The sequence below is a fragment of the Serratia rubidaea genome (assembly GCF_016026735.1).
Classification (GTDB): domain Bacteria; phylum Pseudomonadota; class Gammaproteobacteria; order Enterobacterales; family Enterobacteriaceae; genus Serratia_B; species Serratia_B rubidaea.
This window is the reverse complement of sequence record NZ_CP065640.1, coordinates 4,459,562-4,572,871: the sequence shown is the minus strand read 5'-3', so window position 1 is coordinate 4,572,871 and position 113,310 is coordinate 4,459,562. Positions and strand designations below refer to the sequence as shown.

Genomic DNA, 113,310 nt, shown 5'->3' with positions numbered 1-113,310 from the left:
CACCGCTATTACCAGCCGAACCTTGGCGGTGATATGGCGGTGGTGCGCGGCATGGTGAAAGCGCTGGCGGAAACCCACCGTGCGCGCGTCGATGCCGGCAAGTCCGGCCTGTTCGACGCGCAGTTTATCGCCGAGCATACCGCGGGCGTAGAGCGCTATCTGCAGGAGGTGGCGGACACCGACTGGGCGTTTATCGAGCGTCAGTCCGGCCTGAGCGAGGCGCAGATCCGCGAGGCGGCGCAGATTTATCAGCACGCCGAGCGGGTGATCTGCACCTGGGCGATGGGCATCACCCAGCATAAACATTCGCTGGCGACGGTGCGCGAGATCGTCAATCTGCAGCTGCTGTTCGGCCAACTGGGCAAACCGGGCGCCGGCCTGTGCCCGGTACGCGGCCACAGCAACGTGCAGGGCAACCGCACGATGGGCATTGATGAACAGCCGCCGGCCGCCTTTCTGGACAGCCTCGGCGCGCACTTTGGCTTTGCGCCGCCGCGCGCCCACGGCCACAATACGGTGGACGCGCTGAGCGCCATGCTGCGCGGCGAGGTGAAAGTGCTGATCGCGCTGGGCGGCAACCTGGCCGCGGCGGCGCCCGACAGCCGGCGTACGGAAGAGGCGCTGCGCAACTGCGACCTGACGGTGCATATCAGCACCAAGCTTAACCGCAGCCATCTGGTGACCGGTAAAAAAGACGCGCTGATTCTGCCGGCGCTGGGGCGCACCGAGCAGGATATTCAGGCCGGCGGCAGGCAGTTCGTTACGGTGGAAGATTCCTTCAGCATGGTGCACGCCTCCGAGGGCATCGGTAAACCATTGTCTGACAGCCAGCGTTCGGAAACGGCGATCGTCGCCGGTATCGCCAACGCGGCGGTCGGCAACACGCCGACCATCAACTGGCTTGAACTGGCCGGGGATTACAACAAAATCCGCGACCATATCGCCGCCACCATTCCGGGCTTTGACGACTTTAACCGCAAGTGCGAGCTGCCGGGGGGCTTCTACCTGGGCAACGCGGCTGCCGAGCTGCGCTTCCGGACGCCGTCAGGCAAGGCGCAGTTCAGCCATGCGCCGCTGCCGGCCACGCTGTTCCCGCAGTTGGCAGCGCAGCAGGAGGTGCCGTTCGTCCTGCAGACGTTGCGCTCCCATGACCAGTACAACACCACCATCTACGGCCTGGATGATCGCTACCGCGGCGTGTACGGCCAGCGTGAAGTGCTGTTTATGAACCCGGAGGATATCGCCGCGGCCGGCTATCAGGCCGGTGAGCTGGTGGATATTGAAACCATCTGGAACGACGGCGTGAAGCGCGTGGTCAGCGGTTTCAAACTGGTGAGCTACGCCATTCCCCGCGGCAATCTGGCCGCCTATTACCCGGAAACCAACCCGCTGGTGCCGATGAACAGCATCGGCGACGGTACCGGCACCCCCACCTCCAAATCGGTTCCGGTGAAGATTACCCGCACGGCAAGCAAAACAACTCAACGGATTGCATAAGGCATTCCTCACGCCGCCGGCGTGGGGAGGGCTTTGTGCCGCACGGCGGTCTGCGGCCATCAGGCTGCGGCCCGCTTTTACCTGGCAAGCGCCGCAACCTGGAATAGCAATAAAACGCATGGCTTATCAAACGATCATAATGGTGATACTCAGGGGTGAACAATGTTTGGATTAGATGCCTTTTATCTGGCGAGGATACAGTTTGCCTTTACTGTTTCCTTCCATATTATTTTTCCGGCCATCACCATCGGGCTGGCGAGTTTTCTGGCGGTATTGGAAGGCCTGTGGCTGAAAACGCGTAATGAAACCTACCGCGAACTGTACCACTTCTGGTCGAAGATCTTTGCGGTCAACTTTGGCATGGGGGTGGTGTCCGGTCTGGTGATGGCCTACCAGTTCGGCACCAACTGGAGCGGTTTTTCCCAGTTCGCCGGCAGCATTACCGGGCCGCTGCTGACCTATGAAGTGCTCACCGCCTTCTTCCTGGAGGCCGGCTTCCTCGGCGTGATGCTGTTCGGCTGGCACCGGGTGGGGCGCGGGCTGCACTTTTTCGCCACCTGCATGGTGGCGCTCGGCACGCTGATCTCCACCTTCTGGATCCTCGCGTCCAACAGCTGGATGCATACGCCGCAGGGCTATGCGATCGAAAACGGCATCGTGGTGCCGGTCGACTGGCTGAAGATTATCTTCAACCCGTCGTTCCCTTACCGGCTGCTGCATATGTCCACCGCCGCTTTCCTGTCCAGCGCGTTCTTTGTCGGCGCGTCGGCGGCCTGGCACCTGCTGCGCGGCAATGACACCCCGGCGATCCGCAAAATGTTCTCAATGGCGCTGTGGATGGCGCTGATCGTCGCGCCGGTTCAGGCGATGATCGGCGATGCGCACGGTCTGAATACCCTGGAGCATCAGCCGGCGAAAATCGCCGCGATTGAAGGCCACTGGGAAAACCCGCCGGGTGAGGCGACCCCGCTGGTGCTGTTCGGCGTGCCGGATATGGACCAGGAGACCACCAAGTACAAACTGGAAATTCCGTACCTCGGCAGCCTGATCCTAACCCACAGCCTGGATAAGCAGGTGCCGGCGCTGAAGAGCTTCCCGAAAGAGGATCGCCCGAACTCCACCATTATCTTCTGGTCATTCCGCGTGATGGCCGGGCTGGGCATGCTGATGATTCTGCTCGGCGTGGTCAGCGCCTGGCTGCGCTGGCGCGGCCGGCTGTATCAGTCGCGGCCGTTCCTGTGGTTCGCCCTGCTGATGGGGCCGTCCGGGCTGCTGGCGCTGCTGGCCGGCTGGTTCACCACCGAAATTGGCCGCCAGCCGTGGGTGGTGTACGGCGTGCAGCGCACCCGCGATGCGGTGTCCGCGCACGGCGATATGCATATGACGTTCAGCCTGCTGGCCTTCCTGCTGGTGTACTGCTCGGTGTTCGGCATCGGCTATGTGTACCTGATGCGTCTGATTAAAAAAGGCCCGGAGCAGCATGACGATGAACCGGGCGCCGGCACGCCGGCGCGTCCGCTGTCTGCGGTGCAGGATCCGTTAAATTCGCCGCAAGGGAGAAACTGAGATGGGTATCGATCTGTCAATTATCTGGTTTGCCATCATCGTGTTCGCCACCTTGATGTACATCGTTATGGACGGTTTTGATCTGGGGATCGGCATCCTGTTCCCGTTCAATAAAAACCCGGTTGAGCGCGACATGATGGTGAACACCGTGGCGCCGGTGTGGGACGGCAACGAAACCTGGCTGGTGCTGGGCGGCGCGGCGCTGTACGGCGCTTTCCCGCTGGCCTATGCGGTGATTATCGACGCGCTGTCTATCCCGCTGACCGTGATGCTGGTGGGGCTGATTTTCCGCGGCGTCGCCTTTGAGTTCCGCTTCAAGGCCACGCCGGAACACCGTCCGTTCTGGGATAAGGCGTTTATCGTCGGCTCGATCGTCGCCACCTTCAGCCAGGGCGTCGCCGTCGGCGCGCTGCTGAACGGCTTTGCGGTCAGCGGCCGCAGCTATGCCGGCTCGACGCTGAGCTGGCTGGCGCCGTTCCCGCTGTTCTGCGGCCTGGGGCTGGTGATCGCCTATGCGCTGCTGGGCTGCACCTGGCTGATTATGAAAACCGAGGGCGGGCTGCACCGCAAGATGTCGCAGCTGGCGATCCCGCTGACGCTGGCGCTGTTGGCCGCCATCGCCGCGATCAGCATCTGGACGCCGCTGAGCCACGCGGATATCGCCGCGCGCTGGTTCAGCACGCCGAACCTGTTCTGGTTCCTGCCGGTGCCGCTGCTGGTGCTGGCGGCGGCCTGGGGGATTGTGCGCTCGGCCTATAGCCGCCGCGCCAGTTTCGGGCCGTTTATGTTGACGTTGGGGCTGATTTTCCTCGGCTTCAGCGGCCTTGGCATCAGCATCTGGCCGAACATCATTCCGCCGTCCATCTCCATCTGGCAGGCGGCGTCACCGCCGCAGAGTCAGGGCTTTATGCTGGTGGGCGGCCTGCTGATTATCCCGGTGATTCTGGCGTATACCTGTTGGAGCTACTACGTGTTCCGCGGAAAAATCAAACCGGATGAAGGCTACCACTAAGAGGAGATAACCCGCATGAAACCTGCCGTAGAGAGTTCTCCCGCCCTGTGGCGGAGGATGATGTGGATGGTGGTGATTTGGGGCGCCAGCGTACTGGCGCTGGGGGTGGTGGCATCGGTATTTAAACTGCTGATGGTCGCCGCCGGTATGAAGAGTCACTAATAAGCCGCGCCGGGCCGTTCTGGTCCGGCGCAACGCGCCTGCCGCGTCATCGTGTTCCGCGCCGACGCTTTCTTTTCACTGTTTTTGCGAGGTAGGGCAGATGACACACTTTACCGACCCCTGGGAACGCAAGTTCTACTATTTGCGCCTGTCGATTACCGATGTATGTAACTTTCGCTGTCGTTATTGCCTGCCCGACGGTTACCGCCCGGCGCAGGGGAATAACAAAAGCTTTCTGACGCTCGATGAAATCCGCCGGGTAACGCGGGCGTTTGCCGCCGCCGGCACGGAAAAAGTCCGCCTGACCGGCGGCGAACCTTCGCTGCGTCGGGACTTTTGCGAGATTATCGCCGCGGTCAGCGACAATCCGGCGATCCGGCAGATCGCCATGACCACCAACGGCTACCGCATGGCGCGCGATGTGGCCCGCTGGCGCGACGCCGGGCTGACCTCGGTTAACGTCAGCCTCGACAGTCTGGACGCCAATCAGTTTTATGCCATTACCGGCCAGGACAAATTCAGACAGGTGATGGACGGCATCGACGCCGCGTTCAGCGCCGGTTTTGCGCAGGTGAAGGTCAACACTGTGCTGATGAAGGATGTGAATCACCACAGCCTGCATACCTTCCTGGAATGGATTAAAACCCGGCCGATTCAGCTGCGCTTTATCGAGCTGATGGAAACCGGCGAAGGGCGTGAGCTGTTCCGCCGCCACCATATTTCGGGCGCCACGATCCGTGACCGCCTGCTCGCCATGGGCTGGCAACGGCAGCCGCGGGAGCGCAGCGCCGGCCCGGCGCAGATCTTCGCCCATCCCGATTATCAGGGGCAGATTGGCCTGATCATGCCGTATGAAAACAACTTCTGCGCCAGCTGCAACCGGCTGCGCGTCTCCGCGCTGGGGAAACTGCACCTGTGCCTGTTCGGCGACGGCGGCGTTTCCCTGCGTGATTTATTACAGTCCGACGACCAGCAGCAGGCGCTGCAGGCGCGGATTGCCGACAGCCTGCGGCAGAAAAAGCAGACGCACTTTCTGCATCAGGGCAACACCGGTATTACGCAGAACCTGTCGTTTATCGGCGGATAATTTATTGGAGAGTCATCATGATCGATATTCTGTTTTTTGCCCAGGTGCGCGAGCTGGTGGGCTGCAGCCGCCTGCAGCTGCCCGCCGATTACGCCACGGTGGAAGGGCTGCGTCAGGCGCTGCTGGCCCGCGGCGAACGTTGGGCGCTGGCGCTGGAGAGCGATAATTTGCTGGCGGCGGTGAATCAGACTCTGGTGCCTTTTGAACACGCGGTGCGCGCCGGCGATGAAGTGGCGTTTTACCCGCCGGTAACCGGGGGCTGAGATGCAGGATAAAATCGTGGTGGGCGCCGCGCGTTTCGATCTGGCGCAGGAACATCAGTGGCTGTCGGCGTCGGACGACGACGGTGCGGTCGTGACCTTCGTCGGCAAGGTGCGCAGCGCCAATCTGGGCAGCGCGGTTAACGCGCTGACGCTGGAGCATTACCCCGGTATGACGGAAAAAGCGCTGGCGGAGATCGTGGCGCAGGCGCGCGGCCGCTGGTGGCTGGGGCGGGTGGTGGTGGTGCATCGCGTGGGCGAACTGCCGGCCGGCGAGGAGATTGTGCTGGTCGGCGTCAGCAGCGGCCACCGCGAGAGCGCCTTTCTCGCCGCGGAGTTTATTATGGATCAGCTGAAAACCCGTGCGCCGTTCTGGAAGCGCGAGGCCACCGCGCAGGGTGACCGCTGGGTCGCCACCCGGGAGAAAGATCGCCTCGCCGCTGAACGCTGGCGATAAAAAAGCCTGTGTTACAGGCTTTTTTACCGTTGAGCGTCAGGTCAGGTTGAAGTAGCGATCCGGTTTATGCAGCGCCGGCAGCGGCTGCTGATCGTTCATTTCCATCAGGCTGCGCTCGATGCTGTTGCAGATGGCGCTGAGCGGCAGGTCGTTGGCGGTGGTGCCGAACGGATCTTCCAGCTCTTCGGCCAGCGAGTCCCAGGACAGGAAGGTGTAGGAGATAAACACCGAGACAAACGGCGTCATATAGTGCAGGTCGGCCACCAGCGCAAAGGGCAGCAGGGTGCAGAACAGATATACGGTGCGCTGCAGAATCAGGGTATAGGCAAACGGCACCGGCGTATTGGCGATGCGTTCGCAGCCGCCGAGCACGTGGGCAAGCTCGTCGAGTTTATTATCCAGCATCTTGTAGGTGACGTCGCTGAGCCGGCCGGCCTGACGCAGCTGGCCGATTTCATGGCCGAGCAGCAGCAGGATGCGGTTGGTTGGCATCGGGCTGGCGTTGACCTCCGCAAACGCCGATTTCGGCAGAATACGGTACAAATCGGCGGTGGCGTCGGTGTGGCGCAGCTGGTGCTTCAGGCTCCAGCTAAAGGCGATCAGATACTGGGTGATATGGCGGTGCAGCGTTTTCTCTTCCGGCAGCAGGTTTTGCAACTGGCGCAGCAGGGTGCGCTCGGCAATCAGCAGCGTGCCCCACAGCATGCGCGCCTCAACAAAGCGGCTATAGCTGGCGTTGTTGCGAAAGCCGAGAAAAATGGCGATGGCGATCCCCAGCAGGCTGAACGGGGCGACGGTTAAATGGATGCCGAATTGCTCATACCATTGATAAAAGGCAATGGCGATAATCGACATCAGGACATTTAATCCCAGGCGAAAGGTTATTTTTGACAACACCGAGCCGCGCCAGTCAAACAGGCGCAAAAACCAGTGTTGGTTTGGGCGAATGATCATAATGTCAATATTTCCTGATTTTTATTGAAATATTTTATTGGTTTAATAGTAGGTGATATTTTAACGGATAATCACATTATTGAGAATAATCCATTGAACTGCGGCGTCACTTTTTATTATTGATAAAAGGGTGAGAGGTTTCCTGCGCGGTCTATTACGCCGGTGGGAATAATAGTCCGCACCGGCGTGAGAATAACGGCGGCTTATGCGCCGCCGGAGCGCCACAGGCGCTGCGGATGCGTATAGACGGTGGCGCGCCCCGGCTTGCTGAAGCCGACCAGGGTCAGATTACAGCGTTCGGCCACGTCGACCGCCAGGCTGGTGGCGGCGGAGACGGCGAACAGAATCTCAATGCCGCACGCCGCGGTTTTCTGCACCATCTCGTAGCTGGCGCGGCTGGAGACCAGCACCGCGCCGGCCTGCCAGCCCTGTTGGCTGCGGTACCCCAGCAGTTTATCCAGCGCCACGTGACGGCCGACGTCTTCACAGCCGCCGCTCAGCTTGCCGTCCGGCTGCAGCCAGGCGGCGGCGTGGGTGCAGCCGGTCAGCTGCCCGACGCTCTGGTAGCTCTTCAGCTGCGCCAGCCCGGCATCAAGCTGTGTTAAATCAAAGCGTTGGCTGAATGGCAGCGGGGCGAGGGGGCGGGTGACTTCCTGCAGCTGCTCTACGCCGCAGACGCCGCAGCCGGTGCGCCCGGTCATGCTGCGGCGGCGCTCTTTCAGCTGCATAAAGCGCCGGCTGGAGAGTTCAATATGCACCTCAATGCCGTTACACACCGGCTGCGGCTGAATATCGTAGATCTCATCGGCGGCGTCGATAATCCCTTCCGACAGGGAAAAGCCGATGGCGAAGGCCGCCAGATCTTTCGGCGTCGCCATCATCACCACGTGGGAAATGCCGTTATACACCAGTGCGACCGGCACCTCTTCCGCCAGCCAGTCTTCCTGCGCCTGCTGCAGATTATCGCGCTGCCACACCGGGCGTTTAACCATGCACGCATCGGTGTTATTTTCGGGCGCATTCGCTATTAAATGTTTATTCATCATCTCTTCTTGCCGGCTGTGATTAAGATAACGACGCGGCTTAACGGTCGAGGGATTATTATACATGGATGGCGGGGGAGATTCCCGTAAATATTGGCGGATTTTTATTATCCGGCACCATCGGATTTATTTTTTATTATCTGAATAAAGTCATTCAGCAGTATGCTGTCATCGTCACTTCTGAATATATAATTTAATGGCGAGCGGCTGAGTCGTTTTGCCGTCAGCGGCCGGTAGACCACCTCCGGCATATTGATATTCTCTGCCCACTGGGTCGTGATGCAGGAGCCGTAGCCGCCGGAAACCAGCAGCAGGCTGGTCATGATGTCTTCGCAGTAATTGGCAATGTTGAGGCTGACGTTTTCCGCGATAAACGCGTCGTACACACGCTGCGCCATGCCTGACAGCGACGAGGCGGGGTAGAGGAGCATGGGTTTATCGGCCAGATCGGCCAGCCCGATGCGCGTTTGCCGACTGAGCGGGTCGTTGGCATTGATCGCCACCAGATATTTTTCGTCCCCGATGGCGCCTACGCTCAGCCCGCTCTGGCCGGCGGCAAAGCGGCAAAAGCCGATATCGATTTCCTTGTTTCTGAGCGCTTCCAGCTGTTTTTCTTTGGACATATTCAGCAGCCGGACATTCACATCGGGCTTCTGCTCGCGCAGCGTTTTCAGGTAGTCGGGCAGCCGGTGGATGACGCCCCAGCTGAAGATGCCGATGACCAGTTCGCCGCTGCAGCCGCGGGCGCTGAGCTGTACGCGGCTGGCGACGCCCTCGGTCAGCGCGATGATTTTACCCGCTTCGTTCAGCAGCACTTTACCGGCTTCCGTCAGTTCCACCTTGCGCGTGCTGCGTTTAAACAGCGCGGTGCCGAGGCTGTGTTCCAGCTGCTGTATCTGGCGGGTGAGCGGCGGCTGCGTCATGTTGAGCTTTTCCGCCGCGCGGCGAAAGCTGAGTTCGGTGGCGACGTAAACAAAGCTTCTGAGCTGATGGATTTCCATGTTTACCATCCTCATTGATTCTATTTCGGTATCAATACTAACAGATAAAGCAATTCTCAGCGCATCGCCCATCTTCTAACCTGACAAACATCCCATCAGACGAGAAGAGAGAGCCGTATGAAAGTGATTACGCTGGAAGAACACTGGATATCTGAGGAATTCAAACGCTATTACCCCAAGGCCGGGAGCGTGGGCTGCGACGCCGACATCGCGGTTCTGACCGATATCGGCGAACGGCGAATTGCCGTGATGGACCAGCACGGCATTGATATGCAGGTGCTGGGGCACGGTATGTTTCCCGCCACAACGGTGAGCGCAGAACAGGTGATGAAAACCAACGATCGGGCGGCGGCGGCGGTCGCGCGCCATCCTGACCGCTTTGCCGCTTTTGCTGCCCTGCCGCTGGCGACTATCGGCGCTGCTACAGATGAGCTGGCAAGAACCGTGAGCCAGTTTGGCTTTAAAGGCGCGATGATCAACGGCACGGTGGACGGCAGGTTCCTTGACCACCCCGATTTCTGGCCGCTGCTGGCGAAGGCGGAAGAGCTGGGCGTGCCGCTTTATCTGCACCCGGCCTATCCGGCGGGGGCAATCAGTAAACCCTATTACGAAGGCGATTTCAGCGATCTGGTGTCGTTCACGCTGGGTTCTACGGTTGCAGGCTGGCACTGGGAAACCGGCCTGCACGTACTGCGCATGATTGTCGCCGGTATTTTCGACAGATTCCCCCGGCTGCAGATTATTATCGGCCATCTCGGCGAGCTGATTCCTTTTTACTGGGAGCGCATCGAATACTGGCTGGAGCCGCGGGTGGAGAATCTGCGTAAACCGGTCAGAGACTATTTCAACAGCAATATTCATATCACCACCAGCGGCTACAGCACGCTGCCGCCTTTCCAGCTGGCGCTGCAGACCTTCGGGCTGGATCGGCTGATGTTTTCCGTCGACTATCCGTTTAACCCGCTGGCGCCGGCCGTCTCGTTTTTGCATAACCTGCCGTTGACGGAGCCGCAGAAAGCGCAGCTCGCCGGCCAGAATGCCGCGCGGCTGCTGCGGCTTTAATGCCGCAATCATGACTGACGACACCTGAGCTTACTCTGAACGGGGGCGCGGACTCCCTATATCAAGGCCGTCCTCAGCAGAGGCGGCCTTACGCTACCATTTACCCCACGCTGCACTATTCTTAAGTCACGCTGACTCTGCTGTTGGAGGTACGAGTGTCTTACCTGTCCGGGCGCCTGTTGCTGGCTCTGCTGTTCTGGTGCGCGCTCTATTTTCTTACCGGCTACCTTTCTCTGTATATGGACGCGCCCGTCACCCGGGTTGCTTTTGTCTGGCTTCCGGCCGGGGTGGCGGTCAGCGCCTTTCTGATCTTCGGCCGGGCCTACTGGCCGCCGCTGTTTCTGGCGCTGTTTCTTACCCGGGTGCTGCTGGACGTTACCCTGCGGCATACGCTGGAAACCTCTCTGGCGCTGTCGGTGATATCGCTGACCAACGCCCTGGCGGTGGCGTGGTGCGTCAGGCATTTTGCCGCCGGGCGCGATCGGCTGCGCAGCGTCGGCGTCTGGCTGCTGGCGACGCTGGGCACCAGCGTGATTTCCGGCGTGCTGGGCGGCGGCTGGCTGGCGCTGAGGCATGAGATTGATTTTGTGCAGACCGTGTGGATATGGTGGGCCTCCAACGTGGTCGGCACCATTTTGTTGACCACCATTTTGATGGGGCTGCGCTGGCGTTCCGCGCCGTTAAGTGCGCGTCAGCTGCTGTCCGGCGGCGTACTGTGGCTGCTGTTGTGCCTCAGCGCCTGGTATGTGTTTCACCAGCCCGTCGGCGGGCCGCGCGGCGTCGCGCTGCAGTTTGCCCTGGCCTGCCTGCCGGTGGCGCTGATGATTGCGATCCCGGTGGTGAGCGGCAACCGGTTCGGCGCGTTCTCCTTCCTGTGTTTCAGCATCATCGTGATTTACTACTCCTGGCAGCGCTACGGCCCCTTTTTTATCCCCGGGCTGCGCGACGGTGAATCGCTGCTGCTGGCGCAGTGCTACCTGTCCGCCACCGCGCTGCTGCTGACTTTTGTCTACGTACAAAAGCGCGAGGCGGAAAAACACGCGGCGCAGGCGGCGGAGGAGCGGGTGGCCGGCCCCGGACAGGGGAAGGCGGCCTACCATCTGGAGCCGCAGAGCGGGCGGCTGACGTGGGATAACACTATCAATACCCCGCTGAGCCGGCAGCTGGCGGCGATCAACAACGTCGAACAGCTGTTTGCGCTGCTGTCGGCGGAGGATCGCGCCGCCATGCAGCAGCGCTGGCAGCGGGTGCAGCAGCAGGGCGCCAGCGATGATCTCTTCCGCTTCCACCTGGCGCTGCCGCCGGGCAACCGGCTGGCGGTCAGCGAAAGCCGGCTGCTCGGCCTGCGCGGGCCGGCGGGCGTGGTGATTGTCGGCTACTGGAGTGAAGAGCCGCACAGCAAAATCTCTGTCCATTCTCCGCAGGGGGCGTAAATATGCTACAGCTTGCCTTGTTGCTGTCCGGCGCTGATTTTGTCAGACGCTATGCCCCGCTGCTGGCGGTTATCGGCCTGCTGTGGGGCGGGCTGGGGGTTTCCATCTTTATTGACGGTCTGCAGGGCATCCGCTATTTCCCCCTGCATATCTTCGGCATTCTGCTGCTGATTGAAAGCCTGGCGACGTTGATCCTGGCTCCCGGCGGCGTCGGCGCGCAAAAGGCGGTGCTCTACTTTAAAGGCGGTATTTTCTGTTTTGTCGCGCTGCTGATTTTATCCGGGCGTAACAGCAGCAATCTGTTGCTGGCGATTATCTTCGGCTTCGCTTTCTTTATCACCGGGCTGTTTGTGATGGCCTCGGCCTGGGTGGTGCGCTATCACGGCTGGCGACGGGCGTTTGCCGCCGGCGTTGCGCAGCTGCTGTTCGCGCTGTTTCTCTTCTTCCCGTACCCGACGCACCATCACGGCACCGTTTCACAGTTTCTTGGTGTGATTATGATCGTCGGCGGCCTGCAGTGCCTGCGTCTGGCCTGGCGCGCCTCCCGCCTGCGCGACGGCGCGGCGGTGTTTAACCTGCTGGCGCCGGGCGGGTTGCTGACGGAAACGGCCGCGCCGCCGCAGGAGCCAGAGCCGCAGCCCTGCAACGGCCCGCTGGTGGTGCATATCTGGACGCCGGAAGGCTCGGCGGCCAGCACGCCGATCCGCCGGCCGCTGTTTAACCGCTATATCGCCGCGGTTGACGCCAACGGCGTGATCTCCACCGGCCATGCGGCGCTGGAAATGCCGCCGGAACTGTATATCAGCCTCTACCCGGCGGTGGATATCGACCGTTCGCCGTCGGAGTTTTTCAACACGCTGAAGGCGATTCAGGAAAATAACGTCGCCGGGCAGTATCAACAGAGCTACGCCAGCGAGTCGGCGGCGTGGTGCGAGTCCGATCGCAAAATCGTGTTCCATGCTTTTAACCCCGCCGGGCTGCGGCGCTACTGGGCCAGCTACCGCCAGACGGAGGTGTACAACCTGACCTGGCGCAACTGTTCCAGCAGCGTGGCCTACGGGCTGGAGGCGGCGCTGGACGGCGTGTTCGCCCGCGGCGGCTGGCTGACGTTTGCGCGCCTGTTTTTTATCCCCGAACTGTGGATTGCCGCCCAGCTGCGCAAGCGCGCCACCACCATGGCCTGGACGCCCGGTCTGGCGCTGGACTATGCCCGCGCGCTGCACGCGATTGTGCATCCGGCGCGCCTGTCATGGCGGCGACGCCGGCGTCAGCGGCAGGATCAAGCCTCCTGATGGCGCATGCGGAGAAGAACGGCGCGACGCCCTGGCTGGCGGAGTACGCCCGGCTGGCCGGCGTGGTCTGGCTGGATAACGACCGCTTTCAGATGCGCAACGTACGCAATTTCCGCTACCGCAGCGTTGGTGAACCGCTGCCGGCATGGGACGACCGCAGTTTCCGGCTGAGTGAGCTGACGGCCACCGATCTGGTGCTCTCTTACTGGGGCGGCAACGCCATCGCCCACGTATTTCTCAGCTTCGGCTTCAGCAACGGCGAGTGGCTGGCTATCTCGATTGAGACCCGCCGGCGGCAGGACCAGCCGTGGTCGGCGCTGGGCGGTTTTTGGCGAAATTACCCGGTGATCTATGTGGCGGCCGACGAGCGCGATCTGATCGGCGTGCGCAGCGATGTACGGCGTGAGCGGGTCTGGCTCTATGGTTTGACGCTGACGGCGGAGCAACGTCGGCTGTTGCTGCGCGATTACCTGCTGCGTATTGAACAGGTGAATGCGCAGCCGGAGTGGTACCACACGCTGTGCAATAACTGCACCACCAATATTCTGCGTCACGGCCGGGCGGTGTCGCCGGCGGTAAAGTATGACTGGCGGCTGCTGCTCAGCGGCTTTGCCGACCGTTACTGTTACCGGATGGGGCTGCTGGACAGCCGGCTGCCGTTTGCCGAGCTGAGGCGGCGCAGCCGGCTGATGCGTCCGCCGGAGGCGGTGATTGACGACGATTTTTCCCGGACGATCCGCCGCGGGCGTTCAGCGTGATGCCGTGCGGCGGCTTAACGACAGCGCGGCAAACAGCGCGCACAGCAGCGCGGTCATATACGGCAGACCGTGGGTGGCGGCCTCCATTGCCGCGCCGCCCAGCAGCGGGCCGAGCAGGGCGCCGGCGCCCCAGGCGATCGACATGGCGGCATAGATCCCCGCCAGCTGCGCGCCGCGAAACTGCGACCCCACCCAGGTGATGGCGACGGTATAAATGCCGACAAACACGCCGCCCCAGACAAACAGCAGGCAGTAAGCCAGCAGCGGCGTGGTCAGCAGCAGCGGCCACACCAGCGCGCCGAGGGCCGAGATGGCCGCCAGCAGCGTCATCAGGCGACGGCGGTCCACCTTATCCGCCAGCCAGCCCAGCGGCAGCTGCAGCACGATGGCGCCGAACATCAGCACCGAGATCAGCAGCGTCGCCCGGGCCTCGCTCCAGCCCAGGCTGATGGCGTACAGCGACAGGAAGTTCATGCCCGCCACTTCAATCGCGGCGTTCAGCCCGGTGGCGACGATCGCCAGCATGGCCAGCTGCAGGCTGCTGCGCAGCCCGATCGGCGTCAGCTCCTCGCCCGGCAGGCGCACCATGCCGGCGCGGGCAATCAGCGGTACGGCGAGCAGGGCGATCAGCGCGCCGGCGACAAACGGCCCGGCGCTGTCGCTGCCCATCAGCGTCAGAATCAGCGGGCCGGAGGCGAACCCCAGCGACATCCCGGCGGTATACAGCGCCATGGTTTTTCCTCTGGCCTGTTCGACGGTGGCGTCATTCAGCCAGGTTTCGGTCAGCACCATGATGATCTCGGTAAACACCCCCAGTCCGAAGCGCAGCACAAACCACGCCGGCAGCGGCAGCCAGGGAAACAGCAGAAACAGCAGCGCGATGGCACCGAGCGAGACGCACATCAGCATCAGCGGGCTGAAGCGGCGGAACAGCTGGGGCAGAAACGGGGCGATGGCGAACACCCCGAGGGCGTGCATGGCGGCGTTCAGCCCGATGCGGGTCTCGCCATAGCCGCTATCCGCCAGCTGCAGCGCGATCAGTGGCGCGCTGAGCCCGTAGGTCAGGCTGAAGACCGAAACGGAAAAGATCACGGACAGAATGGTGCGGTGCGCCTGTTGCATGGAGGGTCGATCCTTTCGGCAGGAAGCGGCGATGGGTGACGGCGTTCGGTGAGTGAAGTATAGCAAGCGCGGGAAAACGCGCGCCGGCGGTGCACCGGCGCGTCGTGGGGTTATTTTTTGATCGGAACCACCAGAATATCCGTATGCAGGGTGTTGATGGCGTTCCTGGCGGAAGAGAACAGGTTGCCCCAGAGATCCTGATGGTGGCCGAAGATAAACAGGTCGATGCCTTTTTCCGCGGCGGCGTATTTCAGTTCATACGCCAGCTCGCCGCGGCGGACGATAATTTCCGTTATCGGGTAGGTGGCGGCCTGCAGCAGCGGCGCCATCTCCGCTCTGATCTTCTCCTCAAACTGGGATTCGGAGAAGTTCGCCACCGGGCGACCCAGCTCCGAGTAATAGGAGGCGTGGTGCTCGTCGACATAAATCAGCGACAGCTTCGCCCCGAGCGCCGAGGCGAGAGCAATACCTTTGTCGATAAGCAGATGCTCCTCATCCAGCAGCGAGGTGGCGACGGCAATATGCTGGTAGCTCATGAGACCTCCTGTTTTGTCAGCAGCGGCACCACGAGGACATCGACATCCAGATGATTAATCGCCTGCCGCGTGGTGGAGAACAGGTTGCTCCACACGTCGTGGTGGTGGCCGAAAATAATCAGGTCGATACCGCGCGCGTCGATTTCTTTTCTCAGCTCCGGCAACAGCTCGCCCGACACGACGATCGAATCCGGTATCGGATAGGATGATTGCTGGGCAATGGCGGCGAGTTGCTTGCTGGCGGTGACTTCGGCGGGCACTTCGCCGCTGTAGTGGTAGGTCTGCAGGCCCAGCGCTGAGTAATAGGGCGCGTGGTGAATATCGACATGAATTAATGACAGTTTTGCATCACAGGCATCGGCCAGCGCCGCGCCTTTTTCTAACAGCTGCCGGTTGTCGCCGTTAAGATCGACGGCAATCACGATATGTTGATAGCTCATGGCGCCTCCTTTGGGTACTGGCCCAATGCAGAGAACGATCCCACGCATCCATCCGTTGTAAACGGGGGTTAGTAATTAGTTTAGTACAGAAATTACCTGCGGCCCGACGACTGTTGCAAACGCAGCGCTAGCGGGCTGCGCCAGCTTCAATGCGGCTTTGCAGAAAGTCGATAAACGTCCGCACCTTCTCGGAGACGTGGCGGGTATTGGGGTAGAGGGCGTAGATGCCCTGTGTGGGAAAACGGTGGTCGGGCAGTAAGCGGGTTAATGCGCCGGCGGCGATATCTTCCTGCACCAGCCAGGCGGGCAGCAACGCCACGCCCGCGCCGCTGCGGGCAAACGCCAGCAGCGAAGCCGCGCTGTCGGCCATGATAGCCGGAGGGTTGGCGGCCCGGAACAGCACGTTGTCGCCGGCCGGCGTCAGCACCTGCCAGCTCAACGGCGTGGCGAGGCGGCTATGGGCGATCCAGCGCGCCTCCTGCAACTGCGCCAGGCTGGTGATTGCTTCGCGATGGTGCGCCGCCAAATACTCCGTTGACGCCACTGGATAAATCGCAAAGCGGTCGATCAGCCTTGCGTGGTGCGTTGAGTCCGCCAGCTGGCCGAGGCGTATCGCCACGTCAAAACGTCCGGCGACCAGATCGTCGTTTTTTGACGAAGATACGTGCTGGATGCGCAGCTGCGGGTGCAGAGCGGCGAACGCCGAGAGCGCGGGCACCACCACCTTGGCGCCATATTCCGGCGTGGTGGTGATGCGCAGTATACCGCTCAGGCCGCTATGGTCGCTGCGGACGTCGTCCAGGATCTGTTCCGCATCCCGCAGCAGCTGCAGACAGCGCAGATAAAAACGCTCGCCGGCGTCCGTAACGGCCACCTGCCGGGTGCTGCGGGTGAGCAGGGAGACCCCGAGTTTCTCCTCCAACTGCTTGATATTAAAACTCACCACCGCCTTGGTTAGCCCCAGCGTCTGCGCCGCACCGGTAAAGCTGCCGGCTTCCACGACTGCCACAAAGATTTCCAGACGCTGCATATTCAACATGGGCTTGCCTTACGTGGGTGAAGGATTGTCAAAATAATTTTGACAGTGTAACGCCGAGGGGCCGATTTATCTTTATTTTTATGATTTTATACTATGCGCACCGTGTTGTTTTTATGAGTAGCCTATGAATTATCGGGTGCGTGTCGCCAGCGTGTATCTGCTGGGATTTTTTATCGATCTGGTCAACATGTTTATCGCCAACGTGGCCTATCCGGATATCGGCCGGCAGCTTGATGCGCCGGTCAGCCAGCTGGCGTGGGTGAGCAACGGCTACATTCTGGGGTTAACCCTGGTTATTCCCCTCAGCAGCTGGCTGGCGAAGCGCATGGGAGCCAAGCGCCTGTTTATGCTCTCGCTGGTTATTTTCATTATCGGCACCTGCGGCGTGGCCGGCGCCTACAATATCGAACAGCTGATAGCCTGGCGCGTGGCGCAGGGGCTGGGAGGAGGGCTGCTGATCCCGGTCGGCCAGACCATGGCCTATTCCCTGTACCGCAGCCATGAGCGGGCCAGACTCTCTGCCGTGGTGATGCTGGTGGCGCTGATGGCGCCGGCGCTGTCCCCGGCCATCGGCGGCGCACTGGTGGACCACGTCAGCTGGCGCTGGGTATTTTTAGTCAGCCTGCCGCTGGCGTTTGCCGCCTTGATCCTCGCCGCCTGCTGGCTGAAGCCTGACGCCCAGGGCGGCTCCGCCGGGCGGCTGGACTTCAGCGGTCTTATCACCGGCTGTCTGGCGCTGACGCTGATTTTGTTAGGGCTGACCACGTTGGGTGAGTCCGGTCGCCTGGGACTGGGCGCGGCGCTACTGGCCGCCGGGCTGGTGCTGATGGGCGGGTATGTGCGCGCATCGCTACGCAAAGCGCAGCCGTTGCTTAATCTACGGCTGATTCAGCAGCCGATGCTGCAAACGGCGATGCTAATCTATCAGCTGATCCCCGGCATTTTTACCGGCGTCAGCCTGGTTGCGATGCTGTACCTGCAGGATCTGCTGGGTATGCACGCCACGGTGGTGGGGGCGATGATGCTGCCGTGGGCGATCGCCGCGTTTGTCGCCATCTCTCTCACCGGCAAAACGTTTAATCGGCTTGGGCCGCGCCCGCTGTTTATCATCGGCTGTCTGGTGCAGGGTTGCGGCATCGGCTTGCTGGCGCTGATTGGCAGCGCTGATGAGATACTGCTGGCGATCTGCGCCTACGCGCTGATGGGCTTCGGCGGCAGCCTGTGCAGCAGCACCGCGCAGAGCTCGGCGTTTATTCAGGTTAATGACGCCGAACTGGCGGATGCCAGCGCGCTGTGGAACATTAACCGCCAGCTCAGCTTCTGCTTTGGCGTAACGTTAATCAGCCTGCTGCTCAACGTATTGCTTAATCTCTCCGGCATGCTGCCCGCACAGGCTTACCGGCTGTGCTTTATGTTGGCGGCGGCCAGCGCTGTTATTCCCGTTTTACTCTGCCTGCGGATTGCTAACCGCAGCGTTATTCTTACGCTTAATCAGGAGAAACCATGAACCGTTATTTTCAGGAAGTTTTGGATGCTCATGCGCTGATTCTCCGCTGGCTCGGCGATGCCGACAGCCCGGCGGCGGTGTGTGATGCGCTGTTGGCGCGTTTTAGCCCGGACTATTCCATGGTGACGCCGGGCGGCGCACTGCTTGATTACGCCGCGCTGAACACGTTTTTTCGCAGCCAATGCGGCGCAAGGGCGGGGTTGACGCTTGAAATCGACAATATGCAGCTGATTGCGGAGAGCGCCGGCGGGGCGACCGTGACCTACCGGGAACGGCAGCAGCTGCCGGGCCAGGAGGCGACGCTGCGTTTTTCCACCGTGGTGTTTGAGCTGGGGGCGGATAATCAGGTGATATGGCGGCATCTGCAAGAAACGGCGCTTCCCGCTTAGGCGACGTTAAGCGCCGAGGTTATGGAGAGCATCCGGGCAAGGGAGTGCGGTCGGCATTGCCAACAGCGTCAAGAAAAGTGAACGCCCGACGCCGGGACGGCGCGTGCGTTCTGCGAGGCAACTCTCGTTTATTGTTAAGCAGTTGTTGCAAGGATGGGCTATTGTTTTCTCACGGTTTAGTAATCGGAACATTGTTTCATATTTGAAACTGTGCGGAGAAAACAGATGAATCAACGGGAAATAGAGAGCACGGTCGTTACCGATTTTTCCAAGCGTATGAGCTACGGCGACTATCTGTGCCTGGACCAGTTGCTGGACTGCCAGCATCCGCTGTCCAACCCGCAGCATCATGATGAAATGCTGTTTGTGGTGCAGCATCAGACCTCGGAACTGTGGATGAAGCTGATGCTGCACGAACTGCAGGCCGCGCGCCTGCTGGTACAGCAGGACAAGCTCAGCCACTGCTTCAAGATCCTGGCGCGGGTCAAGCAGATCCAGCGGCTGCTGTTTGAGCAGTGGGCGGTGCTGGAAACGCTGACCCCGTCGGAGTACGTCGAGTTCCGCAACGTGCTGGGCAACTCGTCCGGCTTTCAGTCGCATCAGTACCGTTCGATTGAGTTTTTGCTGGGGAATAAGAATGCGGCAATGCTGGAGGTGTTCCGCAACGACGAGGCGAAATACGTCGCGCTGAAAGCGATTCTGGACGCACCGAGCCTGTATGATGAGTTTCTGCTGTACCTGGCGCGCCGGGGGCTGCCGGTGCCGCAGGCCTGCGTGGAGCGGGACTGGACGCAGCCTTACCAGCGCAACCCCGATTTACTGCCGGTATTTAAAACCATCTACGATAATCCGCAGACCTACTGGGAAGCCTATGAAATGGCGGAGAAGCTGGTGGATATTGAGGAGAGTTTCCATCTGTGGCGTTTCCGCCATATGAAAACGGTGGAGCGGATTATCGGCTTTAAGAGCGGTACCGGTGGCTCCAGCGGCGTCAGCTTCCTGAAAAGGGCGCTGGAGCTGACCTTCTTCCCGGAGCTGCTGGATGTGCGCACCGAGATCGGCGCCTGACGTCGGCAGGGCGCCGGCGGGTTACATTGTCCGGCGCAATGCCTGCAGCCGATCCAGACAGGCCTGCCAGTATCCGGAGATGATAAGGCCGGCAAGGTGGTTGTCGCTGAAGCGGTCCATACGCAGATGGGCGGTCATCAGCTTGCGCAGCAGCGTTAAATCGGCCTGCGCCAGCGTACGCCGGCAGGTGAAACGCGGATCGCCGCCGCGGGAAAATTCATTCGTCCAGTCGAAGACAAAGATAAACTGATGGCGGCTCAGGGCCTGAATATGGCGCAGCAGTGGGTCATGGGGCACCTGGTCAAGCCGCCATTGGGCGCCCGGCGGCGGCGTAACGCCTGCAGCGCTGTCCAGCACTGCGTCGATATCTGGTTTACTGAGCGGGGGGATGGCGGTCATGGGAAGTCGTCCGTGTTGTTGTTGGGCGGTTTATCAGGATTTTAACCACTTTGGCGACTGTCGCCGTCGAAGGTGACGGCGGTCAGCTGGTGTTCGGCGTCGTACTGAAAACGCTGTTCAACGCCGAGTATTCTGGCTGCGGGGGACGGCTGTTATACAGCCGCTGCCAGTAGAATGGAATATGAACGAGGGGGAGGGAAGTCGGTTCCCCTAGTCGTGGCTAAGGTGCAGCATATTTCCTACTTTTAAAGATTATTCCCTATTCTTCACTTCAAATTGCCAACATACAATTCGTTAAATATAGTATCGTCATCTAATTCCGAAAATGAATTGAAGTCATCAATTTCATCAGGCATTCCATAGTAAATGGAGAAATTTTTATCTATAACAAGATATCCTTTTATTATTTCTTGTTTTTTAGACCTTCTCCGTATTTCTAAGGCTGTAATTCCCGGGTATAACTTTTTATTAAAGCTACCTTGGTAGGGAGGAGTGCACCATAACGCTACAATGATATTGTTACTATCGCAGGTGAATGATATTGCACCGTTAAATATATTGTATAAGGAGTAATTGCCTGTGTGGTTTTGAAAGTCATACTTACTTATGGGATGTTTTTCGCCAATAGATTTGATAACATCATTAACATTATCACCTAATGATATACCACCTATGGATTTACCAGGGATTATGTCCATATCTAAACCAATGATCATATTCTTCATTAATAACTCCAAGGGTTCATTAAAACTCCATCAACATAAACAGGAGGGTTTTTTATTCTGTTATATCGTTCGAAATTACCATGTCCAATTCGGCCATAGACCGATTCTACAGGATCATTGGATTTTATTACCTTCCAGTAGTCACCATTGTGAGTCTTACCTGAAGGGTTGTAGTCAAGATGATATACCTCACCGGATTTAGTGGTTTTCTCAAAAACAACATGTTGTGTCTTTTGTAGTGTTGCACTTTGAGGGTATGTGGCTTTCCAACCTTTATTTTTTAAATGTACCTCAACATTTTCAGGTTCTTTCCCAGTTGGCAAATCAACATGGCGACTAGTTATTCGGTTTCTTTTGTTGAACCGTTTTAGTGAATTACCGCAACTCAACCCCAATGGAACCACCCATGTTAATACAATAGGGAATAATGTGGGATTTCTAGCTTCAAATGTTATAAAACATAACCCAGAAATTATAACATGGATGTTTCCGGGTATGTTATTCATGGGGTGTAATTTTGTTGGTGATTATTTCATTTTATTTCAAATAAAAATGGTGATTAAATTAATCACAATAAACATATATATTGAATGACTTTTCCTGAGCGTCATCCAAAAATAAAATGAGCTCATTGAATTCGGTTATTTTTTCTTTCTGAGATGATAGAATTATAGATATTTCATTTTTTAATGATCCAACCTCAGATGATAAAATGGTTGCGTCTGAGTAGTAATCTGCAATCTTTCTCATTGTTGGGAATTTGTTATTAGGTTTTGCATGCTGGAGTAACCAGCTATGCATAGCTTCGTTCATTGAGAATACACAAGTGTCTGTGGTTATTTCTTTTTGATGGTTACTAGCGAATAATTCTAATGCCATAATATACTCTTATCTATAATGTAGGAAATGCTGTTACTATTTCACCATGTCTATCCAAGACGACGCGAACTTTACTTTGTAATTCAATCTCGCCTGTTTGTTTGTTAATTCGAGATCCAATTACCTTGCCAAAGTCATGTTCATAAGCAACTCTTCCGAATTCTTGGTGTGTGACACTTCCTTTTCTCACTGTTTTTTCTATTATTTTCTTTAAGTTCTGTTCACTGCCGATATCGAATTTACTTTTGTGACTCCAGCGCGGACTGGTTTTACGAAAATGGCGATCATAGACATGTTTCCAGCCTTTCTTCGACCATTTTATGTGCCTTGAGCACATCAACCCCAACGGGTCCACCCAGCTAATCGGATCTGGGGTATACGCATAGGTATTCACCCCGCCCGCCAGCCCGATCGGATCTGACTGGGTAAACCTGCCGCAGTTCGGATCGTAGTAGCGGAACAGATTGTAGTGAAGCCCGGTTTCCCTGTCCAGATACTGGCCCTGATAGCGCAGGTTCTGCTGTGTGGCGAGGGTGCCGCTTTCGGCGTCGGTGGCGCCCCAGGCGGAGAAGCGGCCGTGCCAGACCACTTTCCCCTGCGCGTCGGTCATGCGCTCCGGCAGGCCGTTGAGCTCGCTGTGGTACCAGTACACCTCGCTGCTGTCGCCGTGACGGTCGACGCGGGCCAGCGGCTCGTAGCTGTCTTCCCGGTAGAGATATTGGGTGCTGCGCTGCGGCTGGTCGGGATTGTGTTCACCCACCATCTGCAGGCCGTTCCAGTGGAACAGGGTGGTCTGCGGCTCGCCGTGGTGCGGGTAGAGGGTTTTCCGGGTGCGGCGTCCCAGCGCATCGTAACGGTATTCGGCGCGCTGATGGCGGCTGTCGCCGTCGAAGGTGACGGCGGTCAGGCGGTGTTCGGCGTCGTACTGAAAACACTGCTCGACGCCGGTGCTGCCGTCGCGACGCCAACTGAGGCGGCCGAAGCCGTCATAGCCCCAGCGGTGGCCGTTCAGGCGCTGCAACAGGTTGCGCCAGACGGTGGTAGCCGGGCTGTCGCTGCGGTTGCCGGCGGGGTCGTAGTAAAAACGCTCCTCGCGCTGCGGCAGAATGCTGTGGGTCAGCTGTCCGCGAGCGTCATAGCCGAAGCGGCGCTGCTGGAACTGCGGCCCGTCGGTGAGGTTGTCGTTCTCAATCAGCTTCTGCTGCACCACCAGGTCCTGACGGTCCCACTGGTAGCGACGCTCGAACACCAGCGGGTGGCTGCGTTCGCTGCTGGCGCGGCGCAGGGTGATGCGTCCGACGCTGTCGTAGCGGGTCTCCTGGGTAACGGCGCCGAGGGTGCAGGCGACCTCCCTTACGCGCCAGTGGTCGCCGTCCGCCGCTAGCGGTATCTGACGCACAGATTCGGTGGCGTAGCTGTGCTAGGCCCAGGCCTTCTTCAGCACTGGCGTCGGGGCTGTTGAGAAAATTGTGCTCGATAGATGCTTAAGGGAATTAAGGATATACTGGTTTAGTGGATTAAATGAAGATTAAATAAAAAACCGAGGAAGACTTAATGAGCCCCCCGGTTTTTTGGAATGTAAAATATTATCAACCTTTTCTATAATAAATATCGTCCCCCAGTAAACTAGGGAGTTTAGATAACCTATAGTCCTTTAATGAAGAATGATTAACTGTGCTATATGACTCTAGCAAGTCCTCCGACCGCCCATCATCTTCCCATAAACAGACTGGGCATATATCATACTGCCCTCGTTCTGGTAAGGTTAAGTAACCGCAGCAGGGACATTTATTTAATTCTGGTTCATTACCGAAGATCACAAAATCTAAATTAAATGACTGTTTAAGGAAGCGAGATAAATATTCATTAGAAATACCAAAGAATATTATTTCAGTGTGAAATTTAATGAGGAAGTCCTGAACATCATCATCATATATGTTTTCATATGCAATAGGCTCGCCAGACTCTTCGTCATTATACTCCGCAAATAACAAATTTTCTATATCAGCTTTTGATAATAATGATATCTTATATATTGAGAATATTTCAATTGCCGATTTTCTTGTGATTGTAATCATTTGTATACCACGTCAGATGGAGATGAACCTGTTTTTTGTAAAGCTATATCAATTGCATCAGTGAACGGATCTTTTGTTACAAACTCAGGTTGAGCTTTATAGAATGATAGTATTTCTCTATTTTTAGCATTTCCGACAAGAACTCGATTAGTCGCCGGATCAAATTTTATAATCTGGTTTCCAATTTTTGCTTGTTTATAACTCGGTGAGTTATCTATAAGGAAATCTTCCATGAGTTCATGATATTTTTTCATCGAAATATCACCAAATTCACCTTGTTCAAGGACATGTTTTTTGTAATGCTCACTGAGCTTACCTTTAGCCCATTTATTAGGCCCCTTCTTCCAATTTACTTCACAGGTAAATAAACCAAAAGGATCCACCCAGCTAATCGGATCTGGGGTATACGCATAGGTATTCACCCCGCCCGCCAGCCCGATCGGATCTGACTGGGTAAACCTACCGCAGTTCGGATCGTAGTAGCGGAACAGATTGTAGTGAAGCCCGGTTTCCCTGTCCAGATACTGGCCCTGATAGCGCAGGTTCTGCTGTGTGGCGAGGGTGCCGCTTTCGGCGTCGGTGGCGCCCCAGGCGGAGAAACGGCCGTGCCAGACGACTTTCCCCTGCGCGTCGGTCATGCGCTCCGGCAGGCCGTTGAGCTCGCTGTGGTACCAGTACACCTCGCTGCTGTCGCCGTGACGGTCGACGCGCGCCAGTGGCTCGTAGCTGTCTTCCCGGTACAGATATTGGGTGCTGCGCTGCGGCTGGTCGGGATTGTGTTCACCTACCATCTGCAGGCCGTTCCAGTGGAACAGGGTGGTCTGCGGCTCGCCGTGGTGCGGGTAGAGGGTTTTTCGGGTGCGGCGTCCCAGCGCATCGTAACGGTATTCGGCGCGCTGATGGCGGCTGTCGCCGTCGAAGGTGACGGCGGTCAGGCGGTGTTCGGCGTCGTACTGAAAACGCTGCTCGACGCCGGTGTTGCCGTCGCGACGCCAGCTGAGGCGGCCGAAGCCGTCATAGCCCCAGCGGTGGCCGTTCAGGCGCTGCAGCAGGTTGCGCCAGACGGTGGTAGCCGGGCCGTCACTGCGGTTGCCGGCGGGGTCGTAGTAAAAACGCTCCTCGCGCTGCGGCAGAATGCTGTGGGTCAGCTGTCCGCGAGCGTCATAGCCGAAGCGGCGCTGCTGGAACTGCGGCCCGTCGGTGAGGTTGTCATTCTCAATCAGCTTCTGCTGCACCACCAGGTCCTGACGGTCCCACTGGTAGCGACGCTCAAACACCAGCGGGTGGCTGCGCTCGCTGCTGGCGCGGCGCAGGGTGATGCGTCCGACGCTGTCGTAGCGGGTCTCCTGGGTGACGGCGCCGAGGGTGCAGGCGACCTCCCGGTGCAGCTTGTCGCGCTGCCAGCCGGCGATATCGTGCCGCTGGCCGGCGGCCAGCAGTGCGGTCTGCAGCAGGTGGCCGCTGCCGTAACGCAGCTGGGAGAGGGTGCTGCCGTCGGGCATGTGGGTGGCGCTGAGGTTGCCGAGAGGGTCGTGGCTGTGCTGCCAGAGTCCGCTGTGGTTCTCTTCGGCGCAGAGGTTGCCGGCGGCGTCGCGGCTAAAGCGCAGGGTCTCCGGCCAGTCGGGCTGTTCGCCGCGCGCCTGTGCCTGCTGCCACAGCGCCAGCGGCGCGCGCCGTACTTCCAGCGTGCGCGCCTGGTAGCGGTATTCGGTGCGGCTGTCGGCGGTCTCTTTGGCGCTCAGGCGGCCCAGAGCGTCATAGCTCAGGCGGGTGTGGAGCGGCTGTGCCGCGTCGCCGTCCTGCGCCAGTGGGTACTCGGTTACGGCGCTGACTTGTCCCTGCACGTTGTACCGGTACTGCCGGCGGCGACCGGCGAAGTCGCTCTGGGCCAGCAGGCGGTGGCCGGCGTCGTAGTCAAACTGCCAGCGCTCGTTGTTGGGGTTGACCAGCGCGGTGAGGCGGCCGAAGCGGTCGTACTGATAGCGGGTCTCGATGCCGGCCGGGTCGACGGCGCAGGTGATTTGGCCGCGCACGTTGCGTTCGACGCGGCGTTCGGAGAAGGCGTCGATGTTCTCGCGGCAGGGCAGGCCGGCGCGGTCATAGTCGTAACGGGTTTCCCGGCCGTCGGGGCGCACCAGTGCCTGCAGACGTCCGGCGGCGCTCCAGCGGTAGCGGGTGGTGTTGCCTTCGGCATCGCAGGTGCGGAGCAGAAGGCCGGCGTCGTCATACTCGCGGCGGCTCTGGTGGCCGGAGCAGTCTTCGTCGCGGGTCAGCTGGCCGAGGGCGTTCCACCAGAAGCGCTGGGTGTTGCCGAGCGCGTCGGTGCGGGTCAGCAGGTCGCCCTGGTCGTTCCAGGTAAAGCGGCTGTCGTTGCCGAGCGGGTCGGTCAGCGTCACCACGTCGCCGAACGGGTTGTAGCGGTATTGCCAGCAGGCGCCGTCGGGCAGCACCTCTTTTAACGGCAGCGCCCAGGCGGGGTGCCAGGTGGTCTGGGTGGTGTTGCCGAGCGGATCGCGCACCAGGATCAGGTTGCCGCGCTCGTCATAGCCCAGCTCCCAGCGCTGGTCGTCCGGGGTGATAACGGCGCTGAGGTTCTCCCGCAGCGCGGCCCAGCAGAAGCGCCAGCGGGCGCCGTAGCTGTCGGTATAGTCGGTAATGCGCAGCAGGCTGTCCCAGCGGTGTTCGGTGGTGCCGCCGGACAGGCAGGTGACGCTGGCGCGGCGGGCGGTTTCGTCCGCCTCCAGCAGCCAGTGCTCCAGACACTGCTGCTGCGCGTCCAGCACCTGATACTCGCTGACGCGCCAGTGGTCGCCGTCCGCGGCGCGCTGCCAGCGGTAGCTGACGCGCAGGTCGGTGGCGTAGCTGTGCCAGGCCAGCAGGCCGCTGGCGTCGTCCCAGCCGTAGCGGCGGGTGACGATGGCGTCGGCGTCGCGCACCGCAATCAGCTGCCCCTGCGGGCTGTAGTCATACTGCACCAGCAGGCGTTTTTCCTGTTCGAGGCGCTGATGCACCGCGATCAGGCGGCCGTGGCGCGCGTCGTAGCTGAGCTCGACATCCAGCGCCTGGTTGTCGCTGGAGATGGTGACCAGCTGTCCGGCGCTGTTCCAGGCGTAGTGGTGGCAGTTCTCGTGGCGGTCGTAGATGCGCGCGATGCGCCATTCGCCGACGCGGGCCGGATCCGGCTCATACAGCTGGTGCTCGCCCTCGGCGGTCTGCAGCAGCATCACGCCCTGCAGCGAGCAGTAGAGTGTGAAGCCGTCTTCGGTAAAGCGGATAACGTCGCCGGGGGTGACGTTGCCGAGGCCGGTCTCGCGGCCGGAGGCGTCGCGCAGGATAAACTGCGGCTGGCCGTTGCCGTCCAGCGTGCGCAGCAGGCGCGTTTCAAACGGCAGCATCCAGCCGACGCCAAGCATGCCGGCGGCGCGGTTGCGGCTGTTGTACAGCCGCTGCCAGTAGAGCGGGATGCGGTCGGGGAGGGTGAAGTCCAGCTCCTCCTCGCCGGCAAGAATTTTGGCGCCGGTGGGAATATGCACCGGGTGGCCGGTCTGGGTGGCGGCCACCAGCGTTGCGCCTGCGGCGGCGCCGGCGGCGTTACCCGCCAGATCGGCGGCGGCCACGGCGGCCAGCGCGCAGCCGGCGTCCTTCAGCGCCTGGCGGGGCATCACGCGGCGGAACAGCGCCTGGCCGAGTTTCATGCCCTGTTTGCCCAAAGCCCCGACCAGGCCACCGGCAAAGTAGGCCAGCGCATTTTTGCCGCTGCGAATATCGCGCACCACGATGCCGTCGCCGCCGATGCGCACGCGCGGGTTGTCCGCCACTTCGATCTTGGCTTCACAGGTGCTGCGGTCGCCGTTGCGCGCGGCGGGGTGGCCGTTGATCAGCACCTTCTTCGAACCTTCGGCCAGGAAGTTGACGTTTTCCGCCATATGGCCCTTGGTGCAGGCGACGGTGTCCTTACTGGCCGGGGTGGCGTACGGGCTGGCGCTCTCAACGGTGGGCTGGGTGATATCGTCCCAGACGTCGCCGAGCCAGTTTTTGACCGATTCGCCGTCGATGCTGGCGACCTTGTCGATCAGCGGGCCGGGATGCATCACGCTGGAGATGATGCCGCCGGCCACCGCCAGGGCGCTGTCGATCAGGCCCGGGCCTTCTTCAGCGCCAACGTCGGGGCTGTTGAGAAAATCGTGGTCGACGGTGCCGGCGGCGCGGGCCGCCGGCTTGCCTTTCATATGGACGTTGTCGGAGCCGCTGGTGATAAAGGCGTCGGGCGGGCCGGTGCCGATCAGCGTATCCACCAGCGCGCCGGCGGCGGTGCCGATTTTCTCCGGAATGCCGGAAACCATGGCGCCGGCGACCAGGGCGATGCCGACCGGTGCGCCGAGTCCGGAGGAGATCAGCGCGGTGGCGCCGGCGTAGATGCCGGCATAGATGGCGCCCTCCACCAGGCCGCTGACAAAGTCGGCCAGCAGCGAGCTGTGCACCAGCGGGTCGCCGAGACGCGCGGCGGTTAAATCAGACATCGCTTACGCCTCCGCTGCGTTGCCGGCCGGAATAAATCCCTGGCGGATCTGTTCCCAGGTGGCCTGCGCGTCGGCGGCGAAGCCGGCGCTGGTGCTGAAGGTCAGCACCAGCAGGTGGCTTTCCAGGCGCACCGCCAGCAGTTGCTGTTCGATGGCGATGCCCTGGTTTTCAAAGCGCACGCTGACCGCCCGCGCCGGCAGCGGGCCGAAGCTGCTGTCCTCCACGGCGCGGGCGCTGAATTTCTTCATATCGCGTTTGACCTTGGCCAGCTGCTGCTGCAGGTAGGCTTCCTCCTGGCCCGGTTTGACGTCATAGGCACGGGTGACCACCAGCGTGGCGCGCGCCTGCGGCAGTTTGAGAATGGTCACGCTGGTGTCCTGCGCCGCCTCCGGCAGCGTCAGAGTGCCTTCGGACAGGGCATAGCGGGTTTGCTGCGTCATGCGTTGCCCTCCGAGGAGCCTTTGAACACTTTAGCGACTTCCTGCGTGATCTCCGCCGGGGTCGGCTTCGGCGTTGCGCCTTTGGCCGGCTTCTTGACGTTGAGATCCAGCGTGCCGCCGGTGTTGATTTCGCCCTGCGCGCTGGCGTTGATTTCAAACTGGGTGCACTGAATCGAGACGGTGCCGTTCGGGTTGAGCGTCAGCTTGCTGTCGCCGCTCACCAGCGTGATACCTTCGCCGGAGCTGAGCATGATTTGCTGCTGCGTCTTCATCGCATAGTCGCCGCCCACCAGCTCGCTGCGGTTGTACTGGGTTGACTGGCGGTATTCGCCGTTAACCTGGCTTTCGTGGTTTTTGGTGACGATAAAGTTGTGATGGCCGCCGACGGAGTGGCTCTCATCATTTTTGACGTTGGTGTCCATATTGCGCTCGGCCTGGATCCACACCTGTTCGGAGCCGGCCTTGTCCTCGAAGCGCAGGGCGTTGGCGTTGTCCGGCGTGCCGTCCTTGGAACGGCTCATAAAGCCCATCTGGGTGGCGGCGGCCGGCAGCGCCCACGGCGGCATGCTGGCTTCGTTATACACGCGGCCGATGACGATCGGCCGGTCCGGATCGCCGTTGATAAAGTCGATCACCACCTCGTCGTTGACGCGCGGGATCTGTACGCCGCCGAAGCCCTGGCCGGCCCAGGCGCTGGAGACGCGCACCCAGCAGGAGCTGGTGTCGTCGCCCTTGGCCAGCCGGTCCCAGTGGAACTTCACCTTGATGCGGCCGTATTTGTCGGTCCAGATCGACTCGCCCTGCGGGCCGACCACGCGGGCGGTTTGCGGGCCGTGGGTTTTCGGCCAGGAGGCGCTCTGCGCCGGGCGGAACTGCACATCGGCCGGGATGACGGTGAAGTCGATGCGGTGCACGCTGCCCTGCGTATCGCCGCTGGCGTAGCTGTTTTCCCGCAGGGTATAGCGGGCGGAGAGCGTCAGGTATTCGCCGTTATCGGACATATAGGGCGCTTTGGTCAGCGTAAAGGTGTTGCCGGGCGCGATGCCCAGCGCGGTGGCGGTGCCGGTCACCTGCTGATGCTCGGCCTGCCAGGACTCCTGCCGCACGCGCGCATAGAATTCGCCCTGCTGATGCTCGGTGTAGCGGCCTGGCCAGTCATAGACGTCAATCTGGCCGGGGGCCGGCGAAACCGGGTTCTGCCGCGCCTGGAACAGCCATGCGTTGGGCTTGCGGAAGTCGTAATCGTCGACGCTGTAGATGCCGGGGGTCACCTGATCGGCCAGCGTCCACTGGCTGATGCCTTCTTCATCGGTGACGCCGCCGGACGGCGTGACGTGGTAGGGGATGGTCTCATAGCCGGGGAACGGCTGATGATGGTGCGGGTTATCCGCCAGCACCATGGTGTGTTTATCCTGCTCGTGCTTGAAGTAGTAGTAAATGCCTTCCAGCTCCATCAGGCGGCTGATGAAGTTAAAGGTGGATTCACTGTACTGCACGCAGTAGCCCCACTGGCGATAGTCGCCGGTCAGCTGGTCTTCCAGCTGAATGTTCTGTTCGGCCAGCAGGGCCTTGACGATTTGCGGGACGGTCTGTTCCTGGAAGATGCGGAAGTTGCGATCCTTGAGCATCGGCCACAGGTCGGGCTGTACGCGTAGGGTATACACCGAATAGCGGGTGCCGCTGATCTCTTCGCTGCTGACGGCGATGGCGGTGATTTTGCCGTTGAGATAGCGGGGCGGGCGCAGCAGTCCCGGGATGGGGATCTCCAGGGTCAGCGGCTGGCCGAGCAGCGCCTTGCGGTCCAGGCGGGCGTCGGTGCTCAGCAGTTCGATGCGGAAATCAAACGGCGCGGACAGGGCTTCGGTGCCCTCCAGCGAGCGAAACAGCAGTTGTTCAGGGCCAAGCGGCGTATAAGCTGTGATGCGGTCTAACATAGAAACATCCTTGGTGAATGACACTCCTCGTTACGGCGCAAGCCTTGGACCGGGGCAGTGATGTCAATCGCGTAGAGATAAAACGGCGCCGTCAGACGGCGCCGGAATAGGGGATTGATTAACCGGCGTCGGCCGGCGTTACCAGCCAGGTGCCGGCATGTTTGATCGTCAGCTGCTGGCGGCGCAGCTGGTCGTCGTTACGACGGATTTCCAGCTGATAGGTGCCCGGCGCCAGATCCAGGCTGGCGAAGCCGTTGGTGCTTGGCTGCAGCGTCTGGACCTTGCCGTCCAGCGTCACTTTCTCACCCGGACGCAGCGGGAAGTAGACCATCGCCACCGGCGCAGGCGGCGGCGCGGCTTCCTGTGCGGCGCTGTCCACCTGCGGGGCGCTCTGCTGCGGCGACAGCGTTTTATCGGCCGGCGCGCCGTTGTCCGCCGCGGCGGTCGCGGCGTCGTCCGGAGAGCTGCTGAGCCAGGAGATGACGCCGATCACCAGCAGCGCGGCGACGCCCGCGCCGATCATCATTGGGCGGGAGAACTTCATGCTGCGGGCGGTCACGCTGCCGGCGGCGGCCGCGCTGGCCGCCGGGTTGCTGGCGACCAGCAGGTTTTCCGGCGCCGCAGCCGGCGTGCTGATAATTTCGGCCTCGTCGGCCACCGGCAGGTGCAGCAGCGCGGCCATCTCATCGATGGTTTGCGGCCGCTCTTCCGGCTTCAGCGCCAGCGTCTGGTCGATGACGCGCAGCAGCTCCAGCGAGTAGCCCGCGGGGCGGCGTTCGCTCAGCGGCTGGTAGGTGTCTTCAATGCTGCGCACCACGCTGACCGGCGGCGGGTTGCCGACGATCAGGGTATGCAGCACCGCGCCGAGCGCATAGATATCCGTCCACGGCCCCTGTTCACCGTCGCTGTTTTCGGTGTATTGCTCAATGGGGGCAAAGCCCGGCTTCAGCATGATTTCCGTTTCGTCGGACAGGTTGCCGATCTCTTTACGCGCCGAGCCGAAGTCCAGCAGCACCGGCAGCTGGTTCTCCTGGATCTGGATGTTATCCAGCGAGATGTCGCGGTGCAGGTAGCCTTCCTGATGGATGGTGTCGATCGCGCTGAACAGCGGCGGCAGCAGTCGGCGGATCCACGCTTCGTCAATCATCGCCGGCTGTTGCAGGCGGAAGTTTTTCAGCGTGGTGCCGCTGTAGAACTGGGTGCCCATGTAGGCCGTGCCGTTCTCTTCCCAGAAGCGCAGCACGTGCAGCAGCCCCGGGTGAGAGAAGCGGGCCAGCAGGCGCGCCTCCTGGATAAAGCTGTTCAGGCCGGCCTGGAAGGTTTTGCTGAAACGTTCGCCACGCAGGCTGAGGGTCAGATCGTCATTGCGTTTGGCCAACTGGGTCGGCATGTACTCTTTAATGGCGATGGTGCGTTCAAGCTGGTGGTCGTAGGCGCGATAGACGATGCCGAAGCCGCCTTCGCCGATCACTTCCTTGATCTCGAACTCGTTGAACCGATAGCCGAGCGGCAGACTGTTTGAGTTCGGTTTTTTGATCCCGTTTCCGGACATAATGACTACTCTCTGTGATCAACTGGCCGCCGCAGCGGCCGGGGCATTAAGCCTGAAATTGACAAATAAACTCGTTGTTTTGCAGCGCGATATGCAGCTGGCGGTAACGCTGGTCGTTGGCGCTGGCCGACAGCAGGGTATGGCTGATCTGCGGCAGCAGGGTGTTGGTCAGGATGGCGTCGACCATACGCCCGCCGGATTCCACCTCGGTGCAGCGGCTGACGATTTGTTCGATCACCGCGTCGTCGAAGGTGGTGGTAATGTCGTGGTTTTCCGTCAGTCGGCGCTGGACGCGGCCCAGCTGCAGACGCACGATGTTGCCCAGCGTGGCGTCGGTCAGCGGGTAGTAAGGCACCACCAGCAGACGGCCGAGCAGCGCCGCCGGGAACACCTCCAGCAGCGGCTGGCGCAGCGCGCCGCTCAGAGCTTCCGGCTCCGGCATCAGGTCCGGGTCGCTGCACAGGCCGGCGATTAAATCGGTGCCGACGTTGGAGGTCAGAATAATGATGGTGTTGCGGAAATCAATATGGCGGCCTTCGCCGTCCTCCATCCAGCCTTTGTCGAACACCTGGAAGAAGATTTCGTGCACGTCCGGGTGCGCCTTTTCAATTTCGTCCAGCAGCACCACGCTGTAAGGACGGCGGCGCACCGCCTCGGTCAGCACGCCGCCCTCGCCGTAGCCGACATAGCCCGGAGGCGCGCCCTTCAGCGTCGATACGGTGTGCGATTCCTGGAACTCGCTCATGTTGATGGTGATGACGTTCTGCTCGCCGCCGTACAGCGTTTCCGCCAGCGCCAGCGCGGTTTCGGTCTTACCGACGCCGGACGGGCCGGCCAGCAGGAAGACGCCCACCGGTTTGTTCGGGTCGTCCAGCCGGGCGCGCGAGGTGCGCACGCGACGGGCGATCAGGTCCAGTGCGTGACGCTGGCCGATCACCCGTTCGTTCAGGGTATCGGACAGCTGCAGCACCGCCTCGATTTCGTTTTTCACCATGCGGCCCAGCGGGATGCCGGTCCAGTCGGCGACCACGGCGGCGACGATATTGGCGTCCACCGCGGCGAAGATCAGCGGCGTTTCGCCCTGCAGCGCGGCCAGCTGCTGCTGCAGTCCGGCCAACTGAGCGCGCAGTTCATCCGCCGACGGCGCTGGCTCTGCGGCTTCAGCCGGCTCCGCGCTCTCGGCGCGTTCCTCTGGCGCCTGTTCCCCGTCCTCCGGCGCGGCGTCGTCGGCCGATTCTGCGTCCTGCTGGTGCAGCTGGGCGCGCAGGTCGATGATCTGCCCAATCAGCCCCAGCTCTTCCTGCCAGCGTTCGCTCAGCTGCGTCAGCTGTTGCTGCAGCTCGCTCAGCTGCGCTTCAATCGCTGCCGGGCGCTGCGGATCGCCGATGCCGACCTTGGTTTCACGGCGGGCGATATCCAGCTCAATCTGCAGCGCGTCGATGCGGTGGCGGCAGTCTTCCACCTGCGCCGGTTCGGCATGCTGGCTGACCGCAACGCGGGCGCAGGCGGTGTCCAGCAGCGCCACCGCCTTATCCGGCAGCTGACGCGCAGGAATATAGCGGTGGGAGAGGCGCACTGCGGCGTCGACCGCCTCGTCGAGCAGCAGCACGCGGTGGTGCTGCTCCAACGGGCTGACGGTGCTGCGCAGCATCAGCAGCGCTTTTTCTTCGTCCGGCTCGTGTACCTGCACCACCTGGAAGCGGCGGGTCAGCGCCGGGTCTTTCTCGATATATTTCTTATATTCCGCCCAGGTGGTGGCGCCGATGGTGCGCAACTGGCCGCGCGCCAGCGCCGGCTTCAGCAGGTTGGCGGCGTCGCCGGTGCCCTGTGCGCCGCCGGCGCCGATCAGCGTATGAATTTCATCGATAAACAGAATGATCGGCGTCGGGCTGGACTGTACTTCATCAATCACCGTCTGCAGGCGTTTTTCAAACTCGCCCTTCATGCCGGCGCCGGCCTGCAGCATGCCGATATCCAGCAGGTACAGCTGCACGTCGCGCAGCTGCGGCGGCACGTCGCCGGCGACGATGCGCAGCGCCAGGCCTTCCACCACGGCGGTTTTACCCACGCCGGCCTCGCCGGTCAGCAGCGGGTTGTTCTGCCGGCGGCGCATCAGAATATCGATAATCTGGCGGATCTCTTCGTCACGGCCGCTGACCGGGTCGATCTCGCCGCTGCGCGCGCGCGCCGTCATGTCCTGCGCGTACTGCGCCAGCACGCTGCCGCCGGACTGGCCGGGCACGGCCGCGGAGGCCGGCTCGCCGGCGGTGCTTGGCGCCAGGTCGTTTTCCGACGAGCTGCCGACAATGGCGGCAAACTGATCCATCAGCAGATCGGCGTTGATGCGATCGAACTGGCCGGAAATCGCCTTTAGCAGATGGCGCAGGCTGTAGGTTTTCAGGATCCCCAGCAGTAAATGGCCGCCGCGGATGGCGTGCGCGCCGAACTTCAGCGAGCCGTAGACCCAGGCGCGCTCTACCGCGCTGTCGATATGCTCGGACAGGTCGGAGATGGCGCTGGCGCCGCGCGGCAGGCGGTCCAGGGCGTCGACGATATCGCGCGTCAACTGGTCTTCATCGAGGGCGAAGTGGCGGATAATCTGCTGCAGATCGCCATCCTGCGCCTGCATCAGCTGATGCAGCCAGTGCGCCAGTTCAACATAAGGGTTGCCACGCAGCTTACAAAAAGCCGTGGCGCTTTCCAGGGAGGTGAAAAGCAGGCTATCCAGTTTGCCAAAGAGTACCGAGCGGCTGATTTCTGACATGGTTTTCCTCGTAGGGGCAGGGCAGTCCTGCCTGCGTTTTAAACATATCGATGTAATTGACGGGCGCGGCGTCGCGCGCCCCGTTAAATATCTTCCAGCGGTTCCGGGCTGAAGATCAGATCGCCGGCGTCGTGCTGACGCCGTTCGGCGGCCATCCAGCTGCTGAGTCCCAGCCGCTGTGCGCCGCCAAGCTGGGTGCCGATCAGCTGTTCCTTCGCCAGAATCAGCTTGACCTCCCAGACAAATTCAATGCCCAGATACTGGCGCACCCAGTCGCGCAGCTGCTCGCACAGCTCGGCGCCGGGCAGGAAACGGTCATACTCCTGCTGCGACATCGGGCCGAGTTCGATGCGGAATTTGTGCTGCACGTCGCGCACCGCCACGCCGAGAAACGCCGATTCCCCCAGGCGCGGGGCGCCGCGCCCGCCTTTCAGCCGCGCCTGTTCGCGCGGGTCAACCCGCAGCCAGTGCGGCACGTTCTCCACGATGCGCACCGGCACCTGGAAATAGCCGCGTAAAATTTTGCTCAGGCCTTCCGGGTCGCGGCTGTGGCGAATCAGATGTCCGGCCATAAAATGCTTGGCGTGCGCGTTGATGCTGTCGCGCTGGCGCTGCGCCGGCTGGCCGTTGCCGATCAGGCTTGACAGATAATCGTTAAAGCTGCCGTTGTCGGGCCGGTCGAGCGACACCGTCGGCTGCGCATCGGCCCAGGCGCGGTAGAACAGCAGCGTCAGGCGGTGATGAAACAGGTTGGCGAAGGCCGTCAGGGTGCTGTCCTGATGGTGATAAATCCGTTCGCGCGCGTACTCGGTCAGGTGCAGCGGCAGCGGGCCGTTGGGGCCGAACAGGCCGAAGCTCAGAATCGACACGTCATGCAGCGGGCTGCCGCTGCGCGGCGTGACCTTGGCCAGCGTCGACGGCGCGAATGAAAGCGACGGCTCCTGCCCCAGGCGCAGCATCTCATGGCGCGGCAGCGGGGCGCGTCCCAGCAGATAGGGCTGGCCGCCCTGGGCGTCCAGCCGCCGCAGCAGCTGGAACAGATCGTAACGGTAAGGCGCGGCGCGCAGCCGCAGCCAGAAGTCGTCCGGCAGGCGGTGCAGCGCGTTGATCTGCGGCGCATCGCTGGCCGGCAGTTCGGTTACGCTTTCACTCATATTAGCGTCCTTTTGCCCATGCGCGCCTGCCAGTGGGCGATTTCACCGCGCTGCTGGCTGGACAGCGTCATTTCGGTAAAGGTATTCATCGCCACCAGCCGTGAGAACAGCCGTTCCAGCACGCTGCCGAGCAGATAAGGGCTGTTGCCGGAGAACGCCTGATCGTCGACGGTGAGATCGATGGCGATGCCGCGGGCGAACACGATCGGCCCCGGCTCCGGCACCCGGCGGTACACCGGCCGCAGGTTGCAGCTGCGCACGCCCTGGATCTGTTTGGCGATCGCCGGCTCGCTCAGGTTGCCGTACAGGCCGAGCAGCTGACGCAGGCTGGCCGCGCCCTGTTCCGGATCGCCGTCCATCAGGCTCAGGTAGTTAAGCTGCAGCTGGCTGATCAGCCGCCAGGTGATCATGCCTTCCGCCAGCGCCGGGCGCGGCGGCGTCGGCCCTTTACGCAGGAACACCCGCTTGATCGGGATGGAGTCCGGCATTACGAAGTTGCCCTGATCCTGCTGCATCAGCATCAGCGGCAGGTCGCGGCTGGTGCACAGCACGTCGGCCGTCAGGTATTTCAGATCGCTGTGCCAGGGCGACTGGCGCTCATCCACCAGCGAGACGAACACTTCGGAACCGACATAGCCGGTGCGGGTGCCGTAGCGCCGGGCGTGGGAGGAGAGGGTGCGCTGTTCGCGCCGCAGCGAGAAGTAGGCGCCGTAGTTGCCGTCATCTTCGCTCAGCGTGCTGTAAAACGGCCGGAACTCCTGTTCGTAGCGTTTTTCGCTGGCGCTGCCGCCCAGCCGTTGCACCGAGAACACCTCATAATCCAGCGGACGGATATTATCGACCACCAGGTGGTATTCATGATTTTTTTCGTTAAGGGTGATGCGTTCGGCCACTTTCGGGAACAGGTTGATCACCGGCGTGCAGTGCAGCGCCAGGTGGCTGACGTCGATCACCCGCTCCAGCGCGGCGTCGTGCCGGTCCAGCAGCACCACGATCTCAAACTGACGCAGTGTTTTTTTGCTTTCGCGCACGCTGCGCAGCAGCGGCTGCAGGCCGCTGATGCTGAAGAACTGGAAGCGCGCCGGGAAGGCGAAGTATTCCTGCAGCAGGCGGTAGCCGTCGAAGTTGCGCAGGTCGTTCGGCAGCAGCGCCTGTTCCGGGGCAAAGCCCTCCTGACGCAGCGCGTCATCCGCCAGCACGCGCCGCTGCGGCTGCGGCTCCACCGTCTGACACAGCATGCCGACGCTGTGCTGCATCAGCAGTTCCAGCAGCTGCTGCGCCTGCATGTCCGGCCCGGAGAGGTAAAACATCAGGTTGTCGAGATCCAGACTGTTCAGCGTAACGCTGTCGTAGCACTCGAGCCGGATGCGCAGCGCGCTGACGCAGCCGCGGTTTTGCAGCCCGAGGGAGGAGAACGGAATATCGGCCGGAATGCCGCCCAGCTCCACGCTTTTCAGCCGCACCGGCTGCAGCGTGACGTCGTGGGCGGTGGTGTAGCTGCAGGTGATGCCGTTCTTCTTCAGCGTCTGGCTGTCCATCATGGTGCCGCGCGGAACGGTAAAACCGTTGCTGATGTCGCCTTTGCTGCTGTCCGGCTGCAGCTCGGCTATCGCCATCGACGGCGTGGGCGACAGGTAGTTCGGGTAGATAATTTCCAGCAGCCGCTGGGAGAAACGCGGAAATTCCGCGTCCATCTTCAGCTGTACGCGCGAGGTCAGGAAGGCGAAGCCCTCCATCAGCCGCTCAATATAGGGATCCGCCACGTCGATGCCGCGCATGCCCAGACGCCCGGCGACCTTCGGGTACTGCTCGGCGAACTCCGCGCCCATCTCGCGCAGATAGGCCAGTTCGCGGTTGTAATACTCTAACAGTTTACTGTCCATCGCCTTACCCTATGTCTTTCAGATCGAAGTGGCCGTTTTCCAGGTCGACGTCGGTTCTGAACAGAAACTCCAGCGGATAGGGCACGCACCACAGGCGGCCCTTGATTTCAATTGATAACACGTTGTGCAGTTCCAGTGAGCCGGTGTCGGAGACGCAGCGCACCTGCAACCCTTCGGGCAGTATGCGCGGCTCAAAATTCAGGATCGACTCGGTCAGCGCGCGCTGGATATCCTGCCATTCGATGTCCGACATCCGCTTGCCCGCCAGCGAGGCGACGCCGTAATTCACCGTGGAGCGGCGCACCTGAGGAAAATCGCCGAGGTCGAGATTCGCTTCGCTGTTGACGCAGTTAAACAGCCACTGCAGATCGCGCAGCACGCGCCGCCGCAGTTCGCTGTGCGAGACCAGATTGCGGACCTGCGCTTCCTGCTTTTTATGCGGTTCGTCGTCGGTCAGCAGGTCGAGCAGCACCGGCTGCATCTTGTCGCGTGAGGTCAGACGTTCGCTGTCCTGGCGCTGACGGTATCCCTGCCGGCGCAGATCGTCGCCGTTATGATTGCCCCATAGGTGCTTGTCGTTCATCTCAGGCGTCCTGATCGAAGCTCAGCTGACGTAGGCTGTGCAGCGGAAACTCGTCGCTGTCGCTCAGCCAGGTTTTCAGGCCGTAGCCGAGGTAGTGCGGGCTGTCGCCGAGCGGCTGCCATTCGGTGCGTTTGCCGAGCAGCAGAGCATCGTCGCTGTCTGCCGCCAATGGATAGCGCGCCGGCAGTTGGCACACCTGTTCGCGGCCGTCGGTCAGGCGCACCAGCGCATGGCTCCACACCAGATCGATGGCGCTTTGCGGCGCTTGAAACTGGATCTCGGCGATGGCGGAGAACGGCAGCCAGTAATAGGTGCCGTTGAGCGCCAGCTCGCATACCGGGCCGAGGCGGCCGTCGCCGTCGGTCAGCCAGTCGAAGGCGACGGTTTTTTCCTCACCGCCATCCGCCAGCAGCAGGCTGCCGCTGCCGGCCGGCGCGTCTTCCAGCGCCTGATCACGCAGCGCCTGCGCCTGTGCGGCGTCGCCGGCCGCGTCCAGCTGCAGCGCCTGAATCATCAGCCCGAGCCAGGGCTGATCCTGCTTCAGCAGCGCCGGCGCGGCCTGGCCGGCAAACACCGCCTGACGCTGCAGTTCGGCCTCGACCGACTGCAGCAGCAGCAGGGTGGTCGGCTGCGCCATTGGTTTCAGCGCCTGCCAGGATTTGAGCTGTGCTTTGGCGCGCTGCCAGTTGCCGCTCAGGCACAATAGCTGCACCAGCGCCGCGCGCAGATCGGCGTCGGCCGGGCGCGCTTTGATATCGGCTTCCACCGCCAGGGTGGCTGCGCTGATGGAGCCGCCTTGTAATACGTCGGTTAATGATTTCACAACAATACCTCTTAAATCAGTGGGCGGCGTTCTGGACGGTCAGATAACTGCCGCTGGCCGGGTCGACCCGGTCGGCGGCCAGTTGATCCACCAGCCGTACGCTAAGCGGTTCGCGATAGGCTTTGAGCAGCGGCTGCCAGGTTTCACGCACCTTGGCGACGCGCTGTTTCACCCGTTCGGCGTCGGCGGCCTGCTGGCGAGGGAGCTCGGCGATCAGCGTGCCGCTGAAGAACCAGGCGTGCTGGGCGCTGTCAAACGGCAGCACCAGATAGCTGCCGGCCACCTGCGGATTGGCGAGCACCATACGCTGACGGTTGGCGCTGACCACGGTCAGCGTCTTGCCGGTTACGTCAATATTCATCAGCGGGTAGCCCTGCAGGAAGCTGATGGCCGGCGAACTGCTTTTGCCGTTGCTTTGCAGCTGAACGTTGTCGCTGCCGCTCAGCCAGCCGTCGTTTTGGCAGGTGAGGTTGCCGCCGGAAGGAATGAACATCGCACTGCCGGCGTCGCTGCCTTGCCAGTAGGTGCGGAACTTGCAGCCCTTCGGCAGTTCGAACACCTGCGCCGGCGTGGCGTCGGCCTGCGGCGAGCTGACGGCGACCGCGGCCGGCGGCATCGGAGTTTCCTGCTGCGCTTCCGGCGCGGCTTCCGGCTGCGTCTGCGGCGCCGGCGCGGTTTTAACCTGCGGCTTCCAGCGTTGGTTTTTCTGCGCGTCGCCGGCGGCAAGCTGATTGCCGGCCTTGTCGGTCAGCGTCCACGGCAGCTGGCTGACGGCGGGGCACTGTTTGGCCAGCAGGCTGCCGACCCGCGGCAGGAAGCCGTCCAGCACGGCGGCGTCCTTGGCGTTGGCAGAGACAATACGCAGCGGAATGCTCGGCGCACACCAGCTCTCCGGCTTGTTATTTTTGACGTTGTCGATAAAGACTTCGAGTTTCTGGCTGGGGGAATACACCAGCCGGTAATTTGCCGCGTGAACGGCGGGGACCGCCATCAGGGCGATCACACCGGGCATCCAATATTTCATCGTTAACCTTAGCTGTGTTATGCGGTTCAGTCGCGCGTGAGAAAACGTTCGGCATCCGCCAGTGAATGCAGCAGCGTGGTCTCTTGCGGGGAACCAATCCATACGGCGATAGCGCTGTAGTTATCGCTGTTGTTGTCTTTCTTCCATGCCTGCTGCATCAGGGCGATCCACTCGCTGGGGGAGTTGACCATATGCAGCGATTGCTCCAGTTCGGCCTGGGTGAAACTGTGCCAGAAGCCGTCGGTGCACAGCAGGAAAACGTCGCCATCTTCCAGCTGCAGTACGTCGCTGTAGGTGGCGTCGCGTTCTTCATTCAGCCCCAGCGCAAAGTACAGCAGGTTGCTGTTGATGCCGCTGGTCTGGTAGCCGGCGTCCTGCATTTGCTGGATCAGGCTGTGGTCGGTGGTGACCGCGTGCAGGTAGCCGCGGCGGAACAGGTACAGGCGGCTGTCGCCGGCGTGCGCCCAGTAGGCCAGCTGATAATCCCGGTCGATAAACAGGCTGACCAGCGTGGTGCCCATTTTGCTGTACTCTTCGGACTGGCTCTGCTGCTGGTGGATGGCCGCATTTGCCTGCGAGATATGCTGGCGAATGCTCTGCGCATCCAGATGTTTTTCGCCGTTGAAATTATCCAGGATGGTGTCGCGCGCCAGTTTGGCGGCGACTTCGCCGCCGGGAAAACCGGCGATGCCGTCACACACCACGAAGCAGGCCGCACGGTTGCCAACCACTTCGCCGGTCTGATCCTGGTTTGAGGCGCGGCCGCCCTGATTAGAGGTAGAGGCTATGGTGATATTCATTACACGTCCGGTTTGGTTTGGGAGTCTTTGTACTGATTCACTTCAACATCATAGGCATGCAGGAAGGCTTCGCCAAACAGCGTATGGAAGTCGTCTTCGATCTCGCCCGAGGTCTGCTGGTAATTTTTCACAAAATAGTCCCACAGCGCCGCTTTGCGGTTGGAAGGCAGCGCCAGACGCGGGGCGGAGCCCTCTTTACGCGCTTCTTCTTCCAGCCGGTCCGGGTTAAAGGACTGCAGCATGGCGGCGATAATGGCGCGAATGCCGGCGATCATCCCCAGCTGGTGCGCCTGCAGGTCGATAAGCGCATCGCGCACCGCCTGTTCCGGCGGCATAAAGCCCGGCATCTGGCTGCCGAACATCTGCATCAACACGGTTTTCCCGGACGGCAGCAGTTTGAACGGGTTATTGGCCTCGTCGAGGATCATGGTCATCTCCGCCTTCACGCCGCGTTTAAGAATGGAGCGTGAAGAGAGCAGGGCGACGGTGCCCTGGGAGAACAGGCTCAGCAGACGGCCGACCTGACGCACCTGTTGTTCGTCAAAATGCGGCTGCGGCTGCAGATCGTCCAGGCCGATGCCCTGCAGCAGCGCGGCGAGCAGCGGGCCTTCCAGCGCGTCGCCGTTAGGCGCGGCAGCGCCCTGGGCGCGGGCGTTCTGGTAGGCGATGGGGTCAATGCCCAGCCGGTTGCCCGGGCGGGTGCGCGGCTGCGGTTCGGCATGCGGCGCGGCCTCCGGCTGTATCAGCGGCTCGGGCGCCGGGCGCGGCGCTTCCTGCGGTGCGGCAGCTTGCGGCTGAGGCTGTGGTTTCGGCGTCGGTTTTGGCTGAATTTGCGGTTGCGGTTGCGGTTGCGGTTGCGGTTGCGGTTTGGCCTTTGGCTCGATCTTTGGCTGCGGCGCAGCCTGCGGTTTTGGCGGCTCAGGCGTTGCTGCCGGCGTTTGCGGCGCGACTGCGCTCGGTGCAGCTTCCGGCTGCGTCAGCGGCACGGCGCCGCCCATCAGCAGCCCCAGCGGATCGTTGCTGTTTGTTGCACCCGGCGCGCTAGGCGCACCGGAGTCGCCGAACAGCGCCAGCGGATCCAACTCTTCGTCTTTATTATTGCTGCTCTCCGTCACCGCCGGCTGCGGACGTTTTGACGCCTCAGGCTTGGCCTGCTTCGGTTGGTTTTCCGCCAGCAGTGCGCTCGGGGTGGTATCGGTCAGAATATTATCGCGCTCGAAGGTGCTGTCGGTCTTAAACAGTTCGGCCGGGTCGGTCTGTTTTTGCTGCAGCTGATGCAGATCGACATCGCCAGCCAACTGGCCCAGCGGGTCGCTGGGGTTCAGCTCGCGCTGCGGCCGGTCGAGCAGCGGATTATGGTCGGGCTGCGGCGCAGGCTCCGCCTTCGGCGGTACGGCCGCGGCGGCGGTGGCCGGAGTGAACTCTTCCACCAGGCTGTCCCAGATTTCGTTAGGGATCGGCGCGGCGCCGTTTGCCTTGGCGGCCGGCGGGGCATCGGCGACCGGCGCTTGGGCGACCGGTTGCGCTGCCGGTTGTTGAACCGGCGCGGCCTGTTGATTCAGGTCGTTGACCTGGATCTGGTAGTCATCGATACCGAGGATATCGCCATCCTGCAGCTCCACCTGACGGCCGCGCTCCAGCGGAATATCGTTAAGCAGGACGCGGGTGACGTTGCCGCGGTTGGTGATGCGGCACTCGCCGTCAGCGGAAATATGCACAATGGCCTGCAGGCGGGAAATTGCACGCTCTTCATCCGGCAGAACCAGGTTGTTGTCTACGCTGCGGCCGATGGTGCCGCCCGGCGGCAGGAAGTCGCAACTGCTTTGCGGCGGGTTTTGGCCATTTTTGTTTTTTACAATAGAAAATCGCATAAGGCATTCCTGCTGATTAGGTTTGATGCAAACTGTTTTCACGCCCATGGCTGCGGGTAGTGATGGATAAAAGGTTTATTGCCGTTCTGACGGCGGTGTCTCGGACGCGTCTTCAAAGTTAGTGACGGGCGGCAATAACAGAAAATAAGCGACTATAAAAAATATGCTGCCGTACCAGACTTCAGGGTAATCGGGGAAGTCGATAGCCGGGTAAATGCGGTCAAAGATAGCTTCACCGTCAAGACAAATGGCGGTTTGCAGCACGATGCAGACAACTGTCACGCCAAAGTGCGCAGTAAATAACGGAAACCAGTGCAGGCGTATGGTTTTTTTACGTAAAAAGTAGAGCCCCAGCAGTACCGCAATGGATATCAAAAAATAGCTAACAGGGAATCCGTAGGAGTAAGGGTAAGTCGATAGTGGCATGCTCATTGTTAACCTTGTTTTTTGTTTTTATGTTGGTTTTTACTTTCATTCTTTGGTTTTTTGTAATATGTGTTGCGTGGTAGAAGAAATAAATAGATGAAAACAAAAAACAACCCACCGAATCGAATTATATTGTAATCATTTAAATCAGTCTGGTGGAATGTGTTTATAAAATCTCTTCCGTAGGCGAAAACGGAGTATTGCAAAAAACCAATGGCTACCACTATGAGGGTGTTTACAAAGAATAGTAAGTAACTGTGCCGTTGGTTTGAGAAGTTTTTGAGTAAATAAAGTGCGACTACTGATGCTATGGATATAAGGTAATAACTAAATACTAGTCCGTATGAGTATGTAGATAGCGTAACGTCATTATTCATTGAGGCATCCATATCTCGTAATGCTTATAAATTATTTTTTATAGTATGTGTTTCTCGGTAGCAAAAAAGAGTAGGCGATAGTGAAAAACACCCCCCCGTATTGCACAACTTGATACTTGATAAAATCCACTGGGTAAAAAAGGCTAAAGAAGTAATCACCTTCGCCAAAAATAATAAATTGCACCGCACCACAAATGACAACAATGATCGTTGATAAAATAAAAAGCGGATAGCTATGCTTTTGTGTGACGTATTTCTTTAAATAGAAAAGAAAAACAAAGAATATTATGGAAATGATAAAATATGAAAACACAAAACCATATGAGTAGTTAAAGGTGGAAAGGGTGACATCATTGTTCATTACCAACCCATTACTTTTTATCTTTATATTTTTCGATGATGCTATCAAGTTCCCGGCTATGATAGAGATCAATGCACTTGGCTAGCGTCATCGGTTCACCGGACATGCTGTCATAATGTCTGGTAAGAAACTGTTGAGCCAGATTGCGCACCGCGCTATGTGCCTCAAGTGAGTATTCGCCAAACTCACTATAGCCTCTTGCCACTGCGGCAGCGTCATTTTTAACCTCTGTTGCCGAATAGCCTTTGGCAATACAAACGCTGATAGCGTAGTTCTTCAGATAGCTCACTGCATCACCGTGGTAAGATCGCGGTGCAGCATAGACAGATAAAGAGGTGAAGAAACAGGCCAGGCTAAGGCAGCCAAGAAACGATAATTTATTATTTTTCATAATTATCTTTTCCATGTTTTACGTTGTTACTTTCCATGCTGGCCGCCACCGTAAAGCGTTTGTTTTATTCACTGATGACTGCGTATTTCTTGAAAATATTTTTGGCTTGTTCTGATGTTGGTAATGAAAGACAGGCCAATGTGTTATAGCTTCCGGGCACTGAACCGCTACTCTTTTTTTGCAGGTACTGATGTATCAGCACTTCGCTGCTGTCAAAGGCCTCGATCGGTAGTTGACTGAATTCAAGATAAGCACTGGCAGAGCGGAATGCATCCTGCCGGGTGCTTTCTGAGTCAGTAAATTCACCGATGCAACGACTGATTAGCCAATTGTCATAGATTTTATTTTGTGGCAGATTTTCTATCTTAATATTTTCAGCGAACAGTGACGTTGAAAATAACAAGGTGATTATTGAGATGGAGAGAGTATTTACTTTAATATCCATAGTGACGCCACCTCTGGAACAAAACTACCGTTTTCAGGATCGCCCATAAAATGGCAGGAGTCAGAACAAATATCACCATTCCATAATGTGACATGCCCTCTGGCATTGTTCCATCCATTACCAAGAATGACCATGATTCCTTTTTTACCTGAAAACTTTGCTGGGGTAGGAGATCTTTCAGTAATGTCGGGTTTACCAAAACGCTCTTCTAAAAAGCGAATCATATCATTGACTCTATAGATATACCACTTCTTATCTTTTCCAGAAACGGCTGCATATCCTGAATTTGCAGGGATAGATATTCCTGTATAATTAAGTACATAACTCATTCGGATGGGGCAGGCATTTTGAAAAATACCTTTTTCAATATTGCTTTTAACTTTTCCACCGATCAGTGCGCCGACCTGGCTTACACTGATATTAACTTCAGAAAATCGAATCCATGCTGGGCCAAATGTGGGTCTTTGCATGCTGCATTTCCTTTGCTTATATATAAACCCCCGGCCGCAGCCGGGGGAGGACAGATTAAGCTTCGCGGTTTTCTTTGATGTTCCAACCTGCGCTGCTTTCTGCGCCTTTACCACCTTTATCGCTCTGCTCCCAGTACTGCTGTTTAACTTTAGCAGCCTGGAAGGAGTAGGTTACGCCAACGGTGTCTTCACCGCCTGAACCGGTGTACTGCACAGCGGTAACCAGTACGTCGTCCAGGGTGATTTTTACATACTCAACCTGAGTACCGCCGGCTTTACAGACGGACAGTTCGACTTTGGTCAGGTGCTTACCGCTGGAGCAGTGCTTCAGCAGAGCCGGGGTGGATTTATCAACCAGCGCGTTAACGTGCAGGTCGTTAAAGCACACTTTACCGGCGCCGCCGCCGCCGCCCACGCTCATGTTGCCCGGCTGGGACGCGCCCCAGGAGAAAGAAGTGATGTCGGTCCAGCCTTTGTGGTTGGAATCTTTAGATTCACCGCTGGCGCCTTCAACTTTCAGGAACATATCAATAGCCATAGTTTATTTACTCTTTTTAAGGGTTAAATAATATTAACGTTGCGTTGAAAAAATCAGGTAATAGCAGCAGGAATTGGAAATTTGGCAATGCACTACCATTTAACGCTCCTTGTGCCATGCACCTTATGAAAATACCGAAGGCTATCGGTATTGATTATCGAGATACTATTTAAAAGAATAATGTCTCAATAATTACTTATGCGGATTATCTGTTTCCCATGAATGATTTGGATTGCCGACGATTAACGTGCGGGACAAATCATCTAATTCAGGGCTGTGATATAACCGCAAGCAGTTCAGGGTGACACCCTGACTGTTTGTTTCAGATTCGCTATGAAATTCATTGGTTCTTGCCTTGAATTTATCAATAAGCGCGTTGATTTTATCATCTCCAGACTCTATATCAAACGGTATCCAGTCTCTTATCGCATTAGCCGTTCTGGCCGCGTCAATAGAAAAAGTTTTGTCTGAATCAGAAACCTGAGATAAACAACGGGATAATGCCAGTTCTTTGACCGCCTGCTGATAAGGCATTTTCTTGATAAATGCTACCGGGTCATGGATATCTTTAGCAAATGATTGCAGGGAAAGACTTATTAAGACCGTAGTGAGACTGGTTATTATCAACTTACTCATGGTAATTCCCAGAAGTTAGCATGTGTGGTCGAGTACTGAGCACTAGCCTCATTAAAATAACAATGATCGGAACACTGAGAGCCATTCCAAAAGGTTGCGTGTCCACCAGCGTTACTCCAACCCGTAATTTCGAATAGAATTAGCCCTTTCCTATTAGCCAGTTGAGTTACAGGCAATTGCGGATAACTCATTATTAAATCTGGCTTTCCCCATGTAGTGGTAAGGTAGGCAATCAAGTCCCTGACTCGAAAAAAATACCATTTCTTATCTGCGCCAGAGACGGTTAACTGACCTATCCTGGGGACGGGGTGGCCTGTGTAGTTAAGAACGTAACTCATTCTTACTGCACAACTGTTTTCCCATCCGCCTTTATTTACAGGGATATCGAAATTGCGCTTTACAGCACCACCGATAGTATTTTTCACTTTTCCCAATGGATCATTGGGATCATAAATATTTTTTGCAGCAGCCCATGCTGCAAGAAAACGTGGCCTCGTGCCCATAGACAATATCCTTATCTTAATCAGGCTGCGCATTACCGCAGCCCGTCATCGGCGCATCAGGACGCGTCGTTTTTCTTCAGCGAAGGCAGTTTCGACACCAGACGCAGGGAAACGGTCAGACCTTCCAGCTGGTAATGCGGACGCAGGAAGAACTTGGCGCTGTAGTAGCCCGGGTTGTCTTCGATCTCTTCCACCTGAACTTCCGCCGCGGCCAGCGGTTTGCGGGATTTGGTTTCCTGCGAGGAGTTGGCCGGGTCGCCGTCCACGTAGTTCATGATCCAGTCGTTCAGCCAGCGTTCCATATCGTCGCGCTCGCGGAAGGAACCGATTTTGTCGCGCACGATGCACTTCAGGTAGTGTGCAAAGCGGCAGCAGGCGAACAGGTACGGCAGGCGCGCGGACAGCTGGGCGTTGGCCGAGGCGTCGGCGTCGTAGTATTCCGCCGGCTTCTGCAGCGACTGGGCGCCGATAAAGGCGGCAAAGTCGGAGTTCTTGCGGTGCACCAGCGGCATAAAGCCGTTTTTCGCCAGTTCCGCTTCGCGACGGTCGCTGATGGCGATTTCGGTCGGGCACTTCATATCCACGCCGCCGTCGTCACTCGGGAAGGTATGGCACGGCAGGTTCTCTACGGCGCCACCGGATTCCACCCCGCGGATTGCGGTACACCAGCCGTACTCTTTGAAGGAGCGGTTGATGTTGGTCGCCATCGCATAGGCGGCGTTGGTCCAGGTGTAGTTGCCGTGCGTTGCGCCGTCGGTATCTTCTTCGAAGTCAAATTCGTCAACCGGGTTGGTGCGGATGCCGTAAGGCAGGCGCGCCAGGAAGCGCGGCATCACCAGGCCCAGGTAGCGGGCGTCTTCCGATTCGCGCAGGCTGCGCCAGGCGGCGTATTCGGTATTCTGGAAGATCTTGGTCAGATCGCGCGGGTTGGACAGCTCCTGCCAGGATTCCATCTGCATCACGCTTGGCGCGGTGCCGGCGATGAACGGACAGTGCGACGCGGCGCTGATCTTGGCCATTTCGCCCAGCAGTTCAACGTCCTGCGGGCTGTGGTCGAAGTAGTAGTCGCCCACCAGGCAGCCGAACGGCTCGCCGCCGAACTGGCCATACTCTTCTTCATAGATTTTCTTGAAGATCGGGCTTTGATCCCAGCCCACGCCCTTGTGGCGCTTCAGCGTGCGGCCTAGCTCTTTCTTCGAGATGCTCATAAAGCGGATTTTCAGCAGCTCGTCGGTTTCCGAGTTGTTGACCAGATAGTGCAGGCCGTGCCAGGCGCCTTCCAGCTTCTGGAAATCTTCATGGTGAATGATTTTGTTGATTTGCTGCGACAGCTTCTCGTCAATCTCCGCGATCAACGCCTGAATGGTGCGGTAAGCGTCGGAGGATACGGTCACGGTGTTTTCCAGCGCCTGCTGCGCCAGGGTTTTCACCGCGTTGGCGACGGCTTCTTTCGCCTGATCGGTCTTCGGACGAAACTCTTTGTTCAACAGCGCGCTGAACTCGTCGTTGGATAAGGTTTCGCTGGTCTGTAACGCTTGTTGTTGCTGAGGCGAGTTGCTCATCAATTAATCCTCACGCTCGTTATTGTCGTCTTTTGGCTCTGCCGGTTTCGGCGCGTTAGTCAGAGATTTCAACAGCTCCGGGTTTTGCAGGATCTGGGAGATCAGCTCCTCGGCGCCGTTTTTACCGTCCATATAGGAAAGCAGGTTGGACAGCTGGGTGCGTGCTTCCAGCAGGCCGTCCAGCGAGTCAACTTTGCGGGCGATGGCGGCAGGGGAGAAGTCGTCCATGCTTTCAAAGGACAGATCGATATTCAGTTTCCCTTCACCGGTCAGGGTATTGTCTACCTGGTAGGCCACGCGCGGCTTCAACGACTTCATACGCTCGTCGAAGTTGTCGATGTCGATGTCGAGGAACTTGCGCTCGTCGACGCTCGGCTGCGGGTCTACCGGTTTACCGACCAAATCCGCCATCACACCCATTACAAACGGCAGCTGAATTTTGCGTTCTGCGCCGTAGATTTCGACATCATATTCAATCTGGACGCGCGGCGCGCGGTTGCGGGCGATGAACTTCTGTCCGCTGCGGGATTTCGAGTTTGCCATGAGTTACTCCATCTAATGACGATTAGGAACGATTGCCATCGCTGACGGCGTCGTTCAAATTCTGGCCTGCGTCTGTTACTACAGGCAACGATAGTGGTCGAAACGAAAAACGACAAGCTGAGGTTCAGTTTCAGTTATTGTCGTCGTTATCAGTGCGCCCAAGAATGGTTTCCAGTTGGTTGAGACCATCGGGCGCCAGGTCGCGGACGATTTGCATAAAGTCCAGGGTAATCAGGCGCTGCACGCGGTCAATCATCAGCGGCGCCGGATGGCTGGGCTCATTCAGTTGAAAATAGTTTTTTACCTTTTCCAGCATCAGCTGGGCATCGTCGCGCGACTGGATCTGCGCGCTGCGCCAGTTGTGCACCGCCGCGGCGGCCGGTACGGCGCCGGCAGGGGCGGCGGGCTGCTGCTCGTCGTGCGGTTCCGGCGCGGCGACCTCCGGCTGCGCCGTAGAGCCGGCCTGCGCAATGACGTTGAACATCTTCAGCAGGATGTGCATTTCCGGCAGCGCGCTCTCACCCAGGTGGCGGGTCACGATGTCGCGAATGGCGGCCAGCTGCTGGAGGATGGTGCGCACCAGCGTTACCGCCGGCTGCTCCTGCTGGGCCAGCTCATCCTGCAGACGGGCGCGGCCGCCGGGGAAGGTGGCGCACTCCTGTTTGCTGCCGTCCAGCAGCGAACAGGCGTCGCGCAGCGTAATCTCGCCGGCGGCGCTTTTCAGCAGCCAGGCGGAGCGTACGCAGCTGGTCAGGGCGGACTTGTCGCCGAGGTCGGCCAGGACGTTAATACGAAACAGCGGATCCGCCTCGCCGTCGAACTCCAGCAGCGGCAGCAGCGGTTCCCAGTAGCGGTCCAGCGCCTGATGAATCAGCGTCAGGCCGTCCGCATAGCCTTGCAGGCCGCGCAGCTGCGTCCAGGCGCGGGTCAGCGGCAGCATGACGCGCAGATCCTTGGTGCGTTCGTGCAGCGCGGTCGCCAGGCGTTCCACCTGCACCCAGTCCGGCGCCTCGGCCGGAATAATGGTGTCGCCGAACTGCTGCTCAGCCTTGCCGGCGCAGGCCTGCTCCATCGCTAAAAAGTCAGCGTCATACTCCAGGTTGTCGCCGCAGGGAGAATCCGCGTCAATCGGGGTCAGCAGAGTTTCGATAGCCATACTCAGTCTCTAGATAAATGAAAACGCTGTTAATCAAACATTTGCGGATATTGCCCGCCGCGGCCGGGGCGCGCCCAGCCGTTAGGCTCGAACAGCAGCGAGAACAGTTGCACCGTCAGGTTGCCGCTGTGCACGTGGGTGTAAAGCGGATGGCCGTCGCACTGATTGGTCCACCAGAAACTGGTGTACTGCGCCGGGTCGAAGCAGTCGGCGGCCTGTTGCCAGCCGAGGCCCGGCAGATCCGGATGGCGGAAGCCGATAATCGACAGAATTTCCGATTCGCTCTCTGCCGGCGGCGTCGGCAAGGCCGGTATCTTCAGCAGGCTGTGGTCGATCTGCTCGGCGGAAAAACCGTTGCGCACGCCGTTGAGCAGGGTATGCCCCAGCTGGCGGTACCACTCTGCCGCCATGTTCAACTGCTGAACGTGCCACTCTTCCGGCGTAAACAGGCGGATGGCGCAGATCGGGTAGTGGCGTCCCACGCGGTCGCGCGCCGGCAGCAGGCAGCCCAGCTGGATATATTGGCTGCCGAGCGTCGCGGGGATGACGAAGTTCCATACCGGCGCATTGCTGAACGGGTTGCTGGCGTTGTCGGGCAAGTTCTGTTTCTGGCTGACTAAGCCATTGTGAAACCACTGGGCCCAGTTACTGACCACTAAGTCGGGCAGGCGGCGCTGTAAAAAATCACCGGCGGTGGGAATCTTTCCATACCAGCCGATGCTCGCTGTCGGGCTTTGGTCGTTGCTCATGGTAATGAATGTCCTTTCGGGGCTACGGGCAGGAGAATGCCGGCAGCTGGAACGGATTGCGGATACTGTTGGCGGTGAATTCCAGCGTGACGCGGTGGCCGTCGAGGTTGAACGTCGCCTGACGGCTCAGGCTGCTGCCGCCGGCCGACAGGCTGGCCATATCGACCATCCGGTTCAGCGCCCAGGGGCCGCTGGTCAGCCGGCTGGCGGTGGTGCCGTTCGCCAGCGCCAGCTGCAGGTGAACCTGATTGGTGTTGCGGGTGCCTGGCCAACTGACCACCAGCGGCACCAGCGGACCATGGCTGTATTTGAACAGCTGCCCGTCAATATCCAGCGTCATATTGAGAATATCGTTATCCATCCGCACCGGCCTTACCGTCACGCGGTAAGACGGCGTGGCGGTGCCGTTGGCAAAAAACGCATCGCGGATGCGCTGCGCCTGCTGGAACGAGCGCAGAATGCCTTCGCCGCCCGGCAGGGTTTTACCATCGACGCCCGGCGTGAAACGCCAGTTGGCGCGGGTGGTGTCCACTTTGCCCTGCAGGTTGTCGCGGAAGAAGCTGTCCATCAGCCCGCTGTTGGGGGCGAACATGCGCGCCAGATCGTCCGGCGTCACGTCCCGCTGCGAGCGCGAGGAGAGGGGATAGCGGCCAGCTATCGCCTGCCGGCAGAAGCTGCCGACCTCAAAGCTGATGCGCTTTTTTACGTTCTCCATCTCCTTACGCTGGGTATCGCTGCTGGCGCCGATCGCCAGTGACAACAGCATCTGTTTGAACGGCGTCGGCAAACGGCCGGACTCCGCCTGCAGGCGCGGGATCACGTCGCTCGGCGGTGCGGACATGCCGCTGTTGGCCGCGCCCTGCACCGCAGTCAGATAGCTGTACAGTTCGTCGACCTGCTTGAGCACGCCGTCAAACACAATCGCCTTGCTGCCTTCGCCCTGGCCCTGAGCCAGCTCCAGCAGCGGCGCGAAGTGCGCCATCACCACCTGTTCCGGCTGGGTGGAGACGTCGCCGTCGGCGTTGTTCGTCCGGTTGGTGAACAGAGCCTCCAGCGTGCGGTTGGCGCTTTGGTTGATGGATTCGCCGGCCTTATCCGCCAGCGAACGTGCTTCCTCAGCGTCTTTTTCTTCCCGCAGCGTAACGTTTTTACCGACGTTGACCAGCAGGTTGCGCATCGGCGACGGGTTGCCGGACAGCAGGCGCGCGCTGCTGATGCGTTGCGTCAGGTTGCCGATGTGCGCCAGCTGAATATCCCCCAGCAGCTCATCCCAGACGTCGATAAAATCCTGCATATAAAGCTGACGTACGGTCTTGGTCAGGTCGGCGCTTTTCTGCTCCGGCGTCTGGGTGTTCAGCACCCAGACATCTTCCTGACGCAGCGTATCGGTCACTTTATCGATATTACTGTCGAACGCTTTCCAGTATCCCTGCGGAGTAAACAGGCCCGGGATGCCGTCGGTGACCGGCTTGCCGCTTTTGCGCGAAAACGCCAGCTCGGTCTGCGGACCGGCGAGATCCACCAGACGCACCGGTTTAATCTCGGTCTGATTCAGCAGCAGACGCTTCAGGCGGCCATAGACGCGCTGCGACAGCGGCGCGCGGTTGATGGCGGCCTGCGCCTGGGTGACCAGCGCTTCGTCCCTGGCGTAAGGCGATGCCTGAATCTGGCCGTCAAGCAGTTGGCTCAGGTGCCATTCCAATTGCTGCAGCTGTTTTTTGGTACTGCCCTGCGGCAGGTTGCGCTGCAGGTTGAGCATCACCCAGGCGCGCAGGAATTTGCCGTCGTACTGCTTCGGCAGATACAGCATCTGGTAAGCCTTCAGCGCTTCGTAGCTGAAGTCGGCATCGCCGTGGTTATCGTTGCGCAGGGTGGTGGCGATCTGCTGCGCCACCTGCGGCAACAGCAGCTCTTTCAGCGTTTTCTGGTACAGCGCGTTGCTGGCGTCGCTGACCTGGTCGCCGCGATACAGCCCCATCCGGTAAGTAAACGGCGGATCGTCCAGCGAGAAGTTCTGGCTGTCCGGCAGATGCAGCACGCTGTTCAGGAACGGCAGCAGGGCGAACATATCGCCGGAGTCCAGCTGCGTCAGCCCCTGGCCCTGACGCTCCACGGACGGCGCCTTGGCGGAAACTTCGGCCAGATAGGCCTTGTTGTTGCCGTAGCTGGTGAACCAGAAAATCCCCAGAATCACCAGCACCAGCGCCAGGCCGATATAGCCGGCCCAGTGCAGCGCGCGGTTGCGGTATTCCCACCAGCGGTTGCTGCCGGCCAGCCCGGACTCCTGGAAGATCACCGATTCCAGCGTCTCTTTCAGGAAGAAGCTCTGCCCTTTGGCCGCCGGGATAGGCGCCTCGTCGTTGACGCTGTCCCAGGAGGTCTGGCCGCCGTTGCCCTGCGCGCCGTTGGACGGCAGCTGCAGATAGCGGTTCAGCTCGCCCATCACCCGGTCGAACGGCAGGCCTTCCTGGGTGCCGCTGGTAAAGTAAATGCCGCGCGGCGTGAAGCGGGTTTCAAAGCTGGAGGTGGCGAACACCACGTCCAGATACTGCGCCAGCAGCGGACGCAGTGCGGCGAACTCCTGCGGGAACAGATAGCTCTCTGAGCGCTGGCGCGCATCGTGCTCGACCAGCAGCGTATCCGGCAGCGCCGCGTCGAGGCGCTGTTGCAGCAGCGTATACTGCTGCTCAAATTCGCCGCTGAGGTTAAAGTCGGGCTGACGTGAGCGTTCATACGGGAAGGTGAACCCCCAGATCTGGTCGCGCTGCGCTTTGTCAAAGCCGCTGAAGTAGGCCATAAAGCCGTTGAGCAGGTCGGTTTTGGTCACCATCACGTAAACCGGGAAGTGGATGCCCAGCTGTTCGTGCAGTTCAATCAGTCGCTTACGCAGCGCGCTGGCCTGCGCGTTGCGCGCTTCGGCGCTTTCCGTCATCAGATCGGCGACGCTGATGGTTACCATCACGCCGTTAATCGGCTGGCGGGTGCGGTACTTTTTCAGCAGGTTGACGAAGCTCTTCCACTCGCCGGCGTCTTCTTCCCGCTGGCTCTCCTGAGTGGTGTAACGGCCGGCGGTGTCCAGCAGCACGGCGTCGTTGGTGAACCACCAGTCGCAGTTGCGGGTGCCGCCGACGCCGCGCAGCGCGGATTTGCCAAAGCGGTCCGCCAGCGGGAAGTGCAGGCCGGAGTTCACCAGCGCGGTGGTCTTGCCGGCGCCCGGCGCGCCGATAATCACGTACCAGGGCAGCTGATACAGATACTGGCGGCTGAAGCGGGTCATCCAGCGGTGTTTATCGCCCTGACCGGGCGCAAAGCGCGCCTTTTTCAGCAGTTGGGCGGCTTCGTCAAAGCGCTGCGCCAGCAGCTGATCCTGCTGCGGCTCCGCCTTGGCGTCGGCGTCGTCGGCCGGCGTCTGCTCGCTGGCGCGCAGGTTGCTGAGCAGCTTGCGGTTAAACCAGGCGCTGTAGATGCGCGGCACAATGCGGCACAGCACCCAGATCAGATAGATCACCGCAATAGTGATGATGCGGTTCAGTTCCGGCTCCAGCGGACGGTAATCGCCGATGGCCACCAGCGGGCCGATCATCCAGATGATGAACGCCAGGGCGCTGATGCCGGCAAACCCCCATAACAGGCGGCTGGTGATGATGGAGAATAACGTACTAAGCATTACTTTCCGTTTCCTTGCTGCAGTCCATTGATTTCCGCCTGAGTATTTTCTGGCGCAACCAACAGCGTAATTTCAACCCGGCGGTTCAATGCACGGTTCTCTTTACTGTTATTCGGCGCGACCGGATTACTTTCGCCGCGGCCTTCCGCTTTCACCCGCTGAGGGTTATCAAGATGCTTTTGCAGCCGTTCGCTGACCGCCTCGGCGCGCGCCAGCGACAGTTCCCAGTTCGAGGCGAAGCGGGCGCTGCGGATCGGCTGGCTGTCGCTGTAGCCGGTCACCAGAATCTTGCCGCTGACGCCGTTCATCGCCTTGGCGATGCGGTCGATAACCGGGACGTACGCCGGGCGGACGCTGGTGGCGGCGGAGTTGAACAGCCCGTCGCCTTTGAGGATCACCACGCTCTGCTGCGCTTCGTCGCGCACCACCACCAGACCTTCGGCGATCTCTTTGCGCAGGAAGCTCTTCAGGCTCAGCACCGGCGGCGCGGCCGGCGCCGGGTTGCCGATCGTCACCTGCGGCAGGTTGGTCTGGTAGATTGAAGCCAGCACCGGGCTGGTGGCATCCCCCAGACGCCAGTTGAGCACGATAAACAGCAGCGAGGCGAGAAAACCGGTCAGCGCCGCGCAGGCCCACAGCGGCACCAGCGGCCGCCACAGTTTTTGCTGCACCGGCAGGTCGACCGCGTTGGGCGACAGCGGCGGCGCATAGCCGCCGCGTACCGAACGAATCAGCTGCAGCAGGCGCTGTTTCATGGTTTCCAACTGCGAACGGCCGTTCTCCATCACCCGGTAGCGGCCTTCAAAGCCCAGCAGCAGGCAGTAGTTGACCAGCTCCAGCAGGTTGATGTGCTCGCGCGGGCTTTGCGACAGTTTGGCCAACAGCTGGAAAAATTTTTCGCCGCCCCAGGTTTCGTTATGGAAGGTCACCAGCAGGCCGCTGCCCGACCAGACGCTGTTGCTGCCCCAGGGGGTGAGGGCGGCGGCTTCATCCAGCGCGGTGCACAGGCAGTAGCGCGCGCCGATAATCACTTCATACGGCAGATTGGCGCGCTGACCGCGCACTTCGAAACGGCGAACCTCATCGATCAATTGCTGACGCAGCTGCGCCGGATTGGCGTGCGTCGCCGACTGCCGGATTTGCGAGATCGCATTCAGCAGCGGATTGGCGGCGGCCACCAATGGGTTGTCCCACTGCGCGGCCTGGATGTTTTCCTGTGTCATAGCTTATCGGTCCGTATGGCTGCGAATAGCCCAGAATTCCATGTCCAGACCCGGGAACTCCCCTGCCAGATGCAGGGCGAAGGCGCTGGATTTTTCCATCTGCTTCCACAGATCGCCGCCTTTCTCCAGTTCGAAGTAGGTATAGCCGGCGTGGTAGGGGATCTGACGCGGCGCGGCGGGCATGGTGCGCAGGCCGATGCCCGGCAGCTGCAGCTGCACCAGATCGCGGATGCGCGTGACCGGGGCGATTTTCATCTGCGCCGGGAAGTGGGTCAGCAGCACGTCGGCGGCGACGTCGGCGCGCACCGCCAGCACAAAGCCGAAGTCGCGCATCATTTTGGTGTCCTGCACCGTCGCCACGTTCAGCCCGTGCGAACGCTCGACCAGGGTGAGCTGGATGGCGTTGTCTTCCAGCACTACCGACAGTCCCTGGCGCAACAGCAGCATCAGCTTGCCGAAGCTCAGCGCCGGGTTGTCGTGGTCGTACACCGGCAGGCGGCCTTCCGGCGTGCGCTGCGGTGAAAAGCTGGACAGCTCGGTGGCGAACTGCAGCCACTCGGCAAACAGGCGTTCCGGGTGCAGATGCTCCAGATGCCAGGCATGACTGACCTGGCCGAGATAGCGGTTTACCAGCTGCAGCAGCATAAAATCGACCATTTCGGAACTGCCGCCGCGGCCCGGCTGCAGCAGCCGCTGGCTCATCTGCTGGCTGCGCTGCTGCAGCAGGCCCTGCAGATCGTTGATAAAGGTTTTCAACACCGGGCTGCTCTGGCAGTTGAGCGTCGGCGGAATCAGGTCCGGCTCCAGGCGCAGGCTGTTGTCGCCGCGTTTTTCCAGCACGCGGGTGACGGTCAGCGCGGTCCATTCGGCGTTCAGATCGCTTTCCAGCATCAGGCGCAGGCGCAGGTTGCCGAACTGCAGCGCCGCGCTGCCGACGGAGACCGCGTTCAGGTCGTCCACTTCGTTTTCATAAGCCAGATAGCGCGCCAGCGCGTCCGGCGACTCCTGGAAGATGACGTCTTCACGGCCGGCGCGGTAGGTCGGCAGTGCCAGAACGACGTTTTCACCGGTTTTGTTTTCGGCAATGGCCAACGGGGCCGGCGCCTGCTGTGCGCCGTTGAAACGGAACGGCGTGCCGTCCGGCATAATGCCGCTGGCGGCGGTCAGGGCTATTTTCCCCTGACGCAGCAGGGTCTGATCCAGCTCAAGGGTCAAAAAGCCCCAGAAACACCCGTTATGCGCCTGTCCCCAGTTACGCACGTAACTCTCGAGGTAGTTTTCCGCCTGCTGGAAGTGGTGGGGACGCAGAAACATCCCTTCACTCCAGACCACTTTATGAGCATCTTTCATCATCACACCTATGTAGGGGACGGGCGCGCCCGTCCCAAATTATCAGTCTTCGTCCTTGACGATGCGCAGACCGTTAACATCGGCCACAACGTGCGCCTGCAGCTCATCCGGCGAGAATTGCCAGACCTTATAGAAATTGGTTTCGGTCGGGGCAGGCATCGGCAGTGAAATGCGCCAGGCTTTGCCGTCCAGGTTCTGGTATTCGGCGATCACCCCGATATAGCGCGTCTCCAGCGTGCTCTGACCGTTCAGCTTTTTGCCGGTCTGGCCAGGCGTCAGGAAAAACTGGTCGCTGTCCTGCAGGCTGTTGCCCAGTACGCTTTTGGCGTCGTTCTGCAGGCTGAAGAAGTCGGCATCCATAAATTCCGCGTCGGAGCGCAACAGCAGCACGCGCACCTTGATCGGGGCGGGGCTCTGGCCGGCGTTGGCATTGACCTGCGGGGCGGCGTCAAACGTCAGGCCGTAGCGTGACGGGACGCTTTTCGCCGAAGACATACAGCCGCTGAGCAGCAGCGCGCCCAGCATCAACAGGCTAAAGCCCCACAGGCGCGGGGCGAATGATGATTTCATTATCAATGACTCCCAGCGGAAGGGGATTACTCCAGGATCCAGGTGGCCGATTTGGCGTCTTTACAGGCCTTGCCGTCGCTGCCGACCTGGACGCAGTTTTGCGGTTTGGCGGCGGCGCGTGCGCGGCGCGGCCGGTCGTTGCGCAGGGTGGCGCGGTATTTGTTTTCAGGCACGCCGGCGTTGCCCTGGATGTAACCCATCAGGTCGCCGCCGCGCACGGCGGAGATGGCCAGCCACTCATTTTCCACTTCGCCGAGCGCGTAGAAGGACGCGGCATTGTCGAGGCGCGTCACGGTGGCGCCGCCGTAACCCGGTTTGGTCATGACGCTGGCGGCGTACAGGCTGCGGTACTCTTTATCAATCGGTTTGAACTGTTTCGGTGCGGCGATCGCCATACGGTGCTGCAGCTTCACGCCGTTGACTTCGCTGGTGACCAGGGTGTCTGAACTGATGACCTGCGGCGGCGGCGGGGTTGAACAGCCGGCAAGGATCAGGGTGGAAAGCAGTGTCATCGTAAGCCGTATTTTCACAATATCCTCTTTATATCTCTTGTTGTCGGCGAGAAGCGCTGTGGTTGATCGACGTTCATCGTCGCTGCGGCTGCGCATTGGCGAAGTGGACGACGGAGAACGACGCGCGTTGCCATAGGGAAATGGTTCTGGACTGATTCCGCTGTGTGTTGCTGCGGCAGCATGCGTGTGCCTGCGGCGCGGCGCCAGTCCGGATGCATTTCTGTTGAGGTAAAAGAGTCAGGCGGCGGGATAGCGTGAAGCCGGCAGGAAAAACGACCGTCAGCATCCCGCCGTGACACGGCTGCGCCTGGACGTCGCGTTTTCCCTGCGGTGGAGTGAACAGCAGGCGCGGGGAAGCCGCCATTTTCACCTGGGCAAAAATGGCGGCTTCCCCGAAGATAAAAGTCCTGCCGGTGGCCCAGACAGGAAGAGACGCCGTAGCGTAACAACATGGTAGCTTTCATTGTGTGTGTAAGGCTTCCTGTGGATATCAGCGCACTGCCACGCAGCACCGCTCAAAACAATCCCGTGTTAGGTTTTATAGATATCAGGCTACGTCACAAGAAATACGTGCAAAGGGCAGGGACGTTAAAGGTAACGTTCCCTAAATCAAATCATTGTGCGTATGGACAGCATGGTTCAGGCATCCGCGTGGGGCGGAAAGCGCTCATGCTGCGGGTTACGCGTTATTTATCAGGCTGGAAAACAGCGAATAATGTGATGATTTTTACTTAATGATTAGCGGGCGACTGAACGTCGTGGACAGCGTGCAGGCCGGCGGTTGAGGGACGCTGCGCTCATGAACCCGCACTCTGCTTAATGATAAGCGCCGCCTGATTATCACCGGTTCAGGCATAGCTACCGCACGGGATTAACGCGCGATCCCGAGGGCGTGCCTGTCACAAACAGAACGATTAGCTGTCCAAATATTTAACAATTTTTACACATCCACGGGTTTGGCTGCAGTTTACAATAGCTATAGGCATTTGCAAAATGATGGCCTTTAACCCATTTTGGTGAAACTAACTTACGCAATTTTTTATTTTTATGCAATATAAACAGCGAGTTAAAATGCATCCCATTTCCCTCGTGTATGCTTTGGTTAAATGGTAATACCAAAAGCTAATGAGTCATACGTCTCTTAACCCTCTTAATTAAAACTATTTTTTAACGAAAATTAACTTTTCGCTGATTTTCTATCCTTACCATTTACATGATAAATCTAAAGAAATATATAAATTAATCGAATGTTATTTCGGATAAATCTCATTTCTGGTGGATGTAAGGAGGCGTTTGTTGGTTATAAAACACCCACTTGCTGAGGGGGGGAGATGGCAGGTTTCTAGGTTTTTTCTTGCAATTAAGCTAATGAGTTGAGTTGAATCCGAGTTGTGCCGCCGGGAAAGGACTCCCCGGCGGGTACGGGCAGGTTATTCCGCTGTGACGCGAACGATCAGTTTGCCGAAGTTCTTTCCTTTAAGCAGGCCGATAAAGGCCTGCGGGGCGTTTTCGAGACCGTCAATGACATCTTCACGGAATTTGATATGCCCTTGATCGACCCAGGTTTCCATCTGCTGCAGAAACTCACTGAAGCGCGGCGCGTAGTCGTCAAAAATGATAAAACCCTGCATGCGGATACGCTTACGCAGAATCAGCGCCTGTAACGCTGGCAGGCGGTCCGGGCCGTCGGGCAGGGCGGTGGCGTTATATTGCGCGATAATACCGCAGACGGGGATGCGCGCTTTGGCGTTCAGCAGCGGCATGACGGCGTCGAACACCGCACCGCCGACGTTTTCAAAATAAACGTCAATGCCGTCCGGGCAGGCCTGGGCGAGCTGCCTGGCAAAATCGTCGGCGCGGTGATCGATACACTCGTCAAACTGTAGCTCTTGGCGGACATAGCGGCATTTCTCCGCGCCGCCGGCGATGCCGACCACGCGGCAGCCTTTCAGTTTCGCCACCTGGCCGACAACCGAACCTACCGCGCCGCTGGCGGCCGCGACCACCACGGTTTCACCAGGCTGCGGCTGGCCGATATCCAGGAGTCCCATATAGGCGGTAAAGCCGGGCATGCCCAATACCCCAAGCAGGCGTGAGGGATGTTTCAGCTGCGCGCCAAGATTGCGCACGTTGCTGCCGTCGGTCAGCGAGTAATCCTGCCAGCCGGTACTCCCCACCACCCAATCGCCGGGGGTAAAGTCCGGGTGATGCGAGGCGACGACCCGCGATACGGCGCCGGCGACCATCACGTCGCCGACTGCCACCGGGGGAGCGTAAGACGGGGCGTCGCTCATCCGGCCGCGCATATAAGGGTCGAGCGACAGATAGACGGTGCGCAGCAACGCCTGGCCTGCGGCAGGCTGCGGTACTTCGGCCGTTTCCAGGCGTAAATTTTCTGCTGTGGGTTCGCCGTGCGGCCGTGAAGCGAGCACGATTCGGCGGTTATTTGGCGATGGTTGAGACATGGAGCACTCCCGATCTGTGAATACCAGCACTCACTCAGTCTAGTCAGAAGCGGCGAAAATCAGCCAACGGAAAATGCTGCGCGCTGCTAGAGCGGTACGATCAGCACATCGGTCTGGCTGGTATCGATAAACCGCGCGGCCGAGCAGCTCAGTTTGTTCATCAGGTGGTCGCTGTGGTTGCCGCAAATAACCAGATCAAAGCTGCGTTGCTGATTGGCGTAAGTCAGGCCGTCTCCCAGCTCTCCCTGCACTACCAGTAAATCGGCGATGGGATAGCCGGCCTGCTGACGGAGCTGTTCCAGGAACAGGCGGGTCTCTTCTTCCATCAGATTACGCAGATCGCCGAGCATCGGGCCGGCGAAACTATTATACAGTTCCGGATTGGCCACCATGCTGAGCAATGTGATCTGTCCGTTATAGGGGCGGACGATGGAGACCGCTTTTTGCACTAATACCTGGCTGTCGGCGGCAACGGCAACGGCGACCAGTACCTTTTGATATCCCATATTTCCTCTCCATCTATTGTCCCGATAAATAATCGTAGAAGCAGATGAGGGAAATATCCGTGTTTTTCATCACGCGCGACAATAAATTTTCTGAAAAGCCTTTATTTAGCAATAAAAGATAAATACCGTTGCGCGCGTCATGGGGGGATGAGGAAAAATTAAAGCACGCGTGCCCATAATGTTTTAGGAATTTTACCCAGGTCAAACAGCTTGCCTGAAACCAGCTCGGCACGCCGATGATCCGCCGCGCGGTACATGTTGCCCATTTCTGTATCATTATCAATAGAGTAGTGCAGCTTGTCATAAACCTTTTCCAGGCTGTCCAGGCTGGAGCATTTACGAAATGTCATCAGGTATTCTAAGGTCGTTGTCATGATTTAAATATAGCCTGTTAATAGTTGTGATTGGGGAAAATCACTGGTGTAGAGTGATTGCACCGTTGTCGTGTATGGACGACAGACTAAAAAGTAACAATTATGGCGAAAAACGAGCGCTAGCGAAAAAATAACGCGTCAGGTGCCTGTAAACGCCAGAATAGTAATATGCCCGTGAGCTGTCAGCAATGCGGCAACGCGTGATTTTTTATGAATTCAGCCTAGTCTTAAGCTGGCGGGCGTATGCGGGCTACATTTTCAGATTTATGTCAGTCGCGGTGCGTTAACTATTTTCGACTGGCGTCGGCGGTACTGCGTCATATCTGCCCGGTGCGCAGCAGAGCGGAACGATGGCGGGAATGTGTAAAAGATGTTCGCCAGTGCGAACCCCGGCGGTAAAAGAGATCGGTATATTGGCCCTTCGCAGAGAGAGGAGCCGGCAGGTGCCGGCGCACTGACTGATGTAAGACGCATAACATTTTCTCAAAGAATAAATAAAAAACATTCACAGAACTAACGTCGAGAATATGACATTCGCTGGCGTGCTATTAATTCGGCTGTTGCATCGTCAGATAATTGCGGTTGAGAAGTAGAAAAAAACAATTAAAGGAATAAATAATTGTGCCGATAGTAAGATTAACGGATTTCATAACTTTATTTTATGACGGCATTGCGTAACTGTGGATATGCTTTGTTACATCTCTTGGCTTTAGCGCGGCGTCGGCACTACGTTTTCCTGGGATTATTCTCTATTGCCGAATAGCGATGCAGTTAAATCCGCACTTTTTGCGCTATCTTATATGTAGATAACCTTATAGTTAACAAGGCTAACTCTTAGCGTGCTGAGGATTGAACTGCCGTTAACTAGCTATTTACTCTGCATTTATCCGAGATATGCAGATTTTTGTTCTGTGATTTCGCTTTGGTGACGCTTTTGTTCGAATTGATCTAAAAAAGCTATTTTTTTGGCTGATAAATATCTCTTTTAAGACGTTTTTTTACTTGTGCCGTTTTTTTGTGCTCCAAGTTGTGCAAAAAAAGTGCTACTCATCCAATATTTGAATCAAAATCAGTTCATTTTTGTGATCGCGATCACATTGTATTTAAAATTGCCGTACACCTGCGTTGTGTGTGCTAACGGTTCAGGGGTAGAGTTGCTGTTGTTTAGGAATAATCCTATTAACTTGTAAGAAAGATTCATCGTGATTCAGCCCCTTGCTGAACAGGATGGTGCATATCTATTCATGTGTATTTTGAGTGCAAAGCATTTACTGAATGACGCTCCGCGAGTGTGAAATCGGCAGTTTTTTTCACGGATGATAATCAGGGATTCATTTGCCAACGTCGAAAAAACCCAAGTCACGGGCGATAAAATTATCACCCAGCGTATGTTTTTAAACATAGTCTGTCGGGATGGGAAATATGGGTACGTCTGAATTACTTAAGCATATATACGACATCAACCTGTCGTACTTACTTTTAGCACAGCGTTTGATTAATGATGAAAAAGCTTCGGCAATGTTCCGTCTGGGGATTGATGAGGATATGGCTGACGCGCTGTCGCATTTAACCTTGCCGCAAATGGTCAAGCTGGCGGAAACCAACCAGCTGGTGTGCCATTTCCGTTTTAACGATCATCAAACCGTCACGCAGCTGACGAAAGAGTCGCGTGTCGATGACCTGCAGCAGATCCATACCGGGATTTTGCTTTCAAGCCATTTATTGCAAGAGCTTTCCGAGAAACAGGACGGCGCGATGAAGAAAAGGGCCTGAAGATGGCGGATAAGAGTATTGTCAAGGAAGCCAAGGATATCCAGCTCGCCATGGAACTGATCGCTCTGGGGGCGCGTCTGCAGATGCTGGAAAGCGAGACGCAGCTCAGCCGCGGCCGATTAATCAAGTTGTACAAGGAACTGCGCGGCAGCCCGCCGCCGAAAGGCATGCTGCCGTTCTCTACCGACTGGTTTATGACCTGGGAACATAACATCCATTCGTCGATGTTTTATAACGCCTATTGCTTCCTGCTAAAAAGCGGACAATGTACGGGCGTCGAGGCGGTCATCAAGGCCTACCGGTTGTATCTGGAGCAGTGCCCCCAGCAGCCGGGCGAGCCGCCGCTGCTGGCGCTGACCCGCGCCTGGACGCTGGTGCGCTTTGTCGACAGCGATATGCTGCAGCTCTCCGCCTGCAGCTGCTGCGGCGGTACCTTTATCACTCATGCGCACCAGCCGCTGAACAATTTTGTCTGCAGTTTATGCCAACCCCCATCCCGCGCGGTAAAAAGACGTAAACTTTCGCCGCAGCTGGCCGATATTATTCCACAACTGCTGGACGAGCCGGTTAAACGCGCAATGTAAGCCGGAGTTCCTCCGGCTTGCGGCATCAATTTATCACCCATTCGTAGGGGGAGTCCGGCAGGCTCCCCTCGGCGCAGATTATTGCGCCGCTACGATGGCGTTTGGCATTGCTCCCGTCCTCCATCCACCTCGTTTAAGTAAGGAATGCGTGTGTTAGTTATTTTGGGTTACGTAGTGGTTCTGGCCACGGTATTTGGCGGCTACATGATCGTGGGCGGCCACCTTGGCGCGCTGTATCAGCCGGCGGAATTCCTGATTATCGGCGGCGCCGGGGTCGGCGCGTTTATCGTCGGTAATAACGGCAAAGCGATCAAGGCCACGCTGCGCGCCATGCCGACGCTGATGCGCCGCTCAAAATACAACAAAGCGCTGTATATGGATCTGATGGCGCTGCTGTTTCGCCTGCTGTCCAAATCGCGCCAGCAGGGGATGCTGTCGCTGGAGTTCGATATCGATAACCCGCAGGAGAGTGAAATTTTCTCTAATTATCCGCGCATTCTTGCCGATAACCATTTAGTGGAATTTATTACCGACTATTTAAGGCTGATGGTGAGCGGCAATATGAACGCGTTTGAAATTGAAGCGCTGATGGATGAAGAGATTGAAACCTTCGAGCAGGAAAGCGAAGTGCCGGCAGGCAGCCTGGCGATGGTCGGCGACTCGCTGCCGGCGTTCGGTATCGTCGCCGCGGTGATGGGCGTGGTGCACGCGCTGGCCTCGGCCGACCGGCCGGCGGCGGAGCTGGGGGCGCTGATCGCCAATGCGATGGTGGGGACGTTCCTCGGGATCTTGCTGGCCTACGGGTTTATTTCTCCGCTTGCCACCCTGCTGCGGCAAAAGAGCGCGGAGAACGTCAAAATGATGCAGTGCATCAAGGTCACGCTGCTCTCCAGTCTGAACGGCTACGCGCCGCAAATCGCCGTCGAATTCGGCCGTAAAACCCTGTACGCCACGGAGCGTCCGTCCTTTGTGGAGCTGGAAGAGCATGTGCGTCAGGTGCGGGCGCCGGCGCAGCAGGCAGCGGAAGATGAGCAGGCATGAAGCAGAATCATCCGGTCGTTCTGGTTCGCAAACGCAAGGCGCATCATAACGCGCATCACGGCGGCTCCTGGAAGATTGCCTACGCCGATTTTATGACGGCGATGATGGCGTTCTTTCTGGTGATGTGGCTGCTGGCTATCGCCAGTCCGCAGGAACTGACGCAAATTGCCGAGTATTTCCGTACGCCGCTGAAAGTGGCCCTGACCGGCGGCAACAAGAGCAGCGCCGAAAGCAGCCCGATTCCCGGCGGCGGTGACGATCCCACCCAGCAGGACGGGTTGGTGAAAAAGCAGACGGATGCCGAGCAACAGGCGGAGGCGCGACGGTTCAACAAGCTGCGCGAGCGATTGGATCAACTGATTGAGTCCGACCCGCGCCTGCGGGAACTGCGGCCGCATCTGCTGATTAACCTGATGGATGAGGGGCTGCGCATTCAGATTATCGACGGCAAGAACCGGCCGATGTTCAAAACCGGCAGCGCGCAGGTGGAGGACCATATGCGCGATATTTTGCGGGCCATTGCGCCAATTCTGAATGATTTACCCAATAAAATCAGCCTGTCGGGCCATACCGACGACCTGCCTTACGCCACCGGTGAGCGCTATTACAGCAACTGGGAGCTGTCTGCCGACCGCGCCAATGCCTCACGACGCGAGCTGATTGCCGGCGGGCTGGCGGAAGGCAAAGTGCTGCGGGTGGTGGGCATGGCCGCCACCATGAGTCTGAAGCAGCGCGGGGCGGATGATTCGATGAACCGTCGCATCACGATTCTGGTGCTGAACAAACAAACGCAGCAGGGGATCGAACATGAAAACGCGAAAAGCGAGGCAACGGAAATCAGTCAGCCGTTGGCGCTGAAGCAACTGGCGCCGCAGCCTGCCGCACCGTCTTCTCCGGTTTCAGCCGAGGCGGCGACGCAGACGCCGCAGCCAGGGGAGGCGGCGGCTCTGCCGTCAGCGACGGACGTTTCAACCTCGTCGGCGCCACCGCCGGAGGGACCGACGACGGCCATCCCGCCGGCGCCGGCGGCAGGCCCATCGACTAACCCACAGCGTCTCACAGTAGAGGTGATCCCGTGAGTATGGATATTAGCGCTTTTTATCAGACTTTTTTTGATGAGGCAGATGAACTGCTGGCCGATATGGAGCAGCACCTGCTGGAACTGGATCCGCTGGCGCCGGACATTGAACCGCTGAACGCCATTTTCCGCGCGGCCCATTCGATTAAAGGCGGGGCGGCCACCTTCGGTTTTACCATCCTGCAGGAAACCACCCATCTGTTGGAAAACCTGCTGGACAGCGCGCGGCGCCAGGAAATGAGCCTGAGCACCGAGATTATCAACCTGTTTCTGGAAACCAAAGACATTATGCAGGAGCAACTGGACGCCTATAAAACGTCACAACAACCCGATGCCGACAGCTTTGCCTACATCTGTCAGGCGCTGCGGCAGTTGGCGCTGGAAGCGCAACAGGACGCTCCCGCGCTGCCGGCTGCCGCGGCCGCAGAGGCTGAAGCAGCCGTAGAGGCGTCGCCGCCGCCAGCAGCTGCCGGCAACGGCGGACTGCATATCTCTCTGACCGACCTGAAACCGAACGAAATACCGCTGCTGCTGGAAGAGCTGGGCAATCTCGGCGAAGTGCACAATCCGCAGCAGAGCGACAGCAGCCTGTCGGTGACGCTGCTGACGTCGGTCAGCGCAGAGGATATCAGCGCGGTGCTCTGTTTTGTGCTGGAGCCGGAACAGATCGCGTTTGCCGCCGCCGAGGCTGCAGAGACTTCAGAGGCCGTAACGACAGCGGAACCGACCGCGCCGGCGCCGCACGTCGCCGCGCCGGCGGCTGCGGCTGCGGAAGCGCCAAAGCCGCGCAGCAAAGCGACAACGGAGTCCAGCAGTATTCGCGTGGCGGTGGAAAAGGTGGATCAGCTGATCAACCTGGTCGGCGAGCTGGTGATCACCCAGTCGATGCTGGCGCAGCGTTCCGGCACGCTGGACCCGGTAGCCCACGGCGACCTGCTCAACAGCATGAGCCAGCTGGAGCGCAACGCGCGCGATCTGCAGGAGTCGGTGATGTCGATCCGCATGATGCCGATGGAGTACGTGTTCAGCCGCTTCCCGCGGCTGGTGCGGGATCTGGCCGGCAAACTGAATAAACGGGTGGAGTTAACCCTGCAGGGCAGTTCCACCGAACTGGATAAGAGCCTGATAGAGCGCATTATCGACCCGCTGACCCACCTGGTGCGCAACAGCCTGGACCACGGGATTGAAGATCCGCAGGCGCGCCTGGCGGCGGGCAAGCCGGAGGTCGGCAACCTGATCCTGTCGGCGGAGCATCAGGGCGGCAATATCTGCATTGAGGTGACCGACGACGGCGCCGGGCTGAATCGGGAGAAGATCCTGGCCAAGGCGGCCGCGCAGGGGCTGGCGGTCAGCGACAGCATGAGCGACGAAGAGGTGGGCATGCTGATCTTCGCGCCGGGCTTTTCCACCGCTGAGCAGGTGACCGACGTCTCCGGCCGCGGCGTCGGCATGGATGTGGTGAAAAGAAATATTCAGGAGATGGGCGGCCATGTGGAAATCCATTCGCAGGCGTCCAAGGGCACCTCGATTCGTATTTTGCTGCCGCTGACGCTGGCGATCCTGGACGGCATGTCGGTCAAGGTCAATGAAGAGGTCTTTATCCTGCCGCTGAACGCGGTGATGGAGTCGCTGCAGCCGCAGGCGGAAGACCTGCATCCGCTGGCCGGCGGTGAGCGGGTGCTGCAGGTGCGCGGCGAATATCTGCCGCTGGTCGAGCTGTACCGCATCTTCGACGTCGCCGGGGCGAAAACCGAAGCGACGCAGGGCATCGTGGTGATCCTGCAAAGCGCCGGCCGGCGCTACGCGCTGCTGGTGGATCAGCTAATTGGCCAGCATCAGGTGGTGGTGAAAAACCTGGAAAGCAATTACCGCAAGGTGCCGGGGATTTCCGCAGCGACCATTCTGGGCGACGGCAGCGTGGCGCTGATCGTCGATGTGTCGGCGCTGCAGACGCTGAACCGTGAAAAACTGCTGCCAGACGCGGCGGCGTAATTCGATAACCGACTTTGGATAGGGCATGAATATGGCTGGATTGGCAACCGTCAGCAAAATGGCTGGCGAAACCGTAGGACAGGAGTTCCTGATTTTTACGCTGGGTAATGAAGAGTACGGCATCGATATTCTGAAAGTGCAGGAGATCCGCGGTTACGACCAGGTAACGCGCATCGCCAATACGCCGGCGTTTATTAAAGGGGTCACCAACCTGCGCGGCGTGATCGTGCCGATTATCGATCTGCGGGTGAAGTTTGCCCAGCAGGATGTGTCTTACGATGAGAACACCGTGGTGATCGTGCTTAACCTCAGCCAGCGGGTGGTGGGCATTGTGGTGGACGGCGTGTCCGACGTGCTGTCGCTGACCGCCGAGCAGATCCGTCCGGCGCCGGAGTTTGCCGTTACGCTGGCGACCGAATACCTGACCGGGCTAGGGGCGTTGGGCGAACGGATGCTGATTCTGGTGGATATTGAAAAGCTGCTGAGCAGCGAAGAGATGTCGCTGGTCGACAGCGTGGTGAAAAGCGCCTGAGCCGGGCCGCCGCTGCGCCGGCGCGGCGGCGGACAGCTCACACAAAATAGTTACCCGCAACCATAAAGTTCTCTTTAGTACCGCCGATAACCCAGACAGATAACGTTTTGGGATTTTTCCGAGTGGCATTCCAAGAAGGGGACACATGTTTAATCGTATGAAAGTCGTGACCAGCCTGCTGTTGGTGCTGGTGTTGTTTGGTGCGTTGCAGCTGATCTCCGGCGGGCTGTTCTTCTCCTCGCTCAAGAGTGATAAAGAAAACTTCACCGTATTGCAGACCATCCGACAGCAGCAGTCGGAGCTGAACGGCAGCTGGGTGAGCCTGCTGCAGGCCCGCAACACGCTGAACCGCGCGGGCATTCGTTACATGATGGACGCTAATAAAATCGGCAGCGGCGCCAGCGTGCAGGACCTGCTGGCATCGGCCCGCAGCGCGCTTGACGACGCGCAGCAGCGCTATGCCGCGTACGAAAAAGTCCCGCTTGGCGAGCGCCAGGACCGGCAGGATGCGGAAAAGCTGAAACAGCAGTATGGCGTGTTATACGGCGCGCTGTCGGAACTGATCCAACTGCTGGACGACGGCAAGATCAACGCCTTCTTTGACCAGCCGACCCAAAGCTATCAGGACGCCTTCGAACAGGTTTATGTCGCATACCTGCTGAAAAACGGCGAGCTGTACCACGATGCGGTGGAAGCGAGCGAGCATTCCTACAGTTCGGCGATCTGGACGCTGGCAAGCGTGCTGGTGGTGGTGCTGGCGGCGATCGTGCTGGTGTGGACCGGCATTCACCATATTTTGGTGCGCCCGCTCAATCGCATTATCGAACATATCAAACACATTGCCGCCGGCGATCTGACCCAGTCGATCGACGTCAGCAGCCGCAATGAAATGGGCGTGCTGGCCGCCAGCCTGCAGCATATGCAGGCGGAGCTGACCAACACCGTCAGCGGCGTGCGCCAGGGCGCGGACGCCATCTACAGCGGCGCGTCGGAAATTGCCGCCGGCAATAACGATCTCTCCTCCCGCACCGAGCAGCAGGCGGCCTCGCTGGAAGAAACCGCCGCCAGCATGGAGCAACTGACCGCCACGGTGAAACAGAATGCGGAAAATGCGCGTCAGGCCAGCCAGCTGGCGCTGAGCGCTTCCGAAACCGCACAGAAGGGCGGCAAGGTGGTGGCCGACGTGGTGCAGACCATGCACGACATCGCCGGCAGTTCGCAGAAAATCGCCGATATTACCGGCGTTATCGACGGCATTGCTTTCCAGACCAACATTCTGGCGCTTAACGCGGCGGTAGAGGCGGCGCGCGCCGGTGAACAGGGGCGCGGTTTCGCGGTGGTCGCCGGTGAAGTCCGCAACCTGGCGCAGCGCAGCGCGCAGGCGGCGAAAGAGATCAAAGGGCTGATTGACGACTCGGTCAGCCGCGTCGATATGGGTTCGGTGCTGGTGGAAAGCGCCGGCGAAACCATGGGCGATATCGTCAACGCGGTGACGCGCGTCACCGACATCATGGGGGAAATCGCCTCCGCGTCCGATGAGCAGAGCCGCGGTATCGACCAGGTCGGCCAGGCGGTGGCGGAGATGGACCGCGTGACGCAGCAGAACGCCTCGCTGGTGGAAGAGTCGGCCTCTGCGGCCGCGGCGCTGGAGGAACAGGTCAGCCTGCTGACGCGCTCCGTCGCGGTATTCCGCCTGCGGGACAGCGGGCAGCAAGCTTTCAGCGCACCGGTTATCAGCAAACCGGCGGCCCCGAGCATCGCGCCGCGTAAAGCCAGCGCCGGTGAGATGCAGGATAACTGGGAAACGTTCTGACTCTGCGATCCGCTGGCCGCCGCGTGCTGCAGCGCGGCGGCCAGCGGGGAGAGCGCCTCTGTTCCGTCGTCGGACGGATGCAAGGAGATTCATCGTGTTTAACCGAGTCCGTATTTCCATCAGCCTGTATCTGCTGATGTTCTGTTTTTGTCTGATGCAGCTGATCAGCACCGGCCTGTCGTTCAGCGCCTTTCGCGCCGACAGCCGCAGCTTTACGGCAATCACGCAGGGGAGCCAGCAGCGCGACGCGCTGACGATGAGCCGGGTTGCGCTGCTGCAGGCGCGCAATAGCCTGAACCGCGCCGGTACCCGCACGGCGCTGCGGCTGCCGGCGGAGCAGGTGAACGCCCTGCTGGAGGACGCCCGCCGTTCACTGCAGAGCGCCGAGCGGGATTTCAGACGGTTTCAGACGCTGGCGCCTGCCGGCGAGCGGGCGCGCAGCCTGACGCTGCGCTACCAACAGCTGCACGCTGCGCTGCTGGAACTGAGCGGTTTTCTGGCGAGCGGCGACCTGCAGGCGTTTATGGATCAGCCCACGCAGCAGATCCAGACGCAGTTTGAAACGGAACTGACCCACTATCTGCAGCGGCTGAGCGGCGAGATGACGCAGGCGCAGCAGACCAATCAGCGGGCCTATACCCTGGGCAGCTGGATGCTGACGGGGGCGGTGCTGATGCTGTTCGTCGTTGCCGGCTGCGCGATCTGGTGGCAGCAAAGCGTGCTGCTGGGGCCGCTGAAGAGCATGCGCCGTCACTTTGAGCGCATCGCCGCCGGCGATCTGGCGACGCCGGTGGTGGTGACGGGCAACAATGAAATCAGCGCGTTATTCGCCGGGCTGCGGCAGATGCAGCAGTCGCTGACCCACACCGTCGGCGCGGTGCAGGACGGGACGGAGGCCATGCTGATCGGCCTGCAGGAGATTGCGGAGGGCAATAACGACCTCTCCTCCCGGACCGAACAGCAGGCCGCCTCGCTGGAAGAAACCGCCGCCAGCATGGAGCAGCTGACCTCCACGGTGAAGCAGAATGCCGACAATGCGCGCCAGGCCACGCAGCTGGCGCGCGACGCCTCGGCCATTGCCGCCAAAGGCGGCGAGCTGGCGGGCGAGGTGGTTAACACCATGCACGCCATCGCCAGCAGTTCGCAGAAGATCGGCGCCATTACCGGCGTGATCGACGGCATCGCCTTCCAGACCAACATTCTGGCGCTTAACGCGGCGGTGGAGGCGGCGCGCGCCGGTGAGCAGGGACGCGGCTTCGCCGTGGTGGCCGGCGAAGTGCGCAGTCTGGCGCAGCGCAGCGCGCAGGCGGCAAAAGAGATTAAAGGCCTGATCGATGAATCGGTCGGGCGGGTGCGGCAGGGTTCGACGCTGGTGGAACATTCCGGCGACACCATGCAGGACATCGTACGTTCGGTGACGCGGGTCACCGACATCATGGGAGAAATCGCCTCCGCGTCCGATGAGCAAAGCCGCGGTATTGAACAGGTGACGCAGGCGGTAACGCAGATGGATCAGGTGACGCAACAGAACGCGGCGCTGGTGGTACAGGCTGCCTCTGCCGCCAGCGGGCTGGAGGAGCAGGCGATCGCCCTGGCTGATGCGGTGTCGGTATTCCGCCTGGCGGACGCACATGCCGGCGCGTCGCCTTCAGATCGTTTACACAGGCACAAGGAGACGCCAGATTGTCAAACATCATAATACAGGCCTATTTCCCGGGTAAGGCGCAATGAAGCCCTTACCCCACGGCGCGGCGACGCCGCTGGTGCAGATGGCGCAACGCCTGCCGCTGTCCGACGTGCATTTTCGCCGTATCAGTCAGCTGATTTATCAGCGCGCCGGCATCGTGCTGGCGGAGCATAAGCGGGAGATGGTCTACAACCGCCTGGTGCGCCGCCTGCGTCTGCTGGGCATCAATGACTTCGGCAGTTACCTGGCGCAGCTGGAGAGCGACGTTAACAGCGCCGAATGGCAGGCGTTTATCAATGCGCTGACCACCAACCTGACGGCGTTTTTCCGCGAGGCGCACCACTTCCCGATCCTGGCCGAACATGCCCGTTCACGGCCGAACGGCTACAGCGTCTGGAGCACCGCCGCCTCAACCGGCGAAGAGCCGTATTCCATCGCCATCACCCTCAGTGAAACGCTGGGGCAGCGGGGCGGCGGTTTTCAGGTCTGGGCCAGCGATATCGATACGCAGGTGCTGGAGAAGGCGCAGGCGGGCATCTATCGGCAGGAGGATCTGCGCACGCTGACGACGGGACAGCTGCAGCGCTACTTTTTACGCGGCACCGGGCCGCATCAGGGGCTGGTGCGCATCCGGCCGGAGCTGGCGGCGCAGGTGCATTTCCAGCCGCTGAACCTGCTGGCGCCGCAGTGGGATCTGCCGGGGCAGTTCGACGCCATCTTTTGCCGCAACGTGATGATCTATTTCGATAAGGCGACGCAGGAAAAGATCCTGCGTCGGTTTGTTCCCCTACTGAAGCCGGGCGGGCTGATGTTTGCCGGTCATTCCGAAAACTTCAGCCAGATTAGCCGGGATTTCTACTTGCGCGGGCAGACCGTGTATGGCCTGACCAAGGAGAGGTAATGAGTAAAATCAGAGTGTTAAGCGTAGATGATTCTGCCCTGATGCGGCAGCTGATGTGTGAAATCGTCAATAGCCACGCGGATATGGAGATGGTGGCGACCGCGCCGGACCCGTTGGTGGCGCGCGATCTTATCAAAAAATTCAATCCGCAGGTGCTGACGCTGGACGTCGAAATGCCGCGCATGGACGGGCTGGAGTTTCTTGAAAAACTGATGCGTCTGCGGCCGATGCCGGTGGTGATGGTGTCGTCACTGACCGGTAAAGGCTCGGAGATTACCCTGCGGGCGCTGGAGCTGGGGGCGGTTGACTTCGTCACCAAGCCGCAGCTGGGCATCCGTGAGGGCATGCTGGCGTACAGCGAGCTGATCGCCGAAAAGATCCGCACCGCCGCCCGTGCGCGCCTGCCGTCGCGTACGCGCGCCGCCGCGCCGGCGATCCTCAGCCATACGCCGCTGCTCAGCAGCGAAAAGCTGATCGCCATCGGCGCCTCCACCGGCGGCACCGAAGCGATTCGCCAGGTGCTGCAGCCGCTGCCGGCCACCAGCCCGGCGCTGCTGATCACGCAGCATATGCCGCCGGGCTTCACCCGTTCCTTTGCCGAACGCCTGAACAAACTGTGCCAGATCACGGTGAAAGAGGCGCAGGACGGCGAGCGGGTGCTGCCGGGGCACGCTTACATCGCGCCGGGTGATCGCCACCTGGAGCTGACGCGCAGCGGCGCCAACTATCAGGTGAAGCTGCATGACGGGCCGCCGGTCAACCGGCACCGGCCGGCGGTGGACGTGCTGTTCCGTTCGGTGGCGAAGTTTGCCGGACGCAATGCGGTCGGGGTGATCCTGACCGGTATGGGCAACGACGGCGCGGCCGGCATGCTGGAGATGCACCGCGCCGGCGCCTATACCCTGGCGCAGGATGAAGCCAGCTGCGTGGTGTTCGGCATGCCGCGCGAGGCGATCGCCGGCGGCGGCGTCAGCGAGGTGGTGGAACTGGAACGGATGAGCCAGCGCATGCTGGCGCAAATCGCCGGGGGGCAGGCGCTGCGTATCTGACGCCCCGCATGAATTTAGCCGACGTCGTCGGAAGTTCCGGCGGCGCGGCCGTTGCTGCAATTGGCCCAATAATGGGCATCAAACCTTAGGACTAACTATGGCAGATAAAAATCTCAGATTCCTCGTGGTGGACGACTTCTCAACCATGCGTCGCATCGTCAGGAACTTACTGAAAGAGTTGGGCTTCAATAATGTGGAAGAGGCCGAGGACGGCGCCGACGCGCTGGCTAAACTGCAGGCCGGCGGTTTTGACTTTGTGGTCTCCGACTGGAATATGCCGAATATGGACGGCCTGGAGCTGCTGCAGGCGATCCGCGCCGACGGCCAGCTGGCGACGCTGCCGGTGCTGATGGTGACCGCCGAAGCCAAGAAAGAGAACATCATCGCGGCGGCGCAGGCCGGCGCCAGCGGCTACGTGGTGAAGCCGTTCACGGCGGCGACGCTGGAAGAGAAGCTCAATAAGATCTTTGAAAAACTGGGCATGTAAGGAGAAAGCGCCATGACAAATATTCCGATGCCTGCCAGCGACGCGGCGAGCGCGGGGGAAATTATCGCCCGTATCGGCCAGCTGACGCGGATGCTGCGCGACAGTATGCGCGAGCTGGGGCTTGACCAGGCCATTGCCCAGGCGGCGGAGGCGATACCGGATGCGCGCGACCGGCTGGACTATGTCGTGACCATGACGGCGCAGGCAGCGGAACGCGCCCTGAACTGCGTCGAAGCGGCGCAGCCGCGTCAGGCGGCGCTGGAAACGGGCGCTGCGGCGCTTCAGACGCGCTGGGATGCGTGGTTCGCCGACCCGATCGAGCTGGCGGATGCGCGCGTGCTGGTGAGCGATACCCGCCAGTACCTGGCGCAGGTGCCTGAGCACACCGCCTTTACTAACGCGCAGCTGCTGGAAATCATGATGGCGCAGGATTTCCAGGACCTGACCGGGCAGGTGATCAAACGCATGATGACCGTGGTGCAGGAGATCGAAAAGCAGCTGCTGATGGTGCTGATGGAGAATATTCCGGAACAGCCGGCGAAAGAGAAGCGGCCAAATGACAGCCTGCTCAACGGCCCGCAGCTCGATCAAAACGGCGTCGGCGTTATCGCCAATCAGGAGCAGGTGGACGACCTGCTCGACAGCCTCGGTTTCTGAGCGACACCGGGCGCGGGTCACCGCGTCCGGTGATATTTTTGCGAAACGTTGCGCATCCTGCAAAGTATATAGCATTGCTATATACATGAGGTTGATTATAATTTAACCCATAACGCCAGGAGGTGAAAAATGACTATCGGTTCCGTTTTTACCAATAATCGCTCGCAGGCGGTACGTTTGCCGGCAGAGGCGCGTTTTCCTGATTCGGTGTCGAAAGTGACGGTGCGCGTGGTGGGTAAAGAGCGCGTTCTGGCCCCGGTGGAAAATACCTGGGACAGCTTTTTTGACCAGGAGAGCCTGTCTGGTGATGATTTTCTGAATGAAAGAGCCGCGCAGTATCAGGCTGAGCGGGAAAGTTTTGAATGATCACGCATATGCTGGATACCAATATTGTCATCTATGTGATCAAGCGTCGACCGCGTGAAGTGCTGGCGGTATTTAATCAGCACGCGGGAAAAATGGCGATATCTGCCGTGACCTATGGTGAGCTTGTACACGGCGTGGAAAAGAGCGCCAGGCAGGTTGAGAATCTGCGCGTCGTCGAGGATTTTGTTTCCCGGCTGGACGTTTTGCCCTACACCGACAAGGCGGCTGCACACTACGGCAATATTCGCGCCGATCTTGAACGTAAAGGCACGCCGATTGGGGTTAACGACCTGCATATCGCCGGCCATGCCCGCAGTGAAGGCTTGGTATTGGTCAGCAATAATTTGCGCGAGTTTGCCCGCATCGACGGTCTGAGGCTGGAAAACTGGTTGTCATCACCAATCATTCCGCCATCTCGTCCCTCATCCTCGAAATAACTCATCTTTTCCCACGCTGTTCCATCAATAAACTCCGCGTTTTTTTGTCATGCTGATCGCCATTTTATTCCTTCCCGGCACGGTGAGCAGACGGTGGCTGAAGAGAGCGATCTGGAAAAAAGCGAGGCCCCCACGCCCCACCGGTTGGAGAAGGCGCGGAAAGAGGGGCAGATCCCGCGTTCGCGCGAACTGACCTCGATGCTGATGCTGATCGCCGGGCTGGCGTGTCTGTGGCTGGGGGGCAGCAATATGGCCCGGGAGCTGTCGCAGATGCTGGCCGGCGGGCTGCATTTCGACCACGGCATGGTGAATAACGACCGACAGATGCTGCGCCAACTGGGCACGCTGCTGCGTCAGGCGGTCTGGGCGCTGTTGCCGGTGCTGGCGGGGCTGGTGCTGGTGGCGCTGACCGCGCCGATGCTGCTGGGCGGACTGCTGTTCAGCGCCAAATCGCTCAAGTTCGATCTCAAACGGCTGAACCCGCTGTCCGGTCTGAAACGCATCTTTTCCAGCCAGGTGCTGGCGGAGCTGCTCAAGGGCGTGCTCAAGGCGCTGCTGGTGGGCTGGGTGACCGGTCTGTATCTGTGGCACAACTGGGCGGCGATGCTGCATCTGGTGACGCAGCAGCCGCTGGATGCGATGGGCAATGCGCTGCAGATGGTGGTGTTCTGCGGGCTGCTGGTGGTGCTTGGCCTGGTGCCGATGGTGGCGTTCGACGTGTTTTATCAGCTGTGGAGCCACTTCAAAAAACTGAAGATGACCAAACAGGATATCCGCGACGAGTTCAAGGAGCAGGAGGGGGACCCGCACGTGAAGGGGCGGATCCGCCAGCAGCAGCGGGCCGCCGCCCGTCGCCGCATGATGGCGGACGTGCCGAAGGCGGACGTGATTGTCACCAACCCGACGCACTACGCGGTGGCGCTGCAGTACAACGATAAGAAGATGAGCGCGCCGAAGGTGCTGGCGAAAGGCGCCGGCGACATAGCGCTGCGCATCCGCGAACTGGCGGGAGAGCACCGCATACCGCTGCTGGAAGCGCCGCCGCTGGCGCGGGCGCTGTACCGTCACAGCGAGATTGGCCAACATATTCCCACCACCCTGTACGCCGCGGTCGCCGAAGTGCTGGCCTGGGTGTATCAGCTGCGCCGCTGGCAGCGGGAAGGGGGGCTGATCCCGAAAAAACCTGAACATTTACCGGTGCCGGACGCACTGGACTTTGCTGGAGAAAGTAACGCTGATGGCTAATTTGGCCTCCCTGCTTCGTTTGCCGGGGAATTTTAAAGATACGCAGTGGCAGGTGCTCGCCGGCCCGGTGCTGATTCTGCTGATTCTGTCGATGATGGTGCTGCCGCTGCCGTCGTTTATTCTCGATCTGCTGTTCACCTTCAATATCGCGCTGTCGATTATGGTGCTGCTGGTGGCGATGTTCACCCAGCGGACACTGGAGTTCGCCGCCTTTCCCACCATTTTGCTGTTCTCAACCCTGCTGCGCCTGTCGCTTAACGTGGCCTCGACCCGCATCATCCTGATGGAGGGGCATACCGGCTCCGCGGCGGCGGGGCGGGTGGTGGAAGCCTTCGGCCACTTCCTGGTCGGCGGCAACTTCGCCATCGGCATCGTGGTGTTTATCATTCTGGTGCTGATTAACTTTATGGTGATCACCAAGGGGGCCGGGCGTATTGCCGAAGTCGGCGCGCGCTTTGTGCTGGACGGCATGCCGGGCAAACAGATGGCGATCGACGCCGATCTGAACGCCGGGCTGATTGGCGAAGAAGAGGCGAAAAAACGCCGCGCCGAGGTGACGCAGGAGGCGGACTTCTACGGTTCAATGGACGGCGCCAGTAAATTTGTGCGCGGCGATGCGATTGCCGGCCTGATGATTATGGTGCTGAACGTGGTCGGCGGCCTGCTGGTCGGCGTGGCGCAGCACGGCATGCCGCTGGGGGCGGCGGCGGAAAGCTACACGCTGCTGACCATCGGCGACGGGCTGGTGGCGCAGATCCCGGCGCTGGTGATCTCTACCGCTGCGGGGGTGATCGTCACCCGGGTGGCGACCGATCAGGATGTCGGCGAGCAGATGGTCGGCCAGCTGTTCAATAACCCGCGCGTTATGCTGCTCAGCGCCGGGGTGCTGGGGTTGCTGGGGCTGGTGCCGGGGATGCCGAACCTGGTGTTCCTGCTGTTTACCGCCGGACTGCTGGGGCTGGCCTGGTGGCTGCGCGGTCGCGAACAGCAGGCGCCGCGCCAGCCGGAAACGCCGGCCGCGACGCAGGATAATCCGCAGGCGCTGGAGGCCAGCTGGTCAGACGTTCAGCTGGAAGATCCGCTGGGGATGGAGGTGGGCTACCGGCTGATCCCCATGGTGGACTTCCAGCAGGATGGCGAACTGCTGGGGCGTATCCGCAGCATCCGTAAAAAATTCGCCCAGGAAATGGGCTATCTGCCGCCGGTGGTGCATATCCGCGACAACCTTGAGCTGCCGCCGGCCCGCTATCGCATTCTGATGAAAGGGGTGGAGATCGGCAGCGGCGAGGCGCATCCGGGGCGCTGGCTGGCGATTAATCCCGGCAACGCGGCGGGCGAGCTGCCCGGCGAGAAAACCGTCGATCCGGCCTTCGGTCTCGAGGCGGTGTGGATCGACAGCGCACTGCGTGAGCAGGCGCAGATTCAGGGCTTTACGGTGGTGGAGGCCAGCACCGTGGTGGCGACCCACCTCAATCATCTGATCGGCCAATTCGCCAGCGAGCTGTTCGGCCGTCAGGAAACGCAGCAACTGCTGGACCGCGTAACCCAGGATATGCCGAAGCTGACCGAGGACTTCGTGCCCGGCGTGGTATCGCTGACCACGCTGCACAAGGTGCTGCAAAACCTGCTGGCGGAACGCATTTCGATTCGCGATATGCGCACCATTATTGAAACGCTGGTGGAGCACGCGCCGACGCAGAGCGACCCGTATGAGCTGACCGCCGCGGTGCGCGTTGCGCTGGGACGGGCGATCACCCAGCAGTGGTTCCCGGGCAACGGCGAAATACAGGTGATTGGCCTGGATACCCAGCTGGAACGCCTGCTGCTGCAGGCGCTGCAGAACGGCGGCGGGCTGGAGCCGGGGCTGGCCGAACGGCTGCTGGAACAGGCGCAGCAGGCGCTGCAGCGTCAGGAGATGCTCAGCGCGCCGCCGGTGCTGCTGGTCAACCACGCGCTGCGGCCGCTGCTGTCGCGCTTCCTGCGCCGCAGTCTGCCGCAGCTGGTAGTGCTGTCGAATCTGGAGATCAATGATGAGCGCCAGATCCGCATGACCGCCACCATCGGTGCCGCCTGATGATGCGCCTGTGGCTGCTGCTGTTACTGTGCGGCGCGCCGGCGGCGCAGGCGGTTTCCGGCTCCTGGGCGGCCGATGCGCTGGGGGCGACGTTGAGCCACGGCGGCATCAGCGCGCAGTCGTCCGCGCTGCGGCCGCCGAATGCGCTGCCGGACGATCGGGCGCGCATCGTCAGCGTCAGCTGGCGCTATTTGCTGACGTCGCCGCCGCCGGCCGGTTTGCAGGTGCAGCTGTGCATGCCGGGGCGCTGCGTAGCGCTGGCGGGCGCCAGCGGTACCACGCAGGCGTTTGCCGGCGCGCCGGCGGCCAGCGAGCTGCGCTTTGGCTATGTGGTGCAGACGCGCGGCGCGCTGTTTCCCCCGCTGCGGGTGCTCAGCAATCAGGTGATCGTCAATTACCAATAGTTCCGCAGCCAATCCATCCGGTTCATCATATCCCTGGAGCAGGGGAGCGCGCTGCCGGGTTGAGGGATATCCCTCATTTACAGGTGAGTTCAACCTTCTATAGTTAGATGGTCAATCCATACAGCACCGGAGGCAACCATGGCAAACGTACAAGCTGGCAATAAACACCCGACCCCAGATCCCGCAGAGGACAATGCGTTCTTCCCCTCGCCCTATTCACTAAGCCAGTTTACTTCGCCTAAATCTGACCTGAGCGATGCAAATTATCTTGAACCCTATACCGGCGGTCGCTGGAAGATCCTGGTGGTTGGCGCAGATGAACGCTATCTGCTTACGGATAATGGCACCATGTTTTCGACGGGAAACCACCCAGTGGAAACGCTTCTGCCGATGTATCATCTGGACAAAGCCGGTTTTTCTTTCGATATCGCTACGCTTTCCGGCAACCCGGTTAAATTTGAGTACTGGGCGATGCCATCGGAAGACGAAGAAGTAAAGGGATTGTTCGCCAAATATCGTGATCAGTTCAAGGAGCCTCTGAAGCTTGCAGACGTTGTAGAAAAAGCGCTTGGCGATGATTCAGACTATATCGGGGTGTTTATTCCTGGAGGGCATGGCGCCTTGATCGGTCTGCCTGAAAGCCGGGAGATGAAAGCCGTCCTTGAATGGGCTGTTGCACATGACAAGTTTATAATCTCGCTCTGCCACGGGCCGGCGGCCTTCCTTTCTGTTGGCAACAACCCAAACTTTTCAGGTTACAAGATCTGTGCCTTCCCTGATGCTCTCGACGCCCAGACCCCGGACATTGGCTACATGCCCGGTCATCTGACGTGGAAGTTCGGAGAAAAGCTGAAAGCACTTGGCTTCGACATTGTGAATACGGATATTTCAGGTGCCACGCATCAGGATCGGAAGATGCTGACGGGTGATAGCCCTCTGGCTGGGAACAATCTTGGAAAGCTGGCGGCCAAAGCCCTGCTTGACGAGGTTGGCAAAAAGTAAAATCTATGCCGGTAGACGACGCGATTCGAGCTGCAATGATTATTGAAGGCTGCCATAGTCTGGCAGCCGTTCAAGACGCAGTTCGCACTTTCTCAAAACCGTACGGTTATGATCGCTATGTACTGTACTCCGCCAGCTCAATGAGCGATGAAATTGTAGAGCGTATCTACTGGGTAGAAGGGGAGTGGTTTGGCGATGGCGAGGCCATCGATGCTACGACCTACATTCGCCGTTGCCCGGTGACACGACATATTTTGGCGGTGGACGCGCCTTTTTTCTGGACCAAAGTTTCAGATAAACGGGGAGAGCGGTATCGCGTCGTTCGCAAACCTCAAGGGCCAGGTATCCATGGTCTGCAAATCCCGGTCTTCGGACCACACGGATTGGCAGGTGCCATGAGCCTTGGCGGAGAAAGAATCGATGCCTCTTCTAAGGCCCGTCTATCACTACATGTAGTGGCAACATCCGCTTTTTTCTCGGCCCGGAGGTTGATGGACTTGCCCATGGGAGAGGAAAGTAGGCAGCTTTCAAAACGCGAATGTGAGGTCCTGGCATGGACGGCTGTCGGCAGGCGACAGGCTGACATTGCAGCCACTCTCGGGCTATCCATACGCACGGTAGAAAACCACCTCCGTCGAGCCCGTCACCGTCTTGGTGTGGCAACCACCGCCGAAGCCGTCAGAATGGCGATTCGTAACGGTGACATCGAGGGGTGAGCCGCTTCGGGCATCCGCCGTCTTCCGATTTCCACGCCAAAGTCAGCGAGCAGGACGGGGAGTTGATTCGCGACAGCAAACTGTTTCCGGACGGCCGCCGCCGTATTCTGACGAAGTCGTAACCAACGGGTATATCTAAGAGGGCTGCCGTTTGGTCTCGCCGCGTCAGGTTATATCGTGGCCGGCTTCGGGTTGGCGTGCTGTTTAGCCTCTGCGCCGCGCTGGGGGCGCTGTGCGTCTGGAGTCCGCTGGCGAAGGTTCCCTGACGGCGCAGGGTTACACGCCGATTTTACGCCCCAGCAGGCTGCCGCCGCGCGACTGGCCGTCCGGGCCGTACAGGGTTTTATTCTGTTTGTTCAGTACCGCCAGCGCCTGCGCGTTATGCTCGATATGGCGGCCCAGCAGCAGACCGTTGTGCTGGTTTTGCTCACGCAGCCGCTGGCTCAGCTGCTGCACCTGTCGCCAGCGCGCCGCCAGCGCGTCGTGGCCGGCATAGGGCGCTTTCAGGCCGCCGCTTTCCAGCCGTTGCCGCTGCTGTTCCTGATGGCTGACCGTCGCCAGCAGCTGGTTTTTGTTATCGGTGACGCGCTGCAGCGCCGGCCCCGGCAGGCGGCTGGCGCACAGCAGGGCGTGTTCTTCCGCCAGCGTGCTCTCCAGCTCGCCGAGCGTTGCCAACAGCTTGTCCAGCTGCAGTGTCAGGCTTTCCATGGTGTTGATTTACCTTTTCTTCCCGGGTTTTTAGCGTGAACCAGAGGTCCACTGGCTGTCGTTTTGCATTTCCTGCAGCAGTGCGTCGGCGATTCTGCCGGCGTCCATGGTGAGATCGCCGCTGCGAATCGCCTGTTTGATCGCCTCTACCCGATTCATATCGATATCCTGGCTGCCGGGCTGCATCAGCTGCGCCTGCGCGTCGCTGAGTCTGACCTGCGTTGCGCTGTGGCCGTTTTCCGCCTGGGCGTTTTTACGCGCTTTCAACGGCGTTTCCGCCGCGGTGTCGCGGGGCTGCACGGCGGAAATTGCCTGCAGCCGCTGGGTGCGATCGATACTCATGTTTACTCTCCATCTACGTTGCCGCATGTGCGACGACGGAAGTCGTTATTGCTCTGGCCGCCCGGCAGAGGGCCGGCCGATGCCGTTGATAGTGTAACTATCGGCAGGCCGGCGTAAACCTTTATACCCAGCGTAATTCCTTTCCTCGCCGCCTTCCTGCAACGTGAATTATTTCGGCTATACAGGGTGAGGCGCCGACTTTCATAACGTAATGCGGATGTCGCCGTTCTCATCGACCGTGCCGCTGACGATCCGCCCGGAGGCCATGCGCACCCGCACGCTCTCATCGGCGGCGGCGTTATTCATCGCCTTGCCGTTGCCGCTGATGTTAAATCCTTCGCCCTGAACCCACACCTGCACCGGCTGGCCGGCCTTCACCCGCCAGGGGCGGCGCAGCATCGGGGCGGTCAGCGGCTGGCCGCGGCCGATATTGCGCAGGCTGACGGCGCCGAGGGCGCGGCGTTCGTCGCCGAGCGCGCGCGGCGGCAGCGTATCCAGCCGACCGCGCACGGTTTTAATGTCCGCCGCCGTCAACGCCTGGCCGCTGCGGATGGCGCGCGCGGCCACCAGATAGCGGCCGGTCGCCGCCACCTGCGTCTGAATAAAACGGCGCTCGTCGCCGCAGCGGGCGGAGAGGGTCACGGCGCCCCAGAGGCGGGCGCTTTGCGTCAGCGCCAGCTGCGGCGCAGCGCAGGACGGCCACTGCGTTGCCGGCGTACGCACCTCGACGCTGACCGTCACCGGGCTGCCGGCAAACTGCGCCTTGATAAAGCGTTCGACCTGGCCGCCGAAATCGTCGGCGCTGGCCGGTAACGCCGGCAGCAGCGCCAGCAGCATAACTCGTAATCGCAACCCCGACCTCCCGGTTCTTATCCGCGCCAACGCCGCCGCGGCGACCTGTCTGATGGGCGATAGTGTACCCGGAGTCCGTGCCGGCTAAGCGGGCAAATAGCGACGCATTTGACGTTTATTCTCACGATAGGTTGGCCATAGCGACGTTTATGCTGTCGGCTCCAAATTCTAACCTCGTGAGGGAGCATGCTCGACAAACTGGACGCCAGCCTGCGTTTCGGTCAGGAGGCGCTGAACCTGCGCGCACAGCGCCAGGAGATCCTGGCGGGCAATATCGCCAACGCCGACACGCCGGGTTATCAGGCCCGGGATATTGATTTCGCCAGCCAGCTGAACAAGGTGATGGCGCAGGGACGGCCCGGCGGCAGCGGCGTGGCGCTCAGCCTGACCTCGGCGCGCCATATTCCGGCGCAGAACCTGCAGCCGCCGCAGCTGGAGCTGCTGTACCGGGTGCCGGATCAGCCGGCGGGCGACGGCAACACGGTGGATATGGACCGCGAACGCACCAACTTTGCCGATAACAGCCTGAAATACCAAACCGATCTGACGCTGCTCACCGGTCAGATCAAAGGCATGATGTCGGTGATTCAAGGATAAGACGTATGTCACTACTGAACATTTTTGATATTTCCGGCTCGGCGCTGAGCGCGCAGTCGCAGCGGCTGAACGTCAGCGCCAGCAACATGGCCAACGCCGACAGCGTCACCGGGCCGGACGGTCAGCCGTACCGCGCCAAACAGGTGGTGTTTGAAGTGGCCGCCGCGGCCGGCCAGCCGACCGGCGGCGTACGCGTCGCGCAGGTGGTGGAGGATCCGGCGCCGGCGCGCATGATGTATCAGCCGGGCAACCCGCTGGCGGACGCCCGCGGCTACGTCAAGATGCCGAACGTCGACGTGGTCGGCGAAATGGTCAACACCATCTCGGCCTCGCGCAGCTACCAGGCCAACGTCGAGGTGCTGAACACCACCAAGTCGATGATGATGAAAACCCTTACGCTGGGTCAATAACCGGAGCTTTTATGGGCATTGCCGCAACCACCAATGAACCGCTGGACAACACCGTCGCCGGCGCCAACGCCAGAAGCGGCGTGGGCGGCAACAGCAGCCAGGATCTGCAAAACAGTTTCCTGACCCTGCTGGTGGCGCAGCTGAAAAATCAGGACCCGACCAACCCGATGCAGAATAACGAACTGACGACCCAGTTGGCGCAGATCAACACCGTCAGCGGCATCGAAAAACTCAACACCACGCTCGGCTCGATTTCCGGCCAGATCAACAGCAACCAGTCACTGCAGGCCAGCGCGCTGATTGGCCACGGCGTGATGGTGCCGGGTAAAGACATCCTGGTGGGCAGTAAAGAGGGCAAGGTCAGCACCACGCCGTTCGGCGTCGAGCTGGAGCGCGCCGCCGACAGCGTCACCGCCACTATCAGCGACGCCAGCGGCAAGGTGGTGCGCACCATCGAGATCGGCGGTCTGAGCGCCGGGGTGCACGCCTTTACCTGGGACGGCACGCTGGAAGACGGCAGCAACGCGCCGGACGGCGCCTATACCGTCGCCATCAACGCCAAGGGCGGCGGCGAACAGCTGGTGGCGAACCCGCTGCGCTTCGCCATGGTGAACGGCGTTACCCGCGGCGCAGACGGCGCCAAGCTGGACCTCGGCCTGGCGGGCAGCGCCACGCTGGAAGATGTGCGCCAGATCTTATAACAGGCAGTGTCTGCCGCGTGTATTCAGCGACGGCAGTTTTAACGTACCTATTTTGTTTTTTGGAGACTACACATGGCTTTTTCTCAGGCAGTCAGCGGCCTTAATGCGGCGGCGACCAACCTCGACGTGATCGGCAACAATATCGCCAACTCCGCCACCGCCGGGTTTAAATCCGGCAGCGTATCCTTTGCCGATATGTTCGCCGGCTCGCAGGTCGGGCTGGGGGTCAAAGTGGCGGGCATCACGCAAAACTTTAACGGCGGCACGCCGACCAGCACCAACCGCGCGCTGGATATCGCCATTACCGAAAGCGGCTTCTTCCGCATGCAGGACAGCGACGGCGGCATTTTCTATACCCGCAACGGTCAGTTCAAACTGGATGAAAACCGCAACCTGGTGAATATGCAGGGCCTGAAGCTGACCGGCTACCCGGCAGCCGGTACGCCGCCGACCATCCAGCAGGGGGCGGACCCGCAGCCGCTGAGCATCCCGGAGGGGATGATGAACGCCAAGGCGTCCACCTCCGGCGCGATGGTGACCAACCTGAAGTCCACCCACAAGGTGCCGGAGAACGCGACCTTCGATCCGACCAAGTCGGACTCCTATAACTACGTCAACACCATCACCACCTACGATTCGCTGGGCAACGCGCACAACATTAATGCCTATTTCGTTAAAACCGCCGACAACAAATGGGACGTCTACACCCAGGACGGCAGCGTTGACGGCGCACCGGCCGCCAAGGCCGGCAGCCTGAACTTCAACACCAGCGGCACCCTGACGGAAACCCTGGACGCCGCCGGCAACCCGAGCGCCACGGCGTTCAGCCTGACGATCCCGATGTCGGCCAAAGACGGCGCGCCGGCGCAGGACTTCACCCTCAGCTTTGCCGGCAGCATGCAGCAGAACGTCGGCAGCGATTCGGTGAGCAAAGTATCGCAGGACGGCTACAGCGCCGGTGAATACACCAACTTCCAAATTGAACAGGACGGCACGGTGGTCGGCCTGTACTCCAACCAGCAAAAACAGGTGCTGGGGCAGATCGTGCTGGCTAACTTCTCCAACCCGGAAGGGCTGGCGTCGCAGGGCGACAACGTGTGGCAGGAAACCGGCGCGTCCGGTCAGGCGCGCGTCGGCGTGGCGGGCGGCGGCGGCTTCGGCAAGCTGACCAGCGGCGCGCTGGAGTCTTCCAACGTCGATCTGAGCCAGGAACTGGTCAACATGATCGTCGCGCAGCGCAACTACCAGTCGAACGCGCAGACCATCAAGACGCAGGACTCCATCCTGCAGACGCTGGTCAGCCTGCGCTGACGGCGCGGTTAAAGGAAGCGAGTTATGGATCACGCGATTTATACCGCGATGGGCGCGGCGCGCCAGACGCTGGACCAGCAGGCGATCACCGCCAACAACCTGGCCAACGTCTCGACGCCGGGTTTCCGCGCCCAGCTGGCGGCGCTGCGCGCGGTGCCGGTCGACGGGCCGAGTCTGCCGACGCGCACGCTGGTCGCCGCCTCGACGCCGGGCGCCGATATGCGTCAGGGCGCGCTCAACTACACCGCGCGGCCGCTGGACGTGGCGCTGCAGCAGGATGGTTTTCTGGCGGTGCAGCTGGCCGGCGGCGGCGAAGCCTACACCCGCAACGGCAATATCCAGATTTCCGCCGAGGGGCAGCTGACGGTGCAGGGGCGGCCGCTGCTGGGCGACGGCGGGCCGATCGAGGTGCCGCCGCAGTCCGAGATCACCATTGCCGCCGACGGCACCATCTCGGCGCTTAATCCGGGCGACCCGCCCAATACCATTGCGCAGATTGGCCGGCTGAAGCTGGTTAAGGCGGAGGCCGCCGAGGTGGCGCGCGGCGATGACGGCCTGTTCCATCTGACGCCGGCAAGCCGGCAGCAGCGCGGCAACCAGCTGGAAAACGACCCGCTGGTGCGGGTGATGCCCGGCGTGCTGGAGGGCAGTAACGTCAACCCGACGGAAACCATGGTCGATATGATCGCCAACGCCCGCCGCTTCGAAATGCAGATGAAGGTCATCCACAGCGTGGATGAGAATGCACAACGCGCCAACTCGCTGCTGTCAGTGAGCTAAGGAAAACAACATGATCCCATCATTATGGATTGCCAAAACCGGTCTGGACGCGCAGCAGACCAATATGGACGTGATCGCCAACAACCTGGCGAACGTCAGCACCAACGGCTTCAAGCGCCAGCGCGCGGTGTTTGAAGACCTGCTGTACCAGACTATGCGCCAGCCGGGGGCGCAGTCCTCCGAGCAGACCACGCTGCCGTCGGGGCTGCAGATCGGCACCGGCGTGCGGCCGGTGGCCACCGAGCGGCTGCACAGCCAGGGCAACCTGTCGCAGACCAACAACAGTAAAGACGTGGCGATCAAGGGACAGGGCTATTTTCAGGTGATGCTGCCGGACGGCAGTCAGGCCTATACCCGCGACGGCTCGTTCCAGATTGACCAGAACGGCCAGCTGGTGACCGCCAGCGGTTTTCAGGTGCAGCCGGCGATCACCATTCCCGCCAACGCCCTGAGCATTACCGTGGGGCGCGACGGCATCGTCAGCGTGACCCAGCAGGGGCAGACGGCGGCGCAGCAGGTCGGCCAGCTGACGCTGACCACCTTTATCAACGACAGCGGTCTGGAGAGCGTTGGGGAAAACCTGTATCAGGAAACCGAAAGTTCCGGCGCGCCGAATGAGAGCACGCCGGGGCTGAACGGCGCCGGGCTGCTGTATCAGGGCTATGTGGAAACCTCCAACGTCAATGTGGCGGAAGAGCTGGTGAACATGATCCAGGTGCAGCGCGCTTACGAAATTAACAGCAAGGCGGTCTCTACCTCCGATCAGATGCTACAGAAACTGACGCAGCTGTAACCGACGCAGACACATCAGGGCGCAGCCCGCTGCGCCCGCTTAACTTTTGTAAACAAAGGCGATATTTGTTGTGCTAACCACTCTTTTGACGCTGCGCCGGCCATCGCAGGGCAAATACGCGCTGGCCGTTACGGCGCTGCTGACGCTCAGCGGCTGTGCCTATATGCCGCACAAACCGCTGGTCGACGGGGCCACCAGCGCGCAGCCGGCGCCGGCGACCGCGCCGGTGCCGAATGGCTCGATTTTTCAGACGGTGCAGCCGATGAACTACGGCTACCAGCCGCTGTTTGAGGATCGACGGCCGCGCAATATCGGCGATACCCTGACCATCGTGCTGCAGGAAAACGTCAGCGCCAGCAAGAGCTCGTCAGCCAACGCCAGCCGCAACGGCGCCAGCAAATTCGGCGTCGCCACCGCGCCGCGCTACCTCAGCGGGCTGTTCGGCAATGCGCGCGCCGATATGGAGATGTCCGGCGACAGCAGCTTCGGCGGCAAAGGCGGGGCGAACGCCAACAACACCTTTAACGGCACCATTACCGTCACCGTCAACCAACTTCTGGCCAACGGCAATCTGCACGTGGTGGGAGAAAAGCAGATCGCCATCAATCAGGGCACCGAGTTTATCCGCTTCTCCGGCGTGGTGAACCCGCGCACCATCAGCGGCAACAACTCCGTGACCTCGACCCAGGTGGCGGACGCCCGCATTGAGTACGTCGGCAACGGCTATATCAACGAAGCGCAGAGCATGGGCTGGCTGCAACGCTTCTTCCTCAACCTCTCCCCGTATTAAGGAATCGCGATGCTGAAGAAATTAGTGATGGCCGCGCTGCTGGCGAGCCTCAGTCTGCCGGCGGCGGCGGAGCGGATCCGCGATCTGGTGACGGTGCAGGGCGTGCGCGACAATGCGCTGATCGGCTACGGGCTGGTGGTGGGGCTGGACGGCTCCGGCGACCAGACCATGCAGACGCCGTTCACCACCCAGAGCCTGAGCAACATGCTATCGCAGTTGGGGATCACCGTGCCGCCGGGCACCAATATGCAGCTGAAAAACGTGGCGGCGGTGATGGTGACGGCCAGGCTGCCGCCGTTTTCCCGCGTCGGGCAAAATATCGACGTGGTGGTCTCCTCGATGGGCAATGCCAAAAGCCTGCGCGGCGGCACCCTGCTGATGACGCCGCTGAAAGGGGTGGATAACCAGGTCTACGCGCTGGCGCAGGGCAACGTGCTGGTCGGCGGCGCCGGCGCGGCGGCCGGCGGCAGCAGCGTGCAGGTCAACCAGCTGGCCGGCGGGCGCATCAGTAACGGCGCCACCATCGAACGCGAGCTGCCGACCACCTTCGGCCAGGGCGGCGAACTCAATCTGCAGCTGAACGATGAAGACTTTACGCTGGCGCAGCAGATCAGCGATGCGATTAACCGCCAGCGCGGCTACGGCACCGCGACGCCGCTGGATGCGCGCACCATCAAGGTGCTGGTGCCGCCGGGCAACAGTTCCCAGGTGCGTTTTTTGGCGGAGATTCAGAATATCAGCGTGCGCGTCGGCGCGATCGACGCCAAGGTGATCATCAACTCGCGCACCGGCTCGGTGGTGATGAACCGCGATGTGGTGCTGGATTCCTGCGCGGTGGCGCAAGGCAATCTGTCGGTGGTGGTAGACCGGCAAAACAGCGTCAGCCAGCCGGATACGCCGTTTGGCGGCGGGCAGACGGTGGTGACGCCGAATACCCAGATTTCGCTGCAGCAGCAGGGCGGTTCGCTGCAGAAGGTCAACGCCAGCGCCAATCTGAATAACGTGGTGCGCGCGCTGAACGCGCTGGGGGCGACGCCGATCGACCTGATGTCCATCCTGCAGGCGATGCAGAGCGCCGGCTGCCTGCGGGCCAAACTGGAAATTATCTGATGAGCAGAGACGTTACCAGCCTGGCCGGCGCGGCCTACGACGCCCAGGCGCTGAACGGGCTGAAAAGCGCCGCGGCCGCCGACCCGCAGGGCAATCTGAAGCAGGTGGCCCGCCAGGTGGAAGGCATGTTTGTGCAGATGATGCTGAAAAGCATGCGCGCCGCGCTGCCGAAAGACGGCATGCTGAGCAGCGACCAGACCCGGCTGTACACCTCGCTGTACGATCAGCAGATCGCCCAGCAGATGTCGCAGAAGGGGCTGGGGCTGGCGGATATGATGGTGCGCCAGCTCGGCAGCGCCGGTACGCCGCCGAGTGAAACGGCCGGCACGGTACCGATGGCGCTGGATGGCGAGCGGCTGCAGGCGCTGCCGCGTCAGGCGTTGGAGCAGATGGTGCGGCGCGCGCTGCCGCCGCTGCCGTCGGTGCCGGGCGGTACTGCGCCGCTGAACAACGGCAACTTTGTCGCCCGGCTGTCGGCGCCGGCGCGTCTGGCCAGCCAGCAGAGCGGCATTCCTCATCTGCTGATCGTGGCGCAGGCGGCGCTGGAGTCCGGCTGGGGGCAGCGTGAAATCCCGACCGCCGACGGTTCGCCAAGCCATAACCTGTTCGGCATCAAGGCGGGCGGCGGCTGGAACGGCCCGGTGACCGAGATCGCCACCACCGAATACGAGCAGGGCGCGGCGAAGAAAATCAAGGCGCGCTTCCGCGTGTACGGCTCCTACGTGGAGGCGATTGCCGACTACGTCAAACTGCTGACCGGCAACCCGCGCTACGCCGGCGTCGCCGCCGCCCGCACGCCGGAGCAGGCGGCGCACGCGTTGCAGCAGGCGGGCTACGCCACCGACCCGCACTATGCCCGCAAACTGGTCAGCGTAATTACGCAGATGAAAAGCGCCGGCGAGCAGGTGGCGAAGGCCTACAGCCACGATTTGCAGGATCTGTTCTGAGCATTACGCCCGGCAACGTGTCGTTAGTTGTGTCACGTTTGCCGGTAAATTCGCCTGATTATGGGCGATAAGCGGCAGTGTGCCAACCCTGTCACCTATCTTGCCGCGCGCCGCGACGGCGTGAGTTTTTCCTCAAGTTTTCCGCCGCCGGGCCGATAACCCAGACAGGCTGGACGGCATCGTTCAGCAACCCGATGACACCCTGTGGGCCTCCGGCGCCGCAGCATAAGGAATCTCTATGTCCAATAGTTTAATCAATACCGCGATGAGCGGCCTGAATGCGGCGCAGGTGGCGCTGAGCACCGTCAGTAATAATATCTCCAACTACAACGTGGCCGGCTATAACCGCCAGACCGCCATTCTGGCGCAGAACGGCGGCATGGGCACCATGGCCGGCTTTATCGGCAACGGCGTCACGGTCACCAGCGTAAACCGCGAATATAACCAGTTCATCACCAATCAGCTGCGCGGCGCGCAGAGCCAGGCCGGCGCGCACAACGCCTATTACGAAAAAATTTCGCAGATCGATAACCTGCTGGCGGACAAAACCAATAACGTGTCGACCAATATGCAGGACTTTTTCAAAAGCCTGCAGAACGTGGTCAACAACGCCGGCGATGACGCATCGCGCAACACCGTGCTGGGCAAGGCCAACGGCCTGGTGAACCAGATCGGCAACGCCGATAAATACCTGCGCGACCTGGACGCCGGCGTTAATCAGCAGCTGAGTGAAAGCGCGGTACAGATTAATAACTACAGCCAGCAAATTGCCAAGCTGAATGATGAGATCACCCGCCTGCGCGGCAGCAGCGGCAGCGAACCCAACGCTCTGCTCGATCAGCGCGACCAGCTGGTGACCGAACTGAACCAAATCGTCAATGTGCAGGTGACGCAGCAGGACGGCGACGCCTACACCGTCTCTTTCGCCAACGGCCTGACGCTGGTGCAGGGCAGCAATACCTATCAGGTGGAAGCGGTGCCCTCCAGCGACGACCCGGCGCGGTTGACGCTGGGCTATAACCGCGGCAACGGCGCCAGCGAAATCCCGACCGGGCAGATTACCGGCGGCAGCGTCAGCGGCGTGCTGAAGTTCCGCAGCGAGGCGCTGGACGGTGCGCGCAACCAGTTGGGGCAATTGGTGTTGGCGATGGCCGACAGCTTTAACCAGCAGCACCGCGCCGGTTTTGATATTAACGGCGAGCCGGGCGGCGACTTCTTCAGCTTCAGCGGCGGCCGGGTGGTAGAAAACAGCCGCAACGGCGGCAACGCCGAACTGAGCGTCAGCTATACCGACACCGGCAAAGTGCAGGCCAGCGATTACCGCGTCGAGTTTGACGGCAGCAACTGGCAGGTGACGCGCCTGTCGGACAACGTCAAAGTGAATGCCACCGCCGGCACCGACGCCGACGGCAAGCCGACGCTGGAGTTTGAAGGATTGCGGATCGGCATCGACGGCACGGCCAACAAGAACGACAGCTTCACCGTCAAGCCGGTCAGCGACGTGGCCGGCAATTTGAAGGTGGCGATTAGCGACGCCGGCAAACTCGCCGCCGCCGGCAGCGAGGACGGCGGCAGCGGTGATAACGACAACGTTAAAAAACTGAGCGACCTGCAAACGCAAAAGCTGGTGGACGGCAAGGCGACGCTGAGCGGCGCTTACGCCAGCCTGGTCAGCAACGTCGGCAACCAGACCGCGACGGCAAAAACCAACAGCGTTGCGCAGGGCAATATTGTCAAGCAGCTGACGGAGCAACAGCAGTCGGTATCCGGCGTCAATCTGGACGAGGAGTACGGCGAACTGCTGCGTTTCCAGCAGTATTACATGGCGAACGCGCAGGTGATTCAGACCGCCAGCTCAATGTTCGATGCTCTTCTCTCCATCCGTTGATTAAGGAACCCAGACTATGCGCATGAGCACCAGCATGATGTACCAGCAAAACATGCAGGGTCTGACCGACCGGCAGTCGCTGTGGATGACCTCCGCCAAACATTTGTCCAGCGGCACCCGGGTGCTGACGCCGTCCGACGATCCGCTGGCGGCTTCGCAGGCGGTGATGCTGACGCAGTCGCAGTCGGAAAACAGCCAGTATGCGCTGGCGCGTCAGTTCGCCCTGCAAAGTATCACCATGGCGGAGAAAGTGACCGCCAGCGCCGCCGGCAGCATCAAGGATATGAAAGGCCTGCTGGTTAACGCCGGCGACGGCGTGCTGAGTGATAACGACCGCGCCTCGCTGGCGACCCAGCTGCAGGGGCTGAAGGATCAGCTGTTGGGCCAGGCCAACAACTCTGACGGCAACGGCCGCTATATGTTCGGCGGTTTTAAGGATGACCAGCCGCCGTTTGTTCAGCAGGACGACGGCAAGGTGGTGTATCAGGGCAGCAGCCGGGCGATTGAGCAGAAGGTCGATGCCAACCGCACCATGACCGTCGGCTATACCGGCGATGATATTTTTATGTCGCTGACCAGCAACCCGAAGCCGGAGCCGGACGGCAGCGCGCCGGTGAGCAACGTGTTCGACAGTATCGACCTGGCGCTCAAGGCGCTCAATACGCCGCTGCAGGACGCCGACGACGCGACGCGTCAGCAGGTGCAGGCGGATTTGGACAAGGCGCAGCGCGGGCTGGACAACTCCTACAACAACGTGCTGACGATCAATTCCAAGCTGGGTACGCAAATGCAGGAAATTGAGACCCTGGATAATATCGGCAAGGTTCGCGATGCCAACAACCAGGTTCAGATGAGCGCGCTGGTCGATGTGGACGTCGTCGAGGCTATCTCTTCTTATTTCCAGCAGCAGGCCGCATTACAGGCTTCGTATAAAACGTTCGGCGATATGCAGGGCATGTCGCTGTTTCAGATGAACCGTTAATACCGACCATCGTGCGCCGTCATTTGCCGGCGCACGCCAATTTGGCTGCGCGAAGGGGAGCGAACCGTGCTGACGCGGGGCGAACTTCTTAAAACCGGGCGCAGTCGTTTGGCCCGTAGCGCTTTTTCCCACTAAGGTTTGGCGCTACGGGCTTTTTTTATGCGTTAACTGCGCATGCCGCTGAGCACGTCCGCCAGCCGGTTAAACACCTCGCCGAACAGGTGTTCGCAGAACGGCGCCAGCATCGGCATCATCATGCCGAGCGTCAGCATGCCGATGGTCATGGTGACGGGAAAGCCGATGACGAACACCGACAGCTGCGGTGTAACGCGGTTAAGCAGCCCCAGCGACAGGTTCAGCGTCAGCAGCAGACAGATCAGCGGCAGCGCCAGCATCACGCCGTTGATAAAGATCAGCGAGCCGGCCTGCGCCAGCGCCAGAAAGCCGTTGCCGCTCAGCGGCTGCGGGCGGATCGGCAGGGTGTGGAAGCTGTCCGCCAGCAGCGATATCAGCCACAAATGGCCGTCGAAGGATAAGAACAGCAGCATCGCCAGCAGATTGAGCAGGCGCGCCAGCACCGGCATGTTCGGCCCGCCGGACGGGTCGAAAAAGGTGGCGAACGACAGGCCCATCTGCATGCCGATCACTTCGCCGGCGGTGCGCACCGCCGCAAAGGCGAACTGCATGGTCAGGCCGAGCGCCACGCCGATCAGGATTTGCTGCAGCGCCAGCCACAGGCCGGCGGCGGAAAAAATCGGGGTCTCGCTGGCCGGCAGCGTCGGCGCAATCAGCACCACGATCAGCCCGCCCAGCCCCAGCTTCACTTTTTTGCCAATCTGCTTTTCACTCAGCAGCGGGGCGGTGGCGATCAGCGCCAGAATCCGCAGCAGCGGCCAGAAATAGTGGCTGAGCCAGAGGGTGAACTGCGAACTGTCGAGGTTGAGCATGGTTAACCGATAATGTTGGGCAGGTTGCTGAACAGCATGCGCATATAGTCCAGCAGCAGGTTGAGCATCCACGGGCCGGCGATAATGATGGTGGCCACCACCGCCAGGATTTTCGGGATAAAAGACAGCGTCATTTCGTTGATCTGGGTGGCCGCCTGCAGCAGGCTGACCACCAGCCCGCTGACCAGCGCCGCCAGCAGCAGCGGGGCGGCCAGCGCCAGCGCCACTTTCATCGCCTCAACGCCCAGCGCCATTACCGATTCAGGAGTCATTGCGTTTTTCTCCGCATAGGGCGGCGCTCGCGGCCGAGCGCCGGGGGAAGGGGATCAGGAATAAAAACTCTGCGCCAGCGAACCCAGCAGCAGCTGCCAGCCGTCGACCAGCACAAACAGCATCAGTTTGAACGGCAGCGAGATGGTGGCCGGCGGCACCATCATCATCCCCAGCGCCATCAGCACGCTGGCCACCACCAGATCGATAATCAAAAACGGAATAAATACCGTAAAACCGATCTGGAAGGCGGTTTTTAACTCGCTGGTGACGTAGGCCGGCAGCAGGATGCGCATCGGCACCGCCTCCGGGCCGGCCAGCGGCGGCTGATGGGCCAGCCGGGCGTACAGCGCCAGATCGGTTTCCCGCGTCTGGCGCAGCATAAATTCGCGCAGCGGTTGCGCCCCCTTTTCCATGGCGACGTCGAGCGCGATTTTGTCCTGGCTGAACGGCAGGTAGGCATCCTGATACACCTTGTCGAACACCGGCGACATGATAAAGAAGGTCAGAAACAGCGTCAGCCCCAGCATCACCTGGTTCGGCGGCGCGGAGGGAGTGCCCAGCGCGTTGCGCAGCAGGCCCAGCACGATAATGATGCGGGTAAAGCTGGTCATCATCAGCAGCATCGCCGGCAGGAAGGTCAGCGAGGTCAGCAGCACCAGCGTCTGCACCGGCAGCGACCAGCTCTGGCCGCCGCCGGCGAGCGGCTGGCTGATAAGGCCCGGCAGCTGCGCCAGCGCCGCCGGGCTGACCAGCAGCAGGGCGGTCAGCGCGGGCGCGCAGCGGCGGATCGGACGGGCGGGACGCGTCGGCGACGCGGGGGACGGGCGTTGGGATGCATTCATGCCGATTTTTCCGGGCGTTGCAGGACGTTGTGTATCAGTTGACGAAAGTTGGCCGGCGGCGCGGCGCCGTCGGCATCAGGGGCGGCAGGCGGCGCGCTCAGGGTGTGCAGCGGCGTGATCTGCTGCGCGGTAACCCCCAGCACCAGCCAGGTGTTGTCCACTTCCACCACCACCACGCGTTCGCGCTGGCCGACCTGGCAGCTGGCGCGCAGATTCAGCAGCGCGCCGCCGCGTTTCTGCGGCGCAAAGCCCAGGCGGCGGAACAGCCAGCCGGCCAGCAGGATCAGCAGCAGCACGCCGCCGAGCGCGCTGCTGACCTGAGTAAGCACCGAACCGGTCGGCAGGACCGGTTCGGCAGGCTGGCTGACGTGCGTCTGCTGCGCGTCGCTCATCGGCTCAGGCGCCGCATACGTTCGGACGGGGTGATGATATCGGTGATGCGTACGCCGAACTTATCGGCCACCACCACCACTTCGCCCTGGGCGATCAGATAGCCGTTGATCAGAATATCCAGCGGCTCGCCGGCCAGCCCGTCCAGCGCCACCACGGAGCCCTGCGACAGGCGCAGCAGCTCTTTGATGGTCATTTTGGTGCGGCCAAGCTCCACCGTCAGTTTGACCGGAATATCCAGAATCAGGTCGATATCCTGCAGGCCGCCGATGGCATCCTGCGCTTCCAGCGTTTTGAATACGCCTTCGGTGGTGGCGCCGGGCTGCTCCGCGGCCTGTTGTTCGTTAAACGCGTCAGCCCACATATCGTCTACGGATTCCTTTGCTTCGCCAGACGGTTGTTTCGGGTCACTCATTGGGCCGTTCCTCACTCAGAGCATGCAAAATAGGGTTAATCAAATGTTCAACGCGCAGGGCATACTGCCCGTTCAGGGTGCCGTATTGGCTGGTCAGCACCGGCACGCCGTCGACGTGCGCGATCAGGCGTTCCGGCTTGTCGATCGGCAGGACATCGCCGGGCTGTAGTTTCAGTACCTTCGACAGACGCATCGGTATGTCGACAAAGTTGGCGATCAGCTCCAGCTCGGAGTGCTGCACCTGCTTTGCCAGGGTTTCGCGCCAGCGGTTGTCCTCCTGACGTGAATTTTCCAGCGGCGGGTTGGTCAGCAGTTCGCGCAGCGGCTCAATCATCGAGAAGGGGATGCAGATGTTGAATTCGCCGGTCAGCGCGCCGATCTCCACCTGGAACGGCGTGGTGACCACGATATCGTTCGGCGAGGTGGTGATATTGGTGAATTTCACCTGCATCTCGGCGCGCACATACTCCACGTCCACCTTATAAATCGCGCTCCAGGCGTCGCCGTAGGCGTCCAGCGCCAGCCGCAGCATGCGGCGGATCACCCGCTGTTCGGTCGGGGTAAACTCGCGGCCCTCCACCTTGGTCGGGAAACGGCCGTCACCGCCGAACAGGTTATCGACGGCGATAAACACCAGGCTGGGCGCGAACACGAACAGCGCGGTGCCGCGCAGCGGGTTCAGATGCACCAGGTTCAGGTTGGTCGGCACCGGCAGGTTGCGGGCGAACTCGTGATACGGCTGGATCTTGATCGGGCCTACGGTAATGTCTGGGCTGCGGCGCAGCAGGTTAAACAGCCCCATGCGGAACTGACGGGCAAAACGTTCGTTAATGATTTCCAGCGCCTGTAGCCGTTCACGCACCACCCGGCGCTGGGTATTGGGATCGTAAGGCTTGACCTCGCTCTCATTGCCGACCATCGCCGCAGGCTCATCGCCCGAGCTGTCGCCGTTGAGTAGCGCGTCAATTTCCGCCTGAGAAAGAATACTGTCGCCCATAGTGGATTACCGCAGGATAAAGGCGGTGAACAGCACATCGCTGACCACCTGCTTGGGTTGGCCGTTAACCAGCGGCGGGCTGAGCACCTGTTTGATCTGCGCCACCAGCTGCTGTTTCCCCTGTTCGTTGGCCAGCTGCGCGGCCTCCTGCCGGGACAGCAGCATCAGCAGACGGCTGCGCACCTCCGGCAGAAAATCGTTCATCTGGCGGCGCGTCGCCTCATCCGGCAGACGCAGCGTCAGGCCGATGTACAGCACGCGGTCGGGGTCGTTGTCCGGCGTCATCAGGTTGACGGTAAAGGTGTCGAGCGGCATAAAGACCGGCGCCGCCGGCGGCTGCGGTTTGGCCGCTGCGGCGCTGCCGCCGTGATCTTTTTGTTGCAGCAGCCACCAGCTGTAGCCCGCCGCGCCGCAGGCGGCGACGGTGATTAACAGCAACAGGATGACCAATAGCGGGCGCTTTTTCGGCGCCGTTGGCAGGGTGTTTTGTGACATTACTTAATCAAATTCCTGTTATTGGCACGCGCAGAGCCTGCGTCCGTGCGTCCCCCTGACGGCAGGGGGAGATAAAGATGGCGTTATTATCCCGTCTATCCCGGCATGCAATAGCCTGAATAGGCGGGGAAAAACGTGTCAGCTTCGGCGTTTGCCGCGGCGCGTCAGGCGAAGATATCGACGCCGTCAACCGCCCGCGCCAGCGCCTGCAGGGCCGGCGGCGCGGCAGATGCTTCGGTGGGCAGCTCCGCGCCGCCGTGCTGCTCACGGTAGGATGACGGCCGGCCGTGCTCCTGTGAGGTCTGCTGCTGCGACTGCTGCGGCGACGGGTCGCCGCCAACGCTGCTCTGCCCCAGATTGATGCCGCTTTCCGCCAGCGCATGGCGCAGCTGCGGCATGGCGGCTTCCACCGCGGCGCGCACCTGGCCGTGCGCCGAGGCGATATGCAGCTGCGCCTGCTGATCGTCCAGCTTCAGGGTAATCTGCAGCGAGCCCAGTTCCTGAGGATGCAGACGCAGTTCGGCGCTCTGCTGGCCGCCGCGCTGGAACATCAGTACCTGTTGGCTTAACGCCTGTTGCCACTCCGGGCTGCCGAGCGGCGCGTTCAGCAACGGCGCAGCCGGGGCGGTTGGCGCGGCGGCAGGCTGTGGCGTCGTGAACTGCACGCCGGAGGCCGGCGATGCTATGGCGTGCTGCGGCGTCGGGGCCGGTGCGCCATCGCCATTCAGCGCGAGGCGTTCAACGGAGAAGGCGTCGGGTTTGGTCGCCGGCGGCAGGGCGGCGTCGCTATTTTGCGGCGCAGACGTCTGGCGTAGCGCGGCCGGCGTTGCGATGCGCTCGGCAGGCGGCGCGGCATCGTCATGCAGCGCGGTCATCAAGGCGTTCGCCGGCGCCGGCGTGTTAGCGGCGGGGCGGTGATCCGCCGGCGGCGCAGCGGCGCGTTGCTCGTCCGGCAGCGGCGCTGCGGTTGGCGGCAGCATCGCCAGCAGCGCCTGCAGGGTGGCGGCATCCGGCGCGTCCTGTGCTTTCAGGGCCGCAACGGGCGGCGATTCCGGCTCGTCGTCCGGCGTGGTTGCCGCGTCGGTCGGCATGCGTTCGGTCAGGTTCGCCAGCGTTGCCAGCCGTTCCGGCGTGCTCAGCAGCCGGCTGAGCGCCTCGCCGTTCGGCGCTGGCTGCGCATCGGCGGCCGGCGTCTGCAGCTGCGGTGCGTCCGCGCGTTGCCCGGCGGGGCGAAAGCGTTCGCCCAGCAGCTGTGCGAACGCCGATGACAGCGCATCGCTATCGGCAGCCGGCGTCAGGCCGTCGGTTGCGGCGTCGCCGGCCGGCGTCATCATGGGCAAAAGGGTGAGATTCATGGGTTACTGTTCCTGTGTGAACGACGTTGAGCAAACTCATCCATCAATTTTTGGTCGCGTTTATTTTCCCGCTGCTGCTCGGCGTGCAGCGCGCGCGTATGCAGGGTGTCGAAGGCGTTCAGCCGCTGCTGTTTGTCCTGCCACTGCGTCGTGGCCTGCGCGACTTTTTCGCTCCACTGCCGCAGCTGCTGGCGGTGCTGACCGATGGCCTGTTCCAGCGTGGCGATAAACTGCTGATAGTTTTGCCAGCTGGCGGACGCCATGCCGTGGTTCAGCGTGGCGTTGAGTTTCTGCCGGTATTCATCCTGGTAGTTAAGCAGCATGGAAAGCTGCTGCTCCGCCGCCTGCTGCGCCTGGCGCGCCTGCCCCAACTGTTGGGTGGCCTGTTCCACCGCCTTTTGCGCCAGATCGCGCAGCGTCAGCAATGGCGAGTGTGATTTCATCGTGCCGTGCTCCCGGTCGGTTAAACGATCAGCTGTTGCAGCTGCTGACAGGCTTCGTCATAGCCGCTGCGTTCGAAAATGCCCTGCTGCAGATAGGCCTCCATTTGCGGATACAGCGTCATCGCCTTGTCCAGCAGCGGATCGCTGCCGGCCGCATAGGCGCCGACGCTGATCAGATCGCGGTTGCGCTGATAGCTGGCCAGCATCTGTTTGAAATCGCGCACCCGACGGTAGTGATCCTGGTCGATCAGCGCGGTCATCGCGCGGCTGATGGACGCTTCGATATCGATCGCCGGGTAGTGACCGGATTCCGCCAGGCGACGCGACAGCACCACGTGGCCGTCGAGAATGGCGCGCGCCGAGTCGGCGATCGGGTCCTGCTGATCGTCCCCTTCGGTCAGGACGGTATAAAAGGCGGTGATGGAGCCGCCGCCGCTGATGCCGTTGCCCGCACGCTCCACCAGCGCCGGCAGTTTGGCGAATACCGACGGCGGGTAGCCTTTGGTGGCCGGCGGTTCGCCGATCGCCAGCGCGATTTCCCGCTGCGCCATGGCGTAGCGGGTCAGAGAGTCCATAATCAGCAGCACGTGCTGGCCGCGGTCGCGGAAATCTTCGGCGATGCGCGTGGCGTAGGCGGCGCCCTGCATCCGCAGCAGCGGCGACACGTCGGCCGGCGCGGCGATCACTACCGAGCGGGCGCGACCCTCGGCGCCAAGAATATTCTCGATAAAGTCTTTCACCTCCCGGCCGCGTTCGCCGATCAGCCCGACCACGATCACATCGGCCTGGGTATAGCGCGCCATCATGCCGAGCAGCACGCTTTTACCAACGCCGGAACCGGCGAACAGCCCCATGCGCTGGCCGCGGCCGACGGTCAGCAAGCCGTTGATGGTGCGTACGCCGACGTCCAGCACCTGTTCGATCGGCGTGCGCTGCAGCGGGTTGAACGGCGCGGTGGCCAGCGGTGCGCGATAGCCGGTTTCCGGCGCCGGCAGGCCGTCGAGCGGTTTGGCGCCGCCGTCCAATACCCGGCCGAGCAGGGCGGGGCCGAGCGGCAGCTGTTTGCCGGCGCTTTGTCCCTCCGGCGCGAGGCGGGCGTACACCCGCGCGCCGGGTACAATGCCTTCCACATCTTCCAGCGGCATCAGAAACAGGTGCTGGCCGTTAAAGCCGACCACTTCGCTTTCCACTTCCTGGATCTCGCCGGCGCAGTGCCGTTCGATCAGGCAGGTGGCGCCGAGCGGCATCTGCAGGCCGGTGGCCTCCAGCACCAGCCCGGTGGCGCGGGTCAGGCGGCCGTAGCGCCGCACCGGCGGCGCATGTTGAATGCGCTGCTCCAGCGTATCCAGCGCGCTGAGCCAGCGGCCGAGGCGCGGCGTCGTCATACGTCCCCCGGAGCCGCCAGGCGGCAGATTTCGTGCCAGCGGGTAGCCAGGCTGGCGTCGAGATCGCCTTCCTCGGCGCTGACTTTACAGCCGCCGGGATGCAGTTCGCCGTCGGCCAACAGCCGCCAGCCGTGCAGGCTCAGCGTCACGCCGAGCTGCTGTTCCACGCGCGGGTAGTCGTCGGGGTGCACGCGCAGCTGCGGTTTGCCGCTGAACATCGGCTCCTGCTGAATCAGCTGTTGGATCTGCGCCAGCAGGGCGGTGCCATCGCAGACCGGCGGCTGGCCGAGAACCTGCTTGGCGGCGGTGAGCGCCAGCTGCATCAGGCGCGCGGCGATCACGCTGTCCAGCGCGTCCAGCGTCTGCTGGAATTCACCGACCATCTGCCGCCACTGCTCGGTCAGCGGCTGCTGCTGCAGTTCGCTCTGTTCGATCCCCTGCTGACGGCCTTCCTCCAGGCCTTGCTGGAAGCCTTCCTGGTATCCTTGCTGCCGGCCTTCGTCATGGCCCAGCTGATGGCCCTGCTGCTGCGCCTGCAGCCGCAGGGCTTCCAACTGTTGCCGTTCGCTTTCCGCCTTATCCAGCGGCGCGCTCTCCGGCATGGCCGGCGGCAAATCGGTTTCCGGTGCGGTTTCCGTCGCCGCGGGCGTCGCTAAATCGTTAAGCCGCCACGGCTGCCAGGCGAGTGGGCTGCTGTCAGACATAGGTATCCTCGCCGCCGCCGATAATCATCTCGCCGCTTTCCGCCAGGCGGCGGACGACCAGCAAAATGGCCTTCTGTTCGTTTTCCACCTGCGACATGCGTACCGGGCCGCGGTTGGCCAGGTCGTCGCGCAGAATGTCGGCGGCGCGCTGCGACATATTCTTGAGGAACTTCTCGCGCAACGGCTGTTCCGCACCTTTCAGGGCAATCAGCAGCGATTCGCCTTCCACCTCCTGCAGCAGGCGCTGGATACTGCGATCGTCGACCTCCACCAGGTTCTCGAACAGGAACATTTCGTCGATGATCTTCTGCGCCAGTTCGCCGTCGTAGTCGCGCATTGCGTCGATCACCGCCTCTTCCTGATGGGTCTTCATCAGGTTGATGATTTCGGCGGCGGTGCGCACCCCGCCCATTTTGCTGCGTTTGAGGTTCTGGCCGTCGAGCAGGTTGTTGAGCACTTCGGTCAGCTCCGCCAGCGCCGCCGGCTGCACGCCGCCGAAGGTGGCGATACGCAGCATCACGTCGTTACGCAGGCGCTCTTCGAACTGCGCCAGAATATCCGCCGCCTGACCGCGCTTCAGGTGCACCAGAATGGTGGCGATAATCTGCGGGTGTTCATCGCGGATCAGATCGGCCGCGCTCTGCGGCTCCATAAAGTTGAGCGTTTCCATCCCGGAGGTGGTTTCGCGCGATTCGAGAATATCTTCCAGCAGGCTGGAGGCGCGCTCTTCGCCCAGCGCTTTCACCAATACCGAACGCAGATAGTCGCTGGCATTGACGCTGAGGGCGGCGTACTGTTCGGCGTCGTCCTCAAACTCCGTCAGAATCTCGCCCAGCTGTTTGTGCGATACCTGCCGCATGCTGGCCATGGTGCCGCTCAGCTGCTGCACTTCACGGGACGAGAGGTGTTTAAACACCTCGGCGGCGCGGTCTTCTCCCAGCGTCATCAGCAGGATGGCGCTTTTTTCTGTACCTGTCAGACTCATAATTCGTTACTCATCCATTGGCGGATTACCAGGGCGATAATGCGCGGATCTTTATCCGCCAGATCGCGGATGCGCTGGCTCTGGACTTCGGCGCTGACGCGCTGCTGCGAACGCTTGCGCTGCACCAGCTCCTCGTTGCTCGGCTTGCTGCCGCCTTCGGCAGGGTGGGCCGGCGCGGCGGCTGCGGCGACGGCGGCCTGCTGCTGCGCCTGGCGGTTTTGCCACTGCGGGCGCACCAGCTTGCGCCACAGCAGCCAGGCAATCAGTGCAATCAGCAGATAGCGGCCGGCGTTCAGCAACTGATCGATAAAGTGCTGCGACTGCCAGAACGGCAGTTCGGCGCCGCCGGTTTCCACATCGCTGAACGGCGAGTTGACCACGTTCAGGCTGTCGCCGCGATCGCTGGAATAGCCCATGGCTTCGCGCACCAGCGCTTCCGCCTGCGCCAGCTGCGCTTTGCTCATCATCACCGGTTTGCCGTCTTTATCCGTGCCGAGGGTGTTGAGCACCACGGCCACGGACAGGCGCTGCACCGTGCCGGCTTTGTGCTGGGTATGGCGGATGGTGCGGTCGACTTCGTAGTTGGTGGTTTCGTCGCGGCGGCTGTTCTGCGGCCCGCTGACGGCGTTTTTGCTGCGGCCATTGTCCGCCGCGTTTTTGTCGGCGTTGGCCTGTGCGTCGGCGTTATTGGCCGGCGGCGTTTCAACCGGCGCCGTCGGCGCTGCGCTTGGCTGATTGGAGAGCGCGCCCGGCACGCCGCCCACCTGCGGAGCGCCTATCTGATCGCTCTGGCTCAGCTGGCGCGAACGGATGGCGGCTTTTTCCGGCGTCGGGTTCGGCTGGTACTGCTCGTCGGTCTGCTCGCGGGTGGCGAAATCGATCTGTGCGGTCACCTGCGCCCGGACGTTGGCGCTGCCGACGATCGGCGCCAGAATCGCCTCGATACGGCGCTGGTAGCGGCCTTCCACTTCGGCGGCGTATTTCAGCTGCGCGGCGTTAAGATCGCGTCCGTTGCCGTCGGACTGCGTCAGCAGGCGGCCGGCCTGATCGACCACCGTAACGTTGCCCGGCGGCAGGCCGGCCACGCTGCTGGCGACCATATAGACAATGGCGTTGATCTGGCCGTCATCCAGCGCGCGTCCCGGCTGCAGCGTCAGAGTGACCGAGGCGGAAGGGGACTTCTGTTCGCGCACAAACAGCGATGGCTTGGGCAGCGCCAGATGCACCCGCGCATTCTGCACCGGCCCCAGCGATTCGATGGTGCGCGACAGTTCGCCCTCCAGCGCCCGCTGATAGTTGATCTGCTCGCTGAACTGGCTGATGCCGAATTTTTCCTGATCAAGCAGTTCAAAGCCGACGGCGCCGCCTTTTGGCAGCCCTTGCTGCGCCAGGCGCAGGCGGGTTTCATGGACGTTTTCGGCGGGGACCATCAGCGCCGAGCCGTTGTCGGCGAAGCGGTAGGGGATGTTCATCTGCGTCAGCTGCGTGACAATCGCACCGCCGTCGCGGTCGTTCAGGTTGCTGTACAACACGCGGTAATCCGGACTTTTCACCCATAACAACAGCGCCACCACGATGGCTATCGCGGCGGAGGCCGCAATCAGCAACGGGATTTTGGGATTGGCGCGCAGGCGGTTCCACTGGGCCTGAAGGCCGTTTTCACGGTTCTCACCGTGGGCTATTGAGGCGCTCATGCTGGCCCCTTACCTGGCTGAACAAAATGCTTAGCGTTGTGTGGTGACAAAACAGACTCCATGATGCACATAACTTGACGGGTTAAAACTGCCCCCATTTTGGGCATGCCATTATTTGCCCCGGGGGCGGATTTTGATGGCCCGATAAGCCGCGTTTTTTGCGGTTAATTAACCGCTTTAGCGACGGGGGCCTGTGCTAGGGTGTGCGTCATCAAAATTGTCTCGGGTGTCCCGACAACCAGCACAGGGGAGCAGAATGGCGATTCAGGGGATTGAGGGCGTACTGCAGCAGTTACAGGCCACGGCGCTGCAGGCCGGCGGTGCAACCGCTGCTCAGCCAACGCAGGGCGCCAGCTTTGCCGCGGAGCTGAAGGCGGCGATCGGCAAAATCAGCGATAACCAGCAGGCGGCGCGCAAGCAGGCGCAGGATTTTGAACTGGGCGTGCCGGGCATCAGTCTGAATGATGTGATGGTCGATCTGCAAAAGTCATCGGTATCGCTGCAGCTGGGTATCCAGGTGCGTAATAAGCTGGTGGCGGCGTATCAGGATATTATGGGGATGCAGGTGTAGCCTGTTAAGACGTCTATTTTATAACGCATTTATGGCTACCCTTTTTATTATGGGGGAGTGAGGCTAGGTGGCTGGTTTCTGATCTGATACGGCCATCTTTCCTTGTGCTATGCATTTTTTTTGAGGGGGTTCTCGCATTATCTTAATGTTATTGAATTGCATGCTGCCTGCCCCCGCTCTGTATATCTCTGCGCTTGCGTGATGTTTTATTATCATTATTAAAAATCGTCACGTGAACTATTAATAATCATGATGTAAAATGATCGCCCCATTTAATGAAGGTATTTTTCACTTTTTTGATGGGTAATTAATGTGAGCAATCATTCAAGTATATATCGCGTGGTTAAAAATCTTAACCACGCGAGTACATAAGTTATGCTTTATGGCTAGGGATAAGTATTGATTTTTTGGTGGGATCGATTTTACATATCACTTTCTTCCCCATATTAATGAAAGGTTTTTCTATCATTAAGTGTGTCACATAAGAGACTAATATTATAATTATGGTTAATGTAATAAACTTAGGTGCGCCAGAAGAAAGTGCGTTAGGTAGTTGTATTGAATGTTTTGCTATAAATTCAAGCACTATAGCCTGCATTAAATACATCGAGTAAGAAACATCCCCCAGGAAAGATAATGACTTGCAATTAAAGAGTGATTTCGCTTTCTCAATTAACAGAGATGAAAACAATACAGCAGCGGCGATCATTCCCCAGGTGGTTGGTCCATGACCAAAGAATTTTTTCGAGATAAGCATGTAACAACATGATAATATTAATAAAGTTGATAGAGTGGTGACCAGCGCTCTGTTTTTAAGGATAAATCCATTATCTACTTTTAATACATAAAATATAAATATTCCATAGATGAAATCTATAAACATAGGTGAGGATAAGAAGGTTACAGGAAAGTGTAATACGCTGTTAGGTATAAAGTTAAAGTTATTGTAACCACTGAGAGAAACGGAGTTATTAAAGTGTAATTGGATTCCCAATACACATAGAATAATAAAACCGCCGCATATGATGCCGCGATATCGGTGTGACAGCATCATTGCCACCCAGAAAATACCATAAAAGGCTATTTCATAAGTAAGAGTCCATGCCGGCATTAGCATATTGTAGCCAAAGAAAGGCGATCCATCACTGTAGTTGCTGTTTAATGGAATTAGTGAACGGAAAAATAGCTCGTAGTTGCCAGACTGTGATATAAATACAAAGTAAAAAACAATGCATGATATAAGTAGTGGGTATATTCTAAATACTCTGCGGAATAGGTATTTCACACTTTGCATGTTTTCTTTTTTCTCAGTGGCGTACATTATAACAAAACCACTGATTACAAAGAACAGGTCGACACCAAATGCAGCGCTTTCAAAAAGAATATCACCCATATTTTTTATTGAGTATATATTGTTCAGGTCGAACCGTAGATGGTAAAAAATCACAAGCAATGCGGCAAAACCACGTAAATACTGCACGCAGTTAATACGCATTGAATCTTTATTATTCACTGTGTGTAAACTCCATTTTTTAAAAATTACAAATTTTTTATAACTAATTCACCATCAGGTGATTTTTTTTCGTCTTCCATAGCTTGTTGAAGCTGTGCTTGGTACTTTGACTGAAAGGTTCTAGATATCCTTTCTCTTCAAGATGAAGTGTGGTGGGTTTTCCTAACTTGCTGTAAGCGCACCATTTTTTGCTGTATGTTCGTACTTTTCATCACCCCGTTTGAATTTTACGTTAAGGAATCGAAATATTATGTCATGAATAGCCACTGCGTAAAACAGGTGGCGCATCATTCAGGCAAGTTTGTGTGCTAGGTCAATTAATGATGGTTGTTTTATCTACAATCAAGGTGATGAACCCCCCGTGCCGGATGCGAGTGCGTAATAGGCGTTCAAGCTAGGAATGATAACATATTTTAATAAAAACAATGTGTTATTTGATTGGGGTTTGTACGGCTCACTGGAAGGAAGAAGCTGTATAATTTCTGTTGTTTGCCGGATTACATCATACTAGAGCGAGTAACCTCAGTTGACAGATTTTCCGCTTTTGCTGCAACCGCTACGGCGGCAGTAAATCAGGGGTCGGCAAGGCAATGCCAAACAGTAAATATCGGTACTATTTCTCCAGGAATGGTTATGTGGTGAAGCATCGGGCATGGTCGATCGACTCATGTTAAACCGGCACCTTGCCGGTATAGGTGACGTCACGTGGTAAAAAAGAAATTTGTGATTGCTTTTTGTTCAACTATTCTGAGTATGAAAGTGAAGAAGTGTTTATGAATTTTTAGTGTCCTCTTTCATAACTGGAGGTGGTTGCGATGCAGAGTGATCCCTATTTTTTACGAGTGGCCAGGGGCGAGGTTATCCTGTCGCAGGTCTCAAAGATGTTGGGATGGAAGTTCGTCCACTATGATGATGATGCGATGAAGGTTCAGGTAGAATATGACGCCGAAGACTTGTTGACCAATCCACTGGGCTGTATCCAGGGCGGCATTCTGTCGGCCATGCTGGATGATGCGATGGGGCCGGCGGTGTATATGACGCTGCCGACGCCGCTGCTGGCGGTAACGATTGAATCAAAAACCAGCTTTATCAGCCCGGCACAGCCGGGAAAGATCAAAGGCTTTGGTAAAATAGTGCGCAAGACAGGTTCTATCGTATTTACCGAAGGCTTTTTACATAATACCGATGGTGAATTGATCGCAACAGGCAGCGCAACATTCAAACTGGGCAAATATGGCAGGCTGCCGATTCCCTGGCAGGGGTAGGCAATCTGCAGGCGCCGGCTGTCGGCTTGGTGAGCCGGCGCCAATATTGATTAATAATGCTAAATTATAAGATCAGCATATAAATACGCTTTATCGCGAAAGCATTATCGCGGCCAACCGGTGAGGGACGTCGCGTCTCCTGACGTGACGCCTCTCTCTATAAGGGAACATCGTCATCCAGGCTATCCAGAGTAATTAAAGAAAAATCTTTATTCAGCACGTTCACCTGCTTGATGCATGGCCGATCGGCTAATGGCCGACATTGACTGGCGATCTTTTCATCATGAATGCCGAGCCAGTCGGAAAACAGGTTCAGAAAGTCCAGGCCGCTGCGCTCCTCCGCTATATGGCGCTGTTCGCTTGCATCATAACTGGTAATGAAAAGCGGCACATTGAATGACTGCTTGTACAAATCGCTGTGTTCCATATAGGCATCATCTTCGCCTTTGTTAAATTGCCCCAGGCCATGATCGGCGAAATAGAGCATCGACCAGCGCTTCTTTCCGCGATCCGCCATCTTTTGTATCTCGTGGAGCATCGTGTCGGTATTTTTGATGCTCTGTACATAACAGGAGATATCCTGGCTGATATAAAACTCATCAAAGTGTCCGTCCGTTCTTGCACAGGATTCCGGATGGGAACCAATCAGGTGAATGACGATAAGTTTCTTTGGTGCCCGGTCGGATAGCGCATCCTGAATAGTGGGAAGTAAGGCGCTATCCGGGTAGTAATTGTGATCGTTGGAGTCGCCTTTTTTGACAAAATGGCTGACGTCGGCCTGTTTGCCGACGTCAGCCACGGGACCGTCATAGAGACCGAAACGTCCCTGATTTGATAGCCAGAAGGTTTTGTATCCGGCCTTTTTTGCCAGGCGAATAAAGCTATTGTTGTATTCTACATGGCCATTCTGCGCTAAGTAGAAGGAGGCGACGAGCGAAGGAACGGTAGCAAAACTGGCCGAATGATAATGATCGAAGAGAATGCCATTGGCCTGGCTCATAAACGGTGTGTTATTCAAACTAAAACCGTATGCATTCATGTAATCCTGCCGGACGCTTTCTCCGATCACTAAAATAAAGGTGTCATAAGGAGATGTCTGGGTTGTCGGCTGCCAGGTGTCGGGCATCGCCAGCAGCGAGGCGCTTATTTTTTCCTGCTGGGTGATAATCTTGTAGGGTCGGTAGATATCATAAACAAAACGATAAGGTGAAAATTTGATATCTGCCTGACTGATATCGCCATGTTTGATATATGAGTGGGCCGGGTTGAAGGAGATAACGGCTACCGTCAAAGCGATATAAATAGTGGCTAGCCGGTTTTTGATGTGCTTTGCCTGTTTTGCAATCAACATACACAGGATCGCTATCAGAAACAGCACGAATGACAGAATAATGCTGCCTGCAGGCAGCATGCCTAAAAATTCAGCGCTTTCTGCCAGGCTGGTATAGCGTGCGGCTGCTACGGTATTTAGCGACGGAGGACCATATTTGACGGCGACAGGCAGATAAACGGCGGCAATGACGGTCACTATGGTCAGGGTTATCTTGGCGGCGACAGGTGAAAATTTGGCCATAACAATGAGAATCAGAGCCAGTGCAACCGCATAGCCGGGACGAACCGCATAGCCAAAGGAGAAGTTAACCAATAAGGACCATAGAATAAACAGGAGGAGAAGAGTTTTGTTATTTAATAGTTTCATATTTTTGCTGTGGTGATAGAAAAGAAATTCAATTCGTCTGAGCGAAAAAACCGCAATGATTATATCACTTTACATTCACTCAATCGATGCGTTATGGGCTATTTCCTGAGTCGAATGTCTCGAATGGCGTGAAAAGTAACCGGTTCACGGTATCGGATATGCCGGGGCGAGAGACGGCAAGCAGAAGTATATACCGTGCCGTTTTTCTCGTATTACCACGCAAAGAAAAAGCGTGTGCGTGCAGGCTGAAAATCATTAATTATATTTATTGGTTTCTTATAAGAATATTCATGTTAATGTTTATATTAGGGGGAGGGATAGGCTACTGTTGCTGCGATACAGTGATTTAGATCGACATATGCAATTTTTCACTAATAAATAAGTGTTAGCGCCTAGCCCTTTCTATGTTATTAAATTAAAATGGCTGCGTTTTGGTTATATGACTCACTCAGGGAATGTTATGAGTATAAAAAGTGAAGCTGGATGGCGAAAAATAAGTATTGTAATAATAGCCATTCTCATTGTATTAGCCTATATCTTGGCTAAGCAGTGATCTTATCGCGGCCATGCATTGCATGGCCGTTTCTGCTTTCAGGTGTTTGTGACGGGCAAGACCGCTGGGAGTGCAACCCCTTACTTAACAAATACATAACCAAAAAGCACAAAATAATTAAACTTTTTTTGGCGTGAAATTATAATTCCTGCGATTTTGACAGAACGACTCTGTAGGACGGATTCTATGGTTGCAGCAATTATCATCGGTATTTTCCTTGTCAGTTTTATTTACGCCCACTCCCGCGGGCAAGAAAAACAAAAAGTTGGCAGGCAGCTTTTCGATCACTCCACCTTTATGGGGCCGGTCAACATGTTTATGACCGGCTTCTCCCGCCTGCCGGCGAAACAACCTTACTTTGCTCCGCAGACCTTTCCCGAGCTGCAGCCGTTGACCGACAACTGGCAGGTGATTCGTGAGGAGGCCCTGCGCCTGCAGGACCACATCAAGGCGGCGAAAAGTCACAATGACGCCGGGTTCAACACCTTTTTCAAGCGCGGCTGGAAGCGTTTTTATCTCAAATGGTATAGCGACACTCACCCTTCGGCGCTGGCGTTATGCCCCAATACCGTCGCGCTGCTTAACCAGATCCCGTCGGTAAAGGCGGCGATGTTCGCCGAACTGCCGGCCGGCAGCCATCTGGGCAAACACCGGGATCCTTACGCCGGGTCAGTGCGTTATCACCTGGGGCTGGTCACGCCGAATGACGACCGCTGCTTTATCGAGGTGGATCGCCAGCGTCACAGCTGGCGCGACGGCCAGGCGGTGATCTTTGACGAAACCTATGTGCACTGGGCGCAAAACGGCACGGATCAGACGCGGATTATCCTGTTCTGCGATATCGAACGGCCGATGAAGTGGGGCTGGGCGCAGGCGGTGAACCACTGGGTCGGCAAGACGTTGATGTCGGCGGCCAGTTCGCCCAATGACGAGCAGGACCGCACCGGCTTTATCAACCGTATTTTCAAATACGTCAATGCGATCCGTGATGCGGGCCAGCGGTTGAAAAAGCGCAACCGCCGCGGCTATTACCTGCTGAAATGGCTGCTAATTGCCGCCATCTTCGCCGCCATTATTATCCCGAGCCTGCGTTAAGTCATTGCGCCATTGCCCACTCCCTTGGGAAATGGCGCATATCGTTAGCCGCTTGCCGGCTCCATCACGCGCTGATGCCCGCGGATGGCGGTCGGGGCAAAACCGAAGCGCTTACGGAAACGTTCGGCAAAGCGCGAGGCGCTTTCATAGCCGACGTGTTGAGCAATGGCGGAAATCGGCCAGTCGGTAGATTGCAGCAGCGCCAGCGCGCTGCTCATGCGCACGTCAATCATCAGGTTGCGCAGGGCGGTGTTTTCCGCCGACAGCTTGCGCCGCAGCACCACTTCACTCATCGAGAGACTGGCGGCCACCTTTGCCGCACTCCAGATACTGTGCGGATCGGTGGCCAGACAGCGGCGTACGCGCTGCGTCAGATCCTTGACTTCGCCGTGGACGAATTTAACGCCGTACTGCGCCAGCCAGAGCAAAATCTCCAGCAGCTTATGGCGGGTAATCGCCGGTGGAAAACTGTGATGCAGCGTCAGCGCCAGATGCGTGGTTTCAAAACTGTGAATAAACCCGCAGGGAATATTCGGCAGCGCGCGGACGCCGGTAAACGTGCCGGCCGCGGGCGCCTCGTTGGGGGCGGCGGCGAACAGCTGCGGGTCGCAGGTGATCAGATGGCAGCTGAAGCGGCCATCGCCAGACAGGCTATTAATAATATCAACGGTTTGTCCGCCATCAATCAACAGTAAATCGCCGGTGTTCGCCACCACTTCATGCTGTTGCCAACGGATGCGCTTGCATCCCTCCTGGATCAGGTACAGGTGAGGTTGTTCGAAATACACTGAAGGGAGTAACAGTTCAGTATGTTGAATAATATGCGCCGAGCTACCGATCCCGGGACAAAGATTAATTGTGCGTTCCATCGATATTCGCTTCGCAGCCAGTCTCTGAGAATATCTTTACGCGTTGCCGACCATCGGGGCAACTTTTTTCCATACGCGATGACGCGCAGTCCTGCTTATTTCCTGCCAAAAATTAATTTCCTGCTGAACAGAAAACGTCCATGTCGGGATGATATTTATCCACGATCTATCCCGCCGGGCCAAACGGTATCCGTCAGGAAAACCGCCGCCGCCGAGAATAAAAAAACAGGATAAACGAAAAGCGTGTCGGGCGTTAAGCCCCATCAGGCGTACGGCCTGCGGCGAAAGCCGGGTAAGGCGCTTATTGGCCCTGCGGCTCCCCTAACAGCAGGGCGCGGTCGTGAAATTGCCCGTAGGTGGCGTTAACGGCGCTTTGCCGCGTTGACCGATCGATTAAGGATTTTAATTCTGTCAGACGCTGCTGCAATAAGGCGCGCAGCTGCGTTTCATTATCCAGTATTTGCTGCAGCTTATGGCGCAATAGCTCCTGCAGCGCCATGGATGACGCCATCACGTCAGAGAAGTCAGCGGTTTTTTCTACCGCGGTGACATAGCTCAGCTCAAGTTCCACCAGACGCTCCCAGTCGCCGTTCTGCGCCAGCGCGAGCATTTGCGCGCTGAGGGTGGTGATTTGTTGATATGCGGATAACAGTTGCTGTTGACGTTCCATTACATGACGTCCTGCGCGGGTTGATAATTGGGGCCGATTTGTCGCCAGGCGTCGGCGATATTTTCCAGCAGTTTCGCCACTTCGTCGAGCGCCTGCAGGTCGTTATGCAGGTTGGCCTGCAGCAGACGGCGTTTCATATAGTCGTACAGCGCATCGAGCTGC

115 protein-coding genes (2 of these 115 only partly in view) are annotated in these 113,310 nt (G+C 59.5%); 50 read left to right on the top strand and 65 right to left on the bottom strand.

The window, feature by feature from the left end:
• From I6G83_RS21540 to moaE, 7 genes are all read left to right on the top strand, one after another.
• Nucleotides 1-1,497: the 3' portion of an FdhF/YdeP family oxidoreductase gene (locus I6G83_RS21540; RefSeq protein WP_054306346.1), read on the top strand. Its footprint begins 819 nt before the window's first position; 1,497 of the gene's 2,316 nt are visible here — the last part of the coding sequence; the start codon falls outside the window, past its left edge; its stop codon occupies nt 1,495-1,497.
• Between the two features lie 162 nt (nt 1,498-1,659).
• Nucleotides 1,660-3,063: a cytochrome ubiquinol oxidase subunit I gene (locus I6G83_RS21535; protein WP_062779086.1), complete on the top strand. Its 1,404-nt coding sequence runs from the start codon at nt 1,660-1,662 to the stop codon at nt 3,061-3,063.
• Nucleotide 3,064: 1 nt separating this feature from the next.
• On the top strand, nt 3,065-4,075 hold the full coding sequence (gene cydB / locus I6G83_RS21530; protein ID WP_015672911.1) for a cytochrome d ubiquinol oxidase subunit II: 1,011 nt from the start codon (nt 3,065-3,067) through the stop codon (nt 4,073-4,075).
• 15 nt (nt 4,076-4,090) lie between these two features.
• Nucleotides 4,091-4,237: a DUF2474 domain-containing protein gene (locus I6G83_RS21525; RefSeq protein ID WP_015672910.1), complete on the top strand. Its 147-nt coding sequence runs from the start codon at nt 4,091-4,093 to the stop codon at nt 4,235-4,237.
• A gap of 100 nt (nt 4,238-4,337) precedes the next feature.
• Complete coding sequence (gene moaA / locus I6G83_RS21520) at nt 4,338-5,324, top strand: GTP 3',8-cyclase MoaA (protein ID WP_054307313.1); 987 nt, start codon at nt 4,338-4,340, stop codon at nt 5,322-5,324.
• 17 nt (nt 5,325-5,341) lie between these two features.
• On the top strand, nt 5,342-5,587 hold the full coding sequence (gene moaD / locus I6G83_RS21515) for a molybdopterin synthase sulfur carrier subunit (protein ID WP_015672908.1): 246 nt from the start codon (nt 5,342-5,344) through the stop codon (nt 5,585-5,587).
• A 1-nt stretch (nt 5,588) separates the two neighbouring features.
• On the top strand, nt 5,589-6,041 hold the full coding sequence (gene moaE, locus I6G83_RS21510) for a molybdopterin synthase catalytic subunit MoaE (protein ID WP_054307314.1): 453 nt from the start codon (nt 5,589-5,591) through the stop codon (nt 6,039-6,041).
• A gap of 36 nt (nt 6,042-6,077) precedes the next feature.
• Here moaE and I6G83_RS21505 read toward each other — a convergent pair whose 3' ends face one another.
• From I6G83_RS21505 to I6G83_RS21495, 3 genes are all read right to left on the bottom strand, one after another.
• Nucleotides 6,078-6,995 (bottom strand): bestrophin family protein, encoded by a 918-nt coding sequence (locus tag I6G83_RS21505; RefSeq protein ID WP_015672906.1) that lies wholly within the window; start codon nt 6,993-6,995, stop codon nt 6,078-6,080.
• Between the two features lie 203 nt (nt 6,996-7,198).
• The gene (gene fdhD, locus I6G83_RS21500) at nt 7,199-8,038 is read right to left on the bottom strand and encodes a formate dehydrogenase accessory sulfurtransferase FdhD (protein ID WP_054307328.1); all 840 of its coding nucleotides are present in this window, start codon (nt 8,036-8,038) and stop codon (nt 7,199-7,201) included.
• Nucleotides 8,039-8,145: 107 nt separating this feature from the next.
• The gene (locus tag I6G83_RS21495) at nt 8,146-9,039 is read right to left on the bottom strand and encodes a LysR family transcriptional regulator (RefSeq protein ID WP_072186167.1); all 894 of its coding nucleotides are present in this window, start codon (nt 9,037-9,039) and stop codon (nt 8,146-8,148) included.
• A 117-nt stretch (nt 9,040-9,156) separates the two neighbouring features.
• Here I6G83_RS21495 and I6G83_RS21490 point away from each other — a divergent pair, with 117 nt between their 5' ends.
• The 4 genes from I6G83_RS21490 (at nt 9,157) to I6G83_RS21475 (ending at nt 13,584) form a co-directional block, all read left to right on the top strand.
• The gene (locus tag I6G83_RS21490) at nt 9,157-10,101 is read left to right on the top strand and encodes an amidohydrolase family protein (protein WP_072186168.1); all 945 of its coding nucleotides are present in this window, start codon (nt 9,157-9,159) and stop codon (nt 10,099-10,101) included.
• Between the two features lie 155 nt (nt 10,102-10,256).
• Nucleotides 10,257-11,534, top strand: a complete 1,278-nt coding sequence (locus I6G83_RS21485; RefSeq protein WP_054307316.1) for an MASE1 domain-containing protein — start codon at nt 10,257-10,259, stop codon at nt 11,532-11,534.
• A 2-nt stretch (nt 11,535-11,536) separates the two neighbouring features.
• Nucleotides 11,537-12,826, top strand: coding sequence for a hypothetical protein (locus tag I6G83_RS21480; RefSeq protein ID WP_054307317.1), 1,290 nt, complete (start codon nt 11,537-11,539; stop codon nt 12,824-12,826).
• Entirely contained in the window at nt 12,826-13,584 is a 759-nt protein-coding gene (locus tag I6G83_RS21475) for an Lnb N-terminal periplasmic domain-containing protein (protein ID WP_054307318.1), read from the top strand. Before I6G83_RS21480 ends, I6G83_RS21475 begins: the two co-directional genes overlap by 1 nt.
• On the opposite strand, the gene I6G83_RS21470 is transcribed toward I6G83_RS21475, so the two are convergent.
• The 4 genes from I6G83_RS21470 to I6G83_RS21455 form a co-directional block, all read right to left on the bottom strand.
• A complete protein-coding gene (locus I6G83_RS21470) occupies nt 13,576-14,706 on the bottom strand; it encodes an MFS transporter (protein ID WP_054307319.1) in 1,131 nt (376 codons plus the stop codon). The two genes, I6G83_RS21475 and I6G83_RS21470, sit on opposite strands and share 9 nt — an antisense overlap.
• 110 nt (nt 14,707-14,816) lie before the next feature.
• Nucleotides 14,817-15,242, bottom strand: coding sequence for a universal stress protein (locus I6G83_RS21465; protein ID WP_054307320.1), 426 nt, complete (start codon nt 15,240-15,242; stop codon nt 14,817-14,819).
• Nucleotides 15,239-15,682, bottom strand: coding sequence for a universal stress protein (locus I6G83_RS21460; RefSeq protein WP_054307321.1), 444 nt, complete (start codon nt 15,680-15,682; stop codon nt 15,239-15,241). Before I6G83_RS21460 ends, I6G83_RS21465 begins: the two co-directional genes overlap by 4 nt.
• Before the next feature lie 127 nt (nt 15,683-15,809).
• Nucleotides 15,810-16,721 (bottom strand): LysR family transcriptional regulator, encoded by a 912-nt coding sequence (locus tag I6G83_RS21455; RefSeq protein WP_054307322.1) that lies wholly within the window; start codon nt 16,719-16,721, stop codon nt 15,810-15,812.
• A gap of 124 nt (nt 16,722-16,845) precedes the next feature.
• Between I6G83_RS21455 and I6G83_RS21450 the strand changes: the two genes are divergently transcribed.
• The 3 genes from I6G83_RS21450 to kynA all read left to right on the top strand — a co-directional run bounded on the left by I6G83_RS21450 (nt 16,846) and on the right by kynA (nt 19,685).
• Nucleotides 16,846-18,228, top strand: coding sequence for an MFS transporter (locus tag I6G83_RS21450; RefSeq protein WP_054307323.1), 1,383 nt, complete (start codon nt 16,846-16,848; stop codon nt 18,226-18,228).
• The gene (locus tag I6G83_RS21445) at nt 18,225-18,617 is read left to right on the top strand and encodes a DUF4440 domain-containing protein (RefSeq protein ID WP_054307324.1); all 393 of its coding nucleotides are present in this window, start codon (nt 18,225-18,227) and stop codon (nt 18,615-18,617) included. Before I6G83_RS21450 ends, I6G83_RS21445 begins: the two co-directional genes overlap by 4 nt.
• Before the next feature lie 225 nt (nt 18,618-18,842).
• Entirely contained in the window at nt 18,843-19,685 is an 843-nt protein-coding gene (kynA, locus tag I6G83_RS21440) for a tryptophan 2,3-dioxygenase (protein ID WP_054307325.1), read from the top strand.
• A gap of 21 nt (nt 19,686-19,706) precedes the next feature.
• Here the strand turns inward: kynA and I6G83_RS21435 are convergent, their stop codons facing one another.
• Nucleotides 19,707-20,084 carry a DUF6508 domain-containing protein gene (locus I6G83_RS21435; protein WP_054307326.1) on the bottom strand — a complete coding sequence of 126 codons (378 nt, stop codon included), beginning with the start codon at nt 20,082-20,084 and terminating at the stop codon, nt 19,707-19,709.
• Between the two features lie 50 nt (nt 20,085-20,134).
• On the opposite strand from I6G83_RS21435, the gene I6G83_RS23670 reads away from it, so the two are divergent.
• A complete protein-coding gene (locus I6G83_RS23670) occupies nt 20,135-20,257 on the top strand; it encodes a hypothetical protein (protein WP_255265496.1) in 123 nt (40 codons plus the stop codon).
• 93 nt (nt 20,258-20,350) lie between these two features.
• On the opposite strand, the gene I6G83_RS21430 is transcribed toward I6G83_RS23670, so the two are convergent.
• From I6G83_RS21430 to tagV, 33 genes are all read right to left on the bottom strand, one after another.
• A complete protein-coding gene (locus I6G83_RS21430; protein WP_054307327.1) occupies nt 20,351-20,809 on the bottom strand; it encodes a hypothetical protein in 459 nt (152 codons plus the stop codon).
• Nucleotides 20,809-21,315, bottom strand: a complete 507-nt coding sequence (locus I6G83_RS21425; protein WP_174545395.1) for a hypothetical protein — start codon at nt 21,313-21,315, stop codon at nt 20,809-20,811. The genes I6G83_RS21430 and I6G83_RS21425 overlap by 1 nt, the downstream gene beginning before the upstream one ends.
• 58 nt (nt 21,316-21,373) lie before the next feature.
• A complete protein-coding gene (locus tag I6G83_RS21420; RefSeq protein ID WP_138111606.1) occupies nt 21,374-21,688 on the bottom strand; it encodes a hypothetical protein in 315 nt (104 codons plus the stop codon).
• 13 nt (nt 21,689-21,701) lie between these two features.
• Entirely contained in the window at nt 21,702-23,087 is a 1,386-nt protein-coding gene (locus I6G83_RS21415; protein ID WP_062779089.1) for an RHS repeat-associated core domain-containing protein, read from the bottom strand.
• A gap of 190 nt (nt 23,088-23,277) precedes the next feature.
• On the bottom strand, nt 23,278-23,766 hold the full coding sequence (locus I6G83_RS21410) for a CPCC family cysteine-rich protein (RefSeq protein ID WP_072186190.1): 489 nt from the start codon (nt 23,764-23,766) through the stop codon (nt 23,278-23,280).
• On the bottom strand, nt 23,763-28,286 hold the full coding sequence (locus I6G83_RS21405; protein ID WP_062779092.1) for an RHS repeat-associated core domain-containing protein: 4,524 nt from the start codon (nt 28,284-28,286) through the stop codon (nt 23,763-23,765). The genes I6G83_RS21410 and I6G83_RS21405 overlap by 4 nt, the downstream gene beginning before the upstream one ends.
• 3 nt (nt 28,287-28,289) lie before the next feature.
• Nucleotides 28,290-28,727 carry a DcrB-related protein gene (locus I6G83_RS21400; RefSeq protein ID WP_054307871.1) on the bottom strand — a complete coding sequence of 146 codons (438 nt, stop codon included), beginning with the start codon at nt 28,725-28,727 and terminating at the stop codon, nt 28,290-28,292.
• Nucleotides 28,724-30,661 carry a type VI secretion system Vgr family protein gene (locus tag I6G83_RS21395; protein ID WP_061322889.1) on the bottom strand — a complete coding sequence of 646 codons (1,938 nt, stop codon included), beginning with the start codon at nt 30,659-30,661 and terminating at the stop codon, nt 28,724-28,726. Before I6G83_RS21395 ends, I6G83_RS21400 begins: the two co-directional genes overlap by 4 nt.
• A gap of 118 nt (nt 30,662-30,779) precedes the next feature.
• Nucleotides 30,780-32,213: a serine/threonine protein kinase gene (locus tag I6G83_RS21390; RefSeq protein WP_054306208.1), complete on the bottom strand. Its 1,434-nt coding sequence runs from the start codon at nt 32,211-32,213 to the stop codon at nt 30,780-30,782.
• Between the two features lie 46 nt (nt 32,214-32,259).
• Entirely contained in the window at nt 32,260-34,977 is a 2,718-nt protein-coding gene (tssH, locus tag I6G83_RS21385; protein ID WP_054306209.1) for a type VI secretion system ATPase TssH, read from the bottom strand.
• An 83-nt stretch (nt 34,978-35,060) separates the two neighbouring features.
• Complete coding sequence (tssG, locus tag I6G83_RS21380; RefSeq protein ID WP_054306210.1) at nt 35,061-36,131, bottom strand: type VI secretion system baseplate subunit TssG; 1,071 nt, start codon at nt 36,129-36,131, stop codon at nt 35,061-35,063.
• Nucleotides 36,128-38,014 carry a type VI secretion system baseplate subunit TssF gene (gene tssF / locus I6G83_RS21375; RefSeq protein WP_015672880.1) on the bottom strand — a complete coding sequence of 629 codons (1,887 nt, stop codon included), beginning with the start codon at nt 38,012-38,014 and terminating at the stop codon, nt 36,128-36,130. Before tssF ends, tssG begins: the two co-directional genes overlap by 4 nt.
• Nucleotides 38,015-38,018: 4 nt before the next feature.
• Nucleotides 38,019-38,597: a type VI secretion system baseplate subunit TssE gene (locus tag I6G83_RS21370; protein ID WP_054306211.1), complete on the bottom strand. Its 579-nt coding sequence runs from the start codon at nt 38,595-38,597 to the stop codon at nt 38,019-38,021.
• A gap of 1 nt (nt 38,598) precedes the next feature.
• Nucleotides 38,599-39,420 (bottom strand): type VI secretion system accessory protein TagJ, encoded by an 822-nt coding sequence (locus I6G83_RS21365; RefSeq protein WP_054306212.1) that lies wholly within the window; start codon nt 39,418-39,420, stop codon nt 38,599-38,601.
• Between the two features lie 16 nt (nt 39,421-39,436).
• A complete protein-coding gene (locus I6G83_RS21360; RefSeq protein WP_054306213.1) occupies nt 39,437-40,444 on the bottom strand; it encodes a hypothetical protein in 1,008 nt (335 codons plus the stop codon).
• Nucleotides 40,445-40,470: 26 nt separating this feature from the next.
• Nucleotides 40,471-41,244 (bottom strand): PP2C family protein-serine/threonine phosphatase, encoded by a 774-nt coding sequence (locus tag I6G83_RS21355; RefSeq protein ID WP_015672876.1) that lies wholly within the window; start codon nt 41,242-41,244, stop codon nt 40,471-40,473.
• Nucleotides 41,244-43,115 (bottom strand): type VI secretion system-associated FHA domain protein TagH, encoded by a 1,872-nt coding sequence (gene tagH, locus I6G83_RS21350; RefSeq protein ID WP_197910549.1) that lies wholly within the window; start codon nt 43,113-43,115, stop codon nt 41,244-41,246. Before tagH ends, I6G83_RS21355 begins: the two co-directional genes overlap by 1 nt.
• A gap of 75 nt (nt 43,116-43,190) precedes the next feature.
• Complete coding sequence (locus tag I6G83_RS21345; RefSeq protein ID WP_015672874.1) at nt 43,191-43,547, bottom strand: hypothetical protein; 357 nt, start codon at nt 43,545-43,547, stop codon at nt 43,191-43,193.
• Between the two features lie 742 nt (nt 43,548-44,289).
• Nucleotides 44,290-44,670 carry a T6SS amidase immunity protein Tai4 family protein gene (locus tag I6G83_RS21340; protein WP_054306808.1) on the bottom strand — a complete coding sequence of 127 codons (381 nt, stop codon included), beginning with the start codon at nt 44,668-44,670 and terminating at the stop codon, nt 44,290-44,292.
• A gap of 64 nt (nt 44,671-44,734) precedes the next feature.
• On the bottom strand, nt 44,735-45,115 hold the full coding sequence (locus tag I6G83_RS21335) for a T6SS amidase immunity protein Tai4 family protein (protein WP_054306795.1): 381 nt from the start codon (nt 45,113-45,115) through the stop codon (nt 44,735-44,737).
• Nucleotides 45,100-45,585 carry a type VI secretion system amidase effector protein Tae4 gene (locus I6G83_RS21330; protein WP_072186146.1) on the bottom strand — a complete coding sequence of 162 codons (486 nt, stop codon included), beginning with the start codon at nt 45,583-45,585 and terminating at the stop codon, nt 45,100-45,102. The genes I6G83_RS21335 and I6G83_RS21330 overlap by 16 nt, the downstream gene beginning before the upstream one ends.
• A gap of 55 nt (nt 45,586-45,640) precedes the next feature.
• Nucleotides 45,641-46,123 carry an Hcp family type VI secretion system effector gene (locus I6G83_RS21325; protein ID WP_054306796.1) on the bottom strand — a complete coding sequence of 161 codons (483 nt, stop codon included), beginning with the start codon at nt 46,121-46,123 and terminating at the stop codon, nt 45,641-45,643.
• A gap of 192 nt (nt 46,124-46,315) precedes the next feature.
• On the bottom strand, nt 46,316-46,759 hold the full coding sequence (locus I6G83_RS21320; protein WP_072186147.1) for a T6SS amidase immunity protein Tai4 family protein: 444 nt from the start codon (nt 46,757-46,759) through the stop codon (nt 46,316-46,318).
• Nucleotides 46,756-47,262, bottom strand: a complete 507-nt coding sequence (locus tag I6G83_RS21315) for a type VI secretion system amidase effector protein Tae4 (protein WP_071823834.1) — start codon at nt 47,260-47,262, stop codon at nt 46,756-46,758. Before I6G83_RS21315 ends, I6G83_RS21320 begins: the two co-directional genes overlap by 4 nt.
• Before the next feature lie 56 nt (nt 47,263-47,318).
• Complete coding sequence (gene tssC / locus I6G83_RS21310) at nt 47,319-48,824, bottom strand: type VI secretion system contractile sheath large subunit (RefSeq protein WP_015672864.1); 1,506 nt, start codon at nt 48,822-48,824, stop codon at nt 47,319-47,321.
• Between the two features lie 3 nt (nt 48,825-48,827).
• Nucleotides 48,828-49,367, bottom strand: a complete 540-nt coding sequence (gene tssB, locus I6G83_RS21305) for a type VI secretion system contractile sheath small subunit (protein ID WP_015672863.1) — start codon at nt 49,365-49,367, stop codon at nt 48,828-48,830.
• 130 nt (nt 49,368-49,497) lie between these two features.
• A complete protein-coding gene (gene tssA / locus I6G83_RS21300) occupies nt 49,498-50,523 on the bottom strand; it encodes a type VI secretion system protein TssA (RefSeq protein ID WP_054306797.1) in 1,026 nt (341 codons plus the stop codon).
• Between the two features lie 29 nt (nt 50,524-50,552).
• The gene (tagF, locus tag I6G83_RS21295; protein WP_054306798.1) at nt 50,553-51,272 is read right to left on the bottom strand and encodes a type VI secretion system-associated protein TagF; all 720 of its coding nucleotides are present in this window, start codon (nt 51,270-51,272) and stop codon (nt 50,553-50,555) included.
• 22 nt (nt 51,273-51,294) lie between these two features.
• Nucleotides 51,295-54,939, bottom strand: coding sequence for a type VI secretion system membrane subunit TssM (gene tssM, locus I6G83_RS21290; protein WP_054306799.1), 3,645 nt, complete (start codon nt 54,937-54,939; stop codon nt 51,295-51,297).
• Nucleotides 54,939-56,162 (bottom strand): DotU family type VI secretion system protein, encoded by a 1,224-nt coding sequence (locus I6G83_RS21285; RefSeq protein WP_015672859.1) that lies wholly within the window; start codon nt 56,160-56,162, stop codon nt 54,939-54,941. Before I6G83_RS21285 ends, tssM begins: the two co-directional genes overlap by 1 nt.
• Before the next feature lie 3 nt (nt 56,163-56,165).
• Entirely contained in the window at nt 56,166-57,512 is a 1,347-nt protein-coding gene (gene tssK, locus I6G83_RS21280) for a type VI secretion system baseplate subunit TssK (protein ID WP_054306809.1), read from the bottom strand.
• Between the two features lie 42 nt (nt 57,513-57,554).
• Nucleotides 57,555-58,082 (bottom strand): type VI secretion system lipoprotein TssJ, encoded by a 528-nt coding sequence (gene tssJ / locus I6G83_RS21275; protein WP_054306800.1) that lies wholly within the window; start codon nt 58,080-58,082, stop codon nt 57,555-57,557.
• Nucleotides 58,083-58,108: 26 nt separating this feature from the next.
• A complete protein-coding gene (tagV, locus tag I6G83_RS21270; protein ID WP_054306810.1) occupies nt 58,109-58,612 on the bottom strand; it encodes a type VI secretion system accessory protein TagV in 504 nt (167 codons plus the stop codon).
• Between the two features lie 465 nt (nt 58,613-59,077).
• Between tagV and I6G83_RS21265 the strand changes: the two genes are divergently transcribed.
• Complete coding sequence (locus I6G83_RS21265) at nt 59,078-59,329, top strand: hypothetical protein (RefSeq protein WP_138111594.1); 252 nt, start codon at nt 59,078-59,080, stop codon at nt 59,327-59,329.
• A gap of 695 nt (nt 59,330-60,024) precedes the next feature.
• Here I6G83_RS21265 and I6G83_RS21260 read toward each other — a convergent pair.
• From I6G83_RS21260 to ydgT, 3 genes are all read right to left on the bottom strand, one after another.
• Nucleotides 60,025-61,059: an NADP-dependent oxidoreductase gene (locus I6G83_RS21260; protein ID WP_054306801.1), complete on the bottom strand. Its 1,035-nt coding sequence runs from the start codon at nt 61,057-61,059 to the stop codon at nt 60,025-60,027.
• 86 nt (nt 61,060-61,145) lie between these two features.
• Nucleotides 61,146-61,565 (bottom strand): universal stress protein UspC, encoded by a 420-nt coding sequence (uspC, locus tag I6G83_RS21255; protein ID WP_054306802.1) that lies wholly within the window; start codon nt 61,563-61,565, stop codon nt 61,146-61,148.
• A gap of 158 nt (nt 61,566-61,723) precedes the next feature.
• Entirely contained in the window at nt 61,724-61,939 is a 216-nt protein-coding gene (gene ydgT, locus I6G83_RS21250; protein WP_054306803.1) for a transcription modulator YdgT, read from the bottom strand.
• A 1,422-nt stretch (nt 61,940-63,361) separates the two neighbouring features.
• Here ydgT and flhD point away from each other — a divergent pair.
• From flhD to I6G83_RS23665, 20 genes are all read left to right on the top strand, one after another.
• The gene (gene flhD / locus I6G83_RS21245) at nt 63,362-63,712 is read left to right on the top strand and encodes a flagellar transcriptional regulator FlhD (protein WP_054306804.1); all 351 of its coding nucleotides are present in this window, start codon (nt 63,362-63,364) and stop codon (nt 63,710-63,712) included.
• 2 nt (nt 63,713-63,714) lie between these two features.
• Complete coding sequence (gene flhC, locus I6G83_RS21240; RefSeq protein ID WP_015672850.1) at nt 63,715-64,296, top strand: flagellar transcriptional regulator FlhC; 582 nt, start codon at nt 63,715-63,717, stop codon at nt 64,294-64,296.
• A gap of 150 nt (nt 64,297-64,446) precedes the next feature.
• A complete protein-coding gene (gene motA / locus I6G83_RS21235; protein WP_054306805.1) occupies nt 64,447-65,337 on the top strand; it encodes a flagellar motor stator protein MotA in 891 nt (296 codons plus the stop codon).
• Nucleotides 65,334-66,416 (top strand): flagellar motor protein MotB, encoded by a 1,083-nt coding sequence (gene motB / locus I6G83_RS21230; RefSeq protein WP_054306806.1) that lies wholly within the window; start codon nt 65,334-65,336, stop codon nt 66,414-66,416. The genes motA and motB overlap by 4 nt, the downstream gene beginning before the upstream one ends.
• On the top strand, nt 66,413-68,407 hold the full coding sequence (gene cheA / locus I6G83_RS21225; protein WP_062778883.1) for a chemotaxis protein CheA: 1,995 nt from the start codon (nt 66,413-66,415) through the stop codon (nt 68,405-68,407). Before motB ends, cheA begins: the two co-directional genes overlap by 4 nt.
• A gap of 31 nt (nt 68,408-68,438) precedes the next feature.
• Nucleotides 68,439-68,939, top strand: coding sequence for a chemotaxis protein CheW (gene cheW / locus I6G83_RS21220; RefSeq protein WP_041412142.1), 501 nt, complete (start codon nt 68,439-68,441; stop codon nt 68,937-68,939).
• A 145-nt stretch (nt 68,940-69,084) separates the two neighbouring features.
• Complete coding sequence (locus I6G83_RS21215) at nt 69,085-70,752, top strand: methyl-accepting chemotaxis protein (protein ID WP_054307795.1); 1,668 nt, start codon at nt 69,085-69,087, stop codon at nt 70,750-70,752.
• A gap of 94 nt (nt 70,753-70,846) precedes the next feature.
• A complete protein-coding gene (locus I6G83_RS21210; protein WP_054307796.1) occupies nt 70,847-72,451 on the top strand; it encodes a methyl-accepting chemotaxis protein in 1,605 nt (534 codons plus the stop codon).
• 28 nt (nt 72,452-72,479) lie between these two features.
• A complete protein-coding gene (gene cheR / locus I6G83_RS21205) occupies nt 72,480-73,340 on the top strand; it encodes a protein-glutamate O-methyltransferase CheR (protein WP_054307797.1) in 861 nt (286 codons plus the stop codon).
• On the top strand, nt 73,340-74,389 hold the full coding sequence (locus I6G83_RS21200; RefSeq protein WP_054307798.1) for a protein-glutamate methylesterase/protein-glutamine glutaminase: 1,050 nt from the start codon (nt 73,340-73,342) through the stop codon (nt 74,387-74,389). Before cheR ends, I6G83_RS21200 begins: the two co-directional genes overlap by 1 nt.
• Before the next feature lie 97 nt (nt 74,390-74,486).
• Nucleotides 74,487-74,876, top strand: coding sequence for a chemotaxis response regulator CheY (gene cheY, locus I6G83_RS21195; protein WP_054307799.1), 390 nt, complete (start codon nt 74,487-74,489; stop codon nt 74,874-74,876).
• A gap of 12 nt (nt 74,877-74,888) precedes the next feature.
• Nucleotides 74,889-75,533: a protein phosphatase CheZ gene (gene cheZ / locus I6G83_RS21190; RefSeq protein WP_015672840.1), complete on the top strand. Its 645-nt coding sequence runs from the start codon at nt 74,889-74,891 to the stop codon at nt 75,531-75,533.
• Between the two features lie 129 nt (nt 75,534-75,662).
• The gene (gene vapB / locus I6G83_RS21185) at nt 75,663-75,899 is read left to right on the top strand and encodes a type II toxin-antitoxin system VapB family antitoxin (RefSeq protein ID WP_054307800.1); all 237 of its coding nucleotides are present in this window, start codon (nt 75,663-75,665) and stop codon (nt 75,897-75,899) included.
• A complete protein-coding gene (gene vapC / locus I6G83_RS21180) occupies nt 75,896-76,336 on the top strand; it encodes a type II toxin-antitoxin system tRNA(fMet)-specific endonuclease VapC (RefSeq protein ID WP_015672838.1) in 441 nt (146 codons plus the stop codon). Before vapB ends, vapC begins: the two co-directional genes overlap by 4 nt.
• Nucleotides 76,337-76,429: 93 nt before the next feature.
• Nucleotides 76,430-77,581, top strand: a complete 1,152-nt coding sequence (gene flhB, locus I6G83_RS21175) for a flagellar biosynthesis protein FlhB (RefSeq protein WP_054307801.1) — start codon at nt 76,430-76,432, stop codon at nt 77,579-77,581.
• Complete coding sequence (flhA, locus tag I6G83_RS21170; protein WP_054307802.1) at nt 77,574-79,655, top strand: flagellar biosynthesis protein FlhA; 2,082 nt, start codon at nt 77,574-77,576, stop codon at nt 79,653-79,655. Before flhB ends, flhA begins: the two co-directional genes overlap by 8 nt.
• Nucleotides 79,655-80,059 (top strand): flagellar protein FlhE, encoded by a 405-nt coding sequence (locus I6G83_RS21165; RefSeq protein WP_099050030.1) that lies wholly within the window; start codon nt 79,655-79,657, stop codon nt 80,057-80,059. The genes flhA and I6G83_RS21165 overlap by 1 nt, the downstream gene beginning before the upstream one ends.
• Nucleotides 80,060-80,197: 138 nt before the next feature.
• Complete coding sequence (gene hchA, locus I6G83_RS21160; protein ID WP_054307508.1) at nt 80,198-81,061, top strand: glyoxalase III HchA; 864 nt, start codon at nt 80,198-80,200, stop codon at nt 81,059-81,061.
• A gap of 5 nt (nt 81,062-81,066) precedes the next feature.
• On the top strand, nt 81,067-81,777 hold the full coding sequence (locus I6G83_RS21155) for a PA1136 family autoinducer-binding transcriptional regulator (protein WP_054307509.1): 711 nt from the start codon (nt 81,067-81,069) through the stop codon (nt 81,775-81,777).
• Nucleotides 81,774-81,899, top strand: coding sequence for a hypothetical protein (locus I6G83_RS23665; RefSeq protein ID WP_255265493.1), 126 nt, complete (start codon nt 81,774-81,776; stop codon nt 81,897-81,899). The genes I6G83_RS21155 and I6G83_RS23665 overlap by 4 nt, the downstream gene beginning before the upstream one ends.
• Before the next feature lie 154 nt (nt 81,900-82,053).
• Here I6G83_RS23665 and I6G83_RS21150 read toward each other — a convergent pair whose 3' ends face one another.
• The 3 genes from I6G83_RS21150 to flgA form a co-directional block, all read right to left on the bottom strand.
• Nucleotides 82,054-82,485 carry a flagella synthesis protein FlgN gene (locus I6G83_RS21150; protein WP_054307510.1) on the bottom strand — a complete coding sequence of 144 codons (432 nt, stop codon included), beginning with the start codon at nt 82,483-82,485 and terminating at the stop codon, nt 82,054-82,056.
• 30 nt (nt 82,486-82,515) lie between these two features.
• Nucleotides 82,516-82,827 carry a flagellar biosynthesis anti-sigma factor FlgM gene (gene flgM / locus I6G83_RS21145; RefSeq protein ID WP_054307511.1) on the bottom strand — a complete coding sequence of 104 codons (312 nt, stop codon included), beginning with the start codon at nt 82,825-82,827 and terminating at the stop codon, nt 82,516-82,518.
• A 201-nt stretch (nt 82,828-83,028) separates the two neighbouring features.
• Nucleotides 83,029-83,664 (bottom strand): flagellar basal body P-ring formation chaperone FlgA, encoded by a 636-nt coding sequence (gene flgA / locus I6G83_RS21140; RefSeq protein WP_371851002.1) that lies wholly within the window; start codon nt 83,662-83,664, stop codon nt 83,029-83,031.
• Between the two features lie 201 nt (nt 83,665-83,865).
• On the opposite strand from flgA, the gene flgB reads away from it, so the two are divergent.
• The 11 genes from flgB to flgL all read left to right on the top strand — a co-directional run bounded on the left by flgB (nt 83,866) and on the right by flgL (nt 93,988).
• The gene (flgB, locus tag I6G83_RS21135; RefSeq protein ID WP_015672829.1) at nt 83,866-84,276 is read left to right on the top strand and encodes a flagellar basal body rod protein FlgB; all 411 of its coding nucleotides are present in this window, start codon (nt 83,866-83,868) and stop codon (nt 84,274-84,276) included.
• Nucleotides 84,277-84,281: 5 nt separating this feature from the next.
• Nucleotides 84,282-84,686 carry a flagellar basal body rod protein FlgC gene (flgC, locus tag I6G83_RS21130; RefSeq protein ID WP_015672828.1) on the top strand — a complete coding sequence of 135 codons (405 nt, stop codon included), beginning with the start codon at nt 84,282-84,284 and terminating at the stop codon, nt 84,684-84,686.
• A gap of 11 nt (nt 84,687-84,697) precedes the next feature.
• On the top strand, nt 84,698-85,387 hold the full coding sequence (gene flgD, locus I6G83_RS21125; RefSeq protein ID WP_054306911.1) for a flagellar hook assembly protein FlgD: 690 nt from the start codon (nt 84,698-84,700) through the stop codon (nt 85,385-85,387).
• Between the two features lie 72 nt (nt 85,388-85,459).
• Complete coding sequence (gene flgE, locus I6G83_RS21120) at nt 85,460-86,698, top strand: flagellar hook protein FlgE (protein ID WP_054306910.1); 1,239 nt, start codon at nt 85,460-85,462, stop codon at nt 86,696-86,698.
• A 24-nt stretch (nt 86,699-86,722) separates the two neighbouring features.
• Entirely contained in the window at nt 86,723-87,478 is a 756-nt protein-coding gene (locus tag I6G83_RS21115) for a flagellar basal body rod protein FlgF (protein ID WP_054306909.1), read from the top strand.
• A gap of 10 nt (nt 87,479-87,488) precedes the next feature.
• On the top strand, nt 87,489-88,271 hold the full coding sequence (flgG, locus tag I6G83_RS21110; protein ID WP_004961475.1) for a flagellar basal-body rod protein FlgG: 783 nt from the start codon (nt 87,489-87,491) through the stop codon (nt 88,269-88,271).
• A gap of 91 nt (nt 88,272-88,362) precedes the next feature.
• Entirely contained in the window at nt 88,363-89,061 is a 699-nt protein-coding gene (gene flgH / locus I6G83_RS21105; protein WP_082394681.1) for a flagellar basal body L-ring protein FlgH, read from the top strand.
• Between the two features lie 9 nt (nt 89,062-89,070).
• Nucleotides 89,071-90,171 (top strand): flagellar basal body P-ring protein FlgI, encoded by a 1,101-nt coding sequence (locus tag I6G83_RS21100; RefSeq protein WP_015672823.1) that lies wholly within the window; start codon nt 89,071-89,073, stop codon nt 90,169-90,171.
• On the top strand, nt 90,171-91,118 hold the full coding sequence (gene flgJ, locus I6G83_RS21095; RefSeq protein WP_054306907.1) for a flagellar assembly peptidoglycan hydrolase FlgJ: 948 nt from the start codon (nt 90,171-90,173) through the stop codon (nt 91,116-91,118). The genes I6G83_RS21100 and flgJ overlap by 1 nt, the downstream gene beginning before the upstream one ends.
• Nucleotides 91,119-91,356: 238 nt before the next feature.
• Nucleotides 91,357-93,006, top strand: coding sequence for a flagellar hook-associated protein FlgK (gene flgK / locus I6G83_RS21090; protein WP_054306906.1), 1,650 nt, complete (start codon nt 91,357-91,359; stop codon nt 93,004-93,006).
• A 16-nt stretch (nt 93,007-93,022) separates the two neighbouring features.
• Complete coding sequence (flgL, locus tag I6G83_RS21085; protein ID WP_054306905.1) at nt 93,023-93,988, top strand: flagellar hook-associated protein FlgL; 966 nt, start codon at nt 93,023-93,025, stop codon at nt 93,986-93,988.
• Between the two features lie 164 nt (nt 93,989-94,152).
• Here flgL and fliR read toward each other — a convergent pair whose 3' ends face one another.
• The 13 genes from fliR to fliF all read right to left on the bottom strand — a co-directional run bounded on the left by fliR (nt 94,153) and on the right by fliF (nt 104,913).
• Nucleotides 94,153-94,935: a flagellar biosynthetic protein FliR gene (gene fliR / locus I6G83_RS21080; RefSeq protein WP_015672819.1), complete on the bottom strand. Its 783-nt coding sequence runs from the start codon at nt 94,933-94,935 to the stop codon at nt 94,153-94,155.
• A 2-nt stretch (nt 94,936-94,937) separates the two neighbouring features.
• On the bottom strand, nt 94,938-95,207 hold the full coding sequence (fliQ, locus tag I6G83_RS21075; RefSeq protein WP_015672818.1) for a flagellar biosynthesis protein FliQ: 270 nt from the start codon (nt 95,205-95,207) through the stop codon (nt 94,938-94,940).
• Nucleotides 95,208-95,261: 54 nt separating this feature from the next.
• On the bottom strand, nt 95,262-96,050 hold the full coding sequence (gene fliP, locus I6G83_RS21070; RefSeq protein WP_015672817.1) for a flagellar type III secretion system pore protein FliP: 789 nt from the start codon (nt 96,048-96,050) through the stop codon (nt 95,262-95,264).
• Entirely contained in the window at nt 96,047-96,442 is a 396-nt protein-coding gene (gene fliO / locus I6G83_RS21065) for a flagellar biosynthetic protein FliO (protein WP_054306785.1), read from the bottom strand. Before fliO ends, fliP begins: the two co-directional genes overlap by 4 nt.
• The gene (gene fliN / locus I6G83_RS21060) at nt 96,439-96,855 is read right to left on the bottom strand and encodes a flagellar motor switch protein FliN (RefSeq protein ID WP_015672815.1); all 417 of its coding nucleotides are present in this window, start codon (nt 96,853-96,855) and stop codon (nt 96,439-96,441) included. The genes fliO and fliN overlap by 4 nt, the downstream gene beginning before the upstream one ends.
• Complete coding sequence (gene fliM / locus I6G83_RS21055) at nt 96,848-97,852, bottom strand: flagellar motor switch protein FliM (RefSeq protein WP_015672814.1); 1,005 nt, start codon at nt 97,850-97,852, stop codon at nt 96,848-96,850. Before fliM ends, fliN begins: the two co-directional genes overlap by 8 nt.
• A gap of 6 nt (nt 97,853-97,858) precedes the next feature.
• Nucleotides 97,859-98,347: a flagellar basal body-associated protein FliL gene (gene fliL, locus I6G83_RS21050; RefSeq protein WP_054306784.1), complete on the bottom strand. Its 489-nt coding sequence runs from the start codon at nt 98,345-98,347 to the stop codon at nt 97,859-97,861.
• Nucleotides 98,348-98,511: 164 nt separating this feature from the next.
• Nucleotides 98,512-99,702, bottom strand: a complete 1,191-nt coding sequence (locus I6G83_RS21045; protein WP_054306783.1) for a flagellar hook-length control protein FliK — start codon at nt 99,700-99,702, stop codon at nt 98,512-98,514.
• On the bottom strand, nt 99,699-100,145 hold the full coding sequence (fliJ, locus tag I6G83_RS21040) for a flagellar export protein FliJ (RefSeq protein WP_015672811.1): 447 nt from the start codon (nt 100,143-100,145) through the stop codon (nt 99,699-99,701). The genes I6G83_RS21045 and fliJ overlap by 4 nt, the downstream gene beginning before the upstream one ends.
• A gap of 20 nt (nt 100,146-100,165) precedes the next feature.
• Complete coding sequence (fliI, locus tag I6G83_RS21035) at nt 100,166-101,530, bottom strand: flagellar protein export ATPase FliI (protein WP_015672810.1); 1,365 nt, start codon at nt 101,528-101,530, stop codon at nt 100,166-100,168.
• Entirely contained in the window at nt 101,527-102,234 is a 708-nt protein-coding gene (fliH, locus tag I6G83_RS21030; RefSeq protein ID WP_054306782.1) for a flagellar assembly protein FliH, read from the bottom strand. The genes fliI and fliH overlap by 4 nt, the downstream gene beginning before the upstream one ends.
• Nucleotides 102,227-103,219 carry a flagellar motor switch protein FliG gene (gene fliG / locus I6G83_RS21025; RefSeq protein WP_015672808.1) on the bottom strand — a complete coding sequence of 331 codons (993 nt, stop codon included), beginning with the start codon at nt 103,217-103,219 and terminating at the stop codon, nt 102,227-102,229. Before fliG ends, fliH begins: the two co-directional genes overlap by 8 nt.
• Nucleotides 103,216-104,913: a flagellar basal-body MS-ring/collar protein FliF gene (gene fliF / locus I6G83_RS21020; RefSeq protein WP_054306781.1), complete on the bottom strand. Its 1,698-nt coding sequence runs from the start codon at nt 104,911-104,913 to the stop codon at nt 103,216-103,218. The genes fliG and fliF overlap by 4 nt, the downstream gene beginning before the upstream one ends.
• Before the next feature lie 256 nt (nt 104,914-105,169).
• On the opposite strand from fliF, the gene fliE reads away from it, so the two are divergent.
• Complete coding sequence (gene fliE / locus I6G83_RS21015) at nt 105,170-105,484, top strand: flagellar hook-basal body complex protein FliE (RefSeq protein ID WP_054306780.1); 315 nt, start codon at nt 105,170-105,172, stop codon at nt 105,482-105,484.
• Nucleotides 105,485-105,857: 373 nt separating this feature from the next.
• Here the strand turns inward: fliE and I6G83_RS21010 are convergent, their stop codons facing one another.
• Nucleotides 105,858-106,997 carry an acyltransferase family protein gene (locus I6G83_RS21010; RefSeq protein WP_152972207.1) on the bottom strand — a complete coding sequence of 380 codons (1,140 nt, stop codon included), beginning with the start codon at nt 106,995-106,997 and terminating at the stop codon, nt 105,858-105,860.
• An 815-nt stretch (nt 106,998-107,812) separates the two neighbouring features.
• Here I6G83_RS21010 and I6G83_RS21005 point away from each other — a divergent pair.
• A complete protein-coding gene (locus tag I6G83_RS21005) occupies nt 107,813-108,262 on the top strand; it encodes a PaaI family thioesterase (RefSeq protein WP_054306778.1) in 450 nt (149 codons plus the stop codon).
• Nucleotides 108,263-108,419: 157 nt separating this feature from the next.
• Here the strand turns inward: I6G83_RS21005 and I6G83_RS21000 are convergent, their stop codons facing one another.
• Complete coding sequence (locus I6G83_RS21000) at nt 108,420-109,961, bottom strand: phosphoethanolamine transferase (RefSeq protein WP_054306777.1); 1,542 nt, start codon at nt 109,959-109,961, stop codon at nt 108,420-108,422.
• A gap of 739 nt (nt 109,962-110,700) precedes the next feature.
• Between I6G83_RS21000 and lpxO the strand changes: the two genes are divergently transcribed.
• The gene (gene lpxO / locus I6G83_RS20995; protein WP_054306776.1) at nt 110,701-111,609 is read left to right on the top strand and encodes a lipid A hydroxylase LpxO; all 909 of its coding nucleotides are present in this window, start codon (nt 110,701-110,703) and stop codon (nt 111,607-111,609) included.
• Between the two features lie 44 nt (nt 111,610-111,653).
• Here the strand turns inward: lpxO and I6G83_RS20990 are convergent, their stop codons facing one another.
• The 3 genes from I6G83_RS20990 to fliS all read right to left on the bottom strand — a co-directional run.
• Nucleotides 111,654-112,478, bottom strand: coding sequence for a helix-turn-helix transcriptional regulator (locus I6G83_RS20990; protein WP_054306775.1), 825 nt, complete (start codon nt 112,476-112,478; stop codon nt 111,654-111,656).
• 301 nt (nt 112,479-112,779) lie between these two features.
• Entirely contained in the window at nt 112,780-113,148 is a 369-nt protein-coding gene (gene fliT / locus I6G83_RS20985) for a flagella biosynthesis regulatory protein FliT (RefSeq protein WP_054306774.1), read from the bottom strand.
• A protein-coding gene (gene fliS / locus I6G83_RS20980; protein WP_054306773.1) for a flagellar export chaperone FliS crosses the window boundary here: on the bottom strand, nt 113,148-113,310 show its 3' portion. The gene runs 248 nt beyond the window's last position; 163 of the gene's 411 nt are visible here — the last part of the coding sequence; the start codon falls outside the window, past its right edge — the gene reads right to left on this strand; the stop codon is at nt 113,148-113,150. The genes fliT and fliS overlap by 1 nt, the downstream gene beginning before the upstream one ends.

Bases quoted from the DNA above. Each gene is read 5' to 3' on its own strand.
- I6G83_RS21535 (WP_062779086.1), top strand. From the start codon at position 1,660: ATGTTTGGATTAGATGCCTTTTATCTGGCGAGGATACAGTTTGCCTTT.
- cydB (WP_015672911.1), top strand. From the start codon at position 3,065: ATGGGTATCGATCTGTCAATTATCTGGTTTGCCATCATCGTGTTCGCC.
- I6G83_RS21525 (WP_015672910.1), top strand. From the start codon at position 4,091: ATGAAACCTGCCGTAGAGAGTTCTCCCGCCCTGTGGCGGAGGATGATG.
- moaA (WP_054307313.1), top strand. From the start codon at position 4,338: ATGACACACTTTACCGACCCCTGGGAACGCAAGTTCTACTATTTGCGC.
- moaD (WP_015672908.1), top strand. From the start codon at position 5,342: ATGATCGATATTCTGTTTTTTGCCCAGGTGCGCGAGCTGGTGGGCTGC.
- moaE (WP_054307314.1), top strand. From the start codon at position 5,589: ATGCAGGATAAAATCGTGGTGGGCGCCGCGCGTTTCGATCTGGCGCAG.
- I6G83_RS21505 (WP_015672906.1), bottom strand. From the start codon at position 6,995: ATGATCATTCGCCCAAACCAACACTGGTTTTTGCGCCTGTTTGACTGG.
- fdhD (WP_054307328.1), bottom strand. From the start codon at position 8,038: ATGAATAAACATTTAATAGCGAATGCGCCCGAAAATAACACCGATGCG.
- I6G83_RS21495 (WP_072186167.1), bottom strand. From the start codon at position 9,039: ATGGAAATCCATCAGCTCAGAAGCTTTGTTTACGTCGCCACCGAACTC.
- I6G83_RS21490 (WP_072186168.1), top strand. From the start codon at position 9,157: ATGAAAGTGATTACGCTGGAAGAACACTGGATATCTGAGGAATTCAAA.
- I6G83_RS21480 (WP_054307317.1), top strand. From the start codon at position 11,537: ATGCTACAGCTTGCCTTGTTGCTGTCCGGCGCTGATTTTGTCAGACGC.
- I6G83_RS21475 (WP_054307318.1), top strand. From the start codon at position 12,826: ATGGCGCATGCGGAGAAGAACGGCGCGACGCCCTGGCTGGCGGAGTAC.
- I6G83_RS21470 (WP_054307319.1), bottom strand. From the start codon at position 14,706: ATGCAACAGGCGCACCGCACCATTCTGTCCGTGATCTTTTCCGTTTCG.
- I6G83_RS21465 (WP_054307320.1), bottom strand. From the start codon at position 15,242: ATGAGCTACCAGCATATTGCCGTCGCCACCTCGCTGCTGGATGAGGAG.
- I6G83_RS21460 (WP_054307321.1), bottom strand. From the start codon at position 15,682: ATGAGCTATCAACATATCGTGATTGCCGTCGATCTTAACGGCGACAAC.
- I6G83_RS21455 (WP_054307322.1), bottom strand. From the start codon at position 16,721: ATGTTGAATATGCAGCGTCTGGAAATCTTTGTGGCAGTCGTGGAAGCC.
- I6G83_RS21450 (WP_054307323.1), top strand. From the start codon at position 16,846: ATGAATTATCGGGTGCGTGTCGCCAGCGTGTATCTGCTGGGATTTTTT.
- I6G83_RS21445 (WP_054307324.1), top strand. From the start codon at position 18,225: ATGAACCGTTATTTTCAGGAAGTTTTGGATGCTCATGCGCTGATTCTC.
- kynA (WP_054307325.1), top strand. From the start codon at position 18,843: ATGAATCAACGGGAAATAGAGAGCACGGTCGTTACCGATTTTTCCAAG.
- I6G83_RS21435 (WP_054307326.1), bottom strand. From the start codon at position 20,084: ATGACCGCCATCCCCCCGCTCAGTAAACCAGATATCGACGCAGTGCTG.
- I6G83_RS21430 (WP_054307327.1), bottom strand. From the start codon at position 20,809: ATGAAGAATATGATCATTGGTTTAGATATGGACATAATCCCTGGTAAA.
- I6G83_RS21425 (WP_174545395.1), bottom strand. From the start codon at position 21,315: ATGAATAACATACCCGGAAACATCCATGTTATAATTTCTGGGTTATGT.
- I6G83_RS21420 (WP_138111606.1), bottom strand. From the start codon at position 21,688: ATGGCATTAGAATTATTCGCTAGTAACCATCAAAAAGAAATAACCACA.
- I6G83_RS21410 (WP_072186190.1), bottom strand. From the start codon at position 23,766: ATGATTACAATCACAAGAAAATCGGCAATTGAAATATTCTCAATATAT.
- I6G83_RS21405 (WP_062779092.1), bottom strand. From the start codon at position 28,286: ATGTCTGATTTAACCGCCGCGCGTCTCGGCGACCCGCTGGTGCACAGC.
- I6G83_RS21400 (WP_054307871.1), bottom strand. From the start codon at position 28,727: ATGACGCAGCAAACCCGCTATGCCCTGTCCGAAGGCACTCTGACGCTG.
- I6G83_RS21395 (WP_061322889.1), bottom strand. From the start codon at position 30,661: ATGTTAGACCGCATCACAGCTTATACGCCGCTTGGCCCTGAACAACTG.
- I6G83_RS21390 (WP_054306208.1), bottom strand. From the start codon at position 32,213: ATGTCCGGAAACGGGATCAAAAAACCGAACTCAAACAGTCTGCCGCTC.
- tssH (WP_054306209.1), bottom strand. From the start codon at position 34,977: ATGTCAGAAATCAGCCGCTCGGTACTCTTTGGCAAACTGGATAGCCTG.
- tssG (WP_054306210.1), bottom strand. From the start codon at position 36,131: ATGAGTGAAAGCGTAACCGAACTGCCGGCCAGCGATGCGCCGCAGATC.
- tssF (WP_015672880.1), bottom strand. From the start codon at position 38,014: ATGGACAGTAAACTGTTAGAGTATTACAACCGCGAACTGGCCTATCTG.
- I6G83_RS21370 (WP_054306211.1), bottom strand. From the start codon at position 38,597: ATGAACGACAAGCACCTATGGGGCAATCATAACGGCGACGATCTGCGC.
- I6G83_RS21360 (WP_054306213.1), bottom strand. From the start codon at position 40,444: ATGAAATATTGGATGCCCGGTGTGATCGCCCTGATGGCGGTCCCCGCC.
- I6G83_RS21355 (WP_015672876.1), bottom strand. From the start codon at position 41,244: ATGAATATCACCATAGCCTCTACCTCTAATCAGGGCGGCCGCGCCTCA.
- tagH (WP_197910549.1), bottom strand. From the start codon at position 43,115: ATGCGATTTTCTATTGTAAAAAACAAAAATGGCCAAAACCCGCCGCAA.
- I6G83_RS21345 (WP_015672874.1), bottom strand. From the start codon at position 43,547: ATGAGCATGCCACTATCGACTTACCCTTACTCCTACGGATTCCCTGTT.
- I6G83_RS21340 (WP_054306808.1), bottom strand. From the start codon at position 44,670: ATGAAAAATAATAAATTATCGTTTCTTGGCTGCCTTAGCCTGGCCTGT.
- I6G83_RS21335 (WP_054306795.1), bottom strand. From the start codon at position 45,115: ATGGATATTAAAGTAAATACTCTCTCCATCTCAATAATCACCTTGTTA.
- I6G83_RS21330 (WP_072186146.1), bottom strand. From the start codon at position 45,585: ATGCAAAGACCCACATTTGGCCCAGCATGGATTCGATTTTCTGAAGTT.
- I6G83_RS21325 (WP_054306796.1), bottom strand. From the start codon at position 46,123: ATGGCTATTGATATGTTCCTGAAAGTTGAAGGCGCCAGCGGTGAATCT.
- I6G83_RS21320 (WP_072186147.1), bottom strand. From the start codon at position 46,759: ATGAGTAAGTTGATAATAACCAGTCTCACTACGGTCTTAATAAGTCTT.
- I6G83_RS21315 (WP_071823834.1), bottom strand. From the start codon at position 47,262: ATGGGCACGAGGCCACGTTTTCTTGCAGCATGGGCTGCTGCAAAAAAT.
- tssC (WP_015672864.1), bottom strand. From the start codon at position 48,824: ATGAGCAACTCGCCTCAGCAACAACAAGCGTTACAGACCAGCGAAACC.
- tssB (WP_015672863.1), bottom strand. From the start codon at position 49,367: ATGGCAAACTCGAAATCCCGCAGCGGACAGAAGTTCATCGCCCGCAAC.
- tssA (WP_054306797.1), bottom strand. From the start codon at position 50,523: ATGGCTATCGAAACTCTGCTGACCCCGATTGACGCGGATTCTCCCTGC.
- tagF (WP_054306798.1), bottom strand. From the start codon at position 51,272: ATGAGCAACGACCAAAGCCCGACAGCGAGCATCGGCTGGTATGGAAAG.
- tssM (WP_054306799.1), bottom strand. From the start codon at position 54,939: ATGCTTAGTACGTTATTCTCCATCATCACCAGCCGCCTGTTATGGGGG.
- I6G83_RS21285 (WP_015672859.1), bottom strand. From the start codon at position 56,162: ATGACACAGGAAAACATCCAGGCCGCGCAGTGGGACAACCCATTGGTG.
- tssK (WP_054306809.1), bottom strand. From the start codon at position 57,512: ATGAAAGATGCTCATAAAGTGGTCTGGAGTGAAGGGATGTTTCTGCGT.
- tssJ (WP_054306800.1), bottom strand. From the start codon at position 58,082: ATGAAATCATCATTCGCCCCGCGCCTGTGGGGCTTTAGCCTGTTGATG.
- I6G83_RS21260 (WP_054306801.1), bottom strand. From the start codon at position 61,059: ATGTCTCAACCATCGCCAAATAACCGCCGAATCGTGCTCGCTTCACGG.
- uspC (WP_054306802.1), bottom strand. From the start codon at position 61,565: ATGGGATATCAAAAGGTACTGGTCGCCGTTGCCGTTGCCGCCGACAGC.
- ydgT (WP_054306803.1), bottom strand. From the start codon at position 61,939: ATGACAACGACCTTAGAATACCTGATGACATTTCGTAAATGCTCCAGC.
- flhD (WP_054306804.1), top strand. From the start codon at position 63,362: ATGGGTACGTCTGAATTACTTAAGCATATATACGACATCAACCTGTCG.
- flhC (WP_015672850.1), top strand. From the start codon at position 63,715: ATGGCGGATAAGAGTATTGTCAAGGAAGCCAAGGATATCCAGCTCGCC.
- motB (WP_054306806.1), top strand. From the start codon at position 65,334: ATGAAGCAGAATCATCCGGTCGTTCTGGTTCGCAAACGCAAGGCGCAT.
- cheW (WP_041412142.1), top strand. From the start codon at position 68,439: ATGGCTGGATTGGCAACCGTCAGCAAAATGGCTGGCGAAACCGTAGGA.
- I6G83_RS21215 (WP_054307795.1), top strand. From the start codon at position 69,085: ATGTTTAATCGTATGAAAGTCGTGACCAGCCTGCTGTTGGTGCTGGTG.
- cheR (WP_054307797.1), top strand. From the start codon at position 72,480: ATGAAGCCCTTACCCCACGGCGCGGCGACGCCGCTGGTGCAGATGGCG.
- I6G83_RS21200 (WP_054307798.1), top strand. From the start codon at position 73,340: ATGAGTAAAATCAGAGTGTTAAGCGTAGATGATTCTGCCCTGATGCGG.
- cheY (WP_054307799.1), top strand. From the start codon at position 74,487: ATGGCAGATAAAAATCTCAGATTCCTCGTGGTGGACGACTTCTCAACC.
- cheZ (WP_015672840.1), top strand. From the start codon at position 74,889: ATGACAAATATTCCGATGCCTGCCAGCGACGCGGCGAGCGCGGGGGAA.
- vapB (WP_054307800.1), top strand. From the start codon at position 75,663: ATGACTATCGGTTCCGTTTTTACCAATAATCGCTCGCAGGCGGTACGT.
- vapC (WP_015672838.1), top strand. From the start codon at position 75,896: ATGATCACGCATATGCTGGATACCAATATTGTCATCTATGTGATCAAG.
- flhA (WP_054307802.1), top strand. From the start codon at position 77,574: ATGGCTAATTTGGCCTCCCTGCTTCGTTTGCCGGGGAATTTTAAAGAT.
- I6G83_RS21165 (WP_099050030.1), top strand. From the start codon at position 79,655: ATGATGCGCCTGTGGCTGCTGCTGTTACTGTGCGGCGCGCCGGCGGCG.
- hchA (WP_054307508.1), top strand. From the start codon at position 80,198: ATGGCAAACGTACAAGCTGGCAATAAACACCCGACCCCAGATCCCGCA.
- I6G83_RS21155 (WP_054307509.1), top strand. From the start codon at position 81,067: ATGCCGGTAGACGACGCGATTCGAGCTGCAATGATTATTGAAGGCTGC.
- I6G83_RS21150 (WP_054307510.1), bottom strand. From the start codon at position 82,485: ATGGAAAGCCTGACACTGCAGCTGGACAAGCTGTTGGCAACGCTCGGC.
- flgM (WP_054307511.1), bottom strand. From the start codon at position 82,827: ATGAGTATCGATCGCACCCAGCGGCTGCAGGCAATTTCCGCCGTGCAG.
- flgA (WP_371851002.1), bottom strand. From the start codon at position 83,664: ATGCTGCTGGCGCTGCTGCCGGCGTTACCGGCCAGCGCCGACGATTTC.
- flgB (WP_015672829.1), top strand. From the start codon at position 83,866: ATGCTCGACAAACTGGACGCCAGCCTGCGTTTCGGTCAGGAGGCGCTG.
- flgC (WP_015672828.1), top strand. From the start codon at position 84,282: ATGTCACTACTGAACATTTTTGATATTTCCGGCTCGGCGCTGAGCGCG.
- flgD (WP_054306911.1), top strand. From the start codon at position 84,698: ATGGGCATTGCCGCAACCACCAATGAACCGCTGGACAACACCGTCGCC.
- flgE (WP_054306910.1), top strand. From the start codon at position 85,460: ATGGCTTTTTCTCAGGCAGTCAGCGGCCTTAATGCGGCGGCGACCAAC.
- I6G83_RS21115 (WP_054306909.1), top strand. From the start codon at position 86,723: ATGGATCACGCGATTTATACCGCGATGGGCGCGGCGCGCCAGACGCTG.
- flgG (WP_004961475.1), top strand. From the start codon at position 87,489: ATGATCCCATCATTATGGATTGCCAAAACCGGTCTGGACGCGCAGCAG.
- I6G83_RS21100 (WP_015672823.1), top strand. From the start codon at position 89,071: ATGCTGAAGAAATTAGTGATGGCCGCGCTGCTGGCGAGCCTCAGTCTG.
- flgJ (WP_054306907.1), top strand. From the start codon at position 90,171: ATGAGCAGAGACGTTACCAGCCTGGCCGGCGCGGCCTACGACGCCCAG.
- flgK (WP_054306906.1), top strand. From the start codon at position 91,357: ATGTCCAATAGTTTAATCAATACCGCGATGAGCGGCCTGAATGCGGCG.
- flgL (WP_054306905.1), top strand. From the start codon at position 93,023: ATGCGCATGAGCACCAGCATGATGTACCAGCAAAACATGCAGGGTCTG.
- fliR (WP_015672819.1), bottom strand. From the start codon at position 94,935: ATGCTCAACCTCGACAGTTCGCAGTTCACCCTCTGGCTCAGCCACTAT.
- fliQ (WP_015672818.1), bottom strand. From the start codon at position 95,207: ATGACTCCTGAATCGGTAATGGCGCTGGGCGTTGAGGCGATGAAAGTG.
- fliP (WP_015672817.1), bottom strand. From the start codon at position 96,050: ATGAATGCATCCCAACGCCCGTCCCCCGCGTCGCCGACGCGTCCCGCC.
- fliO (WP_054306785.1), bottom strand. From the start codon at position 96,442: ATGAGCGACGCGCAGCAGACGCACGTCAGCCAGCCTGCCGAACCGGTC.
- fliN (WP_015672815.1), bottom strand. From the start codon at position 96,855: ATGAGTGACCCGAAACAACCGTCTGGCGAAGCAAAGGAATCCGTAGAC.
- fliM (WP_015672814.1), bottom strand. From the start codon at position 97,852: ATGGGCGACAGTATTCTTTCTCAGGCGGAAATTGACGCGCTACTCAAC.
- fliL (WP_054306784.1), bottom strand. From the start codon at position 98,347: ATGTCACAAAACACCCTGCCAACGGCGCCGAAAAAGCGCCCGCTATTG.
- I6G83_RS21045 (WP_054306783.1), bottom strand. From the start codon at position 99,702: ATGAATCTCACCCTTTTGCCCATGATGACGCCGGCCGGCGACGCCGCA.
- fliJ (WP_015672811.1), bottom strand. From the start codon at position 100,145: ATGAAATCACACTCGCCATTGCTGACGCTGCGCGATCTGGCGCAAAAG.
- fliI (WP_015672810.1), bottom strand. From the start codon at position 101,530: ATGACGACGCCGCGCCTCGGCCGCTGGCTCAGCGCGCTGGATACGCTG.
- fliH (WP_054306782.1), bottom strand. From the start codon at position 102,234: ATGTCTGACAGCAGCCCACTCGCCTGGCAGCCGTGGCGGCTTAACGAT.
- fliG (WP_015672808.1), bottom strand. From the start codon at position 103,219: ATGAGTCTGACAGGTACAGAAAAAAGCGCCATCCTGCTGATGACGCTG.
- fliF (WP_054306781.1), bottom strand. From the start codon at position 104,913: ATGAGCGCCTCAATAGCCCACGGTGAGAACCGTGAAAACGGCCTTCAG.
- fliE (WP_054306780.1), top strand. From the start codon at position 105,170: ATGGCGATTCAGGGGATTGAGGGCGTACTGCAGCAGTTACAGGCCACG.
- I6G83_RS21005 (WP_054306778.1), top strand. From the start codon at position 107,813: ATGCAGAGTGATCCCTATTTTTTACGAGTGGCCAGGGGCGAGGTTATC.
- I6G83_RS21000 (WP_054306777.1), bottom strand. From the start codon at position 109,961: ATGAAACTATTAAATAACAAAACTCTTCTCCTCCTGTTTATTCTATGG.
- lpxO (WP_054306776.1), top strand. From the start codon at position 110,701: ATGGTTGCAGCAATTATCATCGGTATTTTCCTTGTCAGTTTTATTTAC.
- I6G83_RS20990 (WP_054306775.1), bottom strand. From the start codon at position 112,478: ATGGAACGCACAATTAATCTTTGTCCCGGGATCGGTAGCTCGGCGCAT.
- fliT (WP_054306774.1), bottom strand. From the start codon at position 113,148: ATGGAACGTCAACAGCAACTGTTATCCGCATATCAACAAATCACCACC.